Here is a 95454-nt window from a genome sequence, read left to right as displayed (position 1 = left end):
AATTCTTCCGGGTCTTGGGGTAGCTGGGCTTCCAGTTGGTGGCGGGTTTTCGCTTTGATCTGGTCGCATTCTTTCTCGTTCATGAGTCCTAGACTGCCTTCCGCATCCCACTTTTTAACCCAAGCATAGATGTTTGTGCAGTTCACGATTCCTAGATCCTGGGCGATAGTGTAGGCGTTTTCCCCGCTGCGGAATCGCTTGCAGGCAGTTACTTTCACGTCCGTTGATATTTTCTGGTTAGGGGCGTGTTTCTTCGGTTTTCTCTGCTCTGGTTTCTCGTTGCTATTCCGGATCCATTTGTAGAGCGTGTCTCGGCCTGGGTAGCCCAGTTTACGGACTGTGGCGGTTACCGATTGCGTGCGTTGGTAGGTGGTGAGGGCTTTACGGATCTGCTCTCTCGTGTACGTACGCTTACTCATTGAACGTTCTCCTTAAAAATCTCTAGGAAACCGTCCGCACCCCCAAAAGTGGGTCTAATGACGGCGTGTCGTTGGCTTGGATCCGGCTCGGAGCCGTACGAACCGGGTACGCAAACGAAGTGCGAGGGAGAGCCCCGTTTGCATCCGATTTCATGTCTCTAACGCGCACTATGGCGCCTACACGGCCCAGAAAGCGCATTCTGACACCTCTGCCTACCCCGGGACTGTGGCGCGTGGCAGCCCGGACAGAACGAGTTTTCCGTCGAGGCATGTCACGCAGCGCATGTCAAGGAAGCCAGCTTATTGAGGTGCTCGACCTCAATAAGGCTGACTTTTCGTTGGTATAGCAAGGGAAAGTCCGGGTATAAGACCCACCATTTGTCTATTAGCCCAAAAGCAGGCACCGCTGCCCGGTCTTCGGACCGGACGGCGGTGTCTGTTTTTACTCAAAAGCCTTTCGCCATCACGTGCGTTACGAACGCGTTTAGGCTTCCGCTCTTACTTCCTGCTCCAGATCAGCGGTAATAACCTTGCCCATGGTTTCCGGCGTGGACAGGCACGAGAGAATCCCAAGCCCCATCATGATGGTGGTGAAGGTCAGCACCGGCAGCCAGCCGAAAGCGCCGGGCCGTACGATTATGGCGGCGATCATCGGGGTGAAGCCCACGATAATATTGCCGAGCTGGGTGGATACCGCGTAGCCCGTCATGCGCAGGCGGGTCGGGAACATCTCGCTGTACATCGGCGCTTGCACCACATTTCCACCGGCCAAGGTCAAGCCGATAATGAAGAGCAGCACAACGAGCAGCGGCACGTTCTTGAGCTGAATTGCCCAGAAGATCGCCGGGAACAGCACCACGAGGCTGAACATTGACATGAGGTACACCGGCCGGCGCCCGATCTTATCCGAAAGCGCGGCCCACACCGGTTGGATAGGAACACCGATTCCCATAGCTAGGGTCGCGAGCGCCAGCAAAGTGGAACGCTCCCACCCCCAGTAGGTGGTTCCGTAGTTGAGCATGTAGTTCGTGAGTAGCGCACCGGTAATCGCGTACTGGCCCATCGCCATGACGCGAATGACTTGGCGCCAGTGGTTCTTGAAGAGGTCGCCGAGGCTCCCCTTATTAGTAGTAGCTTCAGCAGTTTTCTGGACCGGGTGCTGCGCCGCTGCGCCCTCGTTGCGGGCGAGCGCTTCGTATACGTCGCGCGGTTCATCCGCCTTGATGCGTACCCACAGGGCGTAGAGCACCAGCGGGATAGCAACGAAGTAAGGAATACGCCAGCCCCCACCGAGGAGGAATTCCTCATCCTTGGATACCGGGATAAAAGCGGCGATGCCGAGCAACATACCGATAAGGAGCCCGTGCATGGTGAAAGCAACGAGGCGTCCGCGTTTCTCCGGCGGGGCAAGTTCAGAAGTCATCGCCGTGGATCCGGCTTGCTCACCGCCCGCGGAGAAGCCCTGGATCAACCGCATCACAATCAAAATAACACCCGCGGCGGGACCAACCGAATCATAGGAAGGCAAGAAGCCGATAACCAGGGTTGCGAAGCCCATGAGCCCGAGAGTGAGGAGAAGCGTCTTCTTCCTCCCCCACGCGTCGCCGAGGTGGCCGAGCACGATAGCGCCGAGAGGCCGCGCCAAATACGCAACACCGAATGAGGCGAGCGAAGCAATATTGGCCAGGGTTGGATCTTCGCCGCCTCCGAAGAAGACCGAGGGGAAGATGACTGCGGATGCGGTTCCGTACAGCCCGAAGTCGTAGTATTCGGCAACCGCGCCCCAAAAACCAGATTTTGCGGCTTTCTTGGCGGATTTCTCCAGGCTCACTTCCCCACCCGTCGCCCCGCTGGCTGCTGTTGATACGACATTGTTATCCGACGGCGGTATCGGTCTGGTACCCGTTACCGTGTGTGGGTCCGTCATTGGTTATCCTTTCACGCAACGGAGCTGCTTCGCATCCGTTATATGCGGTTATTCCTGAGCGTTCCTTTACGCCCATGCGATAGCGTAATGAGCTGCTCGCGCGGCGCGGCGCTGTCATCGGGGTGAATCAAGGTCCCTCCTGCCCTACTTTCAGACGAGTAGACTAGTCCCTGCTCACGGGGCGAATACCCAATATTCGCCTGGCGGATGGTGATGTGGAATGCGAACGAATCTACAATTCTCACAGCGTTTGACGGATGCTATCCAGGCGCTCCACGCGGCTACGGATCGGCGCACCATTGCACGTTACGTGGTTGCCCTACTAGCGGACGTGGCGCCGAATGCGGATTACATTTATTTTTACGCCTTTTTGCCGCGCCAGAACGCTTTTGCGGTTCTGGGGGTTTACGGCTTCCCCCACTACAATTCCACCCTCGTGGTGGAGGAGAATTCGCCTTTCGGGAGGACCCTCGGGCGGCGCGAACAGTACTGGGCTCGCACCCCGGCCGAGGTAGCCGAACTCTATTCTTTCCCCGCGGATTCTTCCCTGGCTTACGAGCGGATGAGCCCGTTATTCCGCTTTGCTTCCGCGGCTACGCACGCCTCCGCGGTTATCCAACCCTGCATCATCGGGCAGGAATTGCAGGGCACCCTATGGTTGGAATCCCATTCGCGCGCGGGGGCTTTCTCCGCGACGGATCGCACGCGGATTTCCCAGCTCTCCACGCTGGTCGCCTTGCTTCTACGCGCCGCGCCCCAGGCAACCATTCTCAACTCCGATGGTTTAGCGGAGGTATGGGACGTGCTTCCAAGCACCCCCACTCAGATCACCGCGGAAACACCGGAGAATTCCGCCTCTGAACATACCCCACCGCGAACCGAATCGAGGCATGCCCCTGCGCTTACACTCCGAGAGAAGGACGTACTCACGCAAATTGCCCAGGGGCTCACCAATTCCGAGGCGGCTGCCGCCTTACATATTTCGATCAATACAGTGCGCAGCCATCGCCGCAGCCTCATGCGTAAATTCGGGGTGCACAACGCGGTGGAGCTCCTGGATGCGGCCGCTCAGTACGGGTTCGGACCGAAAATGTTGAGGGACTAGTCCCCGGGGCCGGGTGCGGAACCTCTTTTCACCCCCACTATGCCAAGCCGCGCACAAGCCGGGCACTTAGGCTGACGATTGACCGCAGTCGGAGAGAATTTCGAGGGAGAAATGATGAACGCACTAGCACTGACCGTACCGGTTCCCGATGCCGCGGGCCCGATCCCCGCGACCGCTACCAGCCACCCATTTTCCAGCATGCGTTTCGCACGCGAACCGCTAGATTTAGCCACTTACGGTTACGTGGAGGAGGAGTATTTCCTTTCCGGTAACGCGAATGTTTACGCTTTTGTGCCAGAGCCAGATGCAAACGGTGCGGGCCGTGGTGGCCGCGGGGAAAAGGCCGACGGCGCTCAGCCGGCGGCCTGCGTCGTCGTAGAAAAAGAAGGAATCCCGTATTGCACTCGCGTGCTGGTGCGGCGCCCGGCGGAAGGGAGTTCGGGCACGGCGTGGGTGTCCATTTCGAATGCCTCCCAGGGATATGACATTGAAGATGATTGGCGGCGGGCCTGGGATTATGTGATGAGCAGGCGGCACACCTATGTATCCGTGACGGCCAAGCCCATCCAAATTTCCGCTTTGCAGACCTTTGATCCGGAGCGTTACGGGAAGCTGAGCTGGGGTGGAAAGCCGCGTCAGATTGATGCCACGGAGCCGGGCTGGAATCCGTTTATGCAGCTTGACGAATGCGAAGAGGGACTGGCGTGGGATGTGATTGCGCAGGTGTCTGCGTGGTTGCGCTCGCCGAGTAGCCCTGCGAGGGCGGGGCATGTTTTCCTCATGGGGCAGTCACAATCTTCGGTGTACGCCAATACCTACCTCACGTATTTCCACGATGTGCTGCGGCTGGCAAACGGGGCGCATCCCTTCGATGGTTACGCTCCCGGGGTTGGATCGGTGTACGTCAAGGCGATTAACCAGCACGGGACCGGGGTTCCGCCCCAGATTCTGCGCACTTTGACCTTGGGTGGGACGGGGACCGGTACGGAGCGCCGCGGGGCTTTTGTATTTCACGTAGTGGAGCCGGCCCAGCTTGATGTGCCGATTATTAGCACTTCTTCGGAGGCTGATGTGAGTCTCTTTGGGGCGAGCCCCGAGTGCCTGCGTTTGGGGGACGGGCCGCTGCGCCGGCATTGGCACGTGAAGCGCTCCCAGCATTCCGATGCTCGTTCGCGGGTTATTCCCCAAAATTCGGAAGTGGTCAAGGCGAAGCGGCGCCCGCGCGAGATGGATACGGCGTTCTTGGAGGCGCTGAGTGTGCTGCCCATTGAGCCCATTATTACCGGCTCCATGGCCGCGGTAGAGAAGTGGGCAGCGGAAGGTGTGCCGGCTGCGCCTTCTACCTGGTTTGATGCCGAGGGTGACCGGTGGGTGCAGGATGGTTCCGGTTTGCTTTCAGGCGGGATTGAACTGGGCCTCCTGGCGCATCCCATTGCGGACTTCCTTCCGGGAGCGCCGGAAAATCCTGTCTACGGCCTCATGACTCTGCACTCGCGCGAGTCGATTCTGGGGCGTTTCGCTTCCTTAAAGGACTACCAGGCTGCCTGCGATGAGGTCGATGACGCGCTGGAAGCGGCCGGGTACCTTGAGCCCGTGGGCCGCCGCTTGCTCCACGCCGTGGAGCGCGAGCTGTGGGAGCGCGCGGTGAACGGCGCATCGGCGCCTCTGAGTTCACCGCAGGGTCGGTAATTTCGCCCGAGTTGCCGGTGCGTGAGGTGCGGCGTCGCCCTTAATCCCGCGCACTCAAAGCACCGGTTTCTTCCAGGTAAGTCTCCCACTGTGGCGAGGCCGGAATGCGTCGGACCTGCGCAGACGCCAGCATAGCGAAGGCCGCGAGCGCGGTGGGAAGGGCGAAGGCACTCTGGGTGAGTTCCCAGCCCAGAGTGCCGATGCCCCAGCCCGCGAGCGCGGGCGCGAAAGCCGCCGCGCCGGAGGAGAAGAACTGACTGACCGAACCTACCCGGCCCATGAGCTCGTTGGGCGTCATGAGGGTGATGAGGCCCATGACCGCGGCGTTGACGGCCGGAATAATGAGGCCCATCAGCGCGTACATCGCGCCGATCCACCCCAGGCCGGGCAGGAAGGGCACAAGGGCGACGACGCCGGCGCACAGGAGGAATCCGGCCACGATGAGCACTCCGGAAGGCACGCGGGCAACCACTTTGGCGGCGACCACGGCCCCGGCGAGCGCCCCGCAACCGAGCGCGGTGGCGAGCAGACCGATGAGTGCGGGCGTGACTCCGCGGCTGGCAAGGCCGAGGGTCACGCTCATCATCATGCCGGCCAAGCCCAGGTTGAGCAGGCAGGCACAGATGAGGAGCACGCGCACCGCAGTGCGATCCCATATCCAGCGCAGGGATTCGTTGAATTCCGCGAGCGCGCGGGAGAGGCGGCCGGAACGGGCAGCGTTTTCCGCGCGCTCGAAATCGTTGGAGCGCTCGGCACCGCCGGAGCGAGCGAGGCTTTCTGAGCTCTCGCGGCGCCCAGGCCGATAATCCCCGCGCATGCGCAGCGTGGCCATCATGCTCGCCACCTGCCCAATGATTTGTGCAAGGGCAGGAACGTAGAGGTTGATAGCGAGCAATGCACCGCCGGCCGGGCCGGTAGCCAGAGTGACTGCGGCGTCGCGCCCCTGATTTGCGGCCACGGCGTTGGGCAGCAAGCGCCCGGGCACCACCTGTTTGAGCATGGAATTGGAGGCCGGGGAGAGCAGCGAATTGCGCAGGCGATCCAGGAAAGCGAGCGCGGCGAGGTTTGCCACATTCGCGGTGCCGGTAAGGAGAAATGCCACTAGCGCCACCTGCGCGAGCACGCCCAATCCGGAGGAAACCAGGCGCAGGGTGCGCCGGTTGTGGCGGTCGGCCAGGACTCCCCCGGGAAGGATGCCCAGCAGGGTGCCCGCCCCTTGGAAGAAGCCCACGGTTCCGGCGTGTACCGGGGAGCCAGTGACGGCCAGGCAGACCAGCGGGAAAGCGAACATCGCGATGCCGGCGCCCAGGTCTTGGAGGAGGTCACCGGCAAACCAGGCTCGGTATTCGCGCGAAGCCCAGATGGTGGCCGGTTCACGCTCCGAACCGGGCACCTGATTTTCGGCGGTCACCTGATCCGTTACCGTGACTGGCGCATTTGCCGTGCTTGACATGCATTCTCCTTGCCTATTTTTGGCCATTTCCCTGGCTTCCACCTCCCACTATAATTGCGCAACATTGCGCAATAGTTGTTGTGAATGTAGGACAGTCGGGCACTCCAGCTACAATGAACCCATGGCTTCATCTGACGGCACCCCCGAATCGAGCAGTACCGCACCGGGGACCACCACAACAGAAACTGCAACTCGCCTCAACCGCGAACAGCTGCGGGCGCTTTCCCACCCGGTTCGTTTAAGTTTACTTCACACCCTCAGCCGCCTAGGGCACGCACGCGCCGCTGACCTGGCCGAAGAACTGGACCTACCCGCCAATTCCATGAGTTACCACCTGCGGATTCTGGCTCGCGGCGGTCTGATTCGCGAGGATCCCACCCAGGCTCGCGATAAGCGGGATCGGGTGTGGACGCTTACCTCCCCGCGCATGGCCACCGATTCCAGCCTGCCTAATCCGGAATACTCCAAAAGCGTGACCATGGCCGGCACCGCGATTTTGGAGTGGGCCACCTCGCTGTGGCTCGCCGCGATGACCTCGCGCACCAACCACCCGGAGGAACGTCCGCTGTTCACCAGCTTGCACCCGGCGGAAGTTCTCCTCACCCGCGAGCAAGCTGCCGATCTTTCCAAGAAAATGTACGAGCTCGTGGAGGAGTACCGAGTGGATAATGAGGCGGCCGCGGCGGCCCACCAAGAAGGCGCCACCGCAGGCGCCACCGCGGAAAATGCCGCGGAAGCCACCACGGACGATGCCACGCCTTTCGTCACCCTGCAGGCCATTATTCCGCGCAGTCCCCACAAAGATTCTTAGCTAACCCCAAGCCGTAGCGCGGGACATCGCAGCACGGGAACCTCCCCTAGCGAACCGCGAAAGCTAACACGCCTCCAGCCGCAGCTCGCCGGCGAAAACCCCGCGGGTGCGAAGAAGGGTTTTCCCACTATCGTCGCCGCTCGCCCAGGAAAGGCAGAGCACCCCACTCCCCGGCTCCACTTCGAGCATTTCGGCATCATCCGCACTGGCGGTGCCGTGCGTGAGGGTGAGCTGCGTCGTCGTCAAATGGTAACCGTAAGCATTTTCGAGGCAATCCCGGACCGGGCGGCTGAGATCCTCAGAAAGCAGGTCGGGGAAATGCTTGGCGTCGATATGAGTTTCTTCGACGCCGCGCACGCCAGACCCGGTGCGCAGCTGGCGGATAAGGTACACAAATTCACCGGCATCCAGGCCGAAAGCTTCGCGCTGGGCGGAGCTGGCCCGCTGCAAAGCGCAGCCGATGAGTTCGGTATCGAGCCGAGTGCGTAGATGATCCTCGAGGCTAGGTAGCGGTTCGCGCGTTTTTTCCGGCGGCGGGGCCGCCACAAAAGTACCCTTCCCCGGGATGCCGACGGTCCGCCCTTCTTGAGCGAGCAGAGTGAGGGCGCGGCGCACCGTCATGGGGGCCACGTCCATTTTGCGCGAAAGCTCCAGTTCGCTATCGAGTTTTGCACCGGGTTGCAGCGTTGCAATGGTCGCAAGGAGACTTTCGTACACGGCTGCATATTTCGGCTTCATGACCATTATTATTACCTAGATCTCACCACGAAAGGCGCCCGCACCCTAGACGACCTAGGGTGATGTTTATTACCCTAGGGTTATTCGGCCGGGCAACTCACCTAGCCGTCCGGGGCATCTCCGCCCCGCCGTGCGGACATCTTCTAGCAAAGGAGCGCAATGAGGCATTCCGCGTTATCGTATTCAGTTTCCGGGGCTCCCATCGAGGGCACCATCGTCGCGTTTCACGGGGTGACCGATTGCGCGGCCTCGCTGCACAGCCTCGCCGCGCATTATGGGCGCGACTACCGGGTGGTGCTCTGCGACCTGCTCGGCCACGGGCTCTCGGCGCGTTTCGCCAAGGACGACCTGGCCGATCCTTTCGCCGCCCTCGTGGCGACTGCGGCCGATGTGGTGGTACGGGCCGCGGCCGGCACGCCTTCGCGCCAGGTCCTCCTCATGGGCCATTCCCTGGGCGGCGCGGTTGCCGCGCATATCGCCGCCGCGCATCCCGCGCTCATCGCCGGGCTGGTGCTCGAAGACCCGGCTCTCCTCACCCCCGAGCAGGTCCAGGCTTACCGCGAGGCCGCGGAAAGCCTAGGCAAAACTCAGGAACGGGTGCGCGAATACCTGCCCGAAGCCATCGCTTCGCTGCGCGAGTCCTACACCACCTGGACGCCCTCCGAATACGCCGGCTGGGCCCAAGGTAAAACAGAGGTGGACCTCGATTTCATCGCCACCGGCGTGGTGGGTCGCCCCGGGCGCGAGGTGCTCAGCCAGCTGCGCATGCCCACCCTCCTCGTGACCGGCGATGCCGACGACGTACTCTTTGGCCCCACCGGCATCGAAGCCCTAACCGAGCACCGCAACCCGCAACTGCGCGGGGTGCTTATCCCGAACTCCACACATACCGTGCGCCGCGACCAGGAAAACGCGTTCTACGCCGCGGTGGATCCCTTCCTCGCCGAGTGCGTGAAAACGCAGGTGCGCCCGCAGCCCTACCTAGATCCGCAGCTCACGCCGCTGCTCGCGGGCGTGCCCGAGCAGACCACGTGGGATACCTCGGCGATGCGCGCGGAAGGCGAGGCGCTGCTGGGCGCGGAGCCAGAACTTCCCGCGGGCATTCGCCGCGAGGTTCTGGTAGAAAACGGCCTGGAGCTGCGCATTTTCCATCCCGATAGCACGACGACGCCGCAGCCCCGCGTGGTCCTGTCCTTGCACGGCGGCGGTTACGTGGCGGGCCACGCCCGCTATGACGACGCCCGCAATGCGGAGATCGCTCAGCTGACCGCGGCAACCGTGGTGGTTCCCGATTATCGGCTGGCTCCCGAGCATCCGTTCCCAGCGGCGGTAGAAGATTGCCGCGCGGCGCTGAAGTTTATTGCGCGGGCTTTCCCGGATGCGCCCGTGCTGATCTTCGGTGATTCGGCCGGGGCCGGCCTGGCCGATCAGGTGCTGCGCTTCGCACCGCCGGAGGAACTGGCGGGATTATGCGGCGTCGTCGCCCTAGAACCGTGCGTGAGCCCGCGCCTCGATACGCTTTCCTACCGGACCTATCGCGACGGGCCGGTGTGGACGCGGGAGGCGGCGGCCGCGGCGTGGAGCGCGTACGTCGGCGATTCGGGGTACCGCGCCGAGCCTATTTCCGCAGGTAGCGGGCCTTATGCGGGCTTGCCCATATTTCTTGTGGTCAATCCGGTCGATCCGCTGCGCGATGAGGGTCTGGACTGGGCGCGCGATCTTATGGACGCCGGCGCGGCCGTGGAGCTGCATATGTATCCAGGTACCTTCCACGGCATGCTCAGCGCTCCGGGCACGGATGTGTGGGCACAAGTCCGGACTCAGATGAGTGAATTTATAGCGGCCGCTTTCGCGAAACCGCATCCCACCTCGCAGCTTTCCACCCACGAACTTTCCACCTCCACAATAGAAAGGCAGAACAATGAGTAAGGCGACTTCTTCGCGGCTGCTTCAGGTAGCCATCGCCGCCGCGCTCGGAGGTTTCCTCTTTGGCTTCGACGTCGCCGTTATTAATGGTGCTATCGGGTCGGTATCAGGGAACGTGACCGGGTTCGACCTCAGCTCCCTCATGACGGGAGTGGTGGTCTCGGTGGTGAATCTGGGCGCGGCCATCGGCGCCTGGTTCGCCGGGCAATTCTCCAATAAATACGGGCGTATCCGAGTCATGGTCACGGCCGCGATCTTGCTGTCCATTTCGGCGCTGATGTCCGGGCTGTCTTTCGGGGCCTGGCAGCTGGTGGGCTGGCGTTTGCTCGGCGGGTTGGGCGTGGGCGTAAGCGCCGTCGTCGCTCCCGCGTACATCGCAGAGATCGCACCCGCGGATAAACGCGGGCGGCTGGGCACCCTGCAACAGCTGGCCATCGGTATCGGTATTTTCGGTGCCTTTATTTCTAATTTCATCCTCGTGAAGATTTCCGGTTCGGCAGACGATATTTTGTGGTTCGGGCTGGAAACCTGGCGCTGGATGTTCATGAGCGAGCTGGTACCGGCGGTTATTTACGGGGTGCTGGCGCTACGGCTGCCCGAATCGCCGCGCTACCTGGTTTCCGTGGGGCGCGAGGCGGAAGCCGTTAAGATTCTGACTTCTACCGGAGCGGACGCGAATCCGACCGAACGCGTGGAGGAAATTAAACGGAGCCTGCGCGGGCATCAGCCGCGGTTGCGCGATCTGCGCCATCCGAAGTACTTCCTGCACCCGGTGGTGTGGGTGGCCCTCGCCTTCGCTTTCCTTATCCAGATGGCCGGTATTAATAACATTTTGCTGTACGCCACCCAGCTGTGGGAGACGGTGGGCTACACCGGCAACCTGGCAGTATTTATCCCGGTCGTTACCTCAATGATCGGCATCGGCATGACCGTGGTGGGCATGCTCTTAATTGACCGGGTAGGGCGCCGGCCGCTGCTGCTCTGGGGCGCGATTGGCATGTTCATCACGATGATCACGTCCGGAATTGCGTTCATGCAGGGCACGGTGGATGCCAACGGCGCACTCCAGCTTCCCGGTGCGTGGGCGGCGATTGCGCTGGTGAGCGTGCACCTCGTGTACATCATTTTCTGCGGAACCTGGGGCGTGGTGCTGTGGGTCTTCCTCGGGGAGATTTTCCCGAACCTCATCCGCACCGCGGGCCTCGGTTTGGCGACGGCGGGCAACTGGATTGGCGGCACCCTGGTGACGCTGCTGTTCCCGGTATTCGCCCAATCCCTGGGGCTGGCCGGTACGTACTTCTCCTACGCGGTGGTGGGCGCACTGCTCATCTGGCTGGTGGTGCGCTACATCCCGGAGACGAAGGGCCGCGAACTCGAGGAGATGGAATTTAGTACGCGGTAGGGGGCTGCAGCGGTTGCGCTGCAGTACCTTCAAGGCACCCGATAATCCAGGCGGCGGAGAATCCAGAAGGTACGAAATCTGTGCGGCAGAAAATTCGCGAGGCGGCGATGGCGAATCCTCAATGTTCACTATCGCCGCTTCGCCGTCGTTATTCTTCCTCGGGCGAAGCGGGGGCTGGCGTGCGTCGAGCGAGCGCTCGCACCACGTCTTTGAGAGCCACTTCAAGAAGTTTCGGGTCGCTTTCTTCCAGTACCGCGTTGAGATAAGCCGCAATATCTTCCCAGGTTTCCAGGTAGTCACTGGCGTCCCAACGGGTGATTTTCACTGCCATGGTTGCTCCTGAATATTATCTGCCGCAATCCTCTTTGCTTTTCCAATATTGAGGCGGTTCCGATTACCCACCAAGCATATTTCGAGAACAGAGGAGCTGTACATCCTCCGCCGCAAAAGTAAAATAGACACATGGCCACCACCGTCTCATCAGGTTCAGCACAGGTCCCGTCACTGGCACAGCTTCGGGCTGCCAATGATGCGATTCGCGAACTGATAAAGGCACATCAAGGAACCGGGCGGTTCTGGGTTTTCGGTTCGGTAGCCCGCGGCGAGGCAACCAGCGAGTCGGATTACGACCTCCTGGTGGAGTTCCTGCCCGATGCCAGCTATTTTGACCTCGTAGCATTAGAAATGAAACTAAGCGAGCTACTTGAAACCCCAGTCGACGTCATGTCGAGTCGCTCGAAGGGCTACGTTGCCGATTACGCACGTGCCGAAGCGGTAGCGGTAGAATCTTCGGAGGCGTAAAACTCTCGAAGAGACAACTACTCGAATTTTTCGAGTAGTTCGCCAAGCCAAAATCCTGTCACCTAAAAAGCCAGCTAGCCGCCCCCCGCTACCGATCCCGCAAAACTTCCGCGGCAAGATCGAGATTGCGAATATAACCTTCCGCGAACAGTTGTTTAATCACCCCCGAGCAGTACACTTAGGCAGCGAGGAAGCGCTGGTTAGCGCCCTGGCGGGTCATGCCCAATACATCCCCGATGGATTGCCATGTCTTGCCAGCGGCGCGAGCCTTGGCGACTGCGGCATCTAGCCGCTTGTTAGCTGCGCGTAGCTCCATCTGAGCCACCGCTATCTGCGTGAGATAGGGGTCATCAACGGTATAAATAGGGTCCGGCCCCTCGCCGCCGTTCGCGTTTTCTACCTCATCGAGCATCTCTTCAAGAGAACGGGTCATGAGAGATCACCTTTCATTCGTAGGAACTTTTTACGAGCTTTCATAGCGTGGAAGATGCGTTCATCTCCACTAACACATAATTCGAGCAATTGCCCGGACTGGCCAGGACCGATGAGCAGCGTATAACCGTCCATGTAATGCATTTTCACCGCATTACGCACGGCGTGCCGAATATCCTCGGCTGTTATACCGTGCCGGTAGGCGCTGCTCTCAATCTCCATGCTGTCAACAATAATTGCCAACCGCCCAAGCGTCAATAGAATTTACCAAAGGGGAAGAATGCCTAATTGTACTGTTGAGGAACGTTGTTCCCCGCCGAAACCGGACTACGGCTCATGAGTTACTGAATTTCACAGTCGTCTAAGTAAACCTACAGTGCCAGGAGCGGCAGCCCCGTCACAAATTCAAAAGTAGAGTAGACACATGCCTACGCCCACTTCGCTTGATTCAACACATGTTCCGTCGCTGGCGCAGCTTCTTGATTCCGAAGGAACAATTCGTGATGCGATCAGAGCGCATTGCGGCACCGGCCGCTTCTGGGTCTTCGGTTCGGTAGCCCGCGATGAAGCAACTACCAAATCTGATTACGACCTTTTGGTGGAGTTCCTGCCCGGTGCCAGCTACTTCGATCTCATCGAATTAGAAATCAAACTGAGCGAACTGCTTGGGAAACCTGTTGACATCATGTCGATCAAATCCGAGGGATACGTTGCCGATTGCGCTCGTTCCGAAGCGATATTGGTGGAGCCTTCTGAAGCGTGAAAGATCTCAACGCGGCAACTATTGGAATTTTTCCAATAGTTCGAAAAGAAGACATCCGGGAGACCATGCCGCCAACCCAGCACCCCAGCCAGAAGCGGCAGCTCCGCCGTCGTACTAAACGTGCGGAACTGCCGCTACCTGTAGCAAAGCTCGGTTCCCCGAAAATCTTCAGCCGACCGAAAACGTTCGGTCCACCGAATACCCGCCCACCCGGATAAAATCAGCTACCCCCGCAGCGCTTCCGCGGCGAGCTCGAGGTTGCGGATATATCCTTCCGCGGTCCACGCCGAGCGCCCGATAAAGAGGCCGCCCACGCCCGGGATTCCCAGGATGTCCTGGTTGTTTTCGTGATTGACGGAGCCGCCGTAAAGAATAGCCTCCACGCGGTCCCCGTAACGCTCCGCGAGCGCGGCGAAAGTGCGCACCAGGTCCTCGCGCCGCGGCGGCCGACCGTGTTCCCCAATTGCCCAGATCGGCTCGTAAGCAAGGAGCACCCGGGAAGTATCCTCCACGCCTTCCAGAGCTGCGTCGATCTGCGCGGTGATGAAGGGAAGGGTCTCCCCCGCCTCGAATACCTCGGCCGGCTCGCCGAAGCACACCAGCGGAATAACCCCGTGGCGCAGCGCGGCTTTGACCTTGAGATTCACGGTCCGATCTATTTCCCCGAAGTATTCGCGCCGCTCGGAATGCCCCATTTCGATGATGGTGGCCCCGGCGTCCATGGCCTGTGGAATCGACACTTCGCCGGTCCACGCCCCGGCATCCTCCCAGGCGGCGTTTTGCGCGCCTACCAGGATCCCGGTTCCCTCCAGCTCGCTAGCCGCCACGTCGATGGCGGTAAACGACGGGATAATAAAAGGCTGGATATCGCCCAAACCAGCCGCATCGAGGCCGGCGAGGGTACGGGCGTACTCCCGCGCAAAAGCGCGAGTACCGTTCATTTTCCAGCTGGTTCCAACCCAGAGCATTATTCCTCCAGCGAGCCGTCATAGGCGCAGATCGCGTCCACATTGGCCTTGGAGTGCGAGCTCGGGTCGAATTCATAATTGAAGAATTCCTTCGCCAGCCGCCGTGCGAGCTCCGCGCCAATCACTCGCTGCCCCAGGCACAGCACCTGCGCGTTATTTGAGAGCACCAGGCGTTCTACTGAGAACGAATCATGCGCGGTCGAGGCACGAATTCCCTTGACCTTATTGGCGGACATCGCCACACCCATCCCGGTCCCGCAGATGAAAATCCCACGATCAGCTTCGCCACGCGCGATCATTTCCGCGCCCGCGGTGGCGAGATTGGGATACAGCGCGGATTCCCCTTCATGCAGGCCCAGGTCGATCACTTCGTCAATCCGGTCATCTTTCTCCAGGTCAGCCTTGATGAGGTCCTTGTATCCGTACCCGGCCGAATCGCCGAGCACCACCACACGAAATCCCATATCTACTCCTTTGTTTTCTTTTCTCGACATGTATACGGGTTGGTACATTCTTGCAAAGCCGCGCGACAGTGACGTGGCGGGCGCCCGCTGCTATTCCACCACACGAACCGCGCAAAAAGCCATATTTTGGTGTATTTTCACCGTTTTATTCCACCTTCTTGCGCGGTTCGTGCAGATTGGCCTCAGAGCGCCTCCGCTGCGGCGGCCATGAGCAGGGCGAAGGACACCGCGCCCGGATCCGGGTGCCCAAGTGACGCATCGCCGTGGGTCTTGGCCCGACCCTTGCGTGCGGCCAGTTCCGCGGTGGCCTCAGCGGCCTCGCGGGCTACTTCAGCCGCACGGGTCCAGGCTTCCTTGAGGCCAGCGCCCCCGGCGAGTTCCTTTTCCAGCGCATCGGCAAAAGGTTCGGTTGCGTCCACCATCGTTTTATCTCCGACGATGGCGCCACCGTCCCGCGCCACATTCCGCGCCGCATCGACCACGGCTGCGCCCAATGTTTCGGCCGAAACCGCCGCGCCATCATCAAGGTGGGTGGCGGCCTGACAGATGGCATCTCCCCAGAGCGCGCCCGAAGTTCCGCCCGCGCCTTCGGACCAGGCCTTACCGGCGGCGTCCACCAAGCTGGCTGCCCCAGCCTTGGCACTGAGCGCCCGGCGCACTGCATCGCGCGCGGCCACCGAGCCGAGGGTCATACCCTGGCCGTGGTCGCCATCTCCGGCGATGGAATCCAGCTTGCCCAGATCCGCTTCCGCCGCGATAGCAGCATCGGCAAAGGCGGTGAAAACGGTAGCGATGCGTTCCGCTTGCGCTGCCGATTCCGGCGCGCCGGCACTGAGTTCTACCGCGTGTGCTTCAGCAACGGGGCGTTCGCGGCGCTGCTGGTTCTCCACATTTCCGGTGCGGAAAGCGGGGGTATCCGCTCCGGCTAGCCAGAACTTCTCCAGCTCTTCATCGAGGAAAGCCACCGTGAGGGAAACCCCGGCCATATCGAGTGAGGTCACCTGTTCGCCCACCACCGGTGCCACGACCTCCAAGCCGCGCTCGGCCAGGAGGGTGGAAACGGCGTGGTAGAGCACGAACATTTCTTCATACTTCACTCCGCCCAGTCCGTTGACGATCACGGTCACGCGCCCGTTGTAACCGCCCTCGCGGCGTTCGGGTTCTTCGGCAAGCACGCCGTCTACCAACAGGGCCGCCAGCTCGTCCGCGGTGGCGTGCTCGTGTTCAGAAATCCCGGGCTCACCGTGAATACCCAAGCCGAGGGCAAACTTCCCATCCGGCACGGTAAAGAGTGGTTCGCCTGCTCCCGGGAGGGTGCAGCCGGTGAAGGCCACCCCGAGGGTGCGGGTGGAATCGTTGGCGTGCCAGCCGATGCGTTCGGCTTCGTCCAAGTTGTACCCGGCGGCAATCGCCCCGCCGGTTACTTTCACGACGAAGAGGTCGCCCGCGATGCCCCGGCGGTCGCGGTGTTTGTCCGGGGTGCCCGATGCGACGTCGTCAGAAATCTGTACTTCGCGCACGTCCAGGCCGTCTGCACGCATGATGCTGGCGGCTTTCCCGAAGTGGAGGACGTCCCCGGCGTAATTGCCGTACATGAGAAGTACGCCGCCGCCGTTATCGGCAGCCTGGGATACCGCGGTGACCTGGGACTGCGAGGGGGACGCAAAAACGTTCCCGCATACGCAGCCGTGCGCCATGCCCGGGCCGACCCAGCCGGGGAAGGCCGGGTAATGCCCCGAGCCGCCCCCGATCACCAGGGCGACTTCGCCCTCCGGGGAGGTAGTAGAACGGACGACACCGCCGTGCACCGCTTCCACGTACCGCTCATTGGCGGCGATGAAACCCGCGAGGGCTTCAGCGGGGAATTGTTTGGGATCGTTGTAGATAAACGTCATTGTTACTCCGTTGGTTGATCTTTGAGGATTGCACTCTGGCGGGCGCGATCCTCAGCGATTTTTGCTCGCACCGCACCGGATAGGCCGAAAGCCATGAGCCCGGCAACGGCGACCGATACCCCGAAGAACACCGTGGTAGCGAACATATTTCCGTTCGTGAGATCTTGCAGCCATCCGCCGAGGTACGGGCCGAGCATTCCGCCGAGGTTCCCGATACCGTTAATGATACCGAAGCCGGCACCCACCGCCGCCGGGGGCAGCAGCAGGGAGTTGATCGTCCAGTACGGGGCGAAGAAGGAGAGCTGGCAGGCGGTTGCCGCCGCGAGCGCAACCACCACCAACCACCGCTGGTCCGCCGTCACGAAGGAAGAAAGCGCCAAGATAATACCGCCGAGGATGAGCGGAATACCCACGCGGGTGCAGTAGCGCTGGTCGCGATCCGCGCCCTTGCCGTTGAACCAGATAGCAATACCGGCGCAGACGGGCGGGATCGCAGAAACCAGACCCACCGTGAGCGAACCGTGGAAGGACTGCTTGAGGAGGGTGGGCAACCAAATCTGGAGCCCGTAGAAGCCCAACCACACAAACATCCCCAGGAAAGCCAGGTACCAGGTGAAGGGATTGCGCACCGCGAGGCGCCAATCCGATTCCACCGGCTTTTCGTTGCCGTCGATGATTTGCAGGGCGCGGATCTCGTCCTTTTCATCCTGGTCGATCCACCGGGCTGTATCCGGATTATCGGCCGCGAAGTACCACCACAGTCCCACGCCGATAACCAGCGGCAGCGCCCCCTGAATAATGAAGAGTTCGCGCCAGTTCCCGTACATGAGAATAAGGCCGGCGAAGGGACCGGTGATGATCGTGGCGATGGGATTGTGCATGATGAACAGCGAGAAGGCCCGCCCGCGTTCTGCCTTGGAGAACCACCGGGAAATGAGGACCATAAGTGCTGGCTGCACCCCGCCCTCGAAAACCCCGAGCGTAAAGCGCGCAATGAGTAGCTGCGTATACGAGTGGACGAAACCGGCCAGAATCGCGCAGACTCCCCACCCGATCATCAGCACAAAAACAACTTTCCGGGCACTCCACTTTTGCGCCAGGTAGCCGCCCGGGACCTGGAGTACCAGGTACCCGATGAAGAAGATTCCCGCGGCGAACCCAGCCTGGGAAGCATCCATATTGAGGCTTTCCCGGATGCCTTCCATGCCGAAGCCAATATTGACACGGTCGATATACGCGATGATGTAGATCGTGATAATGACGGGGATGAGAATTTTCCAGCGGCGCCGCGCTGACGTGGGAACGTGGACCGGGGTTGTCATTTATGCCTCCTCGGCGATTGTTTCGAGCGCGTAGACGCGTGCAGGGCCGCCATCTGCACCCTTGATTTTCAAAGGTGCCGCGAAGAAGAGGAAGCGCTCCTGGCTAAGCTGTTCCAGCCCGGCCAGGTATTCGATTTGCAGGATTCCCTTGGGTAGCAGCACGGTATGGCAGGCCCAGTCTTCGATGGGTTCGTGATGCTCGAAATCCGTGAGGTACGGTTCACGGATCGCCCGGTCCTGCGGGAAATCAAAAGCGATTGCCTTGGCCTCCAGCTCGAGGAGGTATTCCGCGCCGGACTTCGTAATCCACGGGGACATGGTCCAGAATTCTGGCTCGGTTGTGGGGTGGCGCAGCGCCTGGTTGCTGCGGATAAGTACGACGTCGCCGGCGCGTACCGCGCCGGCCCGGGCCTCAAGAACTTCGCGGGAAAGTGCAGCGTTATCGCCCAAATCCGCAACGTCGATCAGGCTGGCTTCCCCGCAGAAACGCTCGATGGGGAGCATCTCGATGGTTTCCAGGGCCCGATCAACGTGCTGGGGCGCATCGCAATGGGAGAAATTATGGGCACCGTAATCTTTGAGAACGGTGGAACGGAAGGTAAATTCCGGTTTCGGAAGTTCCTTGAAGGCGAACTCCGGAGCGAAACGCCAATGCGGCTCAATAAGCATCGACAGATCGACGACGCGATAGTGATCGAAAAATCCCATGGTAGTTGTCCTATTTTTCGACGTGCGCGGCGGTGCGCACGGCTTCCGATGTTGTGTTGAGCAGATCCGACGGGAGGCGGTAGATCCGCACCGCGTTCTCTGCGTAGGCGGCTCGTTGTTCCGCCTGAGACCATCCGCTTGTGATCTCACGGAAGCCATTCCAAATATCGGCGAAGCTTCCGGCGATGGAATCGACCGGGAAATTCGAGGCGAACATAATGCGTTCGGTTCCGAAAATCTCGGTGATTCTTTCCACGATGGGACGGTTATTTTCCACGGTCCAGGGCTGGTCTTTCAGCCCGATCCCGGAAATCTTGATGGAGACCTGCGGATATTGCGCCATGAATTCCAGGGCGCGCGCCCAGCCGGCGATCATTTCCGGGTGGCGATCCGCGGGGAGTCCGGAGTGGTTGATAATGAGGGGAATATCCGGGTTCTCATCCAGAACGGTTTTCGCCTCGGTCATATGCCACCAGGCCACTTGCAGGTCGAAACTCAATCCAACGGTACGTAGCGCGGCGTAGCCTTTCTGCCACTGCGGGTCAGTGAGCAGGCTCGGGTTGCTTTCCGCGCTGGCCGGCGAATCGGATTGCCCGGGCTTATTACGAACCCCGCGCACAATGGGAATCTCCGCTAATTCTTCGAGGGTGCCCTGCACCTGCGGATCTTTGAGAATCGCGTGCCCTACCCCGGCGTTGGGGAGTCCGAAGCGATCTGCAATATTTTGGGTATAGCGCATTTCGCCAACTGGATCATCCAGTTCCCATTCGGTTTCCATCGTTACCGAACCGACGAGGTTGAGGTTAATACTCGCGGCTAAATCGGTGAGATCCGCCGGCAAGAAATCAACTTTGATCGGATCGTAATTGCCGTAGCGGAAAGGAATATGCGCATCGGGGCGCAGCCAGGGCTGGTATCCCAGATGCGGCTCCCAGAAGTGATGGTGCGCGTCAATGACTGGACCTGTGTATAACTCCATTGTTTCCTCCTTGGTCCGGGTGCGGTGGCGCCATCGCGGTGGCACATGCCGCAGTGGCACCACCGCACCCAAAAATTCGTCGCTATGAGGCGCGCTTATGCGGTGACCCGTCGCTGCGCCAAGGGACGATTGAAATTAATGAGGGCGGAACCGATCATGTACAGTCCTGCCGCGCAGGCGAGGAATACGAACGCTCCGGTGAAGGAGCCCCCGGCTGCCTTGATCGCGTAGCCCATGATGATGGGGGCGAGCGCGCCGCCCAGGGACGAGGCCATATTCATGACGGAACCCACCGTGCCCACCTGGCTCTTCGGGGCGAGCCAGGCCGGGATCGCCCAGTACAGCCCACCGAAGTTCGTGAAGAACACGGCACCTGAGAGCAGGAAGAGGGCGGTCATTCCGGAGGGCGCGAAGGGGATAGCTGCCACGCATACCGCCATGCCGAGGGCGGAGCCGACCAGCAGCGCCTTCATAACCTTGTTGTAATCGTTGAAGGTGCGCCGCCCCCAGTCCGCGAGCCACCCGGCTACCAGCTGGCCCACCACGCCCATCATGAACATGAAGAAGGTGCCCCAGCCCAGGCCGGCCAGATCGAAATCGCGAGCGCGCGAGAGGTAGGACGGGGTCCAGGAGATGAGTCCCCACCATACGGTGGCCCAGCCCAGGCGCCCAAACCAGAACGCCCACCAGGAGGTGGAACGCGCGTAGTCCACGATGCGCGGGAGCTTGGCCTTTTCTTCCGCGGTGAGTTCGGCGCCTTCCTGGCCTACCTCACCTTCGCGGATATGTTCGAGTTCTTCCGCGCTCACCCGCGGGTGTTCTTCCGGAGTGTCACGTACCCAGATGTAGTAGATAATCGCGACGATAACCGTGATCCCGCCGGTGATATAGAAGGCCCAGCGCCAGGATCCGAAGAAGCCAATAATGGCGGTGACCATAATGCCACCCACGGCGGATCCGAAGGCTCCGGCCATATCCACGAAGGTGGCACCGCGGGCGCGTTCCCCGGAAGGCAACCACGATGAGTTGAGCTTGGAGCCCGAAGGCGCACACGGAGCTTCCAATGCGCCGAGGAGCAGGCGGGAGACCCCGAAGCCCAAACCGGTGTGGATAAAACCGATAACCATCTGGGTTCCACCCCAGAGCGCCCCGGCTGCACCGATCACGCGGCGCGGCCCGAATTTATCGAGGAGCCAGCCACCGGGAACCTGGAAAATGAGGTAGGTCCAGAAGAAGGTGGAAAGGATCCACCCCTGCATATCCTCATCGATGCCCAGTTCCTTATCGATAAAGGGCAGGGCGATGGACAGGGTGGTGCGGTCGATGTAATTGAGCAGAATAATGAGCCATAAAATCATGAAGACTTCGATGCGAATCTTCGATTTTTTCCCCTTCTTCGGGTGGCTCACTGCGTGCTTGTGAACGGACATGGTGAACCGGCTTCCTATGCCTGGGCCGCTTCCGCGGTCTTGATACCGAGGGAGGTAGCAATATCGAAGGCTCGCTGGGAGGGCCCGATGGAGGCGATGCCCTGGCCCACGATTTCGTAGGCGGTACCGTGCGCCGGGGTAGCCAGCGGAACCGGCAAACCGCCCTGAACTGTCACGCCCTTATCGAAGCCAATGGTCTTGAGTGCGATCTGGCCTTGGTCGTGGTACATCGTAACAACGCCGTCGAAATTCCCCTTCTGGGCACGCATGAAGGTGGTGTCCGGCGGGAAGGGACCCTGCACATTAACGCCGTCGAACTGCGCAAGTTCCACGCCCGGGGCGATATGGTCGATTTCTTCGCGGCCGAACTGCCCGGATTCTCCCCCGTGCGGGTTGAGCGCGCATACCGCAATACGCGGTTCTTCCACCCCGATGCCCTTAATAACATCGTTGAGCAGATTAATGGCATCGCGTACCGCCCGGGCGTTAATGCGGGCGGCTACCTGCGAGATGCCGCAATGCGAGGTCACACGCGAGGTGGTGAGTCCGGGAATGAAATTAAGTTCGGAGGTGAAGCCGTCGTAGTTGAGTTCCTTGGCGAACCAGCGCAGCTCGTCTTCTTCGTGCATACCGGCTTCGTGGAGTGCGGCTTTATTGAGAGGGAGGAAGATAATGGCGTCTGCCTTGCCTTCCTTGTACATACCGATAGCCTTGAGGAGATCAGATTTCACGCGCCGGCCGCCTTCCACGGAATGTTCTCCGCGCTTGACGGGCTGATCTTGCAGTTCGGATCCCACGATCTGCACCTCACCGGGCTTCGCTTCTTCCGAATAGGGGAAGCTCAGGGAAAGTTCGGCGCAATATTTCTCCACTTCGGTAGCCGAAGCGAGCAGCTTAATATTGGCCTTTGCGCGGTTTTCTTCATCAGCGCACAGCTTCATGGCCAGTTCCGGGCCGATACCCGAAGGATCACCGATAGTCATAGCGAGATTGGGAACGGTAGTCATTGTTTTCTCCTTTGTAGGTGTGGCCGCGAGTGCGGCCGAGGACGGACAGGTAACTGAGGCGAAAAGGTTCGAGAATTAGTACGACGACGCCGCAGCGGCTTCGCCGCCGCTGGACCCGCCAGCGGGGGACGTAGCGGAGCGAACGGAATCTCCATCAGCGGCGAAGGGATCAATGGTGCGCAAGGCGGAGCGGAGCACCTGGCGGATATAGCGTGCGTTGGTCGCGCCCACACCCAGCCAGTCCGAGCCGTAGTGTTCCACCATGAACGCTCCGGTGAATCCGCCCCGCAAGCCCTGCCGGATCACGGCGCGATAGTTAATAAGTCCGCTTTCCAGGGGAACTGGTGCGGACATATAGGTACCGGTTTCTGGGTCCTCATCGCGAATGTAATTCTTGATATGCCAGTAATTGGCGTAAGGAAGAACTGCATCGAACATCTCCTGGTAGCTGGGCATAGGCCGGTGGAGGCGGATGAGATTACCGATATCCGGATTGAGCCCTACGTTGTCACGGTCAATATCGCGCACGAAGCTCACCGCGCCATCGTGGGTTCCCACGTAGGTGTCCTCGTACATTTCCAGGCTGATCTGCATCCCGTATTGCCCGGCGTGCCGGGCTAGTTCCCGCACCCGCTCTATTGCGAGCGGGCGCAGCTGCGGATCGCATACGTGCCCGGGGGCCAACCAGAACCACAGCGCCTTTTCCTGCGCCGGGGTGAGGGCTTCCATAAAGCCGATATTGATAACCTGTGCCCCGAGCTCATGCCCACGGTCAATGAGATCGTGTACGAAGGCAAGATTGGTATCTCCGTTGCGAACATCAACGACGGAACGCCTACCCACGGAAATAGCTGGAATGCTGAGGTCGAGATCCCGGCACATATCCCGGAAGGACGCGAAACGTTCTTCGGGTAGATCAACGAGGGGAACCCAGTCATCCATCGGGTCAATAGCGCTGAAGCCGAGTTCTTTGACTTGCAGAAGCTGGTCTTCCCATACGCTCAACGGCGCTGTGGCTATATCCTCCCCTGTTTCCGTGCGGGATCCGAAATTCATCTTGGCTGCAATTGGCCAGGTATCCGCCGTATACACCTCATCACTCCTTTCGCCGGCCCCGTCTCCGGGGCCGGCGCCTATTCGCTTATTGCTAGCGAGCCTTAGCTCTGCCCGAGTCCCTTCTTGAGATCTGCTTCGTACTCTTCGAGATACTTGACGAAATCATCGCCGAAGAGAGGATCGATCTGCATGAAGTTGGTTTCCATGTAGCTGGTGAAGTCCTTGCTTTCGCTGTACTTCTTTGCCGCATCGATCCAGTACTCGCGGGCTTCATCACTGATTCCACCCGGAGCGATGAGACCGCGGAACTGGGAGAAGGTCACGTTAATGCCTTCCTCCACGGTGGTGGGGATGTCCTTGAGCGCATCGTAGTGGTAGCGCTCATCGGAGATCACGCACAGGGGAACAAGATCGCCGGCTTCCAGCTGGCCCATTACTTCGCTGGGGTTACCCAGGGCGACATCAACGTGGCCACCGAGCAGCGCCGTCACTGCCTCACCGCCAGATTCGTAAGGCACGCGCTGGAATTGCACGCCCTGATCCTTTTCGATGAGCCCGAATTGGATAGCATCGTTACCGGTCACGCCACCGGAGATGGAAACCTTGACCGACCCGGCCTTCGCCGCGTCCACCACGGCACGGCAAGAGTTGTAGGGAGAACCCTTCTTGACGACCATAATCGTCGAGTCCTGACCCACCTTCATAATCGGGGTGAAGCTGCGCCAGGTAAAGGGCACATTTTCGGTGAGAGGAAGGTTAATGAGGGCAGTTTCGGTGGCGAGGAGCTTGGAGGTGTCGCCTTCTTCGCCCAGGAATGCGGCGTAGCCGACGGCACCGCCGGCCCCCTGACGATTCTCCACCGAAATGGATTTACCCGTGACGTTCTCCAGACCGGAGGCGATGGCACGGCCGGACATATCCGATCCGCCGCCGGGGGCCATGGGCACCACCATGGTGATACGGGCACCGGGATCGAAATCGCTTCCTCCTGCGGAGGAGCCACCGTCCTTATCCTGACAGCCGGATAGGGCGAGGAGCGCGCAGCTAACAGCGGCGATACCGCTCATGAGTCGTGAGATTTTCATTGTTATTCCTTTGAGTTGATCGTCGTTGATCCGGATTGGGGGATGTCACCGCTGGGCGTGAGAGCCGGCGGTGGCGTGGTTGTCGTGTCGAGAGCGCGGGTTCCGCGCGCGGCCGAGCCGGCGTGCTCCCCCACGGCAGCGGGTCGCGCAAGGTCCGCGAGCGGTTCGGGTTCCTCCGCGGAAGTTACCTCCGCGGGGACCTCGGCCGCCGCGGACTTGCGGCTGGATTTACGTGAGAAACGCTTGAGGAGGCCGGGAACCACCATGATGGCCAGGGTGATGCCGAGGATCGTCAAGGCCAGGGGCTGGCGGAATACGATGGTGAGATCGCCCTGGCTGAAAGCGGAGGTCTGCACCAGATAGCGTTCCACCATGGGCCCGAGCACCATGCCCAGGATGAGCGGCGCCGTCGGATAGTTGTATTTCTTGATGAAGAACCCGGCCAAGCCCGCAACAAAGAGAACCGTGAGCGCGAAAACGCCATTTTCCACCGCGAAGGCCCCGAACATCGAGAAGAAGATGATGAGCGGGTAGAGGTAGGAGTAGGGCAAACGCAGGACCTGGGCGAAAACCGGTGCCATGGGCAGGTTGAGGATAAGCAGGATGACGTTTCCGATGAAGAAGGACGTCAGCAAGCCCCATACCAGCGTGGGTTGGTTCTCAAAAAGGAGGGGCCCGGGCTGGATCCCGTACATGACAAAGGCGCCGAGGAGGACTGCCGTCGTCGTACCACCGGGAACACCCAGCGCGAGAGTCGGAACGAAATTCGCATTGGCCGCAGCGTTATTTGCCGATTCGGACGCTGCCACGCCTTCAATGGCGCCCTTACCAAAGTTGCGAGAGTTCTTGGAGACCTGCTTTTCCGCTCCGTAGGCGACCAGGGAAGCGAGGGTAGATCCCGCTCCGGGCAGGCAGCCGAGCACGAAGCCGAGCCCGGTACCGCGGGTAATAGCAGGAAAAGCCTGCTTAATATCGGAGGGTTTGATGACCATGTCACGCATGCGGGCACGAATGGGTTTCGCGGTGCCCGCGCCGATCTGGGAGACAACCTCTCCGATGGCGAAGACTCCGATCATAACGACGACGAAATCAATGCCGCCCAGCAAACTCACGCTTCCAAAGGTGAAGCGCGAAGCCGCGAAGGCCGAGGACATTCCCACAGTGGAGAGCACCAGGCCGATGCCGGCCATCATGAGTCCCTTGGCGAGGTTATCGCCAGAGAAGGAGATGATGGTGAGCAGGCCCATGATCATAATGGCGAGCATTTCAGCCGGGCCGAAACGCAGCGCGAATTGCGCGATAGGGGCTGCTACCAGGCAGAGCAGGATGAGGGAAACAATGGCTGCGAAGAAGGAGCCGATGGCCGCAATCGCGAGCGCCTTACCCGCTTTTCCTTTTCGGGCTAAAGAGTAGCCGTCTATCACTGTTGCGACGGCGCTGGCATCCCCCGGGGTGGCAATAAGAACCGCGGCAATCGTGCCGCCGTACTGGCACCCGTAGTAAATACCCGCGAGCATAATAAGCGCGGTGACTGGCTCCATCGTGAGAGTAAGCGGCAACAGAATTGCCACGCCCGTGGTGGCCCCCAGGCCAGGGAGCATCCCGATAACAGTACCGAGGAGTACCCCAATAAAACACCAGAGCAGATTGTCCGGGGTGAGGGATGTTTGGAAACCGAGCAGAAGATTCTCAATCATGATGTGTTCTTTCCTCCCTTACACCAGGTCGAGCATTCCGGTGGGAAGCGGTACTTGGAGCAGTACCGAGAAGACCACGTAGCCGAAGAGGAAGGTGAGAATAGCGGCGAGGAGCCCCTTCCACCACGTACGCCGTTCCACGAAAACAACGAGGACAAAGACCATGAGCGTGACAGACAGCAGCAGGCCGATGACCCGGGTGAGGATAATTGCGCCGAGCATCGCGAGGAACACGTAGACCACCGCGAGCTGGCGCTGGCGTTCGGTGCGCTCGCCTTCCGCGGGCGTTTCTTCGGCCGCGTACTGCTCCATGAGCTGGACGGATTCGTCGTCTTCGGGACTGGCAGCCGGTGCCGGCTTGGTGATGCTGGAGCGAATAAGATCCCAGATCGAAGCAAGCACAATAACGCAACCGGCAATGAAGGGCATGAGCCCCGCGCCAACTTCGCCATTATCTTGTGACAGTCCGTAATTCCATCCCGCCACGATGACGTAGATGCCGATACCTAAAATAACGAGGCGGAAAACCAGGGCACCGATATCACGGTTCCCGCCCGAACGTTGAGCTTGTACCGGCGCGCTTGTGGTGGCACCCGTGGTGTTCTGAGAAACCGCGCCGGGTGGGTGCATCCCAGGGTCTCCATCGGTCTTCACCGTTGTACTCCTCATCGAGCAACCTTTCCTTCTGGTAGTGCACTTCTGTGGTAGGGATGACGTTTCGGCTTTGAAACCAACATCGACAGTGACGTGCGCTACTAAGTTTCCAATATCCTATATCGTATAGGATTCTGTGACAAGGGCCGCGCGGTACCCTGAGGTGCCGAAGCCACACAGGAGTGAAGCTTTCTAGGCTGCGGGCACCGATGCCGAAGGAGGAGCAATGGGGCAGATTCTCATCACGGTCGGGATTGTTATCTACCTGGGCGTGGCGGTGCTCTGGGCTGTTAACCTGATCCGCGGATTGCGCCGCGCGGCGCAAGATCCCCAGTCGCGGCTGGATCGGAGCGCGCGGCGAACCACCTACCTCGCTTTAGCTACCTGCTGGGCGTGGCCGGTATGGATTTTTATCAGCCTCGCGATTGCGGCGCGGCGGATTCGCCGGGCCGGCCGTGGTGGCTAGGTAAGCGAGGTGTCGATGGGCGCGGCGTCGTCGCCCATTTATCTGAACCGCACATGCCGCGGCGAACGCGAACCGCGCCACGCAAGGCATTTATTCCGCGTCGGAAATCGAGCGGCGCAACACCCCGTTGAGGTGGGCTTCCATTGCGGCTAGCGCATCCTCGCGAGTGCCCGAAGCGAAAGCCTCCAAAATCGCATGGTGCTCCGCGGTGGCCTGGGCTCCGTCAGAGCTGCCCTCCCCCACCGTTTGGCGAATGCGATGGGCCTGGAAAGCGAGGTTATCCACCGCCGATTCCAGATAAGAATTATTTGCGTAGCGAATGATAACGCGGTGGAAGTTCCAATCGGCGTCGAAATAGTGGCGGATATGGGCGAGGTCAAGATGCCCTTTTTCATGCTCAAGATTCTGCCACGCCACTTCGTGTTCGGCGTGGGCCTGGCGCAATTCCGGAAGGAGCTGCGCGGCGTGCGGATACGCCCAGTCCACCGCCTGGAGTTCTAGAAGCTTACGAACGTCAATAAGTTTGCGAATTTGCTCGGTAGAGATGGGAGGAGCCACCCGGTAGCCGCGCCGCGCCAGGCGCTCCACCAAGCCGGTATGCTCCATTTCCACCATGGCTTCACGCACCGGGGTGGGAGATACGTCAAGATCACGGGCCAGACCGTCAATACTTAAGGATTCTTCCGGCTGGAACACGCCGCCCAGCAGCATATCGAGAATGGTGGAATACACCTCGTCGCGTAAAGCAGAGCGACGACGCTTAAGCAGAGAACCGGTGACGGCCACGGCGACTCCTCGGAATCCAATGAACACACTCTTCGCCCGCCGTTCCGCGGCGTTGGCACGCGGCATTTCGCGTCACAGAGGCGGGGGTATGGGCATAGTATACCGAGGGCGCCGGGCCGGCTCCGGGACTTGAGTCAAGGTCACTATGTACAGGAACGACGGCGCGGCAGCCGAGCTAGCAGCTCGGGGGCTGCCCTGTTAGCGCCCCTCCCTCACCTCCGCGATCCGGTTGCACAGCGCGGCCACGGCATCCTCATCATTGGAGCCGATCTCATAGGCGGAAATCTCCTTGACGGCCGCCACCGAATTGGACGGGCAGATCGCCACGCCCACTTCGCGCAGCCAGGGCAGGTCATTGGCGGAATCGCCAATGCCGGCGGTGCGCGCCACCGGAACGCCCAGCCCCTCGAGGATGGTGCGCAGCGCCACCCATTTATCGGTGGCCGGGCTGGTCACTTCGATGGTGCCGTCATAAGAGCGCGCCGCGTTGGGGAATTCGGCCGCGAGGTCGGCGCGGATGCGTTCATATTCGGCGTCGTTCGCGAACAGCGCGGCCTTGAGGCGATCCTCGTGCGGCAGCGCCTCCAGATCCGCCACGATGGGCTGCTCGCCTTCGTTGCGCTCGGCCAGCACCCGCACCGCTTCACCGTCCTCCTTCGCGAAAAGATGGTCGCGCCCGAAAATAACCAGCTGGAGGTCGTGCGTGCGGCAAAAGTCGAGGATGCGTGCGTAGAGCGCGTCATCCATAGGTTCGTACGACGCCGCGCCCGCCGCGCCATGCGCATATTCCCGCACGGATGCCACCGCCATCGCGCCGCTCGCCGCGATAAGCGGGCCGTCAATATTGGCCCGCTCGTAAATCCCGACGGTAGCCGGGTATACCCGGCCGGTCGCCACAATAATCGCGACGCCGGTGGCGTGCAGCCGGGCCAGCGCCGCAATCGTGGCATCGGAAACGTGTTTGTCATTGCGCGCCAGGGTGCCGTCCAAATCGAGGGCCAGCGCGTCAATGGTGAGAAGGTCTGCGGGAAGCTCAGCTTCCAGGTCCACATGAATAGCCATATCTCCACGGTACGCTACTCGCGCGCGCTCCGGGAGGGGCTGCACCGCCCGCGGCCCGTGCACCGGGCAACCGACCTGCCCGAACACACCCGCGACCCGCGCGGGCCACGCCCACACCCGGTGCAGCTACCGGTGGCTAATCGTTTCCTTCCCGTCCTTCCCGTGAATTTCCACCAGCTGCGCGGTGGCCGACTGGCCATCCGCAGCAATCTCCGTAATATCAATCGTTAGGGCCAGCTCACCCCAGGCCGGATCCGGGCTGGCCGGCTTGGGGGTCTCACCCGGCCGGGTCACGATTTTCGGGTCCACAGTTTCCAAGCCCAGCTCCTGCGGCGAATAGCTTTCCAAGCCGGCGATAGTCACCCGGGCTCCCCCGCATTGCGGCGGGTAGCTCTCCAGGAACACATCGCACATGGTGGCCACGCCACCCGACATAATGACCCCGCCGCGCACCTTCACTTCTCCGGTGCCGTGCGCGATAGCCTCAGACGGGAACTGCGCGGTATCCCCCGGCCCGCCCGGGAGGGGCGTGGCCGATGGCGGCGTCGTCGTATCACCACTGCATCCACCCAGGCCCGCCACGCCGCAGAACGCGGCCACCGCTCCCGCGGCTAAGGCCATCATTTTCGTGCTCCGCATCTTCTGCCTTTCGTTTCTGAACCCGCGCCGAACGCGCCCGCGAATCCGCCCGCGTTACTGGTAGCTCACGAAGGCCGGGGTCGGCTCCACCTGGGTGTAGGTTTCCTCCGGCGTGAGCATCGGTTTGTCCTCATCGTAAAAGTTCTTCCAGCCCCACGCCACACCGGCGGGCGCGTGGCTGTGCAAGGTGCGCCAGGTGTCCTGCTTGGCGGGCTGGCTGCCTTGGCCGTCGGCGTGAATGACCAGCGCGACTTCGGCACGCGACTGGTCAAGCTGATCAACATCGCGCAGCATCTGCACCTGGAACTGGTGCAGGATCACGACTTTCTGCGGCAGCTGATTCTCCCGCACAAAATCGGCGAGCCACCGCACCGTCTCGTTCACCTCGGCAATCTCCACGTGACCGATGCGCTCAAGCGGGAAATCCTCCGGGCCCAGGCGCCATTCCGGGTCCAGCGCGATGCCCACATTCGGGTAGCGCAGCAGCTTCTCATAGCGTTTGACCTGCTCAGGGAAGCTGGAACGCCCGGGCTGGAAATCGAGCACCACGTACTGGCCGTGGCGCGCGGCCGCCTCAATATAGGGCACGAAAATATCCGGATCCCATTCGTGCGAATAATTGCCATCGTCGCCGGGCTGCCCGGCCGCCACCGTCACGATGAGCTCCATCGCGGGGATCACCGTATCCTCCGTGAGCGCGCGGTACGGCTGGGCATGCGCATCGGCGCGCGCCGCGGTTTCCTCCACGCCCTGTTCGCCGAGCACCCCGAGCGCGGCCGTGACCGGCGAACCGTAGAGCGCCACGTACCGCTTGCCTTCCAGCACCAACTGCCCGCCGCCGGGTAGTTCCGTGCCGCTGCGCGCCGCGGCTAACTGCCACGAAAGATCCGGAAGGGCGACGCCGAAACTGGCCACCGCCGCCTCACTTCCCGCGAGCGCCTGGATAGTTGCACTGCTTGCGCGCGGATCAGGATGTGATTCGACGACGGCGCCACCTGCCGCGCGCACCGTGGCCAAGGTGGCGGGATTCGCGCCATCAGTAATCGCGGGGAATGGAGCGGTGGCGGTGGCCGGCAGGTAGTGGATATCGGCAGGTGTGAGGTGGGTTGGGCCGGTCTGAGTGGGCTGGGCAGTGCCGGCCGGCTGCGAGGATTCTGCGGGCTGCGAGGATTCCTGACCCTCCGCGGGAGGGTACTCTTCGGCTTCGCCGCTCAACCAATCCGGCTTCGCGGTTCCCACCAGGAAGGTATGCTGCACGCCGAGCCGCTCAAATTCCGCGGCGAGGGCGTTCCCGCCAGCCTGCGCTTCGGGCTGCTGATCCGCTTCGGGCGCACCCTGCGCTTCAGGCTGCGCTTCCGCGCTCTCCACCAGGAAAACCGGCACGCCCAGCGACCCGGCCAGCTCACCGGCCTGTTCTACCGAATCCGGGCCGCTCAGCACCGCAACGTGGGCACTGGCAAAAAGCGCGGCGGAGGCGGCAATGGCGCCTTCCGCATCCGCGGTGGGGAGTACCAGGTCCGCTTGCGGTGCGCGATGCACGGCAATGGGGCCGCGCTCCTCGGCGCTCGGCTCGCCGCTACATGAACTGAGGCTGAGCGCTAATACAAGGGCCAGCACGGTGAGCAGGCCGAACGAGGCCAGGTGCGGGCGGCGGGAGGTGCGCGACAATGTGAATGGCGTGGTGGCGGTGCTGGGTCGACGGTGACGATGCGGCACAAAACTTCCTTCCTTCGGCGCCTTTCCAGAGTAGCGATAATGCGCCGCCCGCGCATCCCCCACGCATCCCCGCCCGCGCGCTACCAGCCCACGGTGCGTTCCGCGGCCAGCCCCGTGTCAAGCTGCCCGCTACGCCAAGCCACGCCGGTGCCTACTCCGAAAGCGGCTCCTCGCCCACCTCCGCTCGGTAGTCGGCGAGAAGCGCTGCCGCGAAGGCGGCGTCGTCGGAATTAATGGAACGGAGCACGCGGGCCGGAACCCCGCCGACGACGCTCCCCGGCGGGACGTCGCGCAGCACCACGGCGCCGGCGCCCACCACGGAATTTTCGCCGATGGTCACGCCGCCGGCGATGGAGGCGCCCATGCCGATCCAGACGTTATTTTCGATGGTGATGGGGCGGCCGTATTCGAGGCGCGTGGCGCGCAGAGCTGGGTCGATGGGGTGCGAGGCGCAGGAGATGGTCACGTGCGGGGCGATGAGCACCCCGGCGCCGATACGCACCGGGCACAGGTCCAGAATCACCGCGCCGGTATTGATAAAGGAGCCTTCCCCCAGGCTGATATTCACGCCGTAATCGCAGGTGAACGGGCGCACGATCTGCGCGCCGGCCCCGAAACCGCCGAGCAGTTCGCGCAGGATGTGGCTCGCGCGCGGGCTGCCCCAGGCGGCGTCGGCGTTGAATTCTTCCAGCAGCGCGATGGCACGTTCGCGCACCCGCGCTTGGGTGGGCCCCCAGCGGTAGAGGCGGCCTTCCACCATGCGCCGCCATTGCACGTCAGTTTCTTCGCCCGGAAGCGGGCAGCGGGAGCGTTCGGGCAGCTCAGCGACGTGCGGGCGGGCAATATGGCGCGGGTTTCGGGGAGTTTCTGGCATTTTTCTTCCTAAAGTTGATGCGCGGTGCTAGCGACGGTGCGCGGTGGTAGCGACGGTCGAAAAGCAGTACGACGACGCCCGTGCGGGGCGAGTAGTGACCTACCCGCCCCGCACGACCCCGGAGGAGTGCAATTCCGGAGATTATTTCTTGCGGTTAGCAACCATATCGAAAGCGACGGCAAGAATAACCACGAGGCCCTTAATGGACTGCTGCCAGGCGGAATCGACATTGAGAATCGACAGACCCATATTGAGCACGCCCATAATAAAGGCACCAATGATAGCCCCGGAGAGCCGACCGCGACCACCGGTCACCGCCACCCCGCCGATGAAGGCCGCGGCGATGGCATCCAGTTCGTAGCCGTTTCCGGCAGTGGCCACGGCCGCACCCGCGCGCGACGTCGTCACAATCCCCGCGAGCGCGGACAGCACGCCCATATTGACGAAGACGAGGAAGTCCACCCGCTTGGTATTGACGCCGGAGAGCTTCGCGGCTTCCAGGTTGCCGCCCACGGCGTAGACGTGCCGGCCGAAAACGGTGCGGTTCATGACGAAGGCGTAGATCATCACGAGCACGCCGATAATGACGAGCACAATCGGCGTGCCGCCGGCCGAGAGCGAAAGCACGTAGGCCACCGCCATAATGCCGACCGCGAGGATGAGATTGCGGATCCAGAAGCTCGCCGCGGATTCGAGCGGGGCTCCCCCGCGGGCGCGGGCCCGGCGCTTACGCAGCGCGCTGACCAGCATCCCCGCCACGGCCAGCAGGCCGATGAGGAGGGTAAGCACATCGCAATCACGCAGGAAACTCGGGGTGAAGAATCCAAGCCAATTCGGTAGCGAGCCATTCGCGATGGAAACGAAGCCGCCGGGCAGGCCGGAAATGGTGCGTTCCACCAGCACAATGGCCAGGCCGCGGAAGATGAGCATGCCGCCCAGCGTCACGATGAAGGCGGGGATGCCCACGTAGGCAACCCAGAAGCCCTGCCAGCAGCCGATAAGAGCACCGATAAGAAGCCCGGCCACCACCGCGACCGGCCAGGACCAGCCCATGGAATCCATCATGAGTGCCACAACGCCACCCACGAAAGCCACCACCGAGCCGACCGAGAGATCAATATGCCGGGCAATAATGACGATCGTCATGCCGATGGTCAAAATAAGCACGTAGGCGTTCTGCTGGATGAGGGAAGCCACGTTATTCGGGGCGAGGAGCAGGCCCTTCGTGAGGACCTGGAACAGCAGAATAATAATGACGAGGGCCAGCAGGATACCGTACTGGCGCAGATTAATGCCACCAAGTTTCGCGCTGCCGCGGTTGGCAGTGGCCGGATCCTCGGATTTCTTCGGCGCGCGCACCGCGGGAACAGCGCGTGTCGCGACGGTTGCGGTTTCGGTGCCGGTTGCGGTTTCGGTGCCGGCAGCCCTCGCGCCGCCCGCACCGGCCGCGCCCGTGGTTACCTCAGGTTTCTCGCTCATGCTACCTGTCCTTCCTTGCGTTCACCGGCCATGTAGCTCATGAGCTTTTCCTGGCTCGCGTCTTCGCGCGCGAAGCAGCCCGTGACTCTTCCGGCGTTGAGTGTGTAAATGCGGTCGCAGATTCCCAGCAATTCGGGAAGCTCGGAGGAAATTACCAGAACACCCTTGCCCTGGTCCGCTAGTTCGTTAATGATTTGGTAGATTTCGTATTTCGCGCCGACGTCGATGCCGCGCGTCGGTTCGTCCAAAATGAGGAGCTCCGGATCGGTGTACATCCATTTGGAGAGCACTACCTTCTGCTGGTTTCCACCCGAAAGCGAGGAGACCAGCGCCCGGTTCGAGGAGGTTTTGATCCGCATCGACTTCCGGTAGCCATCCACCACCCGGGTTTCTTCATGTTCGTCGATCACCCCGCCGCGCACGAGTTTGCGCAGCGCAGCGGAGGTGACATTGAGTTGCACATCTTGGATGAGGTTGAGCCCCAAGCTCTTGCGATCTTCGGGAACGTAGGCGATACCGGCCTTAATGGCCTTGCCCACGGTGGAGGTATCCACCTCCTGGCCGTGCATGCGCACCGTCCCGGAGATCTTTGTTCCGTAGGAATGCCCGAAGAGGCTCATGGCCAGCTCGGTACGCCCGGCACCCATAAGCCCGGCGATACCCACAATTTCCCCGGCCCGCACGTTAATCGCGGCGTCGTCCACCACTTTCCGCCCGGTATCGAGGGGATGATAAGCGGTCCAGCCTTCCACCTCCAGGAGCATCTCCCCCGCGTTAGGGGTGTGCTCCGGGTAGCGGTTGGTGAGCTCACGGCCCACCATATGGCGAATAATTTCCGCTTCGCTAATGGCTCCCTCGCCCTTCATAGGCCAGGTGCCCACCGCGTGACCGTCGCGAATAATGGTGACATTATCGGCGATCTCCGCGATCTCGTTGAGCTTATGGGAAATAATGATTTGGGAAACGCCCTGCGCCTGGAGCTGGCGCATGAGGTTGAGCAGGTGTTCAGAATCGTCATCATTGAGGGCCGCTGTGGGCTCGTCAAGAATGAGGAGCTTAACGTTCTTAGATAGCGCCTTCGCGATTTCCACCAGCTGCTGTTTGCCTACGCCCAGGTCCACCACTTCCGTGGTGGGGTCGACGTCGAGGCCCACTTTGGCCAGCAGGATCGCCGCGCGATCATTCGTCTTATTCCAGTCGATAGCCCCGAAGCGGGTAATTTCGGAACCGAGGAAAATATTTTCCGCCACCGAGAGGAAAGGCGAAAGCGCCAGCTCCTGGTGGATAATAACGATTCCGGACCGCTCCGAATCCTTAATGGTGGAGAACTTGACCGGCTCGTGATCGTAAATAATCTCACCTTCGTAGGTGCCGTGCGGCCACACGCCGGAAAGCACCTTCATAAGGGTGGATTTCCCGGCGCCGTTCTCCCCGCAAATCGCGTGGATTTCCCCGCGTTTGACATTGAGGGTCACGTCGTCGAGAGCGCGCACGCCGGAAAAGTCCTTGACGATTCCGCGCATCTCCAAAATATTTTCGTCTGAATACATGGCGTCCTCCTACTCGAGGCCGATCTCGGCAGCCGAGTAGTATCCGGAATCCACCAGCTTTTCGCGCGCGTTCTCCGCGTTAATAACCACCGGTTCGAGCAGGTAGGTGGGAACAACCATCATGCCGTTCTCATAGGTTTCGGTGTCATTGACGGTCACGTCTTCACCCTTGACGATCTGGTCCACCATGAGGGCGGCCTGGTCGGCGAGCTTGCGGGTATCCTTCCACACGGTCATGGACTGGCGGCCCTTGACGATATTCGTAACATTGGCCTGATCCGCGTCCTGCCCGGTGAGGACCGGCCAGGTGTCCTGGGTGTAGCCGTCCGCGTCGAGGGCCTGGGTGATGCCCAGCGCCAGCGCATCATTGGGAGCGAGCACCGCATCCACGCGGGTGCCGCCGCGGTAGAAGGAGTTGAGGCGCGTTTCCATTTCCGCCTGCGCGGTGGGTGCCATCCACGCCTGGATACCGATCGACTGCCAATCTGCTACATTCGCGGGGGCCTTACCGGAGGGCACCACCAACTGGCCCTTATCGAGGTAGGGCTTGAGCTGATCCCAGGCACCTTCGAAGAAGTAACGCGCGTTATTATCGTCCGGCGAACCGGAGAAAGGCTCGAAATTGAAGGGACCCTTGCCCTGGTCCAGGCCGAGTTCCTTGACGATATATTCGCCTTGCATCTGCCCCACGCGGTAATTATCAAAAGTCACGTAGTAGGAGACCGCATCGGTATCGCGAATAAGGCGGTCATAAGCAATGATCTTGATACCGGCTTGCTTGGCCTGGGCGAGCACCGGCGCGAGGGCCGAACCGTCAATCGAGGCCACAATAATGACCGCCGGGCCTTCGTTAATCATATTTTGGATTTGGGAGATCTGCTGTTCCACCTTGTTATCGGCGTACTGCATCGAGGTTTTATATCCCATATCCTGCAATTGCTTTTGCAGGTAGTCACCGTCACGCGACCAGCGTTCCAGGGACTTAGAGGGCATGGAAATGCCGATGGTGCCACCACCGCTGCGACCGTAGTACTCATCGCTTCGCGTGGCGGAGCACCCGGCTGCGGTGGCGAGCACGAGGAACATCCCCGTGATCATCGCGGCTATTTTCTTCAGGGAAATCTTCACCGGAGCCTCCTTGCTCTGTGTGAGAAGTGTTAGGGAACGACGGCGCAGCTCGCGCTATCGTCAATTCGTACGCGCCTGTATATATGTCCGCGGTGGATTCAGGCGCGGGCGGCGTGCGAGCCCGGCAGGCATGGCACGCCGAGGTAGGCGTGGACAATCTGCGCGGTGAGCCCGGCGTGCGGTGGGGGTGAGCCGCGAATCGCACCTCACCCCCACCAACCGGGGCACAGCGATAGTCGGGAGGTGGGCTTATATGTGGCCACCCACCTCCCCGCGACTTTTAGCCAATAAGGTGGCGCATGGCCTGCTGGTAGAGCTCAACGTAGTGGTATTCGCGCGCGGCCAGAGCTGCGACGTCGTACTTCTCCGCCCGTACATCATCCAGGCTCTCACCTTCGGCCACGGTGGGTTCAGCCAGTTCGGGAACCGAGGCAGCTTCCATGATTTCCTGGGTGCGCGGGTCGGCGCGGAAGGCCTTCGCCTTCTCCGCGAGCATGAGGTACATTTCCATATTCGCGGCCGCGGATTCCCATACGCCTTCCAGACCTTCGGTACGCGAAGGCTTGTAATCGAAGTGGATGGGGCCTTCGTAGCGCGGGCCGCCGTTGGAGAAGCCGTTGACCAGCAGATCCACCGTGAAGAAGGCGGAGGCCAGATCGCCGTGACCGAAGCACTTGTCCTGGTCGTAGCGCGGGCCGGCCTGGCCGTTGAGGTCGATATGGAAGAGCTTGCCGGCGTTGAGGGCCTGGGCCAGCCCGTGGGTGTAGTTGAGGCCGGCCATCTGCTCGTGCCCGGTTTCCGGGTTGAGGCCGACGATATCGCCATTATCCAGCTCGGCAATAATGCCGAGGGCGTGGCCGATGGTGGGCAGGAAGATATCACCGCGCGGTTCGTTCGGCTTGGGTTCCAGGCCGATCTTGAGATCGTAGCCCTTCTCCTTAATGTAGCCGGCTACCGTATCCAGGCCTTCCTTGTAGCGCTCGAACGCGGCGTTGAGATCCTTGGAGGAATCGTATTCGGTGCCTTCGCGCCCGCCCCACATCACGAAGGTGGTGGCGCCAACTTCCGCGGCCAGATCCACGTTACGCAGGATCTTCTGGAGGCCGAAGCGCCGGATCGAGCGGTCGTTATTGGTGAAGCCGCCGTCCTTGAAGATGGGATGGGAGAAGGTGTTGGTGGTGACCATTTCGATGGTCAGGCCGTTGGCATCGGCTGCTTCCTTGACCTTGCCTACCCGCTCGGCGCGCTCAGCATCGCAGGCGTCGAAAGCGAAAACGTCATTGTCATGGAAGGTGATGCCCCAGGCGCCCAGTTCGGCGAGCTTTTCCGTGTAGACCCACGGGTCCAGGGCCGGGCGGGAATCCCCGCCGAAGGGATCGGTTCCGGTCCACCCCACGGTCCACAGACCGAAGGAGAACTTATCTTCTTTTGTAGGCTTTCTCATCGTATGCACTCCTTTATGCTGATGAACAACTACTTTGTTCACTTCCAAAACTAATTCGGGAAGTGCGCAGTGTCAATAGCTATAAGGTAAATCTCACCCGGAGAAATTCTGTGCGCGCTTTTCTGGCGGGTTAGTTTTAGGCACAAACAAAGTGGGGTGCGCTGGCGTGGGCCGGTGTGCGGGCCATTACAGGCCATTGCGGGCCGTTGCGGGCCGGCCCCTAGGTAAGTTCCGGCTCCAGCCAGGAGTTGGGATCGCCGAGGAAGATCTCAAAATGCTGGAGGCATATCCCGATGGCCGCGGCGGTATTCCCGTGCTCATCGACGAGCAATTCAATATCCTTCCAGCGCGAAGCCAGCACCCGATATTTGAGTTCGGAGCGCAGGATCATCTCCAAGCGGGGGTAGAGGAGGGCGAAGTTTCCACCGAAAACCACCGTGTCGAGATCGAGGAGATTGAGGGCGTTCGCGAGGGCCGATCCGAGGGATACCGCAGCCAGATCAACAGCATCTCTCACACCAGCATCCCCGGCGTCGAACCTTTCTATCAGTTCGCCCACGCCCGCTTCCCGCTCCAATCCGGCGTTCCGCAGGAGTGCGTCTTGACCCACGTACTGCTCCAAGCATCCGTTGGAACCGCAGCCGCAGCGCGGCCCGGAGCGTTCCACGCACATATGCCCGAATTCCCCGGCCCAGCCGTGCGTTCCTTCGAAGACTTCACCCCCGGCCACCACCGCGGCGCCGATGCCGACCTCGCCGGACACGTAAATGAAATCGCGGGTGGCCGAGAGTGCCCCGGGGCGCTGGTAGAGCACCCCGTACGCTGCCGCATCAGCCTCGTTCACGACGATCACCCGGCCAAGATCCGCGATGGTAGCGTGCAGCTGGCTCACCATATCAACATCCGCCCAGCCCAAGTTCGGGGCGGTCACCACGATCCCGCGGCCGCGATCCACCAAACCGGGAACGCATAGTCCCGTGCCCAGCACCGTGGTGCCGCGCGGGCGGGCCCACCTCCCCAGCATCTCGCTGAGCGTCTCGCACACAATTTGGGGGGAGGCCTGGCGGGAATCGCGCTGGTCCACCGCGGTGAAAAGAATATTGCCGGCCAGGTCCATGACCACCACCGAAAGGTAGGCCAGATTCACTTCCATCCCGATCATGACCATGGTCTGCCCCTTGGCGACCAGGGGGTTCGCAGGCCGGCCCACATGCGGGCGCACCGGGGGCAGCTCTTCGATGAGCTTAACCTCCAGGAGGTAATCGACCAGGCGAGACACGGTGGCACGGGTGAGGCCGGTGCGGGTAGCAAGCTGGGCGCGCGAGGGCGGTTCCGGACTGTCTAAGACGGATGCCAACACCGTTTTGGTATTTTCCACCCTCAAGCTCTGCGGTGTTTTCCCGGTTTTGGTCACGCTCCCGACCTCCCTGCCTGCTGGACTTCTATTTGCCGGACCTCTGCCTGCTGAACCTTTACCTGCCCGACTCTCGCGCATCTCATTTATCATAGTGGAGCTGCGCCACTGGATGCGGGCCAGAGCATAGCGCGAACCCTTGACACGCCCACGCCCCCACATTAGTTTTATTTAAGAACAAATACACGGAGTGGTGTACGCCGGGCGGGTTATCCGGCGCTATCTCACCCTTTTCCTCCGTGCCAGCCCGCGGCGCGACACCGCTGTCACGCCGCCCACTACTAGGAGAGAATATGCCACTCGTCGCCGGAGTCGATAGCTCCACCCAGTCCACCAAAGTCCTCATTATTGATACCGAGACCGCGCAGATTGTGCGGCAGGGCAAAGCGCCTCACCCGAACGGAACCGAGGTGGATCCGCAGGCCTGGCTTGATGCGCTGCGCGCTGCGATTACCGTGGCTGGCGGGCTCGATGATATTTCCGGTATCGCCGTGGGCGGCCAGCAGCACGGCCTGGTAGCCCTCGATGCCGCCGGGGAGGTTATCCGCCCCGCGTTGTTGTGGAACGATACCAAGTCCGCCCCCGCCGCGCGGGCCCTCACGGAAGAATTCGGCCGGGAATTTTGGGCGCGGGCAACCGGCTCCGTTCCGGTCGCTTCTCTCACCGTCACAAAATTACGCTACCTGGCTGATGCCGAGCCGGAGAACGCCGCGCGGATTAGCGCGATCTGCCTGCCCCACGATTGGCTCACCTGGAAGCTTTCCGGCTCCACCGATCTACGCGATCTGGCCACCGACCGCTCGGACGCTTCGGGCACGGGATACGTGGATTGCACCACCGACGCCTACCGCTACGATATCCTCGCCGCGGCGCTGCGCATTCCCGAGTCGGCCGCGCGGGAGATTATTTTGCCGCGCATCGCCGCGCCTTTCGAGGCGGTGGGGAGTCTTGATGCACAGTGGCTGAGCAGCGGGACCGCCGCCCGCACGGTTCCCATTGGCCCGGGCGCCGGGGATAATGCCGGGGCCGCCCTCGGTTTGGGATTGCGCGGCGGGCAAGCCTCGCTTTCCATCGGAACCTCCGGGGTGATCGCCACGGTCTCCGACCACCCGGTTCAGGATGCCACTTCGGGCGTCACCGGCTTTTCTGATGCGAATGGCCAGTGGCTCCCGCTCGCCTGCACCCTCAACGGCTCCCTCATCCAGGATTATTTCCGCAGCATCCTGGATGTTTCTTTCGAGGAGCTTGGCGAACTAGCCGAATCCGCGGCGCCGGGCGCGGGTGGAATCACCCTGATCCCTTATTTCCTGGGCGAGCGCACCCCGAATCTTCCCGGTGCCCGCGCGCATCTGGGCGGTTTGACAATCGCGAATTTCACCCGCGCGAATCTGGCCCGCGCCGCCTACGAAGGCCTGGCCTGCCTCATGCGCGGGGCCCTCGAAGCGCTGCGGGCCGGGGGCATCACCATCGATAACGCCATGCTTATTGGCGGGGGTGCCCAATCGCGGGTGCTCGTCCAGATCCTCGCGGATGTGCTGGAGATTCCCCTCGCCCTGCCCGAACCGGGTGAATACGTGGCCAAGGGGGCGGCCTACCAGGCGGCGCGGGTGGCGGGCCTGGACTGCCCGGCCGACGCCTGGGCTCCGCGCATCACCGCCCGCTTCACACCGCGCCCCGGCAACCCGGCTTGGCCCGCTTACCAGGCCTTGGCGCGTACCCTGGAGAACGTGGGAAGCTAAAGGAGGCGCCCGCAGTTGCGGCGTCGTCGTACCCGGGACTACAAGGAAGAAGGACCATGATCGTCACCACTGAACGCGAGTGCGCGGGCCGGACCGTTACGCTGCGCGCGGCCACTCGCGGAGCCACCCTGCTCAGCTATCGCCTGGGCGAGACCGAGGTTATCGACGGCTACCGCAACCCCGCTGAGCTGCGCGAACTTAACGGTTTCCGCAGCGCGGTACTGGTGCCGTGGTCCAATCGCATCCGCGCGGGGCGCTACCCGGCCGCGCTCTATCATGGCGACGACGCCGCCGTGCGTGCTCGCCTCCACGCCGAGGTTCCGGTAAACGGCGTTCACAGCGTGCCGGCGCCGCTTCCCGATACGGAACCGGGCCTACACGGCCTCGTCACTACCCGGGAATTCGAGGTCATCCGCGCAGACAACGGCGTTCTTGAATTTGCCGCCCGCGTGGATGCGAACAGTGTTTACCCCTTCGAGCTTGCCGTAAACATTGTTTACAGCATTGGGGAGGATGGCTCCTTGCACGTGCACTTACGCGCCGAGAACCTCAGCGAGGTAGCCGCGCCGGTGGCGCTTGGGTGGCATCCGTATTTCCGGCTCGCCGGCCCGCTGGAGGATGCGCGCCTGAGCCTAGACTGCCGCGCGCGTATCGCCACCGATGCCAAGCTTATTCCGTACGACGGCGCCGGCGCTTTCGCGCCGTGCGAGCCGCTCGCAGACTCCCCCATCGACCCGGCTACGGATTGGGCCTACGCGCGACTTGCTGATAGCGCCGGGCCGGATGCGGGCGGGGCCGGGGTTGGTGGTGATGCGGTCGGTTCGTCCGGTAGTGCGGACGGTGCTGCGGACGGAAACGGTGGCGCCGGGACGGGCTGGAATGTGGCGCGCTTGCACACCAGAAATCGCGAGGTTGCTCTGTGGGCGCGCCTGGGTGACTGGCCGTCGAAGAATTTCCATATTTTTGCAGGCTCCGGGCTGGCACGCGACGCTGGTCAAGCGGTGGCCATGGAGCCGTGCCAGGCACTCCCCAATGCCTTCAACCGGGCCGAGGGCCGCGAAATGCTGCTGGAACCGGGCGCTAGCCGAGAGCTCGAAGCGTGGGTTGTGGTGACGGAGGTTGCTGGCGCGTAAGTGGCAACGCTACGCAGGGGAGCCGAACCGGGGAACCGTTCAGGCGTGGCTTGCGTAGGTGTCGCGGTGTGCGTGGCGCAAAGCTGTGGACGACGCGCCGCTGCGAGCCTTCCTGTGGATAGGCGCTAGGCAGGGGCGACGCGGCTGTTAACGTGGCGTCATGAACGTACTTATGACCGGACGCCGCGCCGGAATTCTTGCCACCCTCTGTTTCCTTCTCAGCGCATGTGGAGCCGGGGCGGGTGCGCCTCCCCCGGCGCTCTCTCCTGGCGGTGCTTCGAGCCCACCGGCCACGACTGCTTCGCCTGGCGCTAGCTCCGCTTCGTCTGCCGGGAGCTCCGGTTCCGCTGCCAGCGGGTCAGCAGGCGCTGCCATAAACTCCGACTCCGCCGCGCCCGCCGGTTCTCCATCTGCCCTACCCACGTGGCCGGTGCAGATTCCGGTACCTCCCTCGCCCGCTCAGATGGCCGAAGATTCAGTGGAGGGAGCCATCGCGGCCGGGCAGTATCTTTTCACCCTCCTCGATTACGCGACGATCACCGGCGATATCGCACCTCTCACCCCGCTGGCCGGGGAACAATGCGATTGGTGCCAACACCAGATCGCGAAACGTGAAGAAACAGACTTCCGGCCCCGGCAGCCAACCGTTTTTAGTTTTAGTGATGCGCGGGGGCGCTGGAATGATCCCATAGCCGCCTATACCGTGCAGTTCTCCGTCTCCCATCCACCTAATCCGGTGGTCAACCGCAAGGGCGCCGAAAAGACAGATCGCGCCGAAGAATTCTTCGTAACCATGCGGATTTTCCGCTCGGGTAATAACTGGATCGTGGACGCGGTGGGCATGAACGACGACATTTTGGACGGAGGCGTGTGATGAGCCGGTACAGCAGTCCCAGATTTAAGCCGCGCTGGTTCCTGAGGGGCCTGATCATAGGCATGGCCGCGGTGGTATTTCTTGGTTCGTGCACGGTGAGCGCTCCGGCCCTCGCCCGCGAATATGAGGATGGTGAGGAACGTATCTATACCGCTCGCACCGATGCCGGCGGAGTGACTGTGGAAGCTCAGGGTAGTTACACTCGGCGTCTACCCGGTGGCGCGGGCGGTACGGCGTCTGGCTCGGGTGGCGCGGATAGCTCAGGCGCGGGCGGCGGCGCCGGCGCGGACCCTGGATACTCCGGCTCCGGGTTGGAAGGTGGCACCGCTACAGCAAGTGGCTCAGCCACCGGCACGGCCACCGGACCCTACGGGCTGCCGTGGTCTCGGCGCGCGCTCATCGCCGCGGTTCGGGATACTTCCCTGCCGGGGCATGTGCGCGGGGCGGCCGGGATTCTCAGTTGGATACTGGCAAACGGCGCTCCTCCGGTTGACCCACAAACCGGTAGCGCTCCCACCGCCGCGCAGTTGGAGACGATCATTCACACGGAGAGTATCCGGATTGCGGCGGCGAATGCTGAGGCGTGGATGGAACCGGCGCGCGGTTGGGTGGCCATCAACTACCCGGTCCGCTTGCATTATTCCGCGCCGGCCCAGCGCCACACGGTGACCTTGCTCGGCGCGGAGGTGGTTATTGATCTGGTTCCGGTGCGGGCCACGTGGGAGGTGCCTGGCGCAGAAATCGCGAGCGGTGCGGGGAGCATGTCCAACGTGGGGAGCACGTCCAATGCGGCAAACTCCCCCACCACGAACACCGCGAAGGCCGGGAACAGCGGGAACACCGGGAATGTCACGCCCGGTCGCCCAACACAGACCGTCCCGGCCCGCCAGCCCTTTACGGAAGTTATCTACCGCCAGGCTAATGAGGAGGTGAGTGCCACGCTGGTCGTGGAGTGGGAGGCTCGGTACAGCATTGCTGGGCAGAGCCGCTCGCTACCGGAGCTCCTCACTACCCGCTCCGAAACCGCCCCGGTGATAACACGAGAGCTCGAAGCCCACCTGATCGGTTAGCTTCGAGCTCTCGATATCGGTATCAGCTATTCCTAGCCCGCGGCCCTAGCTTGCGCGTGAGCTTGGCGCCCTGCCGGCGCCTCAACTCGCGCTCACGTAGCGCCGTAGCGCCCTAGTTCGCCGCGGCCAGGCCGCCTCCGGAAGTCGGAGCGCCAGCCCCGGCAACCGGCCCGCCGCTGGGGCGAGTATTCACCCCGGAGGCCAGGCCTTCCATCTGGGCCGGCTCGTGCGCTTCGATCACGCCGTCCGGTAGCGGCTGGTCGGGCGACTGACCGGTGAAGGTGAAGGACATCGGAATATTGTCCTTATCCACATCCACCACGATGATGTCACCCTTGGAGAATTCGCCGTAGAGCAGCTTCTCGGAAAGCACATCTTCCACATCGCGCTGGATAGCGCGGCGCAGCGGGCGTGCCCCGAGCACCGGGTCGTACCCGCGGTCAGCCAGGAGTTCCTTCGCGTCCTTCGTCAGGGCGATGGAGAGGTTCTGGTCCCGCAGGCGCTTATCCAGCTTGCCGATCATGAGATCCACAATCTGCAAAATCTCCGGGCGGCCCAGCTGCGGGAAGACGATAATGTCATCCACGCGGTTGAGGAATTCGGGCCGGAAATTGTTCTTGAGTTCTTCCGCCACCTTCGTCTTCATGCGCTCGTAGGACGAAGTGGTATCGGCGTCGAACTGGAAACCGGTTTGCACGCCCTTCGCAATATCCTTCGTACCCAAATTGGTGGTCATGATGATGATGGTGTTCTTGAAGTCCACCACCCGGCCTTGTGCGTCCGTGAGGCGCCCTTCTTCCAGGATCTGGAGGAGGGAATTGAAGAGGTCCGCGTGGGCCTTCTCAATTTCGTCGAAGAGCACCACGGAGAAGGGCTTGCGCCGCACCTTCTCGGTGAGCTGGCCGCCTTCTTCATAGCCCACGTATCCCGGAGGGGCACCGAAGAGCCGCGAAACGGTGTGCTTCTCCGAATACTCGGACATATCCAAGGTGATGAGCGCGGATTCATCCCCGAACAGGAATTCCGCGAGCGCCTTGGCGAGCTCGGTTTTACCCACACCGGTAGGCCCGGCGAAAATGAAGGAACCACCCGGGCGGTTGGGATCTTTCAAGCCCGCGCGGGTACGGCGAATCGCCTGGGAGAGCGCGGTCACGGCTTCATGCTGGCCGATCACCCGCTTGTGCAGCTCGTCTTCCATGCGCAGCAGCTTTGCGGATTCCGCCTCGGTGAGCTTGAAGACCGGGATGCCGGTGGACATGGAGAGCACTTCGGTGATGAGATCTTCATCCACCACCGAGACGACGTCCATATCCCCGTCCTTCCAGGCTTGCTCGCGGGCATCGCGTTCTTCGCCGAGCTTTTGCTCTTCGTCACGCAGGCCGGCGGCCTTCTCGAAGTCCTGAGCGTCGATAGCCGCTTCTTTAGCGCGGCGCGTGGAGGCGATCTTATCGTCCAGTTCGCGCAGTTCCGGCGGCGCGGTCATCTTGCGGATGGCCAGGCGGGCCCCCGCTTCGTCGATGAGATCAATGGCCTTATCGGGAAGGAAGCGGTCGTTAATATACCGGTCTGCCAGGGTGGCGGCTGCCTCCAGGGCGTCGTCGGTAATAGTCACGCGATGGTAGGACTCGTACCGATCCCGCAAGCCGCGCAAAATATCAATCGTTTGTTCCACGGTGGGCTGTTCCACCTGGATGGGCTGGAAACGCCGTTCCAGCGCGGCGTCCTTTTCAATGTACTTGCGGTATTCATCGAGGGTGGTTGCCCCGATGACCTGGAGTTCCCCGCGGGCCAGCATCGGCTTGAGCAGCGAGGCGGCATCCAGGGCGCCTTCCGCGGCGCCCGCGCCCACCAGGGTGTGGATTTCGTCGATGAAAAGAATGATGTCCCCGCGGGTATTGACTTCCTTGAGGATTTTCTTCATGCGTTCCTCGAAGTCACCGCGGTAGCGCGAACCGGCCACCAGGGAACCCATATCGAGGGAATACAGCTGCTTATCCTTGAGGGTTTCCGGAACGTTACCGGCGGCGATGGACTGGGCCAGGCCCTCCACCACCGCGGTTTTACCCACGCCGGGTTCGCCAATCAGCACCGGGTTGTTCTTGGTGCGCCGGGAGAGCACCTGCATAACCCGCTCGGTTTCGGTATGCCGGCCGATCACGGGGTCAAGCTTGTGGTCACGCGCGGCGGCGGTGAGGTTGCGCCCGTACTGATCGAGGACCGTGGAACCGGCCTTCGTGCCTTCGCGCGGGCCGCCACCCACCCCCACGGCTTCCTTCCCTTGGAAACCGGAAATAAGCTGGCTGACCTGGTTGCGCACGGTGGGCATATCCGCGCCGAGCTTGATGAGGACCTGGGCGGCCACGCCGTCCGCTTCACGGGTGAGCCCGAGGAGGAGATGTTCGGTCCCGATATAGGAGTGGCCCATTTGCAGCCCCTCGCGCATCGCGAACTCAATGACCTTCTTGGCGCGCGGCGTGAAGGGAATATGACCCGAGGGCGGCTCCTGGCCTTCGCCGATAATGTCGATGACCTGCGTCCGCACGGACTCAAGCGTCACCCCCAGGGCTTCCAACGCCTTCGCGGCCACCCCTTCGCCCTCGCGAATGAGGCCGAGCAAGATATGTTCGGTCCCCAGGTAGTTGTGCTTGAGGTTCCGTGCTTCTTCCTGCGCGAGCACGATGACCCGCCGAGCGCGGTCGGTGAACCTTTCGAACATAACTCTCCTTGCACTTGCAATCTTCTAAAAGAGTAACGGCCCTCAGCCCGGGAGCCGTCCCCTGTTCGCCAGTGGCATGAGTGTGTGGCTCACATTTTGCTGAGGGAAAAAGCCGAATTAGCGCGGAAAGTGCTGTTATCGATAAGATTTCTGAGCTTATTTCACTATCGCCGGGCCTTTGGGCCCATATTGGCGGGGCGTTGCGGGCGGCGCGGCAAGCACGGCGACTGTGTGCGGGCCGCGAGCGCCGGCGGGGCGCCGCGGGCTAACGCGCCAGTTTAAGCGCCGGCGGATTCCACCTCAACGAGGAGCGTGAAGGGGCCGTCATTGACGAGCTCCACATCCATCATGGCCCCGAACTGCCCGGTAGCAACCTCCAGCCCGTACTTCTCCCGCAATTCGCGCACGACCGCTTCGTAGAGCGGATCGGCAACCTCCCCGGGCGCGGCCTTAGACCACGAGGGCTTGCGGCCCTTGCGCACATCCGCATACAGGGTGAATTGCGAAACGAGTAGCACGGGCGCCTGCGCTTCTTCCGCGCTGCGCCGGCTATTCGGATCATCGGTGCCGTCCGCGGCACGCAGCACTTTCAGCTGCGCGATTTTCCGCGCGACTTTCTCCACTTCCGCCGCCCCATCCCCGTGGGTCACGCCCAGGAGCACGCACAGCCCCGTGCCGATCTGCGAAATCACGGCGCCGTCCACCGTGACGGACGCGCGCTTGACGCGCTGAATAACTGCTCGCATTCTTCCTCCTTCGTGGTGTTATTAGTACGACGACGCAGCTAGGCCCTGCGCCTACCCGGCTTTACCAGGACCCACCCCCGCGCCCGCGCGAACCGCGCCGCGGGCCCATCCGCTGTTCTTCGGGACCCAGGTAGTAGAGCGCCCCGTAGGCCGCCCCGAGCATGAGGAAGGGCTGGAAAGGCAGGCGAATGGGCGTGAAAAGCACGATCCCGGTGACCAGGGCGCAGCCGAGCAGCACCCCGCTCCAAAACTTTTTATCCTTGCGGGCATAGCGAAAATCCGCATCCGGCCGGCGCAGGCAGGCCACCAGCGCCCACACCATAAACGCGAGAATCGCCAGCTGGATCACAAAAAATATCCCGTTGCAGATATCCGTGACGAGCCGCAAGGTTGTTAGGTTCATGATTCTCCGTCCTCGTGCTAAGCGTGGTGCTCGCCCTCATTCTAATCACGGCCTACGACACTTTTTTCGCCGCTTTCACGAATGGTCACCGCCACGGGCGCGTGCGCAGGTAGAGGAATAGGTTCGACGCCGCAGCGGAATTCCCCGACCCGCACCGCCCCCAGCGCTGTTGGTTCTCTGATCAAGGCGAGGGCAAGGGGGCCCTCTTCCCAATGCCGCACCGCGGAGGTCACGTAGCCCAGGGCCGGTGCCTCGGTGCGATCCGCGTGTACCGGAGTACCCGGCTCAGGTAGGTCAGCTTCATCCGGGCCTTCTAAATACAGGCACGCCAAGCTCCGCCCCGCTTCCCCGAGCTGGCGGATATCGCATTCCCCGGATTCGCGGGCACCTATTTCTCGGGTTCCACAGGCGTACACTTCCCCGGATCCGCGGGTGCCCGCTAGGCCAGAGCCGTAAATATCACGAAGGCCCGCCCCCGCGCGCGCCGCCCGGAAGGGATCCGGGCGGCGCGCGGCGACCCGGTAGGCGATCCAGGCGAATAAACCTACCGGACTCATGCCGGCGGCCTGCCCGGCCCGGGCGACTACCTCAATATCCTCGACCAGGAGGATCACCGTATCGCTGCCCGGCCACCAGTCTTCCCAGAAAGTGGCGGATAGCCCGGGCTGGCCGCGCATGGCCGCACGGAGGCGCGCGGCTCCTTGCGTCGTCGTACCTATGGCTATGTAGTTGGCTGGGCACATACCACAATCAGGCCCGCCCGGCGGGCTTAGGAAAATATCTTCACGACTATCCTCGCAGCGCAGTAGGGCACTGAGAATCCGGCCTCCGGCGTCGCATTCCAGCACTTCGCGTGCATGCTCAGCATCCGGGCATGCCCTGACGGCGCCGCGCAGCACCTGCCAATGGGAAAGGTCCACGAAGCCGCGCCCGGCTTCCAGCTCGCGCTGTTCCACATAGGGATTGGTGTAGAAAGCGGCCACCCCGGCCGCCTCCCCCTCCCCGGGAACCGCGCCGGGCCAGCGCAGCAGCGGGCTGGGTATCACGATTCTGGTTGCGCCTCGGGCGCGCCCGCCCCGCCGGCAGAATCCGCACCGCCAGATTCCGGCTCGCCCGCTTCCGGGCAATCGCTCAGGCGCTGGAGGCGGCCGGCCATATAGCTGCGCATATCCGCCCCGAAAGCCGCCATATCGTAGGCGTAGAAAAACTCGGATTCCACGTAGCCGCCCATGATTTGGCCGCCGGTGTAGCTCGCGGCGGTGGGGGTGGCAGCGATGGCGTCCGCGACGATCTGGAATTGCGGGCCCTTAATAAAACCGGCCCAGGTCATGGCGTGCCCGGCGGAAGTGGCGATCATGCCTTCCAGCACGAAACGGCCCTCTGTGCCCTGGAGGTTATTCGGAGAAACGCGCAGGTAGCCCTCGAAGCTCGACCACAGCTGACCTTTGGTGAGGGCCGCGTACATCCGCCCGCCGGGCACCTCCCGATCCACCGCCCCGGCCGGCTCCTGGGAAAGCCAGGTTGCCGAACGCACCCGCAGGTAGGGGCCGTGGTCATCATTATCGATGCGCAATTCGTGGAGGTAGCCGGCCGCGTCCACGCCCTCGTATTCGAGGAGGCCAGCGCCGCGCCAGGTATCAACGAGCCAGGCCATCGGATAGGTTTCCGGGCTGAGATTTTCAGGGATTGCAAAGACCATATGCTCAGGTTACCCGCCCCGGCCGGGCATCATCCAAAGTTTCGGGCACATACAGCCCGCGGCTGCCACAGCCCATAGCTAGTGTCATTTTCCCACGTCGGAGCAAAAAAGTCTTCATTTTTCACGCTTGGCCCGAAAGCGCGACGAAAAGTTTCCGATTGGCCGTGCTCTTGTTATTCTGAAGCCACGGTGCCGGACCTTGAAAGCCCCGGGCTCCAACTAGCGCCGCTACGAGCGGCATTCGCGCCGTCAGGCGCTCTCAGGTCCGGCACCCTTTCCCGCCATTCTTCATTTTCCCCGCCACTTTTCTACCGCTGCGTGGGGTTAATAGACAAAAGAGGTCCAATTGCTGCGCGGCGTTGGTTTGGATTCGGTCCGGAACCGTATGAACCGTACCCAGAAACAAAGTGTGCGCGAGAGTACCGTTTCAGGGCGATTTCGTGTCTCTTATGCACATCCTGTGGGAGGCGATGTCCCAGACTCACACTTTGCCTCGCCGGCCCGCCGCTCCGGCGAGGAAGGCATATTTTCCGGGATGTACTTCGCATGTACGACATATGAAGTACAGCTCTGAAAACAGATACCCCCTCCCCAGGTGCTGGTGTGACTATTGAAGTTCGTGAGGTCCGTGAGGCTCTCGCATGAAGCCCGCCGCGCCCGCCCGAAATCAAAATGCAACAGCAGCTACGTTAAGAAATTGTTTTGATGTCGTCGGGTTGCATCCTGCGGGGCCCGCTGCCACCGGGTTACATCCTGCGGGGCCCACTGTCGTGGCGTTGCTTTTTGTGGAGCCTACTGTCAGGGTGTTGCATCCTGAAGAGATACCCGTCGAGAGGTTGCTTTTTGTGAGGGGCTCATGTCGGGAGGGCGCATCCTGCGCGCATCCTGCGCACTTCGCTGCCGCCGCGCGCTTGCCCGATCTCACCGCGCTGTCATACACGTTTCGCCCCATAATGAACTATCCTTGAGGAGAGTCGTTCATCGATTGTTCATGTCCCCGAAACGAGGAATTCACGTGGGGTTATTCTCTAAATTCTCGCGTTCCACGCGGGTTTTCGACCTAATTGGCGCCCAGGCGGCGCATCTTCCTATCGCCGCCGCGGGCCTCGCGCAGCTGATGACCGCACCGGTTCATGAGCGCGCGGAGTTGCAGCAGCAGTTGCATACCATCGAAAACAATGCAGATGAGTCAAATCACGCGCTCCTCAAAGTGGTAAATAGGTCTTTTGTCCTCCCTTTCGACAGGGAGGATCTTTATGCCCTGACCACCGCGGTTGATAATTGTGTGGACCTCATGGACGAGGTCGGGGAAAACGTGGCCTTCATGCGCCCCCTCACCCTCCCCGATAGCGTGCCTACGGTGGTGGATATTCTCAAGAGCTGCGCCCGCCTCTCCTCGGATATCCTCGCGCATTTCAACCCCACCTCCCCGGATACCCGCGAATACTGGGTGGAAATTAACCAGCTGGAAAACAAGGGCGATTCCCTCTACCGTTCCACCCTCGCCGCGCTTTTTGAAAACGCCACCGACGCCATTGAATTGCTGCGCGTCAAACTGGTTGTGGACACCCTCGAGGACACCGTCGATGCTTTCGAGACGCTCGCCGCCGTGGTCGAGCGCATTGCCCTCAAGGAGTCCTGATTTTGTCCAAGTTGCTCTTTTTGGTGGGCACCGTCGTCGTCATTAGCCTCATTTTTGACTTCACTAACGGTTTTCACGACGCCGCAAATGCCATCGCCACCTCGGTAGCCACCCGCGCGCTGACCCCGGGGGTGGCCCTCGCGATGGCGGCCGTCATGAACTTCCTCGGCGCGATGCTCGGCACCAAAGTGGCCGAAACAATCGGCTCGGGCATCGTTGATATTACCGAGCTGGAAAAAATCACCGGCCTCACCCTGGTGCTCGGCGGGCTGGCCGGGGCAATCGGCTGGAATCTTATTACCTGGTGGCGGGGGCTGCCCTCGTCATCTTCGCACGCGCTCATTGGCGGGCTGGCCGGGGCGGGTATCGCTTCGCTGGCCACCGTACACTGGGCGGTTATTTTCGACCGCGTGGTGGTGCCGATGGTTGTTTCCCCCGCGGTTGGTTTCCTGCTCGCCTACCTCATTATGAAAGTGGTGTTGCGCCTGCTCACCGAGGCACCCTACCACACCACCATGCACCGTTTCCGCTACGCCCAGACGGTTTCCGCCGCGATGGTAGCCCTCGGGCACGGCCTCCAGGACGCCCAGAAAACCATGGGTGTGATCGTGCTGGCCCTCACCGCGGGCGGCTTCCACAACCTCGAGGACGGCATCCCCACCTGGGTGAAACTGGCCGCGGCCGCCGCGATTTCTTTGGGGACCGCGACCGGTGGCTTCCGCATTATGAAGACGCTCGGCTCAAAAATTATTGATTTGGATCCGGCCCGCGGTTTCGTTGCGGAAAGCGTGGCCGCGAGTGTTCTTTATACGACGGCGTTTGTGTGGGCCGCCCCGATTTCCACAACACATACCATCACCTGCGCGATCATGGGGGTCGGGGCCACGAAGCGGCGTTCGGCAGTGCGCTGGTCCGTGGCCGGCAATATTGCCACCGCCTGGATCCTGACTATCCCGGCGGCCGGCGCCCTGGCAGCGGTGGCCACCTGGCTGCTGCGCCTGGTTCTTATCTAGGCAAACTCGGGTATCTCGCCCGCACCGTGGCGCTGCCACTAGCGGGCGAGAACAGCGCCACGCGCGCGCCACATAGAAGTGAGGCGGCGGGCCGGTGCGGCGTCGTCGTACTCATATAGCATCCACAACACAACTGTGCCGCGCAGGATAGTTCCCGCGCGGCACAGTTCGCAAGGTAAACAGCGGAGCTTTTATCCGGTTTAGCCGAAGCGCCCGGAGACGTAATCTTCGGTTTCCTTGTGGGTCGGGTTGGAGAAAATCTTCTCCGTCTGGTCGAACTCCACGAGGTGGCCGGGCTTGCCGGTCCCAGCGATATTGAAGAAGCCGGTCATTTCCGAGACGCGCGCCGCCTGCTGCATATTGTGCGTCACGATCACGATCGTGTATTCCTCTTTGAGGCTGTTCATGAGGTCCTCAATCGCGAGGGTGGAGATCGGGTCGAGGGCCGAGCACGGTTCGTCCATGAGGAGCACCTCGGGCTTGACCGCGATGGCGCGGGCGATGCACAGGCGCTGCTGCTGGCCGCCGGAAAGCGAGGAACCCGGCTTATCGAGGCGGTCCTTCACTTCCTCCCAGAGGTTCGAGCCGCGCAGCGAGCGCTCCACGATTTCCTCCGCGTCGGACTTCTTGATCTTCTGCGAATTGAGCCGCATCCCCGCCAGCACATTGTCGCGAATCGACATGGTGGGGAACGGGTTCGCACGCTGGAAGACCATGCCCACGTGCTGACGGACGGTCACCGGGTCCACCCCGGGGCCGTAAATATTATTGCCGTCGATGAAGACGTCGCCGGTCACGTAGGCGCCGTCGATCACTTCATGCATACGGTTGAGGGAACGCAGGAACGTGGATTTGCCGCACCCGGACGGGCCGATCAGCGCGGTCACCGAATTCGGTTTGATATCCACATTGACGTTCTCCACGGCGAGGAAATCACCGTAGTAAATGCTCTCGTTACGAACACTAATTCCCTGAGGCACTGTTTTTCCTTTCGGCTGCCGCGTTAGCGGCCCTTCGGGGCGAAGATATGAGCAATCAAGCGCGCCAGCAAGTTGAATACCAGCACGATAAACACCAAGACGAGCGCGCCGCCCCAGGCCAGGTCGAGGTTATTGGCCTTGAACTGCGAGTAGACGAACACCGGGAGCGTCATCATCGGGCCGTTGAACAAGGAGTAGTTGAACGTATCCGAGACGGAGGCGGTAATCATCAGCGGGGCCGATTCGCCGATCACGCGGGCGATGGCGATCACGCAACCGGAAACGATACCCGGCAGCGCGGTCCGCAGCACCACCTTGATGATAGTGCGGGACTTCGTCACGCCGAGCGCGTAGGATGCTTCGCGCAATTCATTGGAGACGATGCGCAGCATTTCTTCGGTATTGCGGACCACGATCGGCGTCATAAGAACAACAAGGGCGACGGCGCCCATGATGCCATTGCGGAACCCGAGCGCGGGCGCGAGCACCGGGACAATCGCGGCGGCGAAGAGGCCGGCCACGATGGAGGGGATGCCCGTCATAATATCGACCAGGAAGGTCACCGAGCGCCCGAACCAGCCACCCCTGTTGTATTCCACCAGGTAGATGGCCGTCAGAATACCGAGCGGGATGGCGATGAGCGCCGTGATGCCGGTGATAATGAGCGTACCTACGATGGCGTGGCCGAGGCCGGGCTGAGCGCCGGGCAGGGACATGCCGAGGGTGGAGTTATTGAGGAAGGAGTAGCTGAGGATCGGGAGGGCTTCCACGATCACGGTGTAGAGCAGCGAGAGCAGCGGGAGCACCGCGAGTACGAAAGCGCTGGTGATGAGCACGGTAGCCATGCGGTTGGCGCCGCGGCGCGGGCCTTCCACCGCGTATCCCACAATCCGGATCACGAGGAAGAAGACGAGCAAGCCCACCAGGACCGCGCCGAAAAGCGAATCCGCTTTGAAGCCGAAGTGGAACAGCAGCCAGGAGGCCAGCATGCACACCACGAGCACCGCCCAATTGAAGAACTTGGGCAGGCGGCCGTATTCGGAGGCGAAGATCGGGGTGCCTTCGGTGACGGTGTCCGTGCTGCCGGCGCGGCCGTTGCCGCCGTTGCCGCCGGGCTGCGTGCCGCTACCGGGCAGCGCGTGCGCGCCGCCGTCGGGCTGGCTGGCGGGGGTCTGTGTTACGTCAGTACTCATTAGGCATTCGCTCCTGAGAATTCTGCGTACCGGGCCAGAACGCGCCGCGCCAACCAGTTGACCACGAAGGTCAGTGCAAAGAGCATGAGGCCGATACCGATAAGGACCTGGCGCTGCAGACCGGGATGAGCTTCAGGGAAGTTCAGGGCGATCTGCGAGGCGATGGTGGAGTGCTGCCCCGGGGAGAAGAGGTTGAAGTTCACCTGCAGGCCGGCCGAGAGCACCATGAGGAGTGCCATCGTTTCGCCCAGGGCGCGCCCCAGGCCCAGCATGGCCGCGGAGACGATACCGGAACGGCCCACCGGGAGCACGGTCATCTTGATCATTTCCCAGCGGGTGGCGCCCAGACCGAGCGCTGCTTCTTCCAGCAGCTTCGGGGTCTGGAGGAATACTTCGCGGCACAGCGAGGTGATAATCGGCAGGATCATAATGGCCAGCACCAGGCCGCCCATCATGATGTTACGAGCCGGCGGCGTGAAGGCCACCAGGCTGGGCTGGAGCGGCCACCAATCGAATTGGGCCAGTCCGCCTTCTTCACCCATGAACGGAACGTGATCCACCCACCACTGGAGCGGCGGGGTGAGCACATTGGAGACCCATTCGAAAACGGGGCGCACAATCGGTTCGAGGGTGCGAATACCCCACAGGCCGAAGACCACGGAGGGAATGGCCGCGAGCAGGTCAATAATGTAGCCGAGGACGGAGGCGAAACGCCGGTGCGCGAAATGCGAAATAAACAGCGCAATCGCTACCGCGAAGGGTACGGCGAGGGCCAGGGCCAGAAGTGCGGAGAGCACGGTCCCGAAGAGGGCCGCCCCGGCGTACTGCCAGAAGCCCATGCCCTTCGTGAAATCTGCTGTCCCGGAGATTTCTTCCTTACCGGCAATGAATGCCGGATATGACTCGAGGAGCAGGAAGATGAAAACGGCGCCCAGGATGAGGATGATGAATGCTCCAGCTCCGATGGCTAGGCCGTTGAAGGTAGTGTCTGCAACGCGGCGACGCGCGCGTTTGGTCGGGCGGGCCGGCACTGCAGTCTGACCCACCTCCGGGGAGGTTTCCTGAGCGGTACGCTCAAGAACCTCCCCGGCTGCGTTATCTCGTTCAGTCATATCGACTTTCAGATAGGGGTATTCGGTTGTCTAACCGCTGGTTTACTTGATGGTATCGATGACGGCCATGGCCTGCTTGCGCAGGGTGTCCGAGATCGGAGCGTTACCACCGTTGGCCGCGAAGGCGGCCTTCTGGCCTTCTTCGGAGACGACGTAGGTGAAGAAGGCCTTGACCAGTTCACCGGTGGAGGCATCCTTGTATTCCTGGCAGCCGATGAGGTAGGAGAGCATAACGACCGGGTAGGCACCCTTGACGGAGCCGTCGCGCTTGAGGTCCTTGTTGAGGAGGGTGTCCGTGGCACCTTCGGCGGCCGGGGAGTCATCCACCACGCGAGCGGCGGCTTCCGGTTCGGGGCCGATGAACTCATCGCCAACCTTGACCTTCACCGGGGTGAGGGTTTCGATCTGGGAGTAGTCGGCGTAGATGATGGAGTTCGGGGTGGAGAGGGCCAGCTGGACCACACCGGAGGTGGATTCGGCGGACTGACCGCCCTGGATCGGCCAGGTTTCTTCCGAGCCGTAGGTCCAGACCTCGGGGGCGGCTTCTTCCAGGTAGGACTGGAAGTTACCGGTAGTGCCGGACTTTTCCGCGCGGTGGATCGGGATAATGGTTTCGTCCGGGAGCTTGACGCCGGAGTTGGTGGCGGCAATGGCCGGGTCATTCCACTTTTCGATCTGGCCGGAGAAGATCTTCGCGATGGTGGGAGCATCGAGCTTGAGCTCCTTGACACCTTCGAGGTTCACGGCGATCGCAATGGGGGAAATGTAGACGGGCAGTTCCACGGCAACGTCGGTCTTGCAGGTATTGGAAACCTGGGCGAGTTCTTCCGACTTGAGAGCCGAGTCCGTGCCGGCGTACTGCACCTGGCCGGAGAGGAACTGCTGGCGGCCGGTGCCGGAGCCGGTGGGCTCGTAATTCACGGTCACGCCCGAGTTCGCGATGGTGAAGTTATCGCGCCAGGCCTGCTGGGCCTTCTGCTGCGAGGAAGCACCGGAACCGGAGATGGTGCCCGAGAGGTTCGAGCCGCTGTCCGCGGCCTGGGTGGTGGCGTCACCCTTGGCAGCTTCGGTGGTGGCAGAAGTCGTTGCGTCCCCACCACAGGCGGAAAGGGTCAGAGCAAGAGCGGTGGCACCAGCAAGTGCCGAGATCTTCATGGTCTTCACTGTTTAATCCTTGCGTGTTCAGGAACGCCCGTTTCGGCGCTCGCTGGTTCGAGCCTAGGAAGCGAGGGTTACGGCGGCCCACACCGGAGGTAAACAGAAGGTTAACGGGCTTGTAGCATGTCTCACAGGCTTGGGTGCGCGCGGCGCGGGACCGGGCGAGTGCGCGGCGCGCTGAGTGCATGGGACGTGACCACGAGAACAGCCCGCGCGCTGGCTGCTGGGCACACGGCCCCTGGGCGCGCGGCCGCTAGGGTTTGGTGTGGACGGGACGGAAGCGTTCGACATCAACCGCGTGGTCGCCTTTCATGTGGACGACGAGGATTTCTCCGGTTTTAAGGTAGGGGTCGTCGTCGGGGAGCTTTTCTTTTACGTGGTGGCCGCCGTGTTTTTTAACGACGTCGATAACGGTACCCAGGGTGGGGCGATGCAAGCTGACCGCCGTGGGAGCTCCGGCGTCAGTCAGGACCGCCTCGATGGTTTTACGTACTCCGGCGGGGTTCTTCGCGTGGGAGTGTTCGGTGAGGGCGGCGACGCAGGTGAGGGAGACTCCGGAGGCCTGTGCGTAGGGGGCGATGGTGGCGGTGCAGCGCTGCCAAGGAGAGGAGACGAGGCGATCCACTCCGTAGACGCTGAGCACCGAACTGATGGTGCGGGCCCGGGAGGCTCCGTGCGGGGTGAGGGGCCGGGTTTTTTCGCTTCCGTTCCACGCCGAGCGTTTTTGGGCGCGGGCGTGGCGAACGAGCAGCACCGCGCGGGTGGTGAGTTCTCCGCGCTCCCAGTATTTCAGGACGCGTTTGAGCATGCTGCGTTCGTCTTTATAGCTGAGTTTTTCGAGGGCGGTTTCCGCGTTCATCCAGCGTGACCGGGTGATTTCCCCGGGGTGGGCGGTGGGGAATTCCGGGCGGGCGGCAACCGGCCGCGAGCGCTGGGTGAGCGGGCGGGCCACCCAGTAAAAGACTCGTTTTTTCTTCCCCGAGGAGAGGGTGTAGCCGATGGAGGGCAGGGGCCGCTGCAGGGCGATATGCTCGCCGGTTTCTTCGTAGACTTCCCGCACGGCTGCCATACGCGGGCCTTCGCCGGGCTTGTATTTGCCCTTGGGGAAGGACCAGTCTTTGTAGCTATCCCGGCGTACGAGTAACACCTGGAATTCGCCACCTTTTTTGCGCCACACAACGGCGCCCGCAGCATGAACGCTGCCCATCACTCCCCCTTCGGCATAGTTGGTACGGATATGCGCTGGCCGCGGGATTCCCCCGGCCCGGGCTTTTTAGTCCCCTCCTGCCACGCGGGAGCGTGCTTGTTTCATGAGCAGCTCCTGAATATCGACGAGCGGGCGGCCCTTGGGGCTGAGGTTGTGGCGCACCCACCCGTCCGGGCCCAGGTGCCACGAGCTGGTGGTATCCGCGGTGGCCACATCCACCAGTTCCACCAGGCGGTCCACCATATCCGGGTCCGTGATCTTGATGAGGGCTTCGATGCGCCGATCCAGGTTGCGATGCATGAGATCGGCAGAGCCGATGAAGACATCTGCGTCGCCGTCGTTACAAAAAGCGTAGATACGCGAGTGTTCGAGGTAGCGACCCAAGATGGAACGGGCCTTGATGTTATCGGAAAGCCCGGGGATACCGGCGCGCAGGGCGCAGATTCCGCGCACCTGAATGCTGACTTTCACGCCGGCTTGGCTGGCCCGGTAGAGGGCGTCAATGGTGGCTTCGTCCACGATGGAATTGACTTTGAATTTCACCCAGGCGGGTTTGCCGGCGTTCTTGTTTTCAATTTCGCGTTCGATCCGGTCGATGAGTCCGGAGCGGATGCCGGTGGGCGCCACGAGGAGCCGGTGGAAACGTTCCTGCCGAGAGTAGCCAGAGAGCTGGTTGAAGAGCCGGGTGAGATCCTGGCCCACATCCCGGTTGGAGGTGAGCAGGCCCAGGTCTTCATAGCCGCGGGCGGTTTTCGGGTTGTAGTTGCCGGTACCCACGTGGCAATAGCGGCGCAGGCCGTCGGATTCTTGACGGACCACCAGCGCGAGCTTGCAGTGGGTTTTCAGCCCGATCATTCCGTAGACCACGTGGACCCCGGCCCGCTCGAGTTTGCGCGCCCATTCGATATTGCGCTGCTCATCGAAACGTGCCTTGATTTCCACGATGGCGAGGACCTGTTTGCCGGCCCGGGCCGCACGGATAAGCGAGTTCACGATGGGGGAATCCCCCGAGGTGCGGTAGAGGGTTTGTTTGATGGCGAGTACCTGCGGATCCGCGGCCGCCTGGGCGATGAATTGCTGCACCGAGGTGGAGAAGGATTCGTAGGGATGGTGGAGCAGCACATCATGATCGCGCAGCTTCGCGAAGAAGTCAGCCGGTTTGGCCGATTCAGCATCCGTGAGCCCGGTGGGCGTGACGGGCACATACTTGGGGTATTTGAGCCCGGGCCGGTCCAGATCGTGGAGTTGCTCGAGGGATTGCAGGTCAAGAGGCGCGGGCAGCCGGTAGGTATCCGAAGGGCTCACACTCATTTCCTTCTGGAGGAAGCTGAGGGTGGCATCATCCATATCCTCATCTACTTCCAGGCGCACCACCGGCCCGAAGCGCCGCCGGAGTAGCTCGCGTTCCAGGGCGGTGAGGAGGTTTTCTGCGTCGTCTTCTTCGACTTCCAGGTCCTCATTGCGGGTGACGCGGAAGGTGGCGTAGCTTTGCACATCCATCCCGGGGAAGAGTTCACCCAGGTGGTGCCCGATGAGTTCCTCCAGGGGCAGGAATTCAATATCGCTGCCGGCTTCCACGGGAACATTTTCCGGGCTGTAGGCGGTGCCATCTTCCCCGATCATGAGGAATCGCGGGAGCAGATCCGGCACTTTCACCCGCGCGAAGGCGGAGGAACCGCGCCGATCTTTGAGGACCACGGCGAGGTTGAGGGAAAGCCCGGAAATATAGGGGAAGGGGTGAGAGGGATCCACCGCGAGCGGGGTGAGGACGGGGAAAATCTCATCCTTGAAGAGCTTGGAGAAGCGCTGCTGCACCTGGGCATCAAGCTCATTCCAGCGGCGGATAAAAACGCCCTGGCCTTCGAGCTTGGGCTTGATATCTTCCGAGTAGACCTTGGCTTGGCGCGCGGTTAGTTCATGGGTGCGTTCCGCGATACCCTTCATGACCTGGCGCGGGGTGAGGCCGGATGCTGCCACCACTCCGATGCCGGTATCAATACGGCGCTTGAGGCCGGCCACCCGCACCATGAAGAACTCATCGAGGTTCGAGGAGAAAATGGAGAGGAACCACGCGCGTTCCAGGAGCGGTAGGGTTTCATCTTCCGCCTGTTCCAGCACTCGCTCATTGAAAGCCAACCAGGAGAGTTCCCGATCCGCGAAGCGCCCTTCGGGAAGCTGGGATTCTTCCGGTGCTTTCGCGGAACGCTTGGCGAGTTTGCGCGATTCCTTGGCCATATCCGTGAGGGATTTGGTGGAGACCGGCGAACCGAGCCGCACCGCCTGGAGGAAAGTTTCATGCGGGGTGGGTTCCACGGCACTGGCGCCCTCCCGGGCCGCCAGGCGGGCGCGGGTAGCCGAAACGGCCGGTTCGGGTTGCAGTTCATAGCGCACATGCCGTTCGGCCTGCGTGAAACCGGCCTTCCCGTAGACATGCACCGCGGCGGAATTCGCGGCATCAACATAGAGGATGCAGCGCGAGAAGCCCCGCGAGCCGGTGGTGACAAGCGCCCAGGCCGTCAGCAGTTTCCCGATGCCCTTGCCGCGGTGTTCCGGGGCCACCGCGAGCACATAAAGTTCCAGCACATTCGCTTCGCTCGGTTCGCTAGCTGCGCCGGACTCGCTGGCCGCGTTCACTTCGGCTGCGCCGGATTCGCTGCCCGCACCGGATTCAGCCGTGACACCCCCGAGCACATTCGGCTTGAGCCACACAAAGCCAACGAGTTCACCTTGGCAGCGCGCGGTTACCAAGAGTTCCGGAGTGAACCAGGGAGCTTCCATGCGTTCACGCAGATCCTCCGCGGTGAGCTGGCCCTGATCGGGCAAATCCGCAAAAGCTTCCGCGTTGAGACGCGCAATATCCTCCAGATCCGCGGCCGGATCCACCGGCGCCAGCACGATTCCCGGCAGAGTCCACAGGGCCGGGGCAGGATTTTCTTCCGTAACCGGGCGCTCCAGCACGAGGAGGGTACGCCCCGGGTAGAGCTGGGATGATGCCGCGAGTTCCTGGGCGGCGGGCAGATCCCCGTGCGCCCACACCGCGGTTTCCCCCGCATCCAGAACGGTGCGCAGCAATTCCGTACCGGCGCCCTTGCCGCGGGCCTCCGGACGCACGGCCAATTCCACATCCCCGGTGCGCCCGGAATGAGCCACCCCAACCACGGGATCCCCGAGAGTCCACACCCGCGAACTTTCCGCGCCCGCGGCAATATCCAGAAGCGTTTGCTCACTGAACGGCGCGACGCCATCCGCCGCGAAGCATTCTTGGGCGAGCTGGTTAAAAAGCGCGGCCTGATCCGGCTGCGGTGTTCCGGCAACGATACTCATAGGAGGGCTCCTTTTTCCTGCTACCTCTTAACCGTAGTCGATGACTACGACAGAAAAGTTACGTCCAAGCAAACGAACGACGGCGCAGTTCCCCTCAGCCAAGAGCTTCCTCCCCGATACCGTGAATATCCGAGCCGGCCCGCGCCGCTACCGGAACGGGCAAGCCGTCCCACAAGGGCCGGCCGGCACCCCTCCAGGAACGGCCCCGCTCCGCTACGAAACCGCTACGAGAGCGTGCCGCGCACCGCCCGAGCCCCGGCCGCACGGAATTCCCGCGCCGTTTCCAGCAGCGCCGCATCGCGGCGCGTGACCGGCGTGGCCAGCGGGTGCTCATCACTGGGAATCCAAAGCGGATCCACTTCGGCGAGGGTGTCACACAGGCGGGCCGAGCTGGCTAGCACCTCAGCGAAGTCCCCGCTGAAGGAACCGGCAAACACCTCATCCCAACTGGATTGCACTTCTCCGAGGGTGGGGGTTTTCTCCAGTTTCTCCGCGCCGTCAGCTCCCTGGGAGCCGAGCTTTTCCCGCGCGGCGGTGAGCCGCGCGGCGGCGTCGTTCGGGAAACGCCGCAACCATTCGCGCAGCAAGTAGCCGCGCCACAGCATTCCAGGCAGGGTGCTTTCCGGGGAGCGCGCCCAGGCTTCGGCGATGACGTCGATGCCTTCGGTGGCGACAAGGTCCAGCACGCGAGCGCGCACCTCCGGATCTTCGGTGTGGTAACCGGCGCCGGGCAGGAGGGCCTGGGCCGCGGTGTGGGCGAGCTCGCTGTGGTAGGCGACGTCCGCTTCACCTTCGATGGACTCGAGCTGGTCCGGTTTCATCTGGGCCGGACGGCGAAAACTACTAGCCATAATTTTTCCTCCACTCGCTCGGGGCGCGCCAGTGCGCTCGCTCACTCTTCTATTGTCGCACTTCAGGGCGAGCCTTAGTGCGGCTTCGAGCTATTTTCCGCCGATTACGTAAAGGAGTTGCGGGACGAGCGACAGCGCGCAAGTGCGGCTTTCCACACAGATTCCGCCTGATTTTTTACCAGCGGGCCAAAGCGCGCTACACTACTTCGTGGGCCTCTAGCTCCAACGGTCAGAGCACTGGACTTTTAATCCAAGGGTTGTGGGTTCGAATCCCACGGGGCCTACCATTTTCTTCGCTCGTCGAGGGATACCACGTTATCCATCGCGCCCTGTTCCTCCTGTGGTTCTGCCGTACCCGAATCCCCGAGCCACATATCGATAGCTTTCGCGGGGATCCCGAGCGTTTGGGACATTTTGAACGCCAGGGAGCGGCTGCCCCATACTCGCGCGGCCGCTTGCCCGAAGAGCGAAGGCTTTTCCACCTCAATCCGGACCGGCTCCGATTTTTTCCACCCGAGCGAGGAGAGTTGGATATGCAGGCTGCGGGCGCGGTCGGCGCTAATGATAGCGAGGCGCTCGGCGCGCACAATAAGCGCCACCACGCTTATCCCGTAATCGGCTTTGACCTCCAAAAATCCGCGCATGGTTGTGTGCTCATCGATCCGCTCGCGCATCACTTTTTCCGGAACTAAAAGCGCGCCGGCAAAATCAAAGGCCCGGTTTTCTTCCGGGGAACGGGTGCCCCTGATAGGCACTCGCAGATCGGCGTCGAAAAGGAGGTGCCCCAATTCGTGCGCAATGGTGAGGCGAGTTCGGCCACCTTCCGTTGGGCTGGTCAACGCAATGAGCGGGCGGGAATTCTCCCGCATGGGAATGCTTGCACCCAGATGCCCCGGGGTTTTCTGCGGACCCATCAGGTTGAGCACAACTCCGACGCCGAGGTTTTCCGCGAATTGAGTCATATTTCGAATAGGAGCATCTGCCGGCAGCCCCGATATTTTCCGCGTGTGAGAAGCTGCATCCTCCGGGGTCGCGAAATGTTTAGCCCTCAAAGTAGCCGGAAATTCCCGGAATCCGGAAGCTTTCGACGTGTAGTTCCATGCCCTGCTGGCTTCGCGGACGCTCTGGACCACCTGCCGTTCTGCCCGCGCCGGCGCCGCACTCTTTTTACGGAAAGTCGCCACGGCGGTATCGAATGCGGTGGGTGGCACACTGAAAAAAGTAAGGGGGTATTTGAAGACGCTACTGGCTCGCGCGGCAAGACCGTCCGGAAACGGGCGAGTTTGGTTGACGATCTGCGAAATAAAGGACTGCCGCACCCCCAAGACTTCCGCAAGCTCGGTTTGCGTGAGAGCTTCAAGATCTTTGAGGAGCTCCAAACGCTCGCTATAAAAGACTGGCCCTTCCATCGCTTGCCTCGTTCTCTTCCTCCCAGCCCACGGGATTGAACCAATTCGGAATACTGTCCCCCTGCGCGAAAACTAACTCATTGTACGCAATACTTGTGTCCGGACGGATATCTATGGAAAAGAGGGACTTGACAGGCTTACCGTATTCTCCCGCTTCCAGCGGAGCCACCAGCCGCGCCGTAAATCCTTGATCCATATTCTCAGGATCCTTGAAATTCCAGCCCATAATGAGGTTGAGAGTATCGCTCGTTATCTCCATATCCTTCGCCTGCGGATCAACGACAGGCAAGGCCAGCTGGCGGTTGAGCGTCTCGCTATTTACCTCATAATAATCGCGCCGCGCCCGGTTATAGCCGGCAATAGGGATACCGCCCGGATAATCCCAGCGTTCCTTGAGGATACGAATACGAACGTTTTGCTCATGGTTCAGGATAATGAGCTGCCCCATTCTGCTACGGTTGCCGCCGACGATATACCCACCCGGCAAACCGCCTTGATCTAGACCGAGCCCCAAATGAGCCCGAACGGTCATTGACCGGTGCCAACCGTAATCTTCAGCGGGAAAATCTTTAGTGGCGTGGTCAGCCTTACTAATAGCCAGCGATAGGTAGTTGAACAGGACTGCCCCTACCTCATTTTCTGTGCGGTTACCCAGTTCCCACATATCGTCAGCGTTCATGCTCACACCTCCACTGCTTATATTATAAGCAGGAAAGTAACATTGGGACTAGATTCTATTTCGAAGTAGAACAGCGGCTTTCCGGCCCCTTACCGCCACGCTCTTCACCCCGCTCCACCACCCGCAGCCCCACCACCGCGCCGACGACCCCGCACAGGAACACCACTTTCAGCACGCTGAGTTCCTCCACTCCCCGCGCGGCCGCAATTGCTACGGTAAGCACCGCGCCGGTCCCCGTCCACACCGCGTAGGCCGTGCCGAGCGGAATCTCGCGCAGCGCCCGCGAAAGCCCCCACATGGATACAATGAGCGCCACGCCGAACACAAGCGCCGGCAGCGGGCGGCTGAGCCCGCGCGAATCGCCGAGCGCCGTCGCCCATATTGCCTCGAAAATACCGGAACCTACCAGAATCACCCAGGCCATTAGCTCACCACCTTGAGTCCCACCACCGAAGCGACGAGCGCGATAAGTAGCAGCACGCGAGCGCGCGAGGTGCTTTCTTGGCCGCTCAGCCAGCCGTAGACCAGCGTGAGGCTCGCGCCCACGCCCACCCACACCGCGTAGGCCGTGCCGGTGGGGATGTCGCGCATGGCCCAGGCCAGGCCGAGCAGGGAGAGTGTTTGCGCCAGGAGAAAGACCGCGACCGGCCCGCGCCTGGAAAAATGTTCGGATTTTTCGAGGGCTGCTGCCCATACCGTTTCGAGCGCTCCGGACAGGAGCAAAATAATCCACGCCATAAGAATTGTGGCCGTCTTTGCGCTGGGCGGGTACGGCTCCCTCGTCCGCGGCGGTTGGTGCGCCCGGACCCAGGTTAGCACGGGCGCCGGGGAGTATCCTCGAAGCATGAATATCACCTCACTCACCGTTTCCGGCCGGCCCGTTGCCGCGCTCGATATCACCCCTTCCGAGCAGGGTTTTTGCCTTGTTGCGATCACGCACGCGAACGGCTCGGAGCAGCGCCGTATTCTTTCCGACGACGCCGCCCTCGTGCTGTCCGCCACCCCTGTGGATGCTTCCGCCACCGGGGTCGTGGCGCTTCTTTCCGAGGTGGGCGAGGGGAATGTTGATGTGGCTGCGCTGGCCGGGCAGGTGGTGGCCCTGGGGACCGCTCGCTTCCGGGCGGGTGATCTCACCGACGGCCAGCTGGAGCTCACTCCGGTGGCACCCGGGCGGGTGAGCGAGCGGGATACTCCGCGTATTGTGCCTGATGAGATGCTTGAGGGGCGCGATCCGGCGGCGGTGTTCCCGCGTATTCCGGACGGTTTGCCCGATGCGTGGAGTACGCCGGTGGGGCGTTTCACTCCCGAATATGAGGAGCGCGCCCGGGTGGTGTGGGAGACTCTGGCCGCCGCCGGCTACAGCCCGGAGTTTTGGTGGGCGGGCAGCGAGGATGGCGAGGTCATCGCGGTGCCGTTCGGGGAATGCGGGGAGGCTTTCCTCGTCGGCATTGAGGAGCCCGATGAGCAGGTGGAGATCGATGCGCATATTGCCGCCGGTGAGCTCGCCGAGTGGCTGGAAAGCGAAATTGACCTGCTGCGGCCGAATGAGTAGCGCGGCGGGGAGGCGGCGGCGTCGTACCACCGCGCGCAGCGCGCCCGGCACGTTACGGCACGCCACCGCACCGTAACGTGCCCGCGCACTAACGCCCGCGCCGTAACGTGCCCGGCGCGGGCCGTTCTTCAGTAAGCTAAAGCTTGTGAAGGAATCAAAGAAGTCACCCTCCCTGATGGATCGGATTCGCTCGGCGGTGTCGCGGCGCGAACAGATTGAGCGCGTGGCCGAAGAGGCCGTGGAGCGTTACGCGAAGGACCCGGCTGATAGCGGCGGGCGTTCGCAGCGCACTGTTGTGGAGATTCATCCGGCCGGGGTGCAGCCGGTTTTGGTGACGTGGGGCGTGAGCGCCTGGCTTCTCATCGGCGTGGTTATTGCCATTTGGGGTATTTTCCACATGGCGGCCTCGGTGCAGTGGGTGCTGGTGGCGGTGTTCCTCGGCCTGGTTATGACGTCGCTCCTGCATCCGATTGTCAATCTTTTGGATCGGATTATGCCGCGGGCGTTGGCGACGGCGCTGGCGCTGCTGGGGCTTTTCGCGGCGCTGGGCGGGATTATTTATTGGATTATTGATTCGGTGGCGAATCAGTGGTCGAGCCTGTCCGAGCAGATGCAACGCGGTCTGGATGGCATTTTTAATTGGATTGCGAACGGGCCGATTCCGATTAATATTACGGTCGATGAGCTGCGCGAAGGCCTGAACGAGGGTATCGAACGTGCGGCTACGTACTTGCAGAATAACGCGGGAAATATTGCGTCGACGGCGCTTTCGCAGGCCGGCACGGTGGCTTTGGCTTTCACGTTGATCGCGCTGGCGCTTTTCTGCTCGATTTTCTTCCTGGCGGCCGGGAAAAATATGTGGCTGTGGTTTATTAATGTGCTCCCGGATCGGGCGCGGCGGCGCACTCACGCGGCGGCCACTGCCGGGTGGTACAGCTTCTCCGGTTACGCGCGCGGCACTATTCTTATTGCGCTATGCGACGGCGTGATGGCCGCGATTCTGCTGGTGGCGTGCGGGGTGCCGCTGGCCGCTCCCCTGGCGACGCTCGTGGTCATCGGTGCCTTTATTCCGCTGTTCGGTGCGCCAGCGGCCATGATTATTGCGGCGCTGGTGGCTCTGGCTACGAAGGGCGTGGTTATTTCCCTGGTGGTGCTGGTGGGCGTGGCGCTGATCGGCCAGTTCGAGGGGCATGTGCTCCAGCCGCTCATTATGGGCCATCAGGTCTCGCTCCACCCGGTGGTGATTGCGGTGGGCGTGACGGCCGGTACTTTTGTGGCCGGGCTGCTGGGCGCGATTATTGTGATTCCGCTGATTTCGATTGTGTGGGAAGTGTTTAAGGTGCTGCGCCGCACCCCGGATAAGCCGCTCACGGAGCTTCCCGAATTGGATCTGCGCGATTTGGCGGGGACCGCGGTGGCCAAGCAGCTGCTGGAATACAACGCGAAGGAGCTCAATACCCGCGCTGAGGAATCTCCCTCGCCGGTCACGGCGAGGGCGGCGTCGCACACCTTGGGCGGGGAGGAACGCGTGGTCGATAACGCGGATATTAATTCTCCCACGCCCGCGGCTCCGGACCCGGATTATGCTTTCGACCAGCCGAATTTCGAGGTGGATGGGGAGGAACCCGGCCCGGATTACAACCCGGTCAAGGGGTAGTAGCCCAGCAGAGGATCTCAATAGCTCAGTAGCTCCGTGGCAGGTCACTCCGCCGCGGTGGCCTCATGGCGCGACGGAGCGGTCCCTCATACCGAAAGCGCGTCTACCGTTCGACGCGTTCCCCGCACGGGCGGCCTCAACCAAAGTCGCCCTTATACCGTTTGCGCGATAACGGTAATGAGGAGGATAACGAGGAGTGAGCCGACCGTGGTGATGATGACGGCGTCGCGGGCCATGGTCACGCCGGAGCGGTAGCGGTGCGCGTAGACGAAGACGTTGTTGGCGGTAGGAAATGCCCCGATGATGGCGATGGCCATGAGGGCTTCGCCGCGCGCTCCCAGGAGGTAGCCGGCGCCGAAGGCGATGAGCGGCCCGAGGATGAGGCGGCAGAAGATGCCGAGCATGAGGGGTGCACTTTCGCGCCCGAAGCGAGGTAGGCGCGCGCCGCGCAGGGACATTCCCATGGCCAGCAGAATAATGGGCACGTTTGCGCCTGCCATTTTTTCGAGGGGCGCGGAAATGAGTTCCGGGATGGGGATCTTGAGGAGGGCGACCATGAGTCCGGCGAAGACCGCGATGAGGAGCGGGTTTTTGAGGCGGGAGAGGATGGTGCGCCACAGCCCTTCGGTTTTCTTGCCGGTTTGGTTGTCGAAGATGGAGAAGAAAACCGGCACCATCACGAGGATTTGGAAGAGCAGGATGGGTGCGGCGGGGGTGGGGTCGCCGGTGATGGCCACGAGGAAGGCCACGCCCAGGTTGCCGATATTGGTATAGCAGGCAACGAGCGCTCCGACGGTGAGTTCGGTGCCCCGGCTTTTGAGCAGGGTGGCGGCCAGGGCCGTGTAGATGAGTCCGGTGCCTACCGAGGAGATGATATTCGCGAGCCCGTTCACTCCGAAGAAGGATGCCGGGTTGGAGTTGGCGAGCGTGGTGAACATGAGCGCTGGCAGCGTGGTGTAGAAGACCAGCTGGGTGAGGGTGCGGTCGCTTCCCGGGGGTACGATTTTGCAGCGCGCGACGAGGTAGCCGACGAGCATGATCGCGATAATCACCCAAAAGTTGAGCAGTACTGAGGCCATAACAGCACTAGTGTAGACAGAGTTTTCCAGGCGCGAGGGTGCGTCTCGAGCGTGGAGGTGTGGCCCTATTTCCAGACTGCAGTAGCGCGTAGGGCGCGATGGTCGGAGAGTGGCAGGAAGAGGTTTTCCGCGGCCCGCACCTCAACCCCGGTTCCGAGGATATGGTCGATTTGGCTTTCTGGCTCATCGGAGGGGTAGGTGAGGGCTTCGGCGGCGGCTTCGAATCCGGTTGCCGCGAGTGGCACCTCGCAGCCGCGGATATTGAGGTCGCCGATGATGAGCCGCGGGGCGTTCTCTAGCCCATAGCGCTGGGCGAATCCGGCGAGGGCTCCGGTTACGGTGCGTAGTTGCGTGACGTTGAGGCGGTACGTGTACGTGAGGTGCGTTGCGGCAACGACGACGGAGTACCCTGGCGCCACCTTGATTTCGGCGAGGATCGCAACCCGGGGGATTTCGCCAATCCCGATATTTGTCCGCAGGGTTTTCAGCCATGTTTCTTGCTGGTGGACGGGGAGGTTGATGACCTCGCGAGCGCCGATGGGGTAGACGGAGAGGAGCGCGGTGCCGACCCCGCGTGCTTCTCCTTTTTTGGTGGCGCGGAGGCGGCCGCGCTCATTTTTGGTGGGCGCGAAGATGGCTTCGTGGTAGTTGCCGGCGGCGAGGAGGGGTGCGTAGAGGTCTCCGCCGGCGGTGGTGACTTTGACTTCTTGGAGGGCGAGGAGTTCCGGGCCTGCGGCGGTGATGAGCCGGATGGCTTTGCTGATGGATTCCCGCTGCCATGTCACTTTGTCCGTGCCCGGGCGCGGGCGCCGTGAGGGCTTACCTTGTTGGAGGTTAGCGGACATGACATGAAGGCTCGGCATGGTTTCTCCTTTGTCGCGACCCGGTGGACACCGTCACCCGGGAGATCCCTTGGGTGCGGTGTGCAACACGGGTGATTCTACCGAATCTATGCGGTTGTGGACGTGTTTGCGGAATCGGATAGCGGTCCGGGTGCGGGGTCAGTGCTGGAGCCTGCTGCGGGCTGGGTTTCGGGTTCGAAGGTGAGCGCGACGGAGTTCATGCAGTAGCGCTGGCCGGTGGGTGTGTGGGGTGCGTCGGGGAAGACGTGCCCGAGATGAGAATCGCAGGTGGCGCACCGGACTTCGGTGCGGGGGTAGCCGAGTTTGTAATCGACGTCTGTGCGCACGGCGTCGCTACGGGAGGGGTCATAGAAGCTGGGCCAGCCGCATCCGGCATCGAATTTGGTGGTGGAGCGGAAGAGTTCTGCCCCGCAGGCCCGGCATCGGTAGATTCCTTCGCGGTTTTCGTTCAGGAGTTCGCCGGTGAAGGGCGCTTCGGTTCCGGCTTGGCGCAGGACCGTAAATTCGGCCGGGGTGAGGACCCGGGCCCATTCTTCATCGCTTTGCGGGAGCATCCGTGCCATGACTTTTCCTTTCTTCAGTTTCCTCATTGTCGCTGCTTTGTTTAGCGGCTTCTGGCTGCTTCGCGGTGTCGCTTTGCTTAGGTGCGCCAGCTTGTTTGGCGGTACCAGCTTGCTTGGCGGCGTCGGGTTCGCTTACTTCTTCGGATACGGCCGGGAAGACGGCGGTGGGAGGCGCCGATGATTCTGAGGGGACTTTGCCAGCTTCGTGGACGGGTTCTTGCTGGCCGGTGCGGCGCGCGGCATTATGTTCCCGTTCTGCCAGGACGTCGGCACCCGGGCCGGAGAATTCTTGGCCGCGTTTTTCGGCTTGGATGGATCCGGTGAACAGCGAGGCTTCGTGGCCTTCCCGGATACGGGTGGCCGGGCCTTCCCCACCGGCCGGGCTTTCGGGCCGGCTGGCTACCGGTACCCGCTCCGGGCGCACCGCTGCTTCAATATCGGATGCGGAGAGAACGCGGGTTTCTTGGTAGTCCTGCGGGTCGAAAGTGGTATCCGGCTCGGTTTGTTCTTGGGCACCGATGGAGGTGCGGGTGACCGGGCGAGCCGCGGGCTTGGCCGGCTTCTCAGATTTCGTGCGCTTCTCAGATTTCGTGCGCTTCTCAGTTTTCGTACGCTTCTCGGATTTCGCGTGCGCCTCGGACTGCGCGAGTTCCTCAGATTCGGCACGCTCACCAGAGTTCCCGGCCACCGATTTCTTGGATTCCTCAGGCTCCCCCTCAGCTTCGCTTGATTCGCCAGCCGCATCGCTTCCTGCCTGCTCCGAGTCAGTCCCCTGCTGATCCGAGTCGCTTTCCGCGGCAAGGGTGCCGGGGGCGGACGAGGCTGCGTCGTCGTTATAAAAACGGGTGTGCGGGAAGGCATCCGGGGCGTTCGTCTGCAACCACACGATGAGCTTTTCACGCACGTGGTTACGCAGGTCGGTGAGTTCGCCGGGTGAGGATGCGGAGACAATCGCGGAGACTTGTAGGCCGTTCGCGGTGGAAGCATCCCCCACCACGAGGATGCCGGTATCACCATCCCAAAGGTCAGTATTGGCGAGGATGCGGTCAAGTTCAGCACGTAGTTCCGCGATGGGGGCGCTCCAATCCAGTTGGAGGACCACCGATCCCATAATGTCTAGATCGCGCCGGCTCCAGTTTTCGAACGTGGTGGAGGTGAGTTTATTGGAGGGCACGATGAGGCGCCGGCCGTCCCAGACTTTGAGGACCACGTAGGAAAGCGTGATTTCCTCAACCGTGCACATATTCCCATCCCAAATGACGATGTCATTGACGCGAATGGAATCCGAGAAGGCCAGCTGTAACCCCGCGAAGAGCGTACCCAGGGTGGATTGCGCAGCAATACCAACGACCAGGGAGATCACGCCCGCGGAGGCGAAAAGTGAGGCGCCGGCGGCTTTTGCACCCGGGTAGGTCATGAGCATGGCAGCCAGGCCGATCACGATAATGAGGGCCACCGCCAGGCGCCGCAGAATCTGCAGCTGCGTTTGCACCCGCCGATAGCGCGTTTCCGCGACCCGCTCCACAAATTTCAGGTAGGAGCGTGCTGCCCCGTTCACCACGCCGACAAGCAGCCAGGTCAGGCCCGCGATAATGAGGAGCAGCAGCAGGTGTTTGAGCACGGGTGACCAATTAGGCCGATCCTGTTCCGGGAAATTCTCCATATAGGAGAACAGCCCGAAGCGCGCGCCCACCACCGCGAGGGTGAATTGGGCAGGCACTTGAATGCCGCGCACCACATCGATAAGCCCGGTATGGCGCCGGAAACCGGCCTTGACGACCGCCACGATAACCACGGCGATCACCCAACCGATGAGGGCACCCAGCAGGCACACCCCGAGCAGCTGCGCGATATCAACCGTGGCGGCCACGGCTTGTTCGGCAACTTCATGCAGATCCGAGGTGGGGGTGGGTTCCGGCGTGGGCGCCTCACTTTCCGCCCGCAGCCAGGGCGCGAGCGAGAGCGTTTTCCAGGCGGCCGGGGCCACCGCGAGTACCGATGCGTTCATGTCTGAAAGCCTAGTAGGTGGCTACGACAGAAAAAGCGGCGTCGAACTCCTTTCGCCTCCGGCGTGAGACCGCCGGGAAGCGCCCACAAGGCTCCTATCTGGTACGACGCCGCCCCCGCGCAGCGTGGCCACCTCCCTGAAAGGCGCGGATTACCGCGGAAAACTCGCTTGGTGATCGAGAACACCCTCGTTCAATTTGCTAAGACCTGGAATCCTACGTAAGCTTATACCCGTTCCCTCAGCGGGGACGCTTTGAGAACAACGTTCTTGAGCCCCCATCGTCTAGAGGCCTAGGACGCCGGACTTTCACTCCGGTAACACGGGTTCGAATCCCGTTGGGGGTACGCGACGGTTATTTGCCTAGCAAATGGCCCCGTAGCGCAGTTGGTTAGCGCGCCGCCCTGTCACGGCGGAGGTCGCGGGTTCAAGTCCCGTCGGGGTCGCGAAGGAAGAACGCCCGGGAAACCGGGTGTTTCTCTTTCGGCTCTGTAGCTCAGTTGGTAGAGCGTTCGACTGAAAATCGAAAGGTCACCGGATCGACGCCGGTCGGAGCCACCACCTCCAAGCCCTTGCTACACCACCATTTTCTAGCATTCACGCAATCTCCTTTTTCCACTTTGGTGCCCCCGTTCGGGGTTAATAGACAAAAAGTGGGTCTAATGACGGCGTGTCGTTGGCTTGGATCCGGATCAGATCCGTACGAATCGGGTACACAAACGAAGTGCGAGGGAGAGCACCGTTTGTCCCCGATTTCGTGTCTCTAACGCGCACTATGGCGCCTACACGGCCCAGAAAGCGGCTCTGACGCCTCTGCCCACCCCGTGGCTGTGGCGCATGGCAGCCCGGACGGAACGAGTTTTCCGTCAAGGCATGTCACGCAACGGATGTCAAGGAAGCAAGCTTATTGAGGTGCCCGACCTCAATAAGGCCGACTTTTCGTTGGTATGACAGGGCAAACTCCCGGTATAAGACCCACCATTTGTCTATTAGCCCCCCGTTCGAGGAACTGCCCACCCCTACCCGTAGCTCCGACTCGAGCGCCCTCACAGCTAACTAAGAACCGTATTCAGTATCACAATCTCTTTTGGGTAGATTTTTATAAAGTTAAGGCCACCCCCACGCTATTATTAGCAATTGAGCACCCCCCCCCCGGGGTTGACTACTCGTTTAAAACACATGTTTATTGCGAAGGGGGAGACGTCATTTTATGAAACGCGTCATCAATCTTGGCATTATCGCCGCCTTAGCTTTCCTTGTTCCAGCAGCAACTGCCAGCGCCACACAGGGCAACGCGCCAGCCAAGCCGGGCAACCAGTCATGCCAGGAAGAGGGCACCGATCCAACCCGGCCCGAATGCAAAAAGGTTACGCCACTTGTCCCGCTCGTGCCGGCACAGCCTGTACCCGATCCGGCCGGGCAACCAGTACCGCCAACACCGGCAGATCCCGAGCCGGAGTTTCCTCCCTTGCCGGATCCTTCCGATTACCCCGAGCCGCCGGAACCCAATTTCCACGATCCGATGCCCGAGCCCACACCACCAGACCTGCCCGATCTTCCCCCTCCGCCGGATGATGAGGATCCCCCGGAGCCGCTGATACCGCCAGTAACGCCTGAACCTCCGACCCCACCCACGCCATCTGCTACACCGTCCGCGACGCCGACGGCTTCTTCGGTACCGACGCCGTCACCCACGGCCACACCAACAGTTACACCGTCAGCAACACCCGTGCCGACGGAGACACCTACATCACCCCCTACGGTCACGCCAACAGTTACGCCGTCGGCAACACCATCCGCTACACCCGTGCCGACGGAGACACCTACATCACCCCCTACGGTCACGCCAACAGTTACGCCGTCGGCAACACCATCCGCTACACCCGCACCGTCAGAGCCCCCTTCGGTAGAGCCCCCTGTCACACCCACGGCCGATCAGCCGATGGAACGCCTGGCAAACTCGGGAGCTTCCACCGGGGCCGCAGCGCTTATTGCTGGCGGATTACTCGTGGCAGGTAGCGGCGTCGTCGCCAGAAAGACCAGAAAGAAGCGCGCCTAGCAGGCCGCAACCGCTTACATTCCACCACCTACGCAAAGAAGGGCGACCGGTGTTCACGCACCGGCCACCCTTCTTTCGCACTCAAAAGCAATTCGAACGCCCGCTCTGCTCCGCAACAATCACCACCGAACATGCACCTAGGACTAAAGTAGCGACCACCCCGCCATCCGACCGTGCATTTACAACAATAAATAAGATGATTACAACCGCCTCAACTACTCCATAAACGGCTCTATTCCGCGATATTTTTGCGACAGATCGCGAAGTTTAGAGACACTTTGGCGAGACTCTTGACACACCTTACCGGCCTGGGACTAAAGTACTAACCGAGCCGGCGAAGTGGCCGGCGACTCACTACTAAAAGAGGTGATTTTTAATGGCGAAAATTCTGATGGTGCTGTACCCGGATCCCGTGGACGGCTTCCCGCCCAAGTACATTCGCGATTCCATTCCCACGATTGATTGCTACCCGGGCGGCTCCAGCACTCCTACGCCGTCGGGCATCGATTTCACCCCGGGCGAGATGGTGGCGTGCGTCTCCGGCGCCCTGGGCCTGAAGAAGTGGGCCGCGGATAACGGTCACGAACTCATCGTCACCTCCGATAAGGAAGGCGAGAACTCGGAATTCGAGAAGCATCTCCCCGATGCAGACGTGGTTATCTCCCAGCCGTTCTGGCCCGCCTACCTGGGCAAGGATCGCCTGGAGAAGGCCAAGAACCTCAAGCTGGCCATCACCGCCGGCGTGGGCTCCGATCACGTGGACCTCACCGAAGCGATGAAGCGCAATATCACGGTTGCTGAGGTCACCTACTCGAACTCGATTTCGGTGGCCGAACACGCGGCCATGACCATCCTCAACCTGGTGCGCAACTTCGTTCCTGCCCACCGTATCGTCACCGACGAAAAGGGCTGGAACATCGCCGATGCCGTCAAGTGGTCCTATGACCTGGAAGGCATGGACGTTGGCGTTATCGCCGCTGGCCGCATCGGCCGCGCCCTGCTCAAGCGCATGAAGCCCTTCGATGTGAACCTGCACTACTACGATCTGTACCGCCTCGATCCGAAGACGGAGAAGGAACTCGGCGCCACCTACCACGAGACCGTTGAGGACCTCATGCGTAGCGTGGACGTGGTGTCCATCCACTCCCCGCTCACCTCGGATACCTACCATATGGTGGACGAGAAGATGATCAATTCGATGCGCCGCGGTTCCTACATTGTGAATACCGCCCGCGCGGAGATCGTGGTGCGCGACGACATTGTCAAGGCCCTCGAATCCGGGCAGCTCGGCGGCTACGGCGGGGACGTGTGGTACCCGCAGCCCCCGGCCGAGGATCACCCGTGGCGCACCATGCCGCGCAACGCGATGACCCCTCACACCTCCGGTTCCTCGCTGTCCGCACAGACTCGCTACGCTGCCGGCACCCGCGAAATCCTCGAAGATTTCTTCGCTGGCCGCCAGCTGCGCGATTCCTACATTATCGTCCAGGGTGGGGCGCTCGCCGGAACCGGCGCGAAGTCCTACACCACCGACGGTAAGGCCAGCCCCGGATCCACCGGTAAGTAAAGGTAGAGCGTTCTCGCTCTATTTCTAGCTCTCGCAAGTCCTGAACTCTCCATCGGCGCCGCGTGGCGAACCGCGATCCCCCTCGGGAATCCGATTCGCTCCGCGGCGCCGGTGTCTTGTGCGGATGTTTCGCGGCGGTGGCGTGCGCGGGCACCTCGCGGCGCCAGTGCCGTGTGCGGGAACCACACGCGTACGCGACCTAGCCCTTTCACGCAAGCCAGCTTCTTCCCACTATGCGTCCGGCGTACGCCCAGGAACGGCCACTAACCTGCGCTCCGGGAATTATCCCTTTCACTTTCACGGTCGAAACAGAAAGAGACTCTTATGCGCACATCGGCACTCCTCATGACGGGGGCCCTGCTGGTCCCGCTCGCCGCCCAGGCCCTGCCGGTCCTCAGCCCCGCTCCCGCCGCCGCTAGCGACATCGCGCCCGGTAGTAATGCCGCAACCCAGCTCGCCGAGGCCCGTGCCCGGCTCACCGCCGCGATTAACGCACGGGACGCCATCCTCGCGGAAATGAAAGCGAGCGGCGCGAGCCTCGCGGATATTCAGAGCGCCGCACATGCCTACGCGCGAGCAAACGCGCAGATGGAGGCCGCACAACAGGCGTATGATGCCGCGGTCGCGAAAGCTTCCGGTTTCGATTCCGCGAAGAAGGGGTACGACGACGCAGCTTCCGTCATGCCCCAACTCACCAAGAATGCTGAGTCCGCGCGGGCCCGCCGCGATGCCGCGCAGGTCGCCTACGATAAGGCCATTGCGCCCAATCCCGAAGCCGCCAAAGCCGCCCAGGAAAAAGTGGATGCCGCCCGAGCCAAGCTCGAAGAATCCAAGGCCGCGGCGAAGGCGCAGTGGGATTGGGGAGCCCTCGGGTTTTACGAAGCCCGCAGCGCCCAGAAAGCCCTCGATGTTCTCCGCACCAATACGGACTACCAGGGTAAGCCGCTGGCGTCCTATACTCATCCGGGCGCAGCCGATGATGCCACGAACCTGGATTCCATGGCGACAACCCTAAGCCTCATCACGAAGATCAACGAGCTGCGCGCCGCACACCGGCTTGAACCCCTCAAGGTCACGGACTACCTCATGGCGGTCGCCCAGCTTCAGGTCAATGCGCAATCCCGCACCAATAAAATGGCGCATATTAAGGCGTTCAACGTGGCGGAAAACCTTGCCTCCGCGAATTACCCCGGTGATGAGCTCTCCCTCAAGCTCTGGTATCACAACGAAAAGGCACTCCATGATCAGGGCATTAAGGATCCCGCAAAAATCGGGCATTACCTTAATATTGTGAACCGCGATTACACCGTAACCGGGATAGCTTTCGCCCCTAATATCCAGGCGAATACTTTCGATCACACGCCTCTTTACGGGGATAACTCGCAGCCGCAGACGGTTGCGGACTACTCTGCCGCGCTGCAGAGTTACATGAATGGCCTCAAGGATGAGATGGCCCAGGGTTCCTCCGTGGCTCGCACGGCTCTGGCAGATGCCACGGCCGAACTCGAAGCCGCCACCAAGGGCGATCCTGAATCCTTGGAGGCTCAAATCGCGAAAACGCAACTTGAGACCGCTGCCCGAGAGTACGACGAGGCCAAGGCCGCGCTCGATACCGCGCAGGCCAAACTCACGGCCGCGACCAAAGCGTATGAGAGCGCGAAGGCCGCGAAGCAAGCTGTCCAGAAACTAGCCGAGCAGCTCACCGCCGCTCAGAGCGAGCGGGATCGTGCCGCCGCCCGCGCCGCGCAGCTCGGGGAATTCGGCGAGCGGCTCGCCGCCGCGGAGGCCGATGTGGCGCGCGCCCAGGCCGATGTAGATCGCCTCTCCCCCGCGCCGGCGCCGAAGCCAGCGCCTACACCCGGTGCGCCCGGCACGAACGCGCCCGCTCCCAACAACCCCGCCACCGGCAATGTCTTCTACGTCTCCAATGACTGGACCTCACGTGAGGCCGCCAACGTATTTTCCTACGGGCGGGCCGGCGATGAGGTGCTCGTCGGTGATTGGGACGGCGATGGTAAGGATACCTTCGCGGTACGCCGCGGCAACAAGATCTACGTCAAAAACAGCGTGGATGGCGGAGCTGCCGATGTGGAATTCGCCTACGGCCGCGCCGGCGACGAAATCCTGGTGGGCGATTTCGATGGCGACGGTAAGGATACCTTCGCGGTCCGACGGGGCAATACTTTCTACGTCCTCAATTCCTTGCACGGCGGGGAGTCCGACCGGGTGGTCCACTACGGGCGCGCGGGCGATACCGTCCTTACCGGCGATTTCGACGGGGACGGCAAGGATACGTTCGCGGTGCGCCGCGGCAACCTGTACTATGTCAAAAACGCCATCGCAGGCGGCGCCGCGGATACCGTTTTTTCTTACGGCCGTGCCAGTGACGCCACAATTTTGGGCGATTTTAACGGCGACGGCGTAGATACGCTGGCGGTGCGCCGGGGCAATACCGTTTACGTGAAGAATTCGTTGGCCGCCGGCGAAGCGGATCAGGTCCTCACCTACGGGCGGACCTCCGACCAGCTCTTCGTGGGCGATTGGGACGGCAACGGCACCGACACCCCCGCCGTCCGCCGCTAAGCTCCACACCTGAAGAATATCTCCGTAACAGCGTTCCCTTGTAGGAACCCGTTTCCGGTTCTTCCGCCCTCATCGCTTCATTGTGATGAGGGCGGAAATTTTGCGCCGTCGCCCGCAGTTCGGGGCAACATAGAGCGATATCCACGTTTTCTTCACCGCGGGCGGCACACTCACTCAAGATAACAATTTTATTAACTTATTGACTGCAAGTTCCACTTCTTTATAGACTGTTTACGTCTCAACGATGAGACCTTGATAGCGAAGGAGCTAAAAATGAGATACAAAAAACATTACCGCAACTCTTGCCCTTCTTGGGTGCTCGGTTGCCCTTCTACCCGCGGCTAACGCACGAACCGCATATTTTGTCAAAGACAACGGTGTTGTTTCGGCTTCCATCTGGACGACGAACAACGAGCAAACCGTTAATGTTGAAGACGAAGCGCCCGATGATCGCTGGGTACTTGGCAATTACACCCGTATGGGGCATGGAGATAACGTCCGCCAGGTTATCAACCGTTCCGGTTACGGAGCAGTTGTCACCCGCAATGCGGGCGGTACGGTCTCATCCGTACAAGCTTGTCAATCCGGTGCCGGATTAGCACCCATGCAATGCGGCCAGTGGAAGTAACCCGATAACACACGAGGTGGGGGAATAGCTCATATAGTTATTCCCCCACCGCATAAGAGAAGGAGCACCCATGGGCAGCAAACTCACAGTCGCTAACCTCGCAATGCATGTAGGAGACCGCCAGCTATTCAGCGGAGTTTCTTTCTCGCTAGCCTCCGGCGAAAGCCTCGCGCTCCTTGGGAAAACCGGGATTGGCAAAACTACGCTGCTTAACGGAATCCTGGGCTTTCTCCCTCTCGCATTCGGGAGTGTTGAGATTGACGGCGTACCTATCGAATTCGGCGATAAAGAAAAACAGCGTGCGTTCCGCCGGAAATTCTTTGGGGTGGTCTATCAAAATGCCGAACTTTACGGCCCCATGAGCGCAGTGGAAAACGTCGCGCTTCCGCTCCTCTTTTCCGAGGATAAAGAAGTGCGGAAATACGCTATTGACCGGGCCCGCACATTATTAGAAGAACTCGAAGTCGAATCTATCTACATCCCCGCTTCCCAGCTTTCCGGAGGGGAACGGCAACGCACATCTTTGGCCCGTGCACTCATCACCGAACCGAAGTTCATTCTTGCGGATGAACCAACCGGCAGCCTCGATGATCTCACCAAAAACCGCGTTGCGGACTTGCTCTTCGAGAAGCAGCGGCGCCACGGCTTCGGTATTCTTTTCGTTACTCACGATCACGAGCTGGCCCGCCAGGCCGATGCCCATGCGTTCCTCACTCAACAAGGGCTCCGCGATTCTCAGTCCTCCGGGAACGGTGATGGCCATGAGTGACCCGCTCTCCGTAATTATTCGCATGCCCACCTGGAGGCGCCTCTGCCTCGCGTTTTTTGTTAGCGCTTTTATTCTGGCAGTAACCAGCATCGGTATGGTTAGCGCAGGTTATAACGGTGCCGCTCAGCGCAGTCCCATCCCCGCGGGAGTGCCCGCCCAGACCGACGCGGATACCATCGCACTTTTCAGTTACGGATGGGATTCTCTGGAAACTGAACAATATGGCGTGTACTACTACATCCGCACAAATGATGCCGCTCCCCCACCGCCAGGCTTAGATTCGTGGCCAGCACCTGGATCAACCGCGGTTTCTCCCGAGCTTTACGAAGCCCTCAGTAGCGAGCGCGGACCTTCTTCCACCCAAAATATGGCCGTCATTGCGCCGCAGTTTTTGACACAGCCAACTGAAAAACTGGCCTACGTCTTCCCGTCCCCCGAACAAGCCCAGCTTGATAAGTTCATTCCAATTTCGGCCTACGGCGGCAATCTGGCCTCGGTGAGCGAAATGCTCAATTACCAGAATATGTGGATGTTGCAGGCCGTTTTCGCACTCATGTTTATCCCTGCCGCAGCCCTGGGTATTTTCACCGCCGCTCGTATCGACCACCAGCGCTGGAAAGACCTTTCCCGAGTTTTCCGAGTCCTCGCGCTTCCCCATCGTGATTTACGCGCTCTGATTCTTCGCCACGTGATGCCCAGCCTGCTCTACGGGGTTGCGGGAGCGGTCATTATCCTGGCTCTCTTCTGCACGTTGCCGATCCGCCTGCCGTTCACCGGCTTCGTCACCACACCCTCCGATTACAGATCCGCGTTAGTTGTGCTTCTTCTCCTCGCGACGCTCGGGCTGGTTTGCGCCGCATTCCTGACCGTGAGCGCCATCGCTACACATCTGAATAAAACATCAAGAACAGCCCGCCGCGGCTCGGAGCTGCGCTGGTACCACTATGTGTGCGCCCTGGTTTTCCTCACGATCCTATGCGGATTAATCCCCCTCGTTTCACTCCTATCCGATATTCCCATCATTGAGCTAACAACGATCATCTACGCGGCATGCACAATTGTGGCGTGCATCGTTCTCCCCGGAACCATCACGCTTATCTCGGCGCTCACGGGCAGGCTCACCGCCGCGCTCGGAAAACGCCGCCACGCCGGCGCACTCCTCCTGGTAGGAACGGCCCTGCGCAGCGCGCCACGCATGGCTGGTAAAACTGCAACAATTCTCGCCTTTGCCTTATTCTTCGTATCCCAACTCCAGTTGTGGCAGGGGACTCTGGGCCGCGATTCGCGGGGAATCGAGATATACCAGGCTCAATTCGGACATATTCTTGAAGGTGACGACGACGCGCCAGCCGTCCTCGCGCACTTCCGCACGGGTTTGGATCAGATCCCAGGATCCACCTGGGTTCTCATGTATATGAATCGGGCAGAAAGCGGTGATCGTGAACTGACGGTCTCCGCCACAGATGAGAATCTTCAGAAACTGGGAGTTGCCGCCGGCACCGTTCACGAACTCAACGGCAATTCTTCCCCTTCCGAATCAATTCTGGAACAGCGCGCGAACCTGTTACGGGTGGAGCGAGTGTATTACACCTCCCTCACGGAAGCCCATCCGGAAAGCCGCTTGGCTCTTTATTCGGACGGAATCCACCGTTTTGACGCAAAACAGGTCATCGAGCTCGGCCGGAGCGTTGCACCTTTCTACAGGTTTGATACTCCCGCTTCTTCCTCGGTGATCGGATCGCAACGTCTCATCCACCAGGGGCACTGGCTGACATTCGCAACGGTGGGAGGATGCATTCTCCTCACTTTAGCGACTCTTATCTGGACAGCTTCTCAAGCGCGGCTGAAGCCAGAGGAATGCGGCCCGCTTGCCATAAGCAATGTTCCCCGCTCGGCCACCCGCAGACTCACAATGTCCAGATTCATGGTTCCGGTGTGGATTGCCATCGCGCTCTCCTTCCCCATGACCTACGTTTTTGGCTACATCCACATCGACCCGCTTTTCGGCGTAACTATCCCCTGGCCGGCACTCCTGGCAAGCGCGGCATGCGTGGTGCTATGCGCGTGGGTAATCGGTCACTATGTGGCTAAGGCGTCCGCGAATACCGCGGACGCCTGGATTCCCGGCCGGAGCCAAGGCGAGCTTTAGCTAGCGCGCCACTTCGCCGCCGGAGATCTCCGCGATGGTGAGTTCTTCGCGGGTGGGCCCGCCTTCCCAATCGCCGATGGTGCCCACAGCGAAGGCCCCCAGGAGGTGCCCGCGGTCCAGGCGCTCCGCGAAGGACAGCCCCTCGAGCCACCCGGAAAGATAACCGGCCACGAAGGCGTCACCAGCCCCGATGGTATCCACAACGGTCACCCGCCGCCCGGGTCGTTCTACCGACTCGGTGGGGGTGGTCACGCGCGCCGTCGTCGAATCTTTCCACACCACTTCCGAAACGCCCCAGTCCAGCAGGCGCTGAGTCGCCGCGGCCACCTCGGATTCGCCGGTGAGCAGCTCCAGTTCCTCCGTACCGCCGAAGACCACATGAGCCCCGCGCGCGATTTGCGCGAGCACCGGCGCTGCCTCCGTCGCATCCCACAGGCGCGAGCGGAAATTGACGTCGAACGACACCGGCACCCCGCGCTCCCCGGCCAGCTCCACGGCGAGCATCGTGGCGGCGCGCGCTTCCTCCCCGAGCGCCGGGGTGATGCCCGTCAGGTGCACGATTTTTGGCTCCAGCTCAAACATGGCGCGGATCTGATCAGGGGTAATGAGGCGCCCCGCGGAAAACTTACGATGGTAATCCACCGCGAACGTGCCCAGCCCGGCGTGGCGCGAGACCAGCACCCCGGTGGGCGCGGTGGTGATCTGGCGAGCGTGATCCCAGCGCACGCCCTCGCCGCGCAGGGTCCGCATAATCATGTAACCAAATAGGTCCTTGCCGACGCTCCCGACCCACGCGGTGGAATGCCCCAACCGCGCCATCCCGATGGCCACATTCGTTTCCGCGCCGCCGAAGGACGCGCGCGGCCGCGCCCCGATCTGCGGGGATTCCGTAAAGGTCAGAGCCCCCATCGATTCGCCGAAAGTCACCAGATCCGTCATATTTTTCCTCCTTGATGACGACGCCGCCCGCGCCCCGCCGCCCCGGCCTTGAGTGCCGGGGTCGCGCGCGTGGCGGTCACCATAGCCATCATATCGAGGGGAAGTCCGCGCGGGAGAAGAGGCCCGGCGTCGTCGTTAAGAAAAGGAAAAGCGCGGCGACCGGGCCGCACGGGGACGTGAACGGGCCGCGAGCGCGCGCGTGAATCTCGGCACATCGCAGCCCTCAGCACCGCACCTAACTAAAACATCGCCGTAGTTTTACTGTATCTTTACTAATGGGAGTGGGTTCCACGCACCCTTCCCGCAAGCTTCGCGTGAATCGCGCGGGCCCGGGCAGATCGCAGACCGCGAGCGCCCGCGCATCGCGCCAAGCGCACCTATCGCAACCGTAGGAGGGACGATGAACGCATATACGCCGTGGACCATGCTGGTCGATGCCGGAATGATTGGTCTGCTGCTCGCCATTGGGGTGTTTCTGCGCGCCCGGGTGAAGTGGCTGCAGAATATGCTGGTTCCCGCCTCGGTGATTGCCGGTGCGCTGGGGCTGGTGCTCGGTCCGAATGTGCTGGGGGCGGTAGCGGAAAGCCGCGGCTGGCATATCGGGTCGTGGCAGGTGACCGGGATTCCGTTCTCCGAGCATATGGGCACGTATGCCTCGATTCTTATTGTTATTGTGTTTGCCTGCATGGCCCTCACCGATGATTTCGATATTCGCAAAGTCAATAAAGCGGTGGGCGGTTTCGCATCCTACGGGGTGCTTATGTACGGGGCGCAGGTGGCGCTCGGTATGGCGTTCGCGCTGCTGTTCCTCACCCCGGTGCTCGGTTCGCCGGATGTGCTGGGCATTATGCTGTTCACCGGCTGGGCGGGCGGTTTTGGTACCGCGGCGGCCGTGGGCAATATTTACGCGGAAAATGGGCAGCCGGAAGTGGCCTCGCTGGCTTTCACCTCGGCCACGGTGGGGTTGCTGGTCGGGGTGGTCGGCGGGATTATCCTCGCGAAATTCGGGGCGCGGCGCGGGCAGGCCAAGGCTTTCCGCGGCATGGATTCCCTGCCCGATGAGCTCCTCACCGGGGTGCTCGACGCCAATAAGCGCCGTCCGGCCCTGGGCTACCACACCTTCTCCGGCGGTTCGATTGAGACGCTCTCCTTCGAGGTGGGGATTGTGAGCCTGGTGGCGGTGGCCGGCTACGGCATTGGTCAGCTCCTCAAGCACCTGTTCCCCGGTATTTCCTTCCCGCTTTTCGCCATCGCTTTCCTGGTGGGGATCGTGGTGCGGATTGTGATGAACGGGGTGGGGGCCTCCCACCTGCTCGATGCGGGCACGCTGCGCTCGGTTTCCGGGCTGTGCACAGACATTCTGATTGTGTGCGGTATTGCTTCGATTCAGCCGGAATTTGTTTCCGACCACCTGCTGGCCCTCGGGTTACTGTTCCTCTTCGGTCTTATTTTGTGCACGTTTTTGGGCCTGGTGGTGGCTCCGCGGCTTATGGGCGAGGGATGGTTCGAACGTCAGCTCTTCACCTGGGGGTGGGCGACCGGCTCGGTTTCCACCGGCCTGGCGCTGCTGCGCATTGTGGATCCCAAGCTGGAATCGGGCACCATTGAGCAATTCGGTTACGCCTATCTGCCGGTGGTTCCGGTGGAGATTTCCGCGGTGTCCTTCGTGCCGGTTATGGCGCTGGCCGGGATGGGCTGGGCCGTGGTGGGCGTCTGGGGTGCCATCGCGGTGCTCGGGTTGCTCGGCGGCTGGTGGGTGGTGCGCTCCGGGCACGCGAATACCCACGGCGAGCCCGGTCCGGTGGGCACCCTGGGTACCGGGTTTACCGGGTAGCGCGTTTCGGCTCGCGTGCGGTTCGCCTGGGGTTCGCGTGCGGTTGCACGGTTGCACGGTTGCACGGTTCGCCCACCCACTCCAATCCGTGCAACGCGGCCCGCTTCGCTACCATGGTGGCATGAACGACGACGCTGCCACCTCCCCGACCGCGAACTCTCTCACCCAGCGTTTCCTCTCCGCCGTGGAAGACCTCCGGGCTGAGCTCGATCATGCCACCGGCCTGGATTCGCGTGGTTTCGGGGATGCCTGGGCGAAGGCGTACGAAAAGCGGGTTCCCGCCGTCGTTCGCAATAACAACCTGGGCGAGGTACTGCGCAATCTGCGCAATACCATCGCGCATAACAACTACAAGAACGGCCAACCCATTGCCACCCCGCGCGCGGACCTGGTCGAAGCCGCCGAGCGGCTACTTTTCCAGGTGCGCAACGAACCGCAGATCCAAAACTTCATGATTCACGACGTCGCGACCGTCTCTCCCGTGGATACTTTCGCTACCGTCGCCGCTATTCTCGACGCGCACGGCTACGCCCAGCTTCCGGTAGTGGATGGCTCCACGATTATCGGGCTGCTCACCACCAATATGGTGGCCCGCTGGGTGTCCGGAATGGTGACTGCCGGGAAAGAATCCCAGCTGGCCGACGTTCCGGCCGGGGATATCCTCGCCCACAGCGGCACGCACGACGCTCCCCTCTACGCCAAACCTTCTGATAGGGCCATGGCAGTATGTACAGCTCTGACCGACCGCGGCCATCCCGCAGTGCTCATCACTCGCACCGGGGATGCCACCGGGGTGCTTATCGGGCTGGTGGCCCGCGCGGATGTGGGGCGGATTTTCAGGGACATCGCCATCGCAAGGTAAGCGGGCGGGGCGAGAGGCTGCGGCGGCGTCGTACTATTCTGTGGTGCGGCGGCGCGAAACCGCTGCGCCCTCGCTCATGAAGAAATTTCCGCTCTCCCGTTTCTATTTAAAGCTTTCTACGGCACACTAGAATGTATCTATCGCCACGTTATTGGCTGACGCAAAGGGGATGTGATGGCGCAAAAAGATGTTGAGAACGCACGGGCAAGCACCACCGGGCCGCTTCCGGGCTCCGGCTACGTGGCGTCCTCCTCGGAAGAAGCGCGGGCAGCCGCGGCGCGCGAACCGAACCGCCGGACCGTGGGCGAATTGTTTTCCTCCGCCACGGCGCAATTCTCCACCCTGGTCCGCGACGAAATTCAGTACACCCAGGCCAGTCTCAAGCACAAGGTCCTCAACCTCGGGATGGGCGGGGTGCTCCTCGCGGTGGCCGGGGTGCTGGCCCTGTTCATGCTCGGGTTCCTGCTGCACGCGGCGGCGGCCTTCTTTACGGTTGTGTTCGGCGGGCGCTGGTGGGCCGGCTACCTGACGGTTGCCGGAATTCTGCTCCTTATTATTGCGGTGCTCGCGCTGCTGGGGCTGCGCAAACTCAAGAAATCCGGAAAGTATCCAACTAATCTTGTTGGCGGCCTGAGCAAGGACGTCGACGCCGTGAAGAAAGGCCTGTCGAAGTGAGCGCTTCCGATAACCGTAAACCTGAGGACATCCAGCGCGATATCGAGCGCACCCGCGCGGAACTGACCGCCACCGTCAATGAGCTGGTGGATCGCCTGGATCCGCGCACAAATATCAAGAACGCGACCGACGCCGCGAAGGACAAGGTGGCCACCACCACGGCCACGCTCAAGGACAAGGCCTCCGCTTTTGCCGAGGCGGCGAAGGATAAGGCTTCAGCTTTCGCGGATAGTGCGAAGAGCACCGCGGCGGACGCCTCCGCCAAAGCCTCCGCGAAAGCCTCGGATTTCGCGCATACCGCGAAGGCGAAGGTGAACGACCTGGCCGATTCCGCGAAGGAACACCTCGCGGGCGCGGGCCTAGGCGGAGGTGCTGACGGGGCTGGTGCTGACGGTGCCGATTTCGGCGAGCCGTGTGGCTGCGGTTGTGCAGATGCCGACGTTGAGGCGGTTGCTGAAGGCGCCGCGTGCGGTGGTGGTTGCGGTTGTGGCGGCGACGAGCACGGTTACGGCGACCACGATTTCGGCGACCACGCCTGTGAGTGCGGTGGCGCGTGCGGTGGCGGTACGTGCGGCGGCGCGCATCATTACGACGACGACGCCACCGGCCACGGGTGCTCAGGCCACTGTTCCGCCGGTCATTCCTTTGCCGGGATTCCCTCGGCCGCGCAGGTAGCCCAGGACGTTATTGACGATGCTCGGCGCGGGGAACAAACCGGGCTCGCCGTGGTGGCTGGCCTTAGCGTTGCCGCCCTGGGTGCGGTCACACTGCTGGGCAGCGCCCTCTTCGGGCGCGGGCGCCGGCGCAAGTAACCGCGTGGCGCGCGACACCTGTCGCTGGGTTCGTGGCCGCTTTACAGGCCATCTACCTGGGAAAGGTGAGGAGCGCCGTACTCTTTCCGCGTATGTCACATAGCCATATATAGGCCATAGCGGCTAATATAGGTCACGAAATAGTAAACCGGGCCAGATGAGCCCAGATGAGATGAAGGGGGTCGAGCTCATGGGGCGCGGCCGTCAGAAGGCTAAGCAGCGTAAGGTAGCCCGGAATCTCAAGTACTTTACACCGGATACTGATTACGCCGCTCTCGAGCGTGAGCTGGGTATTAATCGTGATGAGCGCCAGGAATCCCACTACGATTCCTCGGATGATCCGTATGCTCGTTACGCCGACTACGCAGATTACGACGAGTCAGATGACAATGACGATGACTGGGCGGATGATTACGATCCGAACAATATTCCACCAGCCACCAAATAGGTACTCATTCCTGTAACGAACGTGCCGGCGGCCCCAGGGCTGCCGGCACAATTGTTTGGCCTATAGGCCATTGTTTCTGAGCCAGCCCCGGAAACGAAGTGTCTATAAGAGCACCGCCTCTGGGCGATTTCGTGTCTCTTACGCCCACTACGCGGGATGCGTTGTCTGGAATGCACACTTCGAGGAGGCGAGAGGCCGGGCCGGATAACAGAATGTACATGGGTGACAGTTTTTCCGCGATTTAATGTCCGTGGCGTACATTCTGTGTTAGCGACGGTCCGAAATGCACCTTTTGCAGCCCTGAATCTTGAAAATGGCCCATTCCACCGACCCCGCCCCGCCCGAGGCGGGTGTGTTTTTCCGAGGTGCACTTCGCGTGTACGACATCTGCACTACAGCTCGGAAAACACGTGCCACCCCGCCAGGACGTGTGTGACTATTGAGGCTCCAGAGACTTGTGTGAGTTATGGGATTCCCGCGATCAGCGCTCCACACCCTCAGCTCAGTGATCCGCGCCGGCCACATGCACCAGGGGGAGAAACTCGGAGAGGTTCGCGCGGGTTCCGGAGGCGTCCACCCGCCCGGAAGCCACGGCATCATCCCAGTTCAGAGCACCCACGCACAACCCCAGGAACGTGCCCGCATCGCATTCGACCACATTCGGCGGGGTACCGCGGCGGTGGCGCACCCCGGCAACCGCCTGCACCGCGCCAACATACGGAACTCGGATTTCCACCGCGTGCCCGGGATGCCGCGCCGCAAGCTCCTCGAGAAGGAACCGCACCGCCGTGCGCGACTCACTCGCGCTGAGGTCCTCACCTGCGCGAAAGCGGGCGAGGAGGGGCAGCGCGTCCGCGCTATCGATTTTTCGTGTCACGGATCCACTCTACGACGCATTGGATGGCAACGGCACCTAAGGTACGACGGCGCCACCGCGAGCGCGCCCGCCCGGCGAAGTAGGCGCATCCGGCGCGCGGCACATATACGCAGCCGCGCGGGAGCGACGCGGCGCCGGGGAGAGACCGCGAGCGCGCCTGCCCGGCGAAGTAGGCAATCCGCCGGGCGCACGCCGCCCCTAGATCACACCCTGGGCGATCATCGCTTCCGCGACCATCTCGAAGCCCGCGGCATTGGCGCCCACCACGTAGTTACCTTCGTGGCCGTAGCGGGCGGCGGCATCCAGGGAGGTGTCGTGGATATCGCGCATGATGTCGTGCAGTTTGGCATCCACCTTCTCGAAGCTCCAGCTTTGCCGCGCGGAATTCTGCTGCATTTCCAGCGCGGAGGTGGCCACCCCGCCGGCGTTCGCGGCCTTGCCGGGGGCAAAAAGCACCCCGTTTTCCTGGAGCAGGTGGGTGGCTTCCAGGGTGGTAGGCATATTCGCGCCTTCCACCACCGCGCGCACTCCCCCGTTGAGAAGCTGGCGCGCATCGGCCTCGTTGAGCTCGTTCTGAGTGGCGCACGGGAAAGCGATATCCGCGCGAATCCCCAGTTCAGCCAGGTTCCACACCTTCGCCCCGGCCTGGTAGCGCGCGCTGGGGCGCTGCGCCGCGTAATCGGAGACCCGCCCGCGCAGATCTTCCTTAATATGGCGAAGCAGCTCGACGTCGATGCCGGCGTCGTCGTAAACCATCCCGGAAGAATCCGAGGCCGTGACCACGCGCGCGCCCATCTGCTGCGCCTTCGCGATCGCGTACAGCGCGACGTTCCCGGAACCGGAGACGATCGCGGTGCGCCCGTCCAAACTTTCCCCGCGCGCGGCGAGCATGGCGTCCGCGAAGTAGACCGCACCGTAACCGGTGGCTTCGGTGCGGGCGAGCGAGCCGCCGAAGCCGAGGCCCTTGCCGGTGAGCACGCCGGCGTCGAAAGTATCGCGGATGCGGCGGTACTGGCCGAACAGGTAGCCGATTTCGCGCCCGCCCACGCCGATGTCGCCGGCGGGGACGTCGATATCGGGGCCGATGTGGCGTTGCAATTCGGTCATGAAGGACTGGCAGAAGCGCATCACTTCGTTATCGCTTTTACCTTTGGGGTCGAAATTCGCGCCGCCTTTGGCGCCGCCGATGTGCTGGCGGGTCAGCGCGTTCTTGAAGATTTGCTCGAAGCCGAGGAATTTGAGCATGCCCAGGTAGACGGTCGGGTGGAAGCGCAGGCCGCCTTTGTAGGGCCCGAGCGCGGAGTTGAATTGCACCCGGTAGCCTTTGTTGACGCGAATTTTGCCGGCGTCATCGACCCACGGCACGCGGAAGGCGATGATGCGTTCGGGTTCAACCAGCCGTTCCAGGATGGCTTGGTCGGCGTACTCGGGGTGAGCCGCGAGGACCGGGGCGATGGAATCGAAAACTTCGCGCACGGCCTGATGGAATTCGGGTTCGCCCGGATTGGCGGCGACGACCTGATCGTAAACTTTATTCGCGTAATGCATATCAAAATGGTAAAACGTCCGGGTGCTTTCGCGGTATGATTTCGAAGCTCGAACACCACTCCGCGGTGCACGTCACATTGAGGTGCGGTACGTGCGGGGTTCGTGCAGAACGACGACGACGCCACCGGGCAGCCGCCACCCCGGCGCGTGAAGTGAGTGCGGCACGCGAAGCAGTCGCGGCGCGCGCCCGCGCCACTACGCCACCGCGCTTAGTGCCCGGGCCAGCGCTCCCCGGTGAGCATTTCGCATACCCGCAGGTAGCGGTCGCGAATATCTGCCACCACGGCGGCGGGAAGGGCCGGCGGCTGGGTGCCCTGCTCTGCATTCCACCCGGATTGGGCGGACATGAGCCACACCTGGGCGGCGTCCTTATCGAAGGGGCGCAGCGCCTCCGAGCTGGGCGGCACCTCCCCGGATTTCACCGCGCGATAGTCGGTGGAAAGCCAGTAGTGGGCGGTATCCGGGGTGAAGGCTTCGTCGGCCAGGATGAGGCGGCTGGAGCCGGCGTCCATATCCGTGCCGAATTCCAGTTTGGCATCCGCGAGCACCAGCCCGCGGGCCAGCGCGATGGCGTGGGCGTGCCGGTAGAGGTTGAGGGCTAGCACGCGCACCCGTTCCGCGGTGCTCTCCCCCACCCGCCGCATAAATTCATCCCACGGGATGGGGATATCCGGGCAGCCGGGCCGGCGCTTTTCCGCGATTCCGACCCACGGTAGTTCCAGCTTGGCGCCGAGCTCAATGGCGCCGTCGTACCGCATCGCATCGAGGGTGCCGAGGGTTTCGAGTGAGCGCACCGCACCCGCGGTTAGATAACCGCGCACCAGCACTTCGTAGGGGAGCATGCGCAGGGCCCGCACCAGGATGCCGCGCGCGGCGATATCCCGCGGCACGCCGCCCGGTAGGTAGTGACTTTCCGCGATGTCCCCAGTGCGGTCGAACCACCAGCGGGCGATCCGGGTGAGGATTTCGCCTTTATCCGGAATGAATGTGGGAACAACGTGGTCGAATGCCGCGATGCGGTCCGAGGCCACAATGAGATAGGTATCCATCCCGGCCATCGCGCCCCCGGGCACGGGCCGGTACAAATCGTGCACCTTCCCGGAATAGGTGCGTTGCCATCCCCGAATGGGGACAAGGCTACCTGTGGTGTATGTAGACATTCCCGCCCCTCAATCTCTTCACGCGGGAGGCTCCTTCGCGTTCCCGCTCCGGTGCTGCGCGAGGGGCCACCGCCGGTTCCGTACCGCGTATCGCGGCGCTATTCGCAACCGCACGCCCGCGGGCTCACAACGAACTCACGGCCCGGGGGTGACCCTCCCCACACAACCTTCTTTTCCTTATAGTAAAGGAATTCTTAGCCCCTGTCCTGGGAGCTAAGTCACGCACCGCGCATTAGCGCAGGTCAAACGGGGTAAAGTGCGACGGCGCAGCTGCCCGCCGGGCAGCTGGCGGCGCGGCCGCGCGGGCGCTTTCGCTAGCGTGAGGCACCGCCGCGAATCGCCACGCCGGGGCCGCGCCACGTAACGCCGCACGCGCAACCGCGCCCGCGCCCGGCCGCCGCGCCGCTCAACTCAGCCAAGCAGATCGTGGAGCACGATGGTTTGCTCGCGATCCGGCCCCACCCCGATCAGCGAGAAGCGGCAGCCGGCCATCTCCTCCAGCCAGCGCACGTAGCTTTGGGCGTTGGCGGGCAGGTCCGCGAAGTCGCGCACCGTGGAGATGTCCTCCGTCCAACCCGGGTGGTACTCGTAAATGGGCTTGGCATTGGCGAAATCCCAGGTATCAATGGGAAATTCGTGCACGCGCTGGCCGTCGATCTCATAGCCCACGCATACCGGGATCTGCTCCACGCCGGTAAGCACATCCAGCTTGGTGAGGACCAGGTCGGTCAGGCCATTGACCCGCACCGCGTAGCGGGTGACCGGGGCGTCGTACCAGCCGCAACGGCGCGGGCGCCCGGTGGTGACCCCGTATTCGCCACCCGCTTCGCGCAGCCAATCGCCCTTCTCCCCGTGCAGCTCGGTGGGGAATGGCCCTTCGCCCACGCGGGTGGCGTAGGCCTTGACGATACCCACCACCCGGTCGATACGAGTGGGACCCACCCCGCTGCCGGTCACCGCCCCGCCGGCCGTGGCATTCGAGGAGGTCACATAGGGGTAGTTGCCGTGGTCGATGTCCAGGAGGGTGGATTGCCCGCCTTCAAAAACAACCGTCTTGCCTTCATCGAGGGCCTGATTGAGTTCGCGAGAAGCGCTAATCATCATAGGCGCGAGGCGTTCCCCATAGGCGAGCAGCTCGGTGAGCACGTCGTCGACGTTAATCTCCTCACGCCCCAGGTCCCGCAACACCAAGTTTTTCTGCGCCACCGCGGTCTCCACCTGCCCGCGCAAGCGCCGCGGGTGCACGAGGTCGACGATGCGAATCCCCACGCGATTGGCTTTATCCGCGTAGGTGGGGCCGATGCCGCGGCCGGTGGTGCCGATTTTGCCATCGCCGAGGACTTCTTCGTTGAGGCGGTCGAACATTTTTGTGTACGAGGTGATGACGTGCGCGTTGCCGGCGATGCGGAGGTTTTTCGTGGAGACGCCGCGCGATTCCAGCTCCGCCATTTCCGCGAAAAGCGCTTCGGGATCAACGACGACGCCGTTGCCAATCACCGAGATGCAATCTGAATTGAGAATGCCGGACGGGAGGAGGTGGAGAGCGAATTTCTGGCCATCCACGCTGACCGTGTGGCCGGCATTATTACCCCCGTTAAATTTCACAACATAATCGGCACGCTGGCCGAGCTGGTCAGTTGCCTTGCCTTTTCCTTCGTCGCCCCACTGGACGCCGAGAATAATGACCGCGGGCATAGTATCTAATCTCCTCGTTATATCAAACAGGTGTAAAGAGCTCCGCCGCCCGTGCCGCTGTGCGGCTACCGTGCCGCCGCCGTTGGACAGCCGGCTACCGACCGTAGGTCACCGGGCGACCGCCGTATGGCCGCGCCCCGTTGAGCCTCAGGCCCCGGGCTAACGTCCCGCTTTACCACACAATAATAACCGCCACAGCCCGCCGCGGGCATCTTTGCACATTTTCAGAAAGTTTCTCAGCTAAGGTAGAGGAGGCACGTGCCCGAATATTTTCGAGGAGCAAAATGTCTGAACTGACTCAACCACTCGGGGCCTTTACCCGTTCGGTATCCGGTGTCTCGACCTCCGGATCCTCCCTGCGCGATTACTGGGAGGGGCTGTCCGAGCTCACCATGAGCCGGCTGGCTGATAACTGGGAAGCTACCACTAAGAAATACCGGGAGGGTCAGCGCGCCAGCTACTTCTCCGCGGAATTCCTCATGGGGCGCGCACTCCTGAATAATCTCGTCAATCTTGGCCTGGTGGACGATGCCCGCAAGGCCCTGGAAGATTACGGCCTCAACCTCACCGATGTGCTCGATGAAGAACCCGATGCCGCGCTCGGTAACGGTGGGCTGGGGCGCTTGGCCGCCTGTTTCATGGATTCGTGCGCTACCCTCAATTTCCCCGTGGTCGGCTACGGGATCCTCTACCGCTACGGCCTGTTCAAGCAGAGCTTCGTGGATGGTTTCCAGAAGGAAGAACCCGATCCGTGGATGGAAAACGGTTCGCCTTTCGTGGTGCGCCGGGATAGTGAATCCAAGCACGTGAAATTCGCGGATATGGATGTGCGCGCGGTTCCTTATGATATGCCGATCACCGGCTACGGCACCGCGAATGTCAATACCCTGCGCCTGTGGAAGGCGGAGCCCCTTGAAGAATTCGATTACGATGCCTTCAATTCCCAGCGCTTCACCGATGCGATCGTGGAACGCGAGCGCGTGAATGACCTGTGCCGGGTGCTCTACCCGAATGACACCACCTACGAAGGCAAGGTGCTGCGGGTGCGCCAGCAGTACTTCTTCTGCTCGGCTTCCCTCCAGTGCCTCATTGCCGAACATAAGGAAGCGCACGGGGATATTCGTTCCTTCGGGGAATACAACTCGATTCAGCTCAATGACACCCACCCGGTGCTCGCCATTCCGGAGCTCATGCGTCTGCTCATGGATGAGGAAGGCCTGGGCTGGGAGGATGCCTGGAAGATCGTGTCCCAGACCTTCGCTTACACCAACCACACGGTGCTGGCCGAGGCGCTGGAGACCTGGGAAACTTCGATTTTCACCAAGCTTTTCCCGCGTATTTATGACATTGTGGCGGAAATGGATCGGCGTTTCCGCGCGGAGCTGGCGGAGGCCGGTTTCCACCCGGGCAAGATTGAGTACATGGCGCCGCTCTCCGGCGGGCTGGTCCATATGGCGTGGATCGCCTGCTATGCCTCCTTCTCCATTAACGGGGTGGCCGCGATTCACAGTGAGATCCTCAAGCGGGATACTCTCCACGACTGGTACGACATCTGGCCCGAGCGCTTCAACAACAAGACGAATGGCGTGACCCCGCGCCGCTGGCTGCATAATTGCAATCCGCGCCTGGCCGCGCTGCTGACCGAGGTGCTCGGGGATGATTCCTGGGTGACGGATCTGGATAAGCTGGCCACCATTGAGGAACGCGGGAATGCTGATATTTACCGGCGCCTCATGGAGATCAAGGCGGAAAATAAGCGTGATTTCGCGCGCTGGATTAAGCGCCGCGACGGCATCGATATTCCCACCGACGCTATTTATGACACGATTATTAAGCGCCTGCACGAATACAAGCGCCAGCTCATGAACGCGCTGTACATCCTCGATCTGTACTTCCGGATTAAGGACAATCCCAGCATGGAGGTCCCGCCGCGGGTCTTCATTTTCGGAGCGAAGGCCGCGCCGGGCTACAAGCGCGCCAAGGCGATTATCAAGTTCATTAACGAAGTGGCGAAGCTGGTGAATAATGATGCGGATACCCGCGGCAAGATCACCGTGCTCTTCGTGGAAAACTACAACGTGTCCCCGGCCGAGCATATTATTCCGGCCACCGATATTTCCGAGCAGATTTCCCTGGCCGGGAAGGAAGCTTCGGGTACCGGCAATATGAAGTTCATGATGAACGGCGCGCTGACGCTGGGCACCATGGACGGCGCCACCGTGGAAATCGTGGACGCCGTGGGCGAAGAAAATGCCTACATTTTCGGGGCGCGCGAAGAGGAGCTGCCGGAATTGCGGGCGCACTACAACCCGCGCGAACAGTACGAGACCGTGCCCGGGCTCAAGCGGGTGCTCGACGCCCTGGTGGACGGCACCGTGAGCGACGGCGGGACCGGCGAATTCCACGACCTCCTCGGCTCCTTGCTGGACGGGTCCTCGTGGGAGACCCCGGACGTGTACTACGTGCTGGGCGATTTCGCTGATTACCGTGCTACCCGCGACCGCATGGCCGCGGATTACGCCAACCAGGAAGAGTGGGGCCGCAAGGCGTGGATCAATATCTGCCGCTCGGGCCGCTTCTCCTCTGACCGCACCATCGCGGATTACGGTCGCGATATCTGGGGCGTGAAGGCGACGCCGATTAAGTAGCGCGTGCTGTGCGCGTAGCTGCGCGGCTGCGTAAGCGACGCGCGACGCGACTCAAACGGGCGGCTGCGCGACGCTACGCTAACCGCGGGCGGCGACGCAATGCGCACGCAGACTAAGCGGGCGGCGGGTGTGTGATTCTTGCACATCCCGCCGCCCGCTTTTTGTTTTGTTTCACGGCCCGGCCTGCCCGCTGCGAACGTTCATGCGCGGGCGGCTTCTCATTTTTAAGAACGACGACGCCGCGC

Annotated in this window: 80 protein-coding genes, 4 tRNA genes and 2 pseudogenes; 30 read left to right on the top strand and 56 right to left on the bottom strand. The window is 61.9% G+C overall.

Features of this window, described 5'->3' with window-relative positions; translation table 11 throughout:
- Together ACRQFC_RS05010 and ACRQFC_RS05005 are read right to left on the bottom strand one after the other, a co-directional pair.
- The coding region (locus ACRQFC_RS05010; RefSeq protein WP_284883217.1) for a hypothetical protein at nucleotides 1–419 on the bottom strand (419 nt) is incomplete at its 3' end.
- 484 nt (nucleotides 420–903) lie between these two features.
- Entirely contained in the window at nucleotides 904–2346 is a 1443-nt protein-coding gene (locus tag ACRQFC_RS05005; RefSeq protein WP_087069704.1) for an MFS transporter, read from the bottom strand.
- Between the two features lie 220 nt (nucleotides 2347–2566).
- Between ACRQFC_RS05005 and ACRQFC_RS05000 the strand changes: the two genes are divergently transcribed.
- Both ACRQFC_RS05000 and ACRQFC_RS04995 read left to right on the top strand, forming a co-directional pair.
- Nucleotides 2567–3451: a helix-turn-helix transcriptional regulator gene (locus ACRQFC_RS05000; protein WP_087069705.1), complete on the top strand. Its 885-nt coding sequence runs from the start codon at nucleotides 2567–2569 to the stop codon at nucleotides 3449–3451.
- Between the two features lie 111 nt (nucleotides 3452–3562).
- Nucleotides 3563–5140 (top strand): alpha/beta hydrolase domain-containing protein, encoded by a 1578-nt coding sequence (locus tag ACRQFC_RS04995; protein ID WP_284890322.1) that lies wholly within the window; start codon nucleotides 3563–3565, stop codon nucleotides 5138–5140.
- A gap of 40 nt (nucleotides 5141–5180) precedes the next feature.
- Here the strand turns inward: ACRQFC_RS04995 and ACRQFC_RS04990 are convergent, their stop codons facing one another.
- Nucleotides 5181–6593 (bottom strand): MFS transporter, encoded by a 1413-nt coding sequence (locus ACRQFC_RS04990; protein WP_284890321.1) that lies wholly within the window; start codon nucleotides 6591–6593, stop codon nucleotides 5181–5183.
- A 121-nt stretch (nucleotides 6594–6714) separates the two neighbouring features.
- Here ACRQFC_RS04990 and ACRQFC_RS04985 point away from each other — a divergent pair, with 121 nt between their 5' ends.
- Nucleotides 6715–7404: an ArsR/SmtB family transcription factor gene (locus tag ACRQFC_RS04985; RefSeq protein WP_284883389.1), complete on the top strand. Its 690-nt coding sequence runs from the start codon at nucleotides 6715–6717 to the stop codon at nucleotides 7402–7404.
- A 63-nt stretch (nucleotides 7405–7467) separates the two neighbouring features.
- On the opposite strand, the gene ACRQFC_RS04980 is transcribed toward ACRQFC_RS04985, so the two are convergent.
- Complete coding sequence (locus ACRQFC_RS04980) at nucleotides 7468–8142, bottom strand: GntR family transcriptional regulator (RefSeq protein WP_284883388.1); 675 nt, start codon at nucleotides 8140–8142, stop codon at nucleotides 7468–7470.
- Between the two features lie 159 nt (nucleotides 8143–8301).
- Between ACRQFC_RS04980 and ACRQFC_RS04975 the strand changes: the two genes are divergently transcribed.
- Nucleotides 8302–10071, top strand: coding sequence for an alpha/beta fold hydrolase (locus tag ACRQFC_RS04975; RefSeq protein ID WP_284883387.1), 1770 nt, complete (start codon nucleotides 8302–8304; stop codon nucleotides 10069–10071).
- Nucleotides 10064–11470, top strand: coding sequence for a sugar porter family MFS transporter (locus ACRQFC_RS04970; protein ID WP_435734648.1), 1407 nt, complete (start codon nucleotides 10064–10066; stop codon nucleotides 11468–11470). Before ACRQFC_RS04975 ends, ACRQFC_RS04970 begins: the two co-directional genes overlap by 8 nt.
- 148 nt (nucleotides 11471–11618) lie before the next feature.
- On the opposite strand, the gene ACRQFC_RS04965 is transcribed toward ACRQFC_RS04970, so the two are convergent.
- Nucleotides 11619–11801: a helix-turn-helix domain-containing transcriptional regulator gene (locus ACRQFC_RS04965; RefSeq protein WP_087069712.1), complete on the bottom strand. Its 183-nt coding sequence runs from the start codon at nucleotides 11799–11801 to the stop codon at nucleotides 11619–11621.
- A gap of 131 nt (nucleotides 11802–11932) precedes the next feature.
- Here ACRQFC_RS04965 and ACRQFC_RS04960 point away from each other — a divergent pair, with 131 nt between their 5' ends.
- Nucleotides 11933–12271, top strand: a complete 339-nt coding sequence (locus ACRQFC_RS04960) for a nucleotidyltransferase family protein (protein ID WP_087069713.1) — start codon at nucleotides 11933–11935, stop codon at nucleotides 12269–12271.
- 178 nt (nucleotides 12272–12449) lie between these two features.
- On the opposite strand, the gene ACRQFC_RS04955 is transcribed toward ACRQFC_RS04960, so the two are convergent.
- Nucleotides 12450–12704, bottom strand: coding sequence for a hypothetical protein (locus ACRQFC_RS04955; RefSeq protein WP_087069714.1), 255 nt, complete (start codon nucleotides 12702–12704; stop codon nucleotides 12450–12452).
- A complete protein-coding gene (locus ACRQFC_RS04950) occupies nucleotides 12701–12925 on the bottom strand; it encodes a hypothetical protein (RefSeq protein WP_087071109.1) in 225 nt (74 codons plus the stop codon). Before ACRQFC_RS04950 ends, ACRQFC_RS04955 begins: the two co-directional genes overlap by 4 nt.
- Nucleotides 12926–13127: 202 nt before the next feature.
- Between ACRQFC_RS04950 and ACRQFC_RS04945 the strand changes: the two genes are divergently transcribed.
- Nucleotides 13128–13466 (top strand): nucleotidyltransferase family protein, encoded by a 339-nt coding sequence (locus tag ACRQFC_RS04945; RefSeq protein ID WP_087069715.1) that lies wholly within the window; start codon nucleotides 13128–13130, stop codon nucleotides 13464–13466.
- A 224-nt stretch (nucleotides 13467–13690) separates the two neighbouring features.
- On the opposite strand, the gene ACRQFC_RS04940 is transcribed toward ACRQFC_RS04945, so the two are convergent.
- The 12 genes from ACRQFC_RS04940 to ACRQFC_RS04885 all read right to left on the bottom strand — a co-directional run bounded on the left by ACRQFC_RS04940 (nucleotide 13691) and on the right by ACRQFC_RS04885 (nucleotide 26746).
- Complete coding sequence (locus tag ACRQFC_RS04940; RefSeq protein WP_087069716.1) at nucleotides 13691–14434, bottom strand: triose-phosphate isomerase; 744 nt, start codon at nucleotides 14432–14434, stop codon at nucleotides 13691–13693.
- The gene (locus ACRQFC_RS04935; protein ID WP_087069717.1) at nucleotides 14434–14898 is read right to left on the bottom strand and encodes a ribose-5-phosphate isomerase; all 465 of its coding nucleotides are present in this window, start codon (nucleotides 14896–14898) and stop codon (nucleotides 14434–14436) included. The genes ACRQFC_RS04940 and ACRQFC_RS04935 overlap by 1 nt, the downstream gene beginning before the upstream one ends.
- A gap of 182 nt (nucleotides 14899–15080) precedes the next feature.
- Nucleotides 15081–16793: a dihydroxyacetone kinase family protein gene (locus tag ACRQFC_RS04930; RefSeq protein ID WP_087069718.1), complete on the bottom strand. Its 1713-nt coding sequence runs from the start codon at nucleotides 16791–16793 to the stop codon at nucleotides 15081–15083.
- Nucleotides 16794–16795: 2 nt separating this feature from the next.
- Complete coding sequence (locus ACRQFC_RS04925) at nucleotides 16796–18115, bottom strand: MFS transporter (RefSeq protein ID WP_087069719.1); 1320 nt, start codon at nucleotides 18113–18115, stop codon at nucleotides 16796–16798.
- A complete protein-coding gene (locus tag ACRQFC_RS04920) occupies nucleotides 18116–18823 on the bottom strand; it encodes a cyclase family protein (RefSeq protein ID WP_435706359.1) in 708 nt (235 codons plus the stop codon).
- A 10-nt stretch (nucleotides 18824–18833) separates the two neighbouring features.
- A complete protein-coding gene (locus ACRQFC_RS04915; RefSeq protein WP_087069721.1) occupies nucleotides 18834–19802 on the bottom strand; it encodes an amidohydrolase family protein in 969 nt (322 codons plus the stop codon).
- Between the two features lie 95 nt (nucleotides 19803–19897).
- Complete coding sequence (locus ACRQFC_RS04910) at nucleotides 19898–21232, bottom strand: MFS transporter (protein WP_087069722.1); 1335 nt, start codon at nucleotides 21230–21232, stop codon at nucleotides 19898–19900.
- A gap of 14 nt (nucleotides 21233–21246) precedes the next feature.
- A complete protein-coding gene (locus ACRQFC_RS04905; protein WP_087069723.1) occupies nucleotides 21247–22239 on the bottom strand; it encodes a 4-hydroxythreonine-4-phosphate dehydrogenase PdxA in 993 nt (330 codons plus the stop codon).
- Between the two features lie 75 nt (nucleotides 22240–22314).
- A complete protein-coding gene (locus tag ACRQFC_RS04900) occupies nucleotides 22315–23331 on the bottom strand; it encodes a sugar phosphate isomerase/epimerase family protein (RefSeq protein WP_087069724.1) in 1017 nt (338 codons plus the stop codon).
- 65 nt (nucleotides 23332–23396) lie between these two features.
- Complete coding sequence (locus ACRQFC_RS04895; RefSeq protein ID WP_087069725.1) at nucleotides 23397–24380, bottom strand: tripartite tricarboxylate transporter substrate binding protein; 984 nt, start codon at nucleotides 24378–24380, stop codon at nucleotides 23397–23399.
- A 2-nt stretch (nucleotides 24381–24382) separates the two neighbouring features.
- A complete protein-coding gene (locus ACRQFC_RS04890; RefSeq protein WP_087069726.1) occupies nucleotides 24383–26077 on the bottom strand; it encodes a tripartite tricarboxylate transporter permease in 1695 nt (564 codons plus the stop codon).
- Between the two features lie 18 nt (nucleotides 26078–26095).
- Complete coding sequence (locus ACRQFC_RS04885) at nucleotides 26096–26746, bottom strand: tripartite tricarboxylate transporter TctB family protein (RefSeq protein WP_087069727.1); 651 nt, start codon at nucleotides 26744–26746, stop codon at nucleotides 26096–26098.
- Nucleotides 26747–26957: 211 nt separating this feature from the next.
- On the opposite strand from ACRQFC_RS04885, the gene ACRQFC_RS04880 reads away from it, so the two are divergent.
- A complete protein-coding gene (locus tag ACRQFC_RS04880) occupies nucleotides 26958–27197 on the top strand; it encodes a hypothetical protein (RefSeq protein WP_087069728.1) in 240 nt (79 codons plus the stop codon).
- A gap of 90 nt (nucleotides 27198–27287) precedes the next feature.
- Here ACRQFC_RS04880 and ACRQFC_RS04875 read toward each other — a convergent pair whose 3' ends face one another.
- From ACRQFC_RS04875 to ACRQFC_RS04830, 10 genes are all read right to left on the bottom strand, one after another.
- Entirely contained in the window at nucleotides 27288–27983 is a 696-nt protein-coding gene (locus tag ACRQFC_RS04875) for a GntR family transcriptional regulator (RefSeq protein ID WP_234984393.1), read from the bottom strand.
- A gap of 198 nt (nucleotides 27984–28181) precedes the next feature.
- Complete coding sequence (locus ACRQFC_RS04870; protein ID WP_101595459.1) at nucleotides 28182–29045, bottom strand: HAD family hydrolase; 864 nt, start codon at nucleotides 29043–29045, stop codon at nucleotides 28182–28184.
- Nucleotides 29046–29171: 126 nt separating this feature from the next.
- Nucleotides 29172–29684, bottom strand: a complete 513-nt coding sequence (locus ACRQFC_RS04865; protein ID WP_087069731.1) for a hypothetical protein — start codon at nucleotides 29682–29684, stop codon at nucleotides 29172–29174.
- A 54-nt stretch (nucleotides 29685–29738) separates the two neighbouring features.
- A complete protein-coding gene (locus ACRQFC_RS04860) occupies nucleotides 29739–31400 on the bottom strand; it encodes a hypothetical protein (protein WP_087069732.1) in 1662 nt (553 codons plus the stop codon).
- Nucleotides 31401–31551: 151 nt separating this feature from the next.
- Nucleotides 31552–32274: a sugar O-acetyltransferase gene (locus tag ACRQFC_RS04855; protein ID WP_284883595.1), complete on the bottom strand. Its 723-nt coding sequence runs from the start codon at nucleotides 32272–32274 to the stop codon at nucleotides 31552–31554.
- Nucleotides 32275–32415: 141 nt separating this feature from the next.
- The gene (mmsB, locus tag ACRQFC_RS04850) at nucleotides 32416–33753 is read right to left on the bottom strand and encodes a multiple monosaccharide ABC transporter permease (RefSeq protein ID WP_435713751.1); all 1338 of its coding nucleotides are present in this window, start codon (nucleotides 33751–33753) and stop codon (nucleotides 32416–32418) included.
- Nucleotides 33750–35303 (bottom strand): multiple monosaccharide ABC transporter ATP-binding protein, encoded by a 1554-nt coding sequence (gene mmsA / locus ACRQFC_RS04845; RefSeq protein WP_435713750.1) that lies wholly within the window; start codon nucleotides 35301–35303, stop codon nucleotides 33750–33752. The genes mmsB and mmsA overlap by 4 nt, the downstream gene beginning before the upstream one ends.
- Before the next feature lie 9 nt (nucleotides 35304–35312).
- Entirely contained in the window at nucleotides 35313–36431 is a 1119-nt protein-coding gene (gene chvE, locus ACRQFC_RS04840) for a multiple monosaccharide ABC transporter substrate-binding protein (protein WP_320755981.1), read from the bottom strand.
- 280 nt (nucleotides 36432–36711) lie between these two features.
- On the bottom strand, nucleotides 36712–37875 hold the full coding sequence (xylA, locus tag ACRQFC_RS04835) for a xylose isomerase (protein ID WP_320755982.1): 1164 nt from the start codon (nucleotides 37873–37875) through the stop codon (nucleotides 36712–36714).
- Between the two features lie 220 nt (nucleotides 37876–38095).
- The gene (locus ACRQFC_RS04830) at nucleotides 38096–39232 is read right to left on the bottom strand and encodes an ROK family transcriptional regulator (protein WP_320755983.1); all 1137 of its coding nucleotides are present in this window, start codon (nucleotides 39230–39232) and stop codon (nucleotides 38096–38098) included.
- Nucleotides 39233–39582: 350 nt separating this feature from the next.
- On the opposite strand from ACRQFC_RS04830, the gene xylB reads away from it, so the two are divergent.
- The 4 genes from xylB to ACRQFC_RS04810 all read left to right on the top strand — a co-directional run bounded on the left by xylB (nucleotide 39583) and on the right by ACRQFC_RS04810 (nucleotide 44105).
- Nucleotides 39583–41028, top strand: a complete 1446-nt coding sequence (gene xylB, locus ACRQFC_RS04825) for a xylulokinase (RefSeq protein ID WP_320755984.1) — start codon at nucleotides 39583–39585, stop codon at nucleotides 41026–41028.
- Between the two features lie 56 nt (nucleotides 41029–41084).
- On the top strand, nucleotides 41085–42161 hold the full coding sequence (locus tag ACRQFC_RS04820; RefSeq protein WP_320755985.1) for an aldose 1-epimerase: 1077 nt from the start codon (nucleotides 41085–41087) through the stop codon (nucleotides 42159–42161).
- A 160-nt stretch (nucleotides 42162–42321) separates the two neighbouring features.
- Nucleotides 42322–43035 carry a DUF6318 family protein gene (locus ACRQFC_RS04815; RefSeq protein WP_435709944.1) on the top strand — a complete coding sequence of 238 codons (714 nt, stop codon included), beginning with the start codon at nucleotides 42322–42324 and terminating at the stop codon, nucleotides 43033–43035.
- 62 nt (nucleotides 43036–43097) lie between these two features.
- On the top strand, nucleotides 43098–44105 hold the full coding sequence (locus ACRQFC_RS04810; RefSeq protein ID WP_320755986.1) for a hypothetical protein: 1008 nt from the start codon (nucleotides 43098–43100) through the stop codon (nucleotides 44103–44105).
- A 112-nt stretch (nucleotides 44106–44217) separates the two neighbouring features.
- Here the strand turns inward: ACRQFC_RS04810 and ACRQFC_RS04805 are convergent, their stop codons facing one another.
- From ACRQFC_RS04805 to ACRQFC_RS04785, 5 genes are all read right to left on the bottom strand, one after another.
- Entirely contained in the window at nucleotides 44218–46821 is a 2604-nt protein-coding gene (locus ACRQFC_RS04805) for an ATP-dependent Clp protease ATP-binding subunit (RefSeq protein WP_284883604.1), read from the bottom strand.
- Between the two features lie 278 nt (nucleotides 46822–47099).
- A complete protein-coding gene (dtd, locus tag ACRQFC_RS04800) occupies nucleotides 47100–47567 on the bottom strand; it encodes a D-aminoacyl-tRNA deacylase (protein WP_026428735.1) in 468 nt (155 codons plus the stop codon).
- A gap of 61 nt (nucleotides 47568–47628) precedes the next feature.
- Nucleotides 47629–47970, bottom strand: coding sequence for a DUF2516 family protein (locus tag ACRQFC_RS04795; RefSeq protein WP_051278341.1), 342 nt, complete (start codon nucleotides 47968–47970; stop codon nucleotides 47629–47631).
- A gap of 41 nt (nucleotides 47971–48011) precedes the next feature.
- Entirely contained in the window at nucleotides 48012–49016 is a 1005-nt protein-coding gene (locus tag ACRQFC_RS04790; protein WP_435734647.1) for a hypothetical protein, read from the bottom strand.
- Nucleotides 49013–49669, bottom strand: coding sequence for a heme-binding beta-barrel domain-containing protein (locus tag ACRQFC_RS04785; RefSeq protein ID WP_284883652.1), 657 nt, complete (start codon nucleotides 49667–49669; stop codon nucleotides 49013–49015). Before ACRQFC_RS04785 ends, ACRQFC_RS04790 begins: the two co-directional genes overlap by 4 nt.
- A 1015-nt stretch (nucleotides 49670–50684) precedes the next feature.
- Between ACRQFC_RS04785 and ACRQFC_RS04780 the strand changes: the two genes are divergently transcribed.
- Nucleotides 50685–51311, top strand: coding sequence for a DUF47 domain-containing protein (locus ACRQFC_RS04780; protein ID WP_026428733.1), 627 nt, complete (start codon nucleotides 50685–50687; stop codon nucleotides 51309–51311).
- 2 nt (nucleotides 51312–51313) lie between these two features.
- Nucleotides 51314–52324, top strand: a complete 1011-nt coding sequence (locus tag ACRQFC_RS04775) for an inorganic phosphate transporter (protein WP_435734646.1) — start codon at nucleotides 51314–51316, stop codon at nucleotides 52322–52324.
- Between the two features lie 200 nt (nucleotides 52325–52524).
- Here ACRQFC_RS04775 and pstB read toward each other — a convergent pair whose 3' ends face one another.
- The 8 genes and pseudogenes from pstB to ACRQFC_RS04735 all read right to left on the bottom strand — a co-directional run bounded on the left by pstB (nucleotide 52525) and on the right by ACRQFC_RS04735 (nucleotide 62149).
- Entirely contained in the window at nucleotides 52525–53304 is a 780-nt protein-coding gene (gene pstB, locus ACRQFC_RS04770; RefSeq protein WP_320756048.1) for a phosphate ABC transporter ATP-binding protein PstB, read from the bottom strand.
- A 23-nt stretch (nucleotides 53305–53327) separates the two neighbouring features.
- Entirely contained in the window at nucleotides 53328–54497 is a 1170-nt protein-coding gene (gene pstA / locus ACRQFC_RS04765) for a phosphate ABC transporter permease PstA (protein ID WP_435709940.1), read from the bottom strand.
- Nucleotides 54497–55609 carry a phosphate ABC transporter permease subunit PstC gene (pstC, locus tag ACRQFC_RS04760; protein WP_180948672.1) on the bottom strand — a complete coding sequence of 371 codons (1113 nt, stop codon included), beginning with the start codon at nucleotides 55607–55609 and terminating at the stop codon, nucleotides 54497–54499. Before pstC ends, pstA begins: the two co-directional genes overlap by 1 nt.
- A gap of 42 nt (nucleotides 55610–55651) precedes the next feature.
- On the bottom strand, nucleotides 55652–56764 hold the full coding sequence (pstS, locus tag ACRQFC_RS04755) for a phosphate ABC transporter substrate-binding protein PstS (protein WP_035276844.1): 1113 nt from the start codon (nucleotides 56762–56764) through the stop codon (nucleotides 55652–55654).
- A 256-nt stretch (nucleotides 56765–57020) separates the two neighbouring features.
- Entirely contained in the window at nucleotides 57021–57974 is a 954-nt protein-coding gene (locus ACRQFC_RS04750) for an NUDIX hydrolase (protein WP_284890309.1), read from the bottom strand.
- A 66-nt stretch (nucleotides 57975–58040) separates the two neighbouring features.
- Complete coding sequence (locus ACRQFC_RS04745) at nucleotides 58041–60752, bottom strand: RNA degradosome polyphosphate kinase (protein WP_407706214.1); 2712 nt, start codon at nucleotides 60750–60752, stop codon at nucleotides 58041–58043.
- Nucleotides 60753–61013: 261 nt separating this feature from the next.
- A pseudogene (locus tag ACRQFC_RS04740) lies at nucleotides 61014–61298 on the bottom strand (GNAT family N-acetyltransferase); the annotation flags it as partial.
- A 224-nt stretch (nucleotides 61299–61522) separates the two neighbouring features.
- Nucleotides 61523–62149 carry a hypothetical protein gene (locus ACRQFC_RS04735; protein WP_087069757.1) on the bottom strand — a complete coding sequence of 209 codons (627 nt, stop codon included), beginning with the start codon at nucleotides 62147–62149 and terminating at the stop codon, nucleotides 61523–61525.
- A 210-nt stretch (nucleotides 62150–62359) separates the two neighbouring features.
- Here ACRQFC_RS04735 and ACRQFC_RS04730 point away from each other — a divergent pair.
- Nucleotides 62360–62436, top strand: a tRNA-Lys gene (locus tag ACRQFC_RS04730).
- Here the strand turns inward: ACRQFC_RS04730 and ACRQFC_RS04725 are convergent.
- The 5 genes and pseudogenes from ACRQFC_RS04725 to ACRQFC_RS04705 all read right to left on the bottom strand — a co-directional run bounded on the left by ACRQFC_RS04725 (nucleotide 62431) and on the right by ACRQFC_RS04705 (nucleotide 64975).
- Nucleotides 62431–63111 (bottom strand): ImmA/IrrE family metallo-endopeptidase, encoded by a 681-nt coding sequence (locus ACRQFC_RS04725; RefSeq protein WP_435728870.1) that lies wholly within the window; start codon nucleotides 63109–63111, stop codon nucleotides 62431–62433. The two genes, ACRQFC_RS04730 and ACRQFC_RS04725, sit on opposite strands and share 6 nt — an antisense overlap.
- A gap of 264 nt (nucleotides 63112–63375) precedes the next feature.
- Nucleotides 63376–63558 (bottom strand): annotated as a pseudogene (locus ACRQFC_RS04720) (helix-turn-helix domain-containing protein); the annotation flags it as partial.
- A complete protein-coding gene (locus tag ACRQFC_RS04715) occupies nucleotides 63536–64237 on the bottom strand; it encodes a hypothetical protein (RefSeq protein ID WP_284897522.1) in 702 nt (233 codons plus the stop codon). The gene ACRQFC_RS04715 and the pseudogene ACRQFC_RS04720, both read right to left, overlap by 23 nt.
- Nucleotides 64238–64292: 55 nt before the next feature.
- Nucleotides 64293–64661, bottom strand: coding sequence for a DMT family transporter (locus ACRQFC_RS04710; protein WP_284897525.1), 369 nt, complete (start codon nucleotides 64659–64661; stop codon nucleotides 64293–64295).
- Complete coding sequence (locus tag ACRQFC_RS04705; RefSeq protein ID WP_284897528.1) at nucleotides 64661–64975, bottom strand: DMT family transporter; 315 nt, start codon at nucleotides 64973–64975, stop codon at nucleotides 64661–64663. Before ACRQFC_RS04705 ends, ACRQFC_RS04710 begins: the two co-directional genes overlap by 1 nt.
- A gap of 106 nt (nucleotides 64976–65081) precedes the next feature.
- Here ACRQFC_RS04705 and ACRQFC_RS04700 point away from each other — a divergent pair, with 106 nt between their 5' ends.
- Nucleotides 65082–65789 (top strand): hypothetical protein, encoded by a 708-nt coding sequence (locus tag ACRQFC_RS04700; RefSeq protein ID WP_284897530.1) that lies wholly within the window; start codon nucleotides 65082–65084, stop codon nucleotides 65787–65789.
- A 175-nt stretch (nucleotides 65790–65964) separates the two neighbouring features.
- Complete coding sequence (locus tag ACRQFC_RS04695) at nucleotides 65965–67446, top strand: AI-2E family transporter (protein WP_320753843.1); 1482 nt, start codon at nucleotides 65965–65967, stop codon at nucleotides 67444–67446.
- Between the two features lie 152 nt (nucleotides 67447–67598).
- Here ACRQFC_RS04695 and ACRQFC_RS04690 read toward each other — a convergent pair whose 3' ends face one another.
- From ACRQFC_RS04690 to ACRQFC_RS04675, 4 genes are all read right to left on the bottom strand, one after another.
- Nucleotides 67599–68525 (bottom strand): AEC family transporter, encoded by a 927-nt coding sequence (locus tag ACRQFC_RS04690; protein ID WP_284897534.1) that lies wholly within the window; start codon nucleotides 68523–68525, stop codon nucleotides 67599–67601.
- 65 nt (nucleotides 68526–68590) lie between these two features.
- On the bottom strand, nucleotides 68591–69388 hold the full coding sequence (locus tag ACRQFC_RS04685; RefSeq protein ID WP_284897537.1) for an endonuclease/exonuclease/phosphatase family protein: 798 nt from the start codon (nucleotides 69386–69388) through the stop codon (nucleotides 68591–68593).
- 86 nt (nucleotides 69389–69474) lie between these two features.
- A complete protein-coding gene (gene msrB / locus ACRQFC_RS04680; protein WP_284897538.1) occupies nucleotides 69475–69951 on the bottom strand; it encodes a peptide-methionine (R)-S-oxide reductase MsrB in 477 nt (158 codons plus the stop codon).
- Complete coding sequence (locus tag ACRQFC_RS04675) at nucleotides 69923–71959, bottom strand: mechanosensitive ion channel family protein (RefSeq protein ID WP_435728866.1); 2037 nt, start codon at nucleotides 71957–71959, stop codon at nucleotides 69923–69925. Before ACRQFC_RS04675 ends, msrB begins: the two co-directional genes overlap by 29 nt.
- 271 nt (nucleotides 71960–72230) lie before the next feature.
- Between ACRQFC_RS04675 and ACRQFC_RS04670 the strand changes: the two genes are divergently transcribed.
- The 7 genes from ACRQFC_RS04670 (at nucleotide 72231) to ACRQFC_RS04640 (ending at nucleotide 81711) form a co-directional block, all read left to right on the top strand.
- Nucleotides 72231–72303, top strand: a tRNA-Glu gene (locus ACRQFC_RS04670).
- Between the two features lie 25 nt (nucleotides 72304–72328).
- Nucleotides 72329–72402, top strand: a tRNA-Asp gene (locus ACRQFC_RS04665).
- A 39-nt stretch (nucleotides 72403–72441) separates the two neighbouring features.
- Nucleotides 72442–72517: transfer RNA gene (locus tag ACRQFC_RS04660), tRNA-Phe, on the top strand.
- Nucleotides 72518–74391: 1874 nt separating this feature from the next.
- Entirely contained in the window at nucleotides 74392–75582 is a 1191-nt protein-coding gene (locus tag ACRQFC_RS04655; protein WP_026428718.1) for an NAD-dependent formate dehydrogenase, read from the top strand.
- Nucleotides 75583–75906: 324 nt separating this feature from the next.
- Nucleotides 75907–78165 carry a CAP domain-containing protein gene (locus tag ACRQFC_RS04650; RefSeq protein ID WP_284897215.1) on the top strand — a complete coding sequence of 753 codons (2259 nt, stop codon included), beginning with the start codon at nucleotides 75907–75909 and terminating at the stop codon, nucleotides 78163–78165.
- A 698-nt stretch (nucleotides 78166–78863) separates the two neighbouring features.
- Nucleotides 78864–79562 (top strand): ABC transporter ATP-binding protein, encoded by a 699-nt coding sequence (locus ACRQFC_RS04645; protein WP_284897217.1) that lies wholly within the window; start codon nucleotides 78864–78866, stop codon nucleotides 79560–79562.
- Nucleotides 79495–81711 carry a hypothetical protein gene (locus ACRQFC_RS04640; RefSeq protein ID WP_284900979.1) on the top strand — a complete coding sequence of 739 codons (2217 nt, stop codon included), beginning with the start codon at nucleotides 79495–79497 and terminating at the stop codon, nucleotides 81709–81711. Before ACRQFC_RS04645 ends, ACRQFC_RS04640 begins: the two co-directional genes overlap by 68 nt.
- On the opposite strand, the gene ACRQFC_RS04635 is transcribed toward ACRQFC_RS04640, so the two are convergent.
- Nucleotides 81712–82650, bottom strand: a complete 939-nt coding sequence (locus tag ACRQFC_RS04635; RefSeq protein WP_284890400.1) for a sugar kinase — start codon at nucleotides 82648–82650, stop codon at nucleotides 81712–81714. It abuts the gene before it with no gap.
- Between the two features lie 400 nt (nucleotides 82651–83050).
- On the opposite strand from ACRQFC_RS04635, the gene ACRQFC_RS04630 reads away from it, so the two are divergent.
- The 5 genes from ACRQFC_RS04630 to ACRQFC_RS04610 all read left to right on the top strand — a co-directional run bounded on the left by ACRQFC_RS04630 (nucleotide 83051) and on the right by ACRQFC_RS04610 (nucleotide 87281).
- Nucleotides 83051–84484 carry a sodium/glutamate symporter gene (locus ACRQFC_RS04630; protein WP_284890401.1) on the top strand — a complete coding sequence of 478 codons (1434 nt, stop codon included), beginning with the start codon at nucleotides 83051–83053 and terminating at the stop codon, nucleotides 84482–84484.
- Nucleotides 84485–84605: 121 nt separating this feature from the next.
- The gene (locus tag ACRQFC_RS04625) at nucleotides 84606–85346 is read left to right on the top strand and encodes a CBS domain-containing protein (protein ID WP_087071110.1); all 741 of its coding nucleotides are present in this window, start codon (nucleotides 84606–84608) and stop codon (nucleotides 85344–85346) included.
- Between the two features lie 174 nt (nucleotides 85347–85520).
- Nucleotides 85521–86021 carry a phage holin family protein gene (locus tag ACRQFC_RS04620; protein ID WP_284890402.1) on the top strand — a complete coding sequence of 167 codons (501 nt, stop codon included), beginning with the start codon at nucleotides 85521–85523 and terminating at the stop codon, nucleotides 86019–86021.
- Entirely contained in the window at nucleotides 86018–86833 is an 816-nt protein-coding gene (locus ACRQFC_RS04615; RefSeq protein ID WP_435734645.1) for a DUF3618 domain-containing protein, read from the top strand. Before ACRQFC_RS04620 ends, ACRQFC_RS04615 begins: the two co-directional genes overlap by 4 nt.
- Before the next feature lie 172 nt (nucleotides 86834–87005).
- A complete protein-coding gene (locus ACRQFC_RS04610; RefSeq protein ID WP_236624486.1) occupies nucleotides 87006–87281 on the top strand; it encodes a DUF3073 domain-containing protein in 276 nt (91 codons plus the stop codon).
- A gap of 502 nt (nucleotides 87282–87783) precedes the next feature.
- Here the strand turns inward: ACRQFC_RS04610 and ACRQFC_RS04605 are convergent.
- The 4 genes from ACRQFC_RS04605 to ACRQFC_RS04590 form a co-directional block, all read right to left on the bottom strand.
- Nucleotides 87784–88158 (bottom strand): sterol carrier family protein, encoded by a 375-nt coding sequence (locus ACRQFC_RS04605; RefSeq protein WP_284897226.1) that lies wholly within the window; start codon nucleotides 88156–88158, stop codon nucleotides 87784–87786.
- A gap of 198 nt (nucleotides 88159–88356) precedes the next feature.
- Nucleotides 88357–89706, bottom strand: a complete 1350-nt coding sequence (gene gdhA, locus ACRQFC_RS04600; RefSeq protein WP_284897228.1) for an NADP-specific glutamate dehydrogenase — start codon at nucleotides 89704–89706, stop codon at nucleotides 88357–88359.
- Nucleotides 89707–89915: 209 nt separating this feature from the next.
- On the bottom strand, nucleotides 89916–90866 hold the full coding sequence (locus ACRQFC_RS04595; RefSeq protein ID WP_284897230.1) for a phosphoribosylaminoimidazolesuccinocarboxamide synthase: 951 nt from the start codon (nucleotides 90864–90866) through the stop codon (nucleotides 89916–89918).
- A 411-nt stretch (nucleotides 90867–91277) separates the two neighbouring features.
- Nucleotides 91278–92561 carry an adenylosuccinate synthase gene (locus ACRQFC_RS04590; RefSeq protein WP_284897232.1) on the bottom strand — a complete coding sequence of 428 codons (1284 nt, stop codon included), beginning with the start codon at nucleotides 92559–92561 and terminating at the stop codon, nucleotides 91278–91280.
- A 284-nt stretch (nucleotides 92562–92845) separates the two neighbouring features.
- On the opposite strand from ACRQFC_RS04590, the gene ACRQFC_RS04585 reads away from it, so the two are divergent.
- Nucleotides 92846–95209, top strand: coding sequence for a glycogen/starch/alpha-glucan phosphorylase (locus ACRQFC_RS04585; protein WP_284897234.1), 2364 nt, complete (start codon nucleotides 92846–92848; stop codon nucleotides 95207–95209).
- Nucleotides 95210–95454: the final 245 nt, after the last annotated feature.

Origin of the sequence: Actinotignum inguinis (genome assembly GCF_051265835.1) — a bacterium.
In the GTDB taxonomy this organism is placed as follows: domain Bacteria; phylum Actinomycetota; class Actinomycetes; order Actinomycetales; family Actinomycetaceae; genus Actinotignum; species Actinotignum timonense.
The sequence above is the reverse complement of the archived record's forward strand: the minus strand, read 5'-3'. Positions and strand labels throughout refer to the sequence as shown.

What these genes read in the sequence shown, in the direction of transcription:
- ACRQFC_RS05005 (WP_087069704.1), bottom strand. Translation starts at nt 2,346, where the DNA reads ATGACGGACCCACACACGGTAACGGGTACCAGACCGATACCGCCGTCG.
- ACRQFC_RS05000 (WP_087069705.1), top strand. Translation starts at nt 2,567, where the DNA reads ATGCGAACGAATCTACAATTCTCACAGCGTTTGACGGATGCTATCCAG.
- ACRQFC_RS04995 (WP_284890322.1), top strand. Translation starts at nt 3,563, where the DNA reads ATGATGAACGCACTAGCACTGACCGTACCGGTTCCCGATGCCGCGGGC.
- ACRQFC_RS04990 (WP_284890321.1), bottom strand. Translation starts at nt 6,593, where the DNA reads ATGTCAAGCACGGCAAATGCGCCAGTCACGGTAACGGATCAGGTGACC.
- ACRQFC_RS04985 (WP_284883389.1), top strand. Translation starts at nt 6,715, where the DNA reads ATGGCTTCATCTGACGGCACCCCCGAATCGAGCAGTACCGCACCGGGG.
- ACRQFC_RS04980 (WP_284883388.1), bottom strand. Translation starts at nt 8,142, where the DNA reads ATGAAGCCGAAATATGCAGCCGTGTACGAAAGTCTCCTTGCGACCATT.
- ACRQFC_RS04975 (WP_284883387.1), top strand. Translation starts at nt 8,302, where the DNA reads ATGAGGCATTCCGCGTTATCGTATTCAGTTTCCGGGGCTCCCATCGAG.
- ACRQFC_RS04970 (WP_435734648.1), top strand. Translation starts at nt 10,064, where the DNA reads ATGAGTAAGGCGACTTCTTCGCGGCTGCTTCAGGTAGCCATCGCCGCC.
- ACRQFC_RS04965 (WP_087069712.1), bottom strand. Translation starts at nt 11,801, where the DNA reads ATGGCAGTGAAAATCACCCGTTGGGACGCCAGTGACTACCTGGAAACC.
- ACRQFC_RS04960 (WP_087069713.1), top strand. Translation starts at nt 11,933, where the DNA reads ATGGCCACCACCGTCTCATCAGGTTCAGCACAGGTCCCGTCACTGGCA.
- ACRQFC_RS04955 (WP_087069714.1), bottom strand. Translation starts at nt 12,704, where the DNA reads ATGACCCGTTCTCTTGAAGAGATGCTCGATGAGGTAGAAAACGCGAAC.
- ACRQFC_RS04950 (WP_087071109.1), bottom strand. Translation starts at nt 12,925, where the DNA reads ATGGAGATTGAGAGCAGCGCCTACCGGCACGGTATAACAGCCGAGGAT.
- ACRQFC_RS04945 (WP_087069715.1), top strand. Translation starts at nt 13,128, where the DNA reads ATGCCTACGCCCACTTCGCTTGATTCAACACATGTTCCGTCGCTGGCG.
- ACRQFC_RS04940 (WP_087069716.1), bottom strand. Translation starts at nt 14,434, where the DNA reads ATGCTCTGGGTTGGAACCAGCTGGAAAATGAACGGTACTCGCGCTTTT.
- ACRQFC_RS04935 (WP_087069717.1), bottom strand. Translation starts at nt 14,898, where the DNA reads ATGGGATTTCGTGTGGTGGTGCTCGGCGATTCGGCCGGGTACGGATAC.
- ACRQFC_RS04930 (WP_087069718.1), bottom strand. Translation starts at nt 16,793, where the DNA reads ATGACGTTTATCTACAACGATCCCAAACAATTCCCCGCTGAAGCCCTC.
- ACRQFC_RS04925 (WP_087069719.1), bottom strand. Translation starts at nt 18,115, where the DNA reads ATGACAACCCCGGTCCACGTTCCCACGTCAGCGCGGCGCCGCTGGAAA.
- ACRQFC_RS04920 (WP_435706359.1), bottom strand. Translation starts at nt 18,823, where the DNA reads ATGGGATTTTTCGATCACTATCGCGTCGTCGATCTGTCGATGCTTATT.
- ACRQFC_RS04915 (WP_087069721.1), bottom strand. Translation starts at nt 19,802, where the DNA reads ATGGAGTTATACACAGGTCCAGTCATTGACGCGCACCATCACTTCTGG.
- ACRQFC_RS04910 (WP_087069722.1), bottom strand. Translation starts at nt 21,232, where the DNA reads ATGTCCGTTCACAAGCACGCAGTGAGCCACCCGAAGAAGGGGAAAAAA.
- ACRQFC_RS04905 (WP_087069723.1), bottom strand. Translation starts at nt 22,239, where the DNA reads ATGACTACCGTTCCCAATCTCGCTATGACTATCGGTGATCCTTCGGGT.
- ACRQFC_RS04895 (WP_087069725.1), bottom strand. Translation starts at nt 24,380, where the DNA reads ATGAAAATCTCACGACTCATGAGCGGTATCGCCGCTGTTAGCTGCGCG.
- ACRQFC_RS04890 (WP_087069726.1), bottom strand. Translation starts at nt 26,077, where the DNA reads ATGATTGAGAATCTTCTGCTCGGTTTCCAAACATCCCTCACCCCGGAC.
- ACRQFC_RS04885 (WP_087069727.1), bottom strand. Translation starts at nt 26,746, where the DNA reads ATGAGGAGTACAACGGTGAAGACCGATGGAGACCCTGGGATGCACCCA.
- ACRQFC_RS04880 (WP_087069728.1), top strand. Translation starts at nt 26,958, where the DNA reads ATGGGGCAGATTCTCATCACGGTCGGGATTGTTATCTACCTGGGCGTG.
- ACRQFC_RS04870 (WP_101595459.1), bottom strand. Translation starts at nt 29,045, where the DNA reads ATGGCTATTCATGTGGACCTGGAAGCTGAGCTTCCCGCAGACCTTCTC.
- ACRQFC_RS04865 (WP_087069731.1), bottom strand. Translation starts at nt 29,684, where the DNA reads ATGCGGAGCACGAAAATGATGGCCTTAGCCGCGGGAGCGGTGGCCGCG.
- ACRQFC_RS04855 (WP_284883595.1), bottom strand. Translation starts at nt 32,274, where the DNA reads ATGCCAGAAACTCCCCGAAACCCGCGCCATATTGCCCGCCCGCACGTC.
- mmsB (WP_435713751.1), bottom strand. Translation starts at nt 33,753, where the DNA reads ATGAGCGAGAAACCTGAGGTAACCACGGGCGCGGCCGGTGCGGGCGGC.
- mmsA (WP_435713750.1), bottom strand. Translation starts at nt 35,303, where the DNA reads ATGTATTCAGACGAAAATATTTTGGAGATGCGCGGAATCGTCAAGGAC.
- xylA (WP_320755982.1), bottom strand. Translation starts at nt 37,875, where the DNA reads ATGAGAAAGCCTACAAAAGAAGATAAGTTCTCCTTCGGTCTGTGGACC.
- xylB (WP_320755984.1), top strand. Translation starts at nt 39,583, where the DNA reads ATGCCACTCGTCGCCGGAGTCGATAGCTCCACCCAGTCCACCAAAGTC.
- ACRQFC_RS04820 (WP_320755985.1), top strand. Translation starts at nt 41,085, where the DNA reads ATGATCGTCACCACTGAACGCGAGTGCGCGGGCCGGACCGTTACGCTG.
- ACRQFC_RS04815 (WP_435709944.1), top strand. Translation starts at nt 42,322, where the DNA reads ATGAACGTACTTATGACCGGACGCCGCGCCGGAATTCTTGCCACCCTC.
- ACRQFC_RS04810 (WP_320755986.1), top strand. Translation starts at nt 43,098, where the DNA reads ATGGCCGCGGTGGTATTTCTTGGTTCGTGCACGGTGAGCGCTCCGGCC.
- ACRQFC_RS04805 (WP_284883604.1), bottom strand. Translation starts at nt 46,821, where the DNA reads ATGTTCGAAAGGTTCACCGACCGCGCTCGGCGGGTCATCGTGCTCGCG.
- dtd (WP_026428735.1), bottom strand. Translation starts at nt 47,567, where the DNA reads ATGCGAGCAGTTATTCAGCGCGTCAAGCGCGCGTCCGTCACGGTGGAC.
- ACRQFC_RS04795 (WP_051278341.1), bottom strand. Translation starts at nt 47,970, where the DNA reads ATGAACCTAACAACCTTGCGGCTCGTCACGGATATCTGCAACGGGATA.
- ACRQFC_RS04785 (WP_284883652.1), bottom strand. Translation starts at nt 49,669, where the DNA reads ATGGTCTTTGCAATCCCTGAAAATCTCAGCCCGGAAACCTATCCGATG.
- pstA (WP_435709940.1), bottom strand. Translation starts at nt 54,497, where the DNA reads ATGAGTACTGACGTAACACAGACCCCCGCCAGCCAGCCCGACGGCGGC.
- pstC (WP_180948672.1), bottom strand. Translation starts at nt 55,609, where the DNA reads ATGACTGAACGAGATAACGCAGCCGGGGAGGTTCTTGAGCGTACCGCT.
- pstS (WP_035276844.1), bottom strand. Translation starts at nt 56,764, where the DNA reads ATGAAGATCTCGGCACTTGCTGGTGCCACCGCTCTTGCTCTGACCCTT.
- ACRQFC_RS04750 (WP_284890309.1), bottom strand. Translation starts at nt 57,974, where the DNA reads ATGGGCAGCGTTCATGCTGCGGGCGCCGTTGTGTGGCGCAAAAAAGGT.
- ACRQFC_RS04745 (WP_407706214.1), bottom strand. Translation starts at nt 60,752, where the DNA reads ATGGAAGCTCCCTGGTTCACTCCGGAACTCTTGGTAACCGCGCGCTGC.
- ACRQFC_RS04735 (WP_087069757.1), bottom strand. Translation starts at nt 62,149, where the DNA reads ATGGCTAGTAGTTTTCGCCGTCCGGCCCAGATGAAACCGGACCAGCTC.
- ACRQFC_RS04725 (WP_435728870.1), bottom strand. Translation starts at nt 63,111, where the DNA reads ATGACTCAATTCGCGGAAAACCTCGGCGTCGGAGTTGTGCTCAACCTG.
- ACRQFC_RS04715 (WP_284897522.1), bottom strand. Translation starts at nt 64,237, where the DNA reads ATGAACGCTGACGATATGTGGGAACTGGGTAACCGCACAGAAAATGAG.
- ACRQFC_RS04710 (WP_284897525.1), bottom strand. Translation starts at nt 64,661, where the DNA reads ATGGCCTGGGTGATTCTGGTAGGTTCCGGTATTTTCGAGGCAATATGG.
- ACRQFC_RS04705 (WP_284897528.1), bottom strand. Translation starts at nt 64,975, where the DNA reads ATGGCGTGGATTATTTTGCTCCTGTCCGGAGCGCTCGAAACGGTATGG.
- ACRQFC_RS04700 (WP_284897530.1), top strand. Translation starts at nt 65,082, where the DNA reads ATGAATATCACCTCACTCACCGTTTCCGGCCGGCCCGTTGCCGCGCTC.
- ACRQFC_RS04695 (WP_320753843.1), top strand. Translation starts at nt 65,965, where the DNA reads ATGGATCGGATTCGCTCGGCGGTGTCGCGGCGCGAACAGATTGAGCGC.
- ACRQFC_RS04690 (WP_284897534.1), bottom strand. Translation starts at nt 68,525, where the DNA reads ATGGCCTCAGTACTGCTCAACTTTTGGGTGATTATCGCGATCATGCTC.
- ACRQFC_RS04685 (WP_284897537.1), bottom strand. Translation starts at nt 69,388, where the DNA reads ATGCCGAGCCTTCATGTCATGTCCGCTAACCTCCAACAAGGTAAGCCC.
- msrB (WP_284897538.1), bottom strand. Translation starts at nt 69,951, where the DNA reads ATGGCACGGATGCTCCCGCAAAGCGATGAAGAATGGGCCCGGGTCCTC.
- ACRQFC_RS04675 (WP_435728866.1), bottom strand. Translation starts at nt 71,959, where the DNA reads ATGAACGCATCGGTACTCGCGGTGGCCCCGGCCGCCTGGAAAACGCTC.
- ACRQFC_RS04655 (WP_026428718.1), top strand. Translation starts at nt 74,392, where the DNA reads ATGGCGAAAATTCTGATGGTGCTGTACCCGGATCCCGTGGACGGCTTC.
- ACRQFC_RS04650 (WP_284897215.1), top strand. Translation starts at nt 75,907, where the DNA reads ATGCGCACATCGGCACTCCTCATGACGGGGGCCCTGCTGGTCCCGCTC.
- ACRQFC_RS04645 (WP_284897217.1), top strand. Translation starts at nt 78,864, where the DNA reads ATGGGCAGCAAACTCACAGTCGCTAACCTCGCAATGCATGTAGGAGAC.
- ACRQFC_RS04640 (WP_284900979.1), top strand. Translation starts at nt 79,495, where the DNA reads ATGCGTTCCTCACTCAACAAGGGCTCCGCGATTCTCAGTCCTCCGGGA.
- ACRQFC_RS04635 (WP_284890400.1), bottom strand. Translation starts at nt 82,650, where the DNA reads ATGACGGATCTGGTGACTTTCGGCGAATCGATGGGGGCTCTGACCTTT.
- ACRQFC_RS04630 (WP_284890401.1), top strand. Translation starts at nt 83,051, where the DNA reads ATGAACGCATATACGCCGTGGACCATGCTGGTCGATGCCGGAATGATT.
- ACRQFC_RS04625 (WP_087071110.1), top strand. Translation starts at nt 84,606, where the DNA reads ATGAACGACGACGCTGCCACCTCCCCGACCGCGAACTCTCTCACCCAG.
- ACRQFC_RS04620 (WP_284890402.1), top strand. Translation starts at nt 85,521, where the DNA reads ATGGCGCAAAAAGATGTTGAGAACGCACGGGCAAGCACCACCGGGCCG.
- ACRQFC_RS04610 (WP_236624486.1), top strand. Translation starts at nt 87,006, where the DNA reads ATGAAGGGGGTCGAGCTCATGGGGCGCGGCCGTCAGAAGGCTAAGCAG.
- gdhA (WP_284897228.1), bottom strand. Translation starts at nt 89,706, where the DNA reads ATGCATTACGCGAATAAAGTTTACGATCAGGTCGTCGCCGCCAATCCG.
- ACRQFC_RS04595 (WP_284897230.1), bottom strand. Translation starts at nt 90,866, where the DNA reads ATGTCTACATACACCACAGGTAGCCTTGTCCCCATTCGGGGATGGCAA.
- ACRQFC_RS04590 (WP_284897232.1), bottom strand. Translation starts at nt 92,561, where the DNA reads ATGCCCGCGGTCATTATTCTCGGCGTCCAGTGGGGCGACGAAGGAAAA.
- ACRQFC_RS04585 (WP_284897234.1), top strand. Translation starts at nt 92,846, where the DNA reads ATGTCTGAACTGACTCAACCACTCGGGGCCTTTACCCGTTCGGTATCC.